General features: G+C 40.2%; 106 protein-coding genes, 2 tRNA genes, 1 pseudogene and 2 riboswitches (2 of these 111 cut by a window edge). Of the genes and pseudogenes, 54 read left to right on the top strand and 55 right to left on the bottom strand.

Annotated features, from left to right (window positions below; translation table 11 throughout):
• Positions 1–328, top strand: the 3' portion of a protein-coding gene (locus ACPUEN_RS14635) for a MaoC family dehydratase (protein WP_425636645.1). 137 nt of this gene lie to the left of the window's left edge; only the last 328 of its 465 coding nucleotides appear in the window; the start codon falls outside the window, past its left edge; its stop codon occupies positions 326–328.
• A 116-nt stretch (positions 329–444) separates the two neighbouring features.
• Complete coding sequence (locus ACPUEN_RS14640) at positions 445–1,608, top strand: hypothetical protein (protein ID WP_425636646.1); 1,164 nt, start codon at positions 445–447, stop codon at positions 1,606–1,608.
• Between the two features lie 44 nt (positions 1,609–1,652).
• Here ACPUEN_RS14640 and ACPUEN_RS14645 read toward each other — a convergent pair whose 3' ends face one another.
• The 4 genes from ACPUEN_RS14645 to ACPUEN_RS14660 form a co-directional block, all read right to left on the bottom strand.
• Positions 1,653–4,091, bottom strand: coding sequence for an outer membrane beta-barrel protein (locus ACPUEN_RS14645; protein WP_425636647.1), 2,439 nt, complete (start codon positions 4,089–4,091; stop codon positions 1,653–1,655).
• Positions 4,092–4,382: 291 nt separating this feature from the next.
• Positions 4,383–4,994, bottom strand: coding sequence for a superoxide dismutase (locus ACPUEN_RS14650; RefSeq protein WP_425636648.1), 612 nt, complete (start codon positions 4,992–4,994; stop codon positions 4,383–4,385).
• A 105-nt stretch (positions 4,995–5,099) separates the two neighbouring features.
• A complete protein-coding gene (locus tag ACPUEN_RS14655; RefSeq protein ID WP_425640201.1) occupies positions 5,100–5,543 on the bottom strand; it encodes a nucleoside deaminase in 444 nt (147 codons plus the stop codon).
• 12 nt (positions 5,544–5,555) lie between these two features.
• Positions 5,556–6,686: a hypothetical protein gene (locus tag ACPUEN_RS14660; protein ID WP_111609616.1), complete on the bottom strand. Its 1,131-nt coding sequence runs from the start codon at positions 6,684–6,686 to the stop codon at positions 5,556–5,558.
• Positions 6,687–6,929: 243 nt separating this feature from the next.
• On the opposite strand from ACPUEN_RS14660, the gene ACPUEN_RS14665 reads away from it, so the two are divergent.
• The gene (locus ACPUEN_RS14665) at positions 6,930–8,039 is read left to right on the top strand and encodes a Na/Pi symporter (protein WP_425636649.1); all 1,110 of its coding nucleotides are present in this window, start codon (positions 6,930–6,932) and stop codon (positions 8,037–8,039) included.
• Here the strand turns inward: ACPUEN_RS14665 and deoC are convergent.
• Entirely contained in the window at positions 8,021–8,695 is a 675-nt protein-coding gene (deoC, locus tag ACPUEN_RS14670; RefSeq protein WP_425636650.1) for a deoxyribose-phosphate aldolase, read from the bottom strand. The two genes, ACPUEN_RS14665 and deoC, sit on opposite strands and share 19 nt — an antisense overlap.
• The gene (locus tag ACPUEN_RS14675; RefSeq protein WP_425636651.1) at positions 8,688–9,896 is read right to left on the bottom strand and encodes an NAD(P)-dependent oxidoreductase; all 1,209 of its coding nucleotides are present in this window, start codon (positions 9,894–9,896) and stop codon (positions 8,688–8,690) included. Before ACPUEN_RS14675 ends, deoC begins: the two co-directional genes overlap by 8 nt.
• Before the next feature lie 117 nt (positions 9,897–10,013).
• Here ACPUEN_RS14675 and ACPUEN_RS14680 point away from each other — a divergent pair, with 117 nt between their 5' ends.
• Positions 10,014–10,592, top strand: a complete 579-nt coding sequence (locus ACPUEN_RS14680; protein WP_425636652.1) for a methyltransferase family protein — start codon at positions 10,014–10,016, stop codon at positions 10,590–10,592.
• A 44-nt stretch (positions 10,593–10,636) separates the two neighbouring features.
• Here ACPUEN_RS14680 and ACPUEN_RS14685 read toward each other — a convergent pair whose 3' ends face one another.
• Positions 10,637–11,239 carry a trimeric intracellular cation channel family protein gene (locus tag ACPUEN_RS14685; RefSeq protein WP_111609621.1) on the bottom strand — a complete coding sequence of 201 codons (603 nt, stop codon included), beginning with the start codon at positions 11,237–11,239 and terminating at the stop codon, positions 10,637–10,639.
• Between the two features lie 390 nt (positions 11,240–11,629).
• Here ACPUEN_RS14685 and ACPUEN_RS14690 point away from each other — a divergent pair, with 390 nt between their 5' ends.
• Positions 11,630–12,397, top strand: a complete 768-nt coding sequence (locus tag ACPUEN_RS14690) for a hypothetical protein (protein WP_425636653.1) — start codon at positions 11,630–11,632, stop codon at positions 12,395–12,397.
• Complete coding sequence (locus ACPUEN_RS14695) at positions 12,387–14,849, top strand: AMP-binding protein (protein WP_425636654.1); 2,463 nt, start codon at positions 12,387–12,389, stop codon at positions 14,847–14,849. Before ACPUEN_RS14690 ends, ACPUEN_RS14695 begins: the two co-directional genes overlap by 11 nt.
• Before the next feature lie 8 nt (positions 14,850–14,857).
• On the opposite strand, the gene ACPUEN_RS14700 is transcribed toward ACPUEN_RS14695, so the two are convergent.
• Together ACPUEN_RS14700 and ACPUEN_RS14705 are read right to left on the bottom strand one after the other, a co-directional pair.
• Positions 14,858–15,478 carry a class I SAM-dependent methyltransferase gene (locus ACPUEN_RS14700; protein WP_425636655.1) on the bottom strand — a complete coding sequence of 207 codons (621 nt, stop codon included), beginning with the start codon at positions 15,476–15,478 and terminating at the stop codon, positions 14,858–14,860.
• Entirely contained in the window at positions 15,465–16,367 is a 903-nt protein-coding gene (locus tag ACPUEN_RS14705; protein WP_425636656.1) for a patatin-like phospholipase family protein, read from the bottom strand. Before ACPUEN_RS14705 ends, ACPUEN_RS14700 begins: the two co-directional genes overlap by 14 nt.
• 60 nt (positions 16,368–16,427) lie before the next feature.
• Here ACPUEN_RS14705 and ACPUEN_RS14710 point away from each other — a divergent pair, with 60 nt between their 5' ends.
• The 6 genes from ACPUEN_RS14710 to ACPUEN_RS14735 all read left to right on the top strand — a co-directional run bounded on the left by ACPUEN_RS14710 (position 16,428) and on the right by ACPUEN_RS14735 (position 20,244).
• Positions 16,428–16,850, top strand: a complete 423-nt coding sequence (locus ACPUEN_RS14710) for a VOC family protein (protein ID WP_425636657.1) — start codon at positions 16,428–16,430, stop codon at positions 16,848–16,850.
• A 7-nt stretch (positions 16,851–16,857) separates the two neighbouring features.
• Positions 16,858–17,916, top strand: a complete 1,059-nt coding sequence (locus ACPUEN_RS14715; protein ID WP_425636658.1) for an aminotransferase class I/II-fold pyridoxal phosphate-dependent enzyme — start codon at positions 16,858–16,860, stop codon at positions 17,914–17,916.
• 54 nt (positions 17,917–17,970) lie between these two features.
• Complete coding sequence (locus ACPUEN_RS14720; protein WP_425636659.1) at positions 17,971–18,222, top strand: hypothetical protein; 252 nt, start codon at positions 17,971–17,973, stop codon at positions 18,220–18,222.
• Positions 18,223–18,240: 18 nt separating this feature from the next.
• A complete protein-coding gene (locus tag ACPUEN_RS14725) occupies positions 18,241–18,477 on the top strand; it encodes a hypothetical protein (protein ID WP_425636660.1) in 237 nt (78 codons plus the stop codon).
• Between the two features lie 21 nt (positions 18,478–18,498).
• On the top strand, positions 18,499–18,765 hold the full coding sequence (locus ACPUEN_RS14730) for a hypothetical protein (protein WP_425636661.1): 267 nt from the start codon (positions 18,499–18,501) through the stop codon (positions 18,763–18,765).
• 84 nt (positions 18,766–18,849) lie between these two features.
• Positions 18,850–20,244 carry a hypothetical protein gene (locus tag ACPUEN_RS14735; protein WP_425636663.1) on the top strand — a complete coding sequence of 465 codons (1,395 nt, stop codon included), beginning with the start codon at positions 18,850–18,852 and terminating at the stop codon, positions 20,242–20,244.
• On the opposite strand, the gene ACPUEN_RS14740 is transcribed toward ACPUEN_RS14735, so the two are convergent.
• The 5 genes from ACPUEN_RS14740 to ACPUEN_RS14760 all read right to left on the bottom strand — a co-directional run bounded on the left by ACPUEN_RS14740 (position 20,241) and on the right by ACPUEN_RS14760 (position 24,788).
• Entirely contained in the window at positions 20,241–22,448 is a 2,208-nt protein-coding gene (locus ACPUEN_RS14740) for a DUF5916 domain-containing protein (RefSeq protein WP_425636664.1), read from the bottom strand. The two genes, ACPUEN_RS14735 and ACPUEN_RS14740, sit on opposite strands and share 4 nt — an antisense overlap.
• 93 nt (positions 22,449–22,541) lie before the next feature.
• A complete protein-coding gene (locus ACPUEN_RS14745; RefSeq protein WP_425636665.1) occupies positions 22,542–22,973 on the bottom strand; it encodes a secondary thiamine-phosphate synthase enzyme YjbQ in 432 nt (143 codons plus the stop codon).
• Positions 22,974–23,009: 36 nt separating this feature from the next.
• Positions 23,010–23,447: a hypothetical protein gene (locus ACPUEN_RS14750; protein ID WP_425636666.1), complete on the bottom strand. Its 438-nt coding sequence runs from the start codon at positions 23,445–23,447 to the stop codon at positions 23,010–23,012.
• A gap of 60 nt (positions 23,448–23,507) precedes the next feature.
• Positions 23,508–23,870, bottom strand: coding sequence for a TfoX/Sxy family protein (locus ACPUEN_RS14755; protein WP_091696341.1), 363 nt, complete (start codon positions 23,868–23,870; stop codon positions 23,508–23,510).
• 72 nt (positions 23,871–23,942) lie between these two features.
• Positions 23,943–24,788: a fumarylacetoacetate hydrolase family protein gene (locus tag ACPUEN_RS14760; RefSeq protein WP_425636667.1), complete on the bottom strand. Its 846-nt coding sequence runs from the start codon at positions 24,786–24,788 to the stop codon at positions 23,943–23,945.
• Positions 24,789–24,947: 159 nt separating this feature from the next.
• Positions 24,948–25,044, top strand: a riboswitch (TPP riboswitch).
• Between the two features lie 136 nt (positions 25,045–25,180).
• Between ACPUEN_RS14760 and ACPUEN_RS14765 the strand changes: the two genes are divergently transcribed.
• The 3 genes from ACPUEN_RS14765 to ACPUEN_RS14775 all read left to right on the top strand — a co-directional run bounded on the left by ACPUEN_RS14765 (position 25,181) and on the right by ACPUEN_RS14775 (position 28,316).
• A complete protein-coding gene (locus ACPUEN_RS14765; protein WP_425636668.1) occupies positions 25,181–27,571 on the top strand; it encodes a TonB-dependent receptor in 2,391 nt (796 codons plus the stop codon).
• A 221-nt stretch (positions 27,572–27,792) separates the two neighbouring features.
• Positions 27,793–28,044, top strand: coding sequence for a hypothetical protein (locus tag ACPUEN_RS14770; RefSeq protein WP_425636669.1), 252 nt, complete (start codon positions 27,793–27,795; stop codon positions 28,042–28,044).
• Complete coding sequence (locus ACPUEN_RS14775) at positions 28,041–28,316, top strand: Txe/YoeB family addiction module toxin (protein WP_425636670.1); 276 nt, start codon at positions 28,041–28,043, stop codon at positions 28,314–28,316. The genes ACPUEN_RS14770 and ACPUEN_RS14775 overlap by 4 nt, the downstream gene beginning before the upstream one ends.
• An 18-nt stretch (positions 28,317–28,334) precedes the next feature.
• Here the strand turns inward: ACPUEN_RS14775 and ACPUEN_RS14780 are convergent, their stop codons facing one another.
• The 4 genes from ACPUEN_RS14780 to ACPUEN_RS14795 all read right to left on the bottom strand — a co-directional run bounded on the left by ACPUEN_RS14780 (position 28,335) and on the right by ACPUEN_RS14795 (position 34,403).
• The gene (locus ACPUEN_RS14780) at positions 28,335–28,850 is read right to left on the bottom strand and encodes a hypothetical protein (RefSeq protein WP_425636672.1); all 516 of its coding nucleotides are present in this window, start codon (positions 28,848–28,850) and stop codon (positions 28,335–28,337) included.
• Between the two features lie 446 nt (positions 28,851–29,296).
• Positions 29,297–30,364 carry a Fic family protein gene (locus ACPUEN_RS14785; protein WP_425636673.1) on the bottom strand — a complete coding sequence of 356 codons (1,068 nt, stop codon included), beginning with the start codon at positions 30,362–30,364 and terminating at the stop codon, positions 29,297–29,299.
• 260 nt (positions 30,365–30,624) lie between these two features.
• A complete protein-coding gene (locus tag ACPUEN_RS14790; RefSeq protein ID WP_425636674.1) occupies positions 30,625–31,743 on the bottom strand; it encodes an amidohydrolase family protein in 1,119 nt (372 codons plus the stop codon).
• 104 nt (positions 31,744–31,847) lie between these two features.
• On the bottom strand, positions 31,848–34,403 hold the full coding sequence (locus ACPUEN_RS14795) for a M14 family zinc carboxypeptidase (RefSeq protein ID WP_425636675.1): 2,556 nt from the start codon (positions 34,401–34,403) through the stop codon (positions 31,848–31,850).
• A 94-nt stretch (positions 34,404–34,497) separates the two neighbouring features.
• Between ACPUEN_RS14795 and ACPUEN_RS14800 the strand changes: the two genes are divergently transcribed.
• Genes ACPUEN_RS14800 through ACPUEN_RS14810 form a run of 3 tightly spaced genes read left to right on the top strand, consistent with a single transcriptional unit; the run spans position 34,498 to position 35,174 of the window.
• Entirely contained in the window at positions 34,498–34,761 is a 264-nt protein-coding gene (locus ACPUEN_RS14800; protein WP_425636676.1) for a PLDc N-terminal domain-containing protein, read from the top strand.
• Between the two features lie 4 nt (positions 34,762–34,765).
• The gene (locus ACPUEN_RS14805) at positions 34,766–34,999 is read left to right on the top strand and encodes a PLDc N-terminal domain-containing protein (protein ID WP_425636677.1); all 234 of its coding nucleotides are present in this window, start codon (positions 34,766–34,768) and stop codon (positions 34,997–34,999) included.
• Position 35,000: 1 nt separating this feature from the next.
• Positions 35,001–35,174 carry a PLDc N-terminal domain-containing protein gene (locus ACPUEN_RS14810; RefSeq protein WP_425636678.1) on the top strand — a complete coding sequence of 58 codons (174 nt, stop codon included), beginning with the start codon at positions 35,001–35,003 and terminating at the stop codon, positions 35,172–35,174.
• Positions 35,175–35,176: 2 nt separating this feature from the next.
• Here the strand turns inward: ACPUEN_RS14810 and ACPUEN_RS14815 are convergent, their stop codons facing one another.
• Positions 35,177–36,067: a TIGR01777 family oxidoreductase gene (locus ACPUEN_RS14815; RefSeq protein WP_425636679.1), complete on the bottom strand. Its 891-nt coding sequence runs from the start codon at positions 36,065–36,067 to the stop codon at positions 35,177–35,179.
• A gap of 134 nt (positions 36,068–36,201) precedes the next feature.
• Between ACPUEN_RS14815 and ACPUEN_RS14820 the strand changes: the two genes are divergently transcribed.
• The 3 genes from ACPUEN_RS14820 (at position 36,202) to ACPUEN_RS14830 (ending at position 40,101) form a co-directional block, all read left to right on the top strand.
• Positions 36,202–37,470 (top strand): voltage-gated chloride channel family protein, encoded by a 1,269-nt coding sequence (locus ACPUEN_RS14820; protein WP_425636680.1) that lies wholly within the window; start codon positions 36,202–36,204, stop codon positions 37,468–37,470.
• 24 nt (positions 37,471–37,494) lie between these two features.
• Entirely contained in the window at positions 37,495–39,309 is a 1,815-nt protein-coding gene (locus ACPUEN_RS14825; RefSeq protein WP_425636681.1) for a TrkH family potassium uptake protein, read from the top strand.
• Between the two features lie 102 nt (positions 39,310–39,411).
• Positions 39,412–40,101, top strand: coding sequence for a potassium channel family protein (locus ACPUEN_RS14830; protein ID WP_425636682.1), 690 nt, complete (start codon positions 39,412–39,414; stop codon positions 40,099–40,101).
• On the opposite strand, the gene ACPUEN_RS14835 is transcribed toward ACPUEN_RS14830, so the two are convergent.
• The 4 genes from ACPUEN_RS14835 to ACPUEN_RS14850 all read right to left on the bottom strand — a co-directional run bounded on the left by ACPUEN_RS14835 (position 40,098) and on the right by ACPUEN_RS14850 (position 45,436).
• Positions 40,098–40,910, bottom strand: a complete 813-nt coding sequence (locus ACPUEN_RS14835) for an ion transporter (protein WP_425636684.1) — start codon at positions 40,908–40,910, stop codon at positions 40,098–40,100. The two genes, ACPUEN_RS14830 and ACPUEN_RS14835, sit on opposite strands and share 4 nt — an antisense overlap.
• A 126-nt stretch (positions 40,911–41,036) precedes the next feature.
• The gene (locus ACPUEN_RS14840) at positions 41,037–43,499 is read right to left on the bottom strand and encodes a bifunctional UDP-N-acetylmuramoyl-tripeptide:D-alanyl-D-alanine ligase/alanine racemase (protein WP_425636685.1); all 2,463 of its coding nucleotides are present in this window, start codon (positions 43,497–43,499) and stop codon (positions 41,037–41,039) included.
• Positions 43,483–44,571: a lysylphosphatidylglycerol synthase transmembrane domain-containing protein gene (locus tag ACPUEN_RS14845; RefSeq protein WP_425636686.1), complete on the bottom strand. Its 1,089-nt coding sequence runs from the start codon at positions 44,569–44,571 to the stop codon at positions 43,483–43,485. The genes ACPUEN_RS14840 and ACPUEN_RS14845 overlap by 17 nt, the downstream gene beginning before the upstream one ends.
• 115 nt (positions 44,572–44,686) lie before the next feature.
• Positions 44,687–45,436: a segregation and condensation protein A gene (locus ACPUEN_RS14850; protein WP_425636687.1), complete on the bottom strand. Its 750-nt coding sequence runs from the start codon at positions 45,434–45,436 to the stop codon at positions 44,687–44,689.
• 177 nt (positions 45,437–45,613) lie between these two features.
• On the opposite strand from ACPUEN_RS14850, the gene dxs reads away from it, so the two are divergent.
• Together dxs and ACPUEN_RS14860 are read left to right on the top strand one after the other, a co-directional pair.
• Entirely contained in the window at positions 45,614–47,533 is a 1,920-nt protein-coding gene (dxs, locus tag ACPUEN_RS14855; RefSeq protein ID WP_425636688.1) for a 1-deoxy-D-xylulose-5-phosphate synthase, read from the top strand.
• Position 47,534: 1 nt separating this feature from the next.
• Positions 47,535–48,308 (top strand): alpha/beta fold hydrolase, encoded by a 774-nt coding sequence (locus ACPUEN_RS14860; RefSeq protein ID WP_425636689.1) that lies wholly within the window; start codon positions 47,535–47,537, stop codon positions 48,306–48,308.
• Between the two features lie 3 nt (positions 48,309–48,311).
• Here the strand turns inward: ACPUEN_RS14860 and ACPUEN_RS14865 are convergent, their stop codons facing one another.
• The 4 genes from ACPUEN_RS14865 to ACPUEN_RS14880 all read right to left on the bottom strand — a co-directional run bounded on the left by ACPUEN_RS14865 (position 48,312) and on the right by ACPUEN_RS14880 (position 51,534).
• A complete protein-coding gene (locus ACPUEN_RS14865; RefSeq protein ID WP_425636690.1) occupies positions 48,312–48,794 on the bottom strand; it encodes a GAF domain-containing protein in 483 nt (160 codons plus the stop codon).
• Entirely contained in the window at positions 48,787–49,812 is a 1,026-nt protein-coding gene (ribD, locus tag ACPUEN_RS14870; RefSeq protein WP_425636691.1) for a bifunctional diaminohydroxyphosphoribosylaminopyrimidine deaminase/5-amino-6-(5-phosphoribosylamino)uracil reductase RibD, read from the bottom strand. The genes ACPUEN_RS14865 and ribD overlap by 8 nt, the downstream gene beginning before the upstream one ends.
• On the bottom strand, positions 49,812–50,609 hold the full coding sequence (locus ACPUEN_RS14875; protein WP_425636692.1) for a DUF4382 domain-containing protein: 798 nt from the start codon (positions 50,607–50,609) through the stop codon (positions 49,812–49,814). Before ACPUEN_RS14875 ends, ribD begins: the two co-directional genes overlap by 1 nt.
• 100 nt (positions 50,610–50,709) lie before the next feature.
• Complete coding sequence (locus ACPUEN_RS14880) at positions 50,710–51,534, bottom strand: DUF4382 domain-containing protein (RefSeq protein ID WP_425636693.1); 825 nt, start codon at positions 51,532–51,534, stop codon at positions 50,710–50,712.
• 105 nt (positions 51,535–51,639) lie between these two features.
• On the opposite strand from ACPUEN_RS14880, the gene dgt reads away from it, so the two are divergent.
• Entirely contained in the window at positions 51,640–52,986 is a 1,347-nt protein-coding gene (dgt, locus tag ACPUEN_RS14885; RefSeq protein WP_425640203.1) for a dGTP triphosphohydrolase, read from the top strand.
• Positions 52,987–53,158: 172 nt separating this feature from the next.
• Entirely contained in the window at positions 53,159–56,167 is a 3,009-nt protein-coding gene (locus ACPUEN_RS14890; RefSeq protein ID WP_425636694.1) for an AsmA-like C-terminal region-containing protein, read from the top strand.
• Between the two features lie 124 nt (positions 56,168–56,291).
• Here the strand turns inward: ACPUEN_RS14890 and ACPUEN_RS14895 are convergent, their stop codons facing one another.
• From ACPUEN_RS14895 to ACPUEN_RS14995, 21 genes and pseudogenes are all read right to left on the bottom strand, one after another.
• Positions 56,292–58,703 carry a chlorophyllase/cutinase-like alpha/beta fold protein gene (locus ACPUEN_RS14895; RefSeq protein ID WP_425636695.1) on the bottom strand — a complete coding sequence of 804 codons (2,412 nt, stop codon included), beginning with the start codon at positions 58,701–58,703 and terminating at the stop codon, positions 56,292–56,294.
• Positions 58,704–58,785: 82 nt separating this feature from the next.
• Positions 58,786–59,067 carry a Trm112 family protein gene (locus tag ACPUEN_RS14900; RefSeq protein WP_425636696.1) on the bottom strand — a complete coding sequence of 94 codons (282 nt, stop codon included), beginning with the start codon at positions 59,065–59,067 and terminating at the stop codon, positions 58,786–58,788.
• Positions 59,064–59,714, bottom strand: coding sequence for a thiamine phosphate synthase (locus ACPUEN_RS14905; protein WP_425636697.1), 651 nt, complete (start codon positions 59,712–59,714; stop codon positions 59,064–59,066). The genes ACPUEN_RS14900 and ACPUEN_RS14905 overlap by 4 nt, the downstream gene beginning before the upstream one ends.
• Positions 59,705–60,760: an AIR synthase-related protein gene (locus ACPUEN_RS14910; protein ID WP_425636699.1), complete on the bottom strand. Its 1,056-nt coding sequence runs from the start codon at positions 60,758–60,760 to the stop codon at positions 59,705–59,707. Before ACPUEN_RS14910 ends, ACPUEN_RS14905 begins: the two co-directional genes overlap by 10 nt.
• Positions 60,760–61,482: a class I SAM-dependent methyltransferase gene (locus tag ACPUEN_RS14915; RefSeq protein ID WP_425636700.1), complete on the bottom strand. Its 723-nt coding sequence runs from the start codon at positions 61,480–61,482 to the stop codon at positions 60,760–60,762. Before ACPUEN_RS14915 ends, ACPUEN_RS14910 begins: the two co-directional genes overlap by 1 nt.
• Positions 61,483–61,550: 68 nt before the next feature.
• Positions 61,551–61,649: riboswitch (TPP riboswitch) on the bottom strand.
• A gap of 471 nt (positions 61,650–62,120) precedes the next feature.
• Positions 62,121–63,128, bottom strand: coding sequence for a DUF3500 domain-containing protein (locus ACPUEN_RS14920; protein WP_425636701.1), 1,008 nt, complete (start codon positions 63,126–63,128; stop codon positions 62,121–62,123).
• A gap of 130 nt (positions 63,129–63,258) precedes the next feature.
• Entirely contained in the window at positions 63,259–65,046 is a 1,788-nt protein-coding gene (locus ACPUEN_RS14925) for an acyl-CoA dehydrogenase family protein (RefSeq protein ID WP_425636702.1), read from the bottom strand.
• A 37-nt stretch (positions 65,047–65,083) separates the two neighbouring features.
• Positions 65,084–65,446: a four helix bundle protein gene (locus ACPUEN_RS14930; protein WP_425636703.1), complete on the bottom strand. Its 363-nt coding sequence runs from the start codon at positions 65,444–65,446 to the stop codon at positions 65,084–65,086.
• 88 nt (positions 65,447–65,534) lie between these two features.
• Positions 65,535–66,710: a thiolase family protein gene (locus ACPUEN_RS14935; protein ID WP_425636704.1), complete on the bottom strand. Its 1,176-nt coding sequence runs from the start codon at positions 66,708–66,710 to the stop codon at positions 65,535–65,537.
• 53 nt (positions 66,711–66,763) lie between these two features.
• Positions 66,764–69,169, bottom strand: coding sequence for a 3-hydroxyacyl-CoA dehydrogenase/enoyl-CoA hydratase family protein (locus ACPUEN_RS14940; RefSeq protein WP_425636705.1), 2,406 nt, complete (start codon positions 69,167–69,169; stop codon positions 66,764–66,766).
• Between the two features lie 44 nt (positions 69,170–69,213).
• Complete coding sequence (locus ACPUEN_RS14945; RefSeq protein ID WP_425636706.1) at positions 69,214–69,684, bottom strand: MarR family winged helix-turn-helix transcriptional regulator; 471 nt, start codon at positions 69,682–69,684, stop codon at positions 69,214–69,216.
• A 341-nt stretch (positions 69,685–70,025) separates the two neighbouring features.
• The gene (locus tag ACPUEN_RS14950) at positions 70,026–71,774 is read right to left on the bottom strand and encodes an AMP-dependent synthetase/ligase (RefSeq protein WP_425636707.1); all 1,749 of its coding nucleotides are present in this window, start codon (positions 71,772–71,774) and stop codon (positions 70,026–70,028) included.
• A 462-nt stretch (positions 71,775–72,236) separates the two neighbouring features.
• Complete coding sequence (locus ACPUEN_RS14955; protein WP_425640247.1) at positions 72,237–73,481, bottom strand: hypothetical protein; 1,245 nt, start codon at positions 73,479–73,481, stop codon at positions 72,237–72,239.
• A 48-nt stretch (positions 73,482–73,529) separates the two neighbouring features.
• A pseudogene (locus ACPUEN_RS14960) lies at positions 73,530–73,835 on the bottom strand (Ig-like domain-containing protein); the annotation flags it as partial.
• A gap of 71 nt (positions 73,836–73,906) precedes the next feature.
• The gene (locus ACPUEN_RS14965) at positions 73,907–74,806 is read right to left on the bottom strand and encodes a class I SAM-dependent methyltransferase (RefSeq protein WP_425636708.1); all 900 of its coding nucleotides are present in this window, start codon (positions 74,804–74,806) and stop codon (positions 73,907–73,909) included.
• Position 74,807: 1 nt separating this feature from the next.
• Positions 74,808–76,673 carry a tRNA uridine-5-carboxymethylaminomethyl(34) synthesis enzyme MnmG gene (gene mnmG, locus ACPUEN_RS14970; RefSeq protein WP_425636709.1) on the bottom strand — a complete coding sequence of 622 codons (1,866 nt, stop codon included), beginning with the start codon at positions 76,671–76,673 and terminating at the stop codon, positions 74,808–74,810.
• 80 nt (positions 76,674–76,753) lie between these two features.
• Entirely contained in the window at positions 76,754–77,179 is a 426-nt protein-coding gene (gene ybeY / locus ACPUEN_RS14975; RefSeq protein ID WP_425636710.1) for an rRNA maturation RNase YbeY, read from the bottom strand.
• 3 nt (positions 77,180–77,182) lie between these two features.
• Entirely contained in the window at positions 77,183–77,584 is a 402-nt protein-coding gene (locus ACPUEN_RS14980) for an ATP-binding protein (protein WP_111609671.1), read from the bottom strand.
• Between the two features lie 33 nt (positions 77,585–77,617).
• The gene (locus tag ACPUEN_RS14985) at positions 77,618–78,379 is read right to left on the bottom strand and encodes an exodeoxyribonuclease III (protein ID WP_425636711.1); all 762 of its coding nucleotides are present in this window, start codon (positions 78,377–78,379) and stop codon (positions 77,618–77,620) included.
• Positions 78,380–78,382: 3 nt separating this feature from the next.
• Positions 78,383–78,745: a hypothetical protein gene (locus tag ACPUEN_RS14990; RefSeq protein WP_111609673.1), complete on the bottom strand. Its 363-nt coding sequence runs from the start codon at positions 78,743–78,745 to the stop codon at positions 78,383–78,385.
• 6 nt (positions 78,746–78,751) lie between these two features.
• Complete coding sequence (locus tag ACPUEN_RS14995; RefSeq protein WP_425636712.1) at positions 78,752–79,093, bottom strand: carboxymuconolactone decarboxylase family protein; 342 nt, start codon at positions 79,091–79,093, stop codon at positions 78,752–78,754.
• 81 nt (positions 79,094–79,174) lie between these two features.
• Between ACPUEN_RS14995 and ACPUEN_RS15000 the strand changes: the two genes are divergently transcribed.
• The 6 genes from ACPUEN_RS15000 to ACPUEN_RS15025 all read left to right on the top strand — a co-directional run bounded on the left by ACPUEN_RS15000 (position 79,175) and on the right by ACPUEN_RS15025 (position 82,749).
• Positions 79,175–79,867, top strand: a complete 693-nt coding sequence (locus ACPUEN_RS15000) for a ComF family protein (protein WP_425636713.1) — start codon at positions 79,175–79,177, stop codon at positions 79,865–79,867.
• A gap of 5 nt (positions 79,868–79,872) precedes the next feature.
• Positions 79,873–80,406, top strand: coding sequence for a YfiT family bacillithiol transferase (locus ACPUEN_RS15005; protein ID WP_425636714.1), 534 nt, complete (start codon positions 79,873–79,875; stop codon positions 80,404–80,406).
• A gap of 61 nt (positions 80,407–80,467) precedes the next feature.
• A complete protein-coding gene (locus tag ACPUEN_RS15010) occupies positions 80,468–81,226 on the top strand; it encodes an SDR family NAD(P)-dependent oxidoreductase (RefSeq protein ID WP_425636715.1) in 759 nt (252 codons plus the stop codon).
• A gap of 30 nt (positions 81,227–81,256) precedes the next feature.
• The gene (locus ACPUEN_RS15015) at positions 81,257–81,850 is read left to right on the top strand and encodes a hypothetical protein (protein WP_425636716.1); all 594 of its coding nucleotides are present in this window, start codon (positions 81,257–81,259) and stop codon (positions 81,848–81,850) included.
• An 11-nt stretch (positions 81,851–81,861) separates the two neighbouring features.
• Entirely contained in the window at positions 81,862–82,308 is a 447-nt protein-coding gene (locus tag ACPUEN_RS15020) for a PaaI family thioesterase (RefSeq protein WP_425636717.1), read from the top strand.
• A 27-nt stretch (positions 82,309–82,335) separates the two neighbouring features.
• Positions 82,336–82,749, top strand: coding sequence for a hypothetical protein (locus ACPUEN_RS15025; protein ID WP_425636718.1), 414 nt, complete (start codon positions 82,336–82,338; stop codon positions 82,747–82,749).
• Here ACPUEN_RS15025 and ACPUEN_RS15030 read toward each other — a convergent pair.
• Entirely contained in the window at positions 82,746–83,279 is a 534-nt protein-coding gene (locus ACPUEN_RS15030; RefSeq protein WP_425636719.1) for an RNA methyltransferase, read from the bottom strand. The two genes, ACPUEN_RS15025 and ACPUEN_RS15030, sit on opposite strands and share 4 nt — an antisense overlap.
• 89 nt (positions 83,280–83,368) lie before the next feature.
• Between ACPUEN_RS15030 and mutS the strand changes: the two genes are divergently transcribed.
• The 5 genes from mutS to ACPUEN_RS15055 all read left to right on the top strand — a co-directional run bounded on the left by mutS (position 83,369) and on the right by ACPUEN_RS15055 (position 88,161).
• Positions 83,369–85,975 carry a DNA mismatch repair protein MutS gene (gene mutS, locus ACPUEN_RS15035; RefSeq protein WP_425636720.1) on the top strand — a complete coding sequence of 869 codons (2,607 nt, stop codon included), beginning with the start codon at positions 83,369–83,371 and terminating at the stop codon, positions 85,973–85,975.
• Between the two features lie 44 nt (positions 85,976–86,019).
• On the top strand, positions 86,020–86,817 hold the full coding sequence (locus tag ACPUEN_RS15040; RefSeq protein WP_425636721.1) for a LuxR C-terminal-related transcriptional regulator: 798 nt from the start codon (positions 86,020–86,022) through the stop codon (positions 86,815–86,817).
• Positions 86,818–86,954: 137 nt separating this feature from the next.
• A tRNA-Gly gene (locus ACPUEN_RS15045) sits at positions 86,955–87,027 on the top strand.
• A 67-nt stretch (positions 87,028–87,094) separates the two neighbouring features.
• Positions 87,095–87,178: transfer RNA gene (locus tag ACPUEN_RS15050), tRNA-Leu, on the top strand.
• Between the two features lie 278 nt (positions 87,179–87,456).
• Complete coding sequence (locus tag ACPUEN_RS15055) at positions 87,457–88,161, top strand: mechanosensitive ion channel family protein (protein ID WP_425636722.1); 705 nt, start codon at positions 87,457–87,459, stop codon at positions 88,159–88,161.
• A gap of 1 nt (position 88,162) precedes the next feature.
• On the opposite strand, the gene ACPUEN_RS15060 is transcribed toward ACPUEN_RS15055, so the two are convergent.
• Positions 88,163–88,630, bottom strand: a complete 468-nt coding sequence (locus ACPUEN_RS15060) for a hypothetical protein (RefSeq protein WP_425636723.1) — start codon at positions 88,628–88,630, stop codon at positions 88,163–88,165.
• A gap of 80 nt (positions 88,631–88,710) precedes the next feature.
• A complete protein-coding gene (locus ACPUEN_RS15065; protein WP_425636724.1) occupies positions 88,711–89,478 on the bottom strand; it encodes a hypothetical protein in 768 nt (255 codons plus the stop codon).
• Between the two features lie 601 nt (positions 89,479–90,079).
• Between ACPUEN_RS15065 and dapF the strand changes: the two genes are divergently transcribed.
• From dapF to ACPUEN_RS15100, 7 genes are all read left to right on the top strand, one after another.
• Positions 90,080–90,853 carry a diaminopimelate epimerase gene (dapF, locus tag ACPUEN_RS15070; RefSeq protein ID WP_425636725.1) on the top strand — a complete coding sequence of 258 codons (774 nt, stop codon included), beginning with the start codon at positions 90,080–90,082 and terminating at the stop codon, positions 90,851–90,853.
• Between the two features lie 98 nt (positions 90,854–90,951).
• Positions 90,952–94,332 carry a preprotein translocase subunit SecA gene (secA, locus tag ACPUEN_RS15075; RefSeq protein WP_425636726.1) on the top strand — a complete coding sequence of 1,127 codons (3,381 nt, stop codon included), beginning with the start codon at positions 90,952–90,954 and terminating at the stop codon, positions 94,330–94,332.
• A 7-nt stretch (positions 94,333–94,339) separates the two neighbouring features.
• The gene (locus ACPUEN_RS15080; protein WP_425636727.1) at positions 94,340–94,885 is read left to right on the top strand and encodes a hypothetical protein; all 546 of its coding nucleotides are present in this window, start codon (positions 94,340–94,342) and stop codon (positions 94,883–94,885) included.
• The gene (locus tag ACPUEN_RS15085; RefSeq protein WP_425640205.1) at positions 94,866–96,056 is read left to right on the top strand and encodes a M20 metallopeptidase family protein; all 1,191 of its coding nucleotides are present in this window, start codon (positions 94,866–94,868) and stop codon (positions 96,054–96,056) included. The genes ACPUEN_RS15080 and ACPUEN_RS15085 overlap by 20 nt, the downstream gene beginning before the upstream one ends.
• A 63-nt stretch (positions 96,057–96,119) precedes the next feature.
• Complete coding sequence (locus ACPUEN_RS15090) at positions 96,120–96,887, top strand: S1/P1 nuclease (protein WP_425636728.1); 768 nt, start codon at positions 96,120–96,122, stop codon at positions 96,885–96,887.
• 82 nt (positions 96,888–96,969) lie between these two features.
• A complete protein-coding gene (locus ACPUEN_RS15095; RefSeq protein WP_425636729.1) occupies positions 96,970–98,826 on the top strand; it encodes a tetratricopeptide repeat-containing sensor histidine kinase in 1,857 nt (618 codons plus the stop codon).
• Positions 98,827–98,849: 23 nt separating this feature from the next.
• On the top strand, positions 98,850–99,500 hold the full coding sequence (locus ACPUEN_RS15100; RefSeq protein ID WP_425636730.1) for a response regulator: 651 nt from the start codon (positions 98,850–98,852) through the stop codon (positions 99,498–99,500).
• An 82-nt stretch (positions 99,501–99,582) separates the two neighbouring features.
• Here ACPUEN_RS15100 and ruvB read toward each other — a convergent pair whose 3' ends face one another.
• The gene (ruvB, locus tag ACPUEN_RS15105) at positions 99,583–100,617 is read right to left on the bottom strand and encodes a Holliday junction branch migration DNA helicase RuvB (RefSeq protein WP_425636731.1); all 1,035 of its coding nucleotides are present in this window, start codon (positions 100,615–100,617) and stop codon (positions 99,583–99,585) included.
• 122 nt (positions 100,618–100,739) lie between these two features.
• Here ruvB and ACPUEN_RS15110 point away from each other — a divergent pair, with 122 nt between their 5' ends.
• From ACPUEN_RS15110 to acs, 5 genes are all read left to right on the top strand, one after another.
• Positions 100,740–101,810, top strand: a complete 1,071-nt coding sequence (locus ACPUEN_RS15110) for an FAD:protein FMN transferase (protein WP_425636732.1) — start codon at positions 100,740–100,742, stop codon at positions 101,808–101,810.
• A 90-nt stretch (positions 101,811–101,900) separates the two neighbouring features.
• Positions 101,901–102,656 carry a ZIP family metal transporter gene (locus tag ACPUEN_RS15115; protein ID WP_425636733.1) on the top strand — a complete coding sequence of 252 codons (756 nt, stop codon included), beginning with the start codon at positions 101,901–101,903 and terminating at the stop codon, positions 102,654–102,656.
• A gap of 177 nt (positions 102,657–102,833) precedes the next feature.
• A complete protein-coding gene (locus ACPUEN_RS15120) occupies positions 102,834–103,097 on the top strand; it encodes a DUF4212 domain-containing protein (protein WP_091696222.1) in 264 nt (87 codons plus the stop codon).
• Between the two features lie 18 nt (positions 103,098–103,115).
• Positions 103,116–104,801, top strand: a complete 1,686-nt coding sequence (locus ACPUEN_RS15125; protein WP_425636734.1) for a sodium:solute symporter family protein — start codon at positions 103,116–103,118, stop codon at positions 104,799–104,801.
• Between the two features lie 48 nt (positions 104,802–104,849).
• A complete protein-coding gene (acs, locus tag ACPUEN_RS15130) occupies positions 104,850–106,742 on the top strand; it encodes an acetate--CoA ligase (RefSeq protein ID WP_425636735.1) in 1,893 nt (630 codons plus the stop codon).
• A gap of 56 nt (positions 106,743–106,798) precedes the next feature.
• Here the strand turns inward: acs and ACPUEN_RS15135 are convergent, their stop codons facing one another.
• On the bottom strand, positions 106,799–106,972 hold the full coding sequence (locus ACPUEN_RS15135; RefSeq protein ID WP_425636736.1) for a hypothetical protein: 174 nt from the start codon (positions 106,970–106,972) through the stop codon (positions 106,799–106,801).
• Positions 106,973–107,086: 114 nt separating this feature from the next.
• The gene (locus tag ACPUEN_RS15140) at positions 107,087–108,487 is read right to left on the bottom strand and encodes a DUF4403 family protein (RefSeq protein WP_425636737.1); all 1,401 of its coding nucleotides are present in this window, start codon (positions 108,485–108,487) and stop codon (positions 107,087–107,089) included.
• Between the two features lie 71 nt (positions 108,488–108,558).
• Here ACPUEN_RS15140 and ytxJ point away from each other — a divergent pair, with 71 nt between their 5' ends.
• The 5 genes from ytxJ (at position 108,559) to ACPUEN_RS15165 (ending at position 113,774) form a co-directional block, all read left to right on the top strand.
• Positions 108,559–108,894 carry a bacillithiol system redox-active protein YtxJ gene (gene ytxJ / locus ACPUEN_RS15145; RefSeq protein ID WP_425636738.1) on the top strand — a complete coding sequence of 112 codons (336 nt, stop codon included), beginning with the start codon at positions 108,559–108,561 and terminating at the stop codon, positions 108,892–108,894.
• 126 nt (positions 108,895–109,020) lie between these two features.
• The gene (locus tag ACPUEN_RS15150) at positions 109,021–111,876 is read left to right on the top strand and encodes an outer membrane beta-barrel protein (RefSeq protein ID WP_425636739.1); all 2,856 of its coding nucleotides are present in this window, start codon (positions 109,021–109,023) and stop codon (positions 111,874–111,876) included.
• A 125-nt stretch (positions 111,877–112,001) separates the two neighbouring features.
• Positions 112,002–112,169, top strand: a complete 168-nt coding sequence (locus tag ACPUEN_RS15155; RefSeq protein WP_425636740.1) for a hypothetical protein — start codon at positions 112,002–112,004, stop codon at positions 112,167–112,169.
• 178 nt (positions 112,170–112,347) lie between these two features.
• Positions 112,348–112,563, top strand: a complete 216-nt coding sequence (locus ACPUEN_RS15160; RefSeq protein WP_425636741.1) for a hypothetical protein — start codon at positions 112,348–112,350, stop codon at positions 112,561–112,563.
• 131 nt (positions 112,564–112,694) lie between these two features.
• A complete protein-coding gene (locus ACPUEN_RS15165; protein WP_425636742.1) occupies positions 112,695–113,774 on the top strand; it encodes a BF3164 family lipoprotein in 1,080 nt (359 codons plus the stop codon).
• 56 nt (positions 113,775–113,830) lie between these two features.
• Here the strand turns inward: ACPUEN_RS15165 and ACPUEN_RS15170 are convergent, their stop codons facing one another.
• Positions 113,831–114,397 (bottom strand): fasciclin domain-containing protein, encoded by a 567-nt coding sequence (locus ACPUEN_RS15170; RefSeq protein ID WP_425636743.1) that lies wholly within the window; start codon positions 114,395–114,397, stop codon positions 113,831–113,833.
• A gap of 279 nt (positions 114,398–114,676) precedes the next feature.
• Between ACPUEN_RS15170 and pheS the strand changes: the two genes are divergently transcribed.
• Positions 114,677–115,343: the 5' portion of a phenylalanine--tRNA ligase subunit alpha gene (gene pheS, locus ACPUEN_RS15175; protein WP_425636744.1), read on the top strand. 362 nt of this gene lie beyond the right edge of the window; only the first 667 of its 1,029 coding nucleotides appear in the window; the start codon lies at positions 114,677–114,679; its stop codon lies beyond the right edge, outside the window.

Consider the following 115,343-nt stretch of genomic DNA (forward strand, 5'->3'; position numbering starts at 1 on the left):
TCACACCGATCCAGCGAGAGCCAAGGCCGAAGGAGCATTTGGGAACACAATCGCACACGGTTACCTCACATTAAGTATTGTACCGCATCTTTGGGAACAAATCGTAGATGTGCGAAACCTGAAAATGATGATAAATTATGGGATTGAATCCCTTCGCTTTGCAAATCCCGTCTTAGTGAATAGTGAAGTTCGTCTAGTAGCGACCCTGAAAAACGTTGCTAATCTACGAGGAACAGTAAAGGCAGAAGTAGAAGTAAAACTTGAAATAAAGGACCAGAAGAAGCCAGCCTTTACTGGAGTTTTGATCTTCCTTTATCATTTTCAGTAAGCCAAATAGGCTACTTAAACAGGTTGATCTGCACAAGATTCCTAACCAAAATATGCTAATCGATTAGGTAATTATCTGATGAGCAAATATATTAGTTGGAGCTAATCTCCGACAATATGAAACTTCCTTTTGGTCTACTCATTCTTCTTATTCCATTCATCTTTTTTGCCTGCAAACCATCTACTACTTCCGAGACATCAGAAATACTAGATCTTAAATTAGAGATCAAGGACTCCATCCGCGTCGACTATATAGGTATGCTCAATCTCATGGATGTCAATCCAGAATTTGAGAAAATTTTATTCTTTGATCCTCAGAACATGAAGTTTGTGAGTACAGACTTTGACGGAAATATCCTGGGTGAATTCAGCAAAGACCGAGATGCACCGGATGGGTTTGGGTTTTATCCAATGGCTGCCGGAAGATTTAATGCATCACAAAACATCCAGATTGTATCGATGTTTGGCATCTACGAGTACGATCTTGCGGGAAATCTAGTGACAAGTAAAAAAATTCCAAGAGATGAAGCAAAATCCTTCAGTGGCAGAGCAGATGCTAAGCGGGAAATTCAATTTGTAAGGGATAAAATTCTTCTTAGCGGAACGATTGGACGCGGAGAGTACAACAAAACACAACCAGAATTTTATGACACTTTTTTACAGCTAGTTTGGGCTGATCCTCAGACAGGATCGTTTGAGCAGTTTCTAGCTCTGGATTCTGCCAGCATTTTCCAAAACAATATGTCCCATGAGCCATCGACACTTTCGCCAACATTTGAAATCGTAAATGACAAATTATATGTCATCACTGGAATAGATCCATTTTTGAATATTTACGAACTTGATTCTCCCTATACTAAACTCCAGAGAATCCCTCTAGAACTAACAGACTACAAACTGAATACTGGTGAAGATCCCAAAAAAGCTGACCCAAGAGCAATAAGTTATGATCCATCATATGGTATCACTCATAAACTAGTGAAAGTGGGAGACAAACTGGTCATCATGTATGAAACTGGGTATAGCGAAGAAGATGCTATGCGCTCTCGTGAAAACATGTCGCAATCTGAATGGGAAGAATTTTATACCCGTATGAAAGACACCTATAAAATGCGGTATCAGATCTTGGACCTTGAGGGAAAAATGCTAAATGATGCCATAATTCCTGATGAACTAAGCGATTTGTTCGTTAGTCGCGAAGGTTCGTTATGGTTTATGGGTAAGCCAAATCCGAATGTTGAAGAGGATTTTTATACCCTTTATAAAGTGGAAATAAACTAAGAAAAGCCGGACCAATGGTCCGGCTCTTTCTATTTCAGATAACCTTAGTCTAATCTATTTCGCTCTTCGGAGCTTCCAGAATTACTTTTCACGCGGAAGCTTTCTCCCTTAGAGAAGTTATATTTCAACGTAAATCGAACACCTTGATTGCTTCGGTACTGTCGGAAATTTGTATCAATATTAGCGAAGTCAACATTGGCCTTTATTACCTGCGTCCTGAACAAATCAGTTCCATTTACAGAGAGGGTGATTTTATCCTTCATGATAGACTTGGTCACCCCTGCATCTACCCATCCAAATCCAGCAATTTCGCCCTGTCCCCAGATCTGCGGACCGAGATACATTCCCATCACTTCTACCTTAAAGCCTAGTGGCAAAACAAAGTTATGCTGGGATCTTACCATGAATGAGGTCTGTGAATTGTCTAGATAATCATCCCCAATCTGTGACTTAAAGCGATTGTAATTCACCTGGACCATATTCGAAGTAGACCACCATTCTTTGATATCTACAGGGATAATCGCTCTGAAGTTTGCGTTTCTAGTCTTGTCAAAGTTGTCAGTAAACGTAGTAGTAGTACGCTCCTCCTCGTTCTGAATAAACACCTGCATAAATGCATCTTCGGTTTCGCTATATCCAAGCGTGAATTGGTACATCCCTTTCACCACATGATTCATTTCAATATTATTGGAATACTGCGGTTTAAGATTCGGGTTACCTCTTTCACTAGTCAACGGATCAATGTAGTAAACAAATGGATTCAGTAATCGATAATTAGGTCTGGTTATTCTACGATTGACATTGTAGACGATCTGGTAGTTATCACTGATTTTATGCTGTAAGAAACCACTTGGAAATAGATTGAAATACTTCTGCTTATTCACCTGATCAAGCGTCACCGAGTTACCACTGATATCAGAATGCTCACCTCTCAAGCCTACCTGATAAGAAAGTTTATCAGAGAATTTCCCTTTGTAGGAAACATATGCAGCCACTACATTTTCATTATAAATGAACCTGTTGCTGCTTGGGTCAGGAATAAATGGACCATCTTCCTGTGCTTTACTTAGGTCTAGATTATTATCAGACTTAACCCAGCTACCTTTTACTCCAGTCTCGATTGTGTTTCCTTTTCCTACTGGTTTTACAAAATCTACCTTGGCTGTGAAGATATTATAATACATATCATTCAGGGTGAGAATATTACTATTCATCGCTTCAGACATGTTCTCACCAATCCATTGCTTATTGGTAAGTAAGGATTGACTACCGGAATTCATTCGGGTAAAGTCCACATCGGAACTTATTTTTGTGCCCAAAGTATCAAGTTTCGCATCGTAATGAATGTTGGCAAAATATCTACTTCCTGTTCCAGTGGCGTCATTAATCGATTCCAAATAGCTAATTTCTTGCATGCCCGGTGTGATGATATCAGTCAATGAGTTATTGTCATTTCCATCACGGGAATCCGAAGCCTGTATATTTATGGCAATGTTCTGATTCTCATTAATCTCATAATTAGCAGCTCCGGTAAAAAAGAGGTTCTTGTTTCTAGATACAATTCTAGATTCTTGGCTGAAGTTAGAAATGCCTTCAGGTAAGGTGAAATTTCTATAGATTTCGAGATCATTGAAATTACCATAGTGGTTGTAATTCAAGTTGGCATTTGTACTCCACTTTCCTTTTTTCACATTCAACGCTACGCCGGTATTTGGTAACCACTGACCATTATACAAGGCTCCTGCTTGGATGTTCCCAAACATTCCATCCACAGTATTCTTTTTCAACTTGATATTAATCACGCCAGCAGAACCCTCCGCATCAAATCTTGCTGAAGGATTGTTGATCACTTCTATGCTCTTAATATTATCCGCAGGCATAGATCGAAGAAAATTCGCCAAGTCAGTGGCACTCATGTAGGTCAAGCGATCATTGATCATCACGGTAGCTCCAGTACGCCCGTTCAGATTGATGATCCCCTCTTGATCCACGTAAATTCCAGGTGATCTTCCGATCACATCCAGCGCGTTTGATCCTTCAGCCATCACTGTTCCTTCCACATTGATGGTTGTTTTGTCTGGCTCGATGATGATTTCCGGACGAGTAGATTTTACTGTCACCTCATCCAGACCTGTCATTTCATCCTGTACGGTTACTGACCCAAAATTCTTCTTCAAACCAGGTTCTAGCTGAAAAACTTCGGATTCAAAAGCAGTGAACCCAATAGAGGAAATCACCAATTTGACTTTGACAGTTTTGGTAGATTCTATTAGGAAAAAGCCATTTTCATCAGATACTGCGCCATCCACCAAGTTACCGCTCTTAGCATCGATTAATGCCACATTAGCATATGGGACAGGCTGTTCATTTTGATCAGTGACTTTACCGGTAATCTCGCTGACGTCTTTGTCCGCAGCGGCAAGGTTACTAATCCCTAGCAGGTAAGTAAATAGTGTTAAAAAAAGCAAGTTGGTCGTTTTCATCTCTTTTATAAATTATCAAAGGTGAGATGGAATTCCGCATTCATCACAATCTTCACGCCGTGTGTCGATGGAGTCATGCTCGATTTCATTTCAATAGTACATTGTGTGTCGTCTGCCACCTATTGAAAAATAAATGCCACAGGTTGAAATCGGCCTAAAATAGCTCTATTCTCCACTTTTCAAAAAATATCGAAAAAAGAGTGTATCGAAAACGAACAGTGTTATTTCACCTTTGGACATAAAAAATCCCCGAACGTTATATCCGGGGATTCAAATTTTAGCTTTACCAGCTTATTTCTTCAACGCTTCTATATAGTTCGCGTTTGCTTGATCCCAATTGATTACATTCCAGAAAGCGGCAATGTAATCAGGTCTCTTGTTTTGGTAATTTAGATAATATGCATGTTCCCATACATCCAGTCCAATGATCGGAGTTCCCTTTATCTCAGCAATGTCCATCAGAGGATTATCTTGATTTGCAGTAGAAACCACTTCAAGCTTATCTGCGGCAGTCAAAATTAACCAAGCCCAGCCCGAACCGAATCTTGTTGCAGCTGCTTTGTTAAAAACTTCTTTGAAGGATTCAAAGTTGACAAACTTATCATTGATTGCATTTGCCAAATCTCCAGTTGGAGCTCCGCCACCTGTAGGAGACATGATTTTCCAGAAAAGGCTATGGTTATAGTGTCCACCACCGTTATTTCTTACTGCTGTATTCGATCCAGCTAACAGAAGCAATTCGTGTAAAGATTTGTTTTCCAAATCTGTCCCAGCAATTGCGTTGTTAAGGTTAGTTACATATCCATTGTGGTGCTTGCCATGGTGTATTTCCATAGTTTTAGCATCAATGTTGGGTTCCAAAGCCGTCGTGGCATAAGGTAAAGATGGAAGTTCGAAAGCCATTTTGTTTTAATTTTAAGGTTAAAAGATTGATTTAAAAATCTTACGAATAATCTGTTTTATCAACCAATCGAAAACGAAAAAGGTTCTTTAGTGATCAATTTCCTTTTATTTTCTCAGTTTTTTGAAAAATTCGAGCAAAAGCTGTTCGGATTCTAAGCCTAAACTTCCTGCAATTACTTTTGTTTTGGGGTGCAAAATTGCTGGATTACTCTGCAAAAACCCTCTTTTAGGATCGGATGCTCCATAATGGATTTCGCCGATCTGGGACCAAAAAAGAGCCCCTCCGCACATCACGCAGGGCTCCAAAGTCACATACAGCCTACAATCATTCAGATACTTTGCCCCCATGTAATTGGCAGCTGAGGTGATGGCGAGCATTTCTGCATGTGCTGTCACATCATTAAGTTTTTCAGTCTGATTGTAGGCTTTCGCGATGATTCTATTTTTTGAAACTATCACAGCGCCCACAGGTATTTCCCCCTCTTCAAAAGCAATTTTTGCTTGCTTGAGAGCTTCATTCATGAAGTACTCGTTGCTATAAAGTTCTATTTCCAAAGCGGTCTAGAAGAAGTCCAAGATCTCGTTTCTCACACCATCATTGATGATAAATGCTAGAATCAAGGAAACTACCAAACCTATAAATGCTTTGAAGACATCCTTCCTAGCCAGTCTAAATGCACGGAATAACCAGGCATTTCTCTTTTCCGCTTTGGCATGCTTACCAAGTGCAATCGCTATTTCTCTACCGCCAAGCAATCCAATAAATACCCAAGTAGTACTCATCGGAACATTGCTATAAAGCTTAAAGTAGAATAGGATGATAGCATACACAAAATCCACTATGGTTGCTGCACGAACGTCTGTAACACTGGTTTTCTCATTAACAATTCCCTGTATTTTATCTCCCTTCATGTAGAAAAGAAAACCCAGACCAATAAACACGAAACCAGTGTAAACAGCGAATTCTACTACATCCAATTGTCTAGGTAGGAACACTGCAATATTCGCAGCATCCTGCATAATCCATACCGCCCAAAGTGTACCAGAGGTGATCCACTGCAGGTAAATCCAATACGGAGCAGGCTTTCCTTTTAGGTAGTTTTTGACAAATCTCTCAAGAACAAACCAAACAGCAATAGCAATAGAAAAGGCTAAAATATACCCTACAAAGCTTTTAAACATAACACTAACAATAGTCCCTGCTTTGTAAGTGAATACATTCAATAATAAAAATGTAGTGGAAACAGGCATTCTCAGCCTAGTCATAATAAGGAGTACAATCGGAGCTGCAAGCTGAAGGAAAACAAAGCTAGTAGGCGCCTTGTCCAATCCAGGTACACTTAATCGTTCATAACTCACATCACCATTAAAGGTGATCCAGCTATACGTGACAGTTGCCACAAAGATCAAACCCATAAATAACCACAACCAATACCATTTCTTACTATGATTTGAGGCTATAAATGTCCCGATTGTTTGAATACTATCATTTGCAATAGCAGAGTAGGCGGCTAATGCAAACCCAAACCACATAGCTGCATAGGTGTATGGGGTGATTACCGCAGCGATGGATATGAGTACACAAATGACGATTAAAAAAGATTTCTCCTTCTTAGTAAAATCGAACAACGAATACGCTCCTTTGGAAAGCTTATCCTGATTAATGTTTTGGTCTATTTTTTTCTTGGCCATGATTTGGCTTTTGGTCTGTCGCGCAAAATTAAAGAAGATATACTTCTATCCATGTTATCAAATTGTTAAGTAAACACAATTCCTCTTCTAAAAGATAGTTTTATCTTGTTTTTCGCAAAAAAATTTCAACTTTTGCCCAATATTTTATCAAAAATTTGGATTCTCGCTTAGTTCCGTTCTAATTCATAAGCCCTTAACCCTTAGATAAAATAAAGTATACAGAATAACTTCTGAATCTAATAGATGGAGAGCTTAGAACCGGAAAAAGAAAAAGTAAATAAGACTAAAAGCTATGTAATGATGCTTTTGGCTCTTCTGTTATTCATCTTCGCGATTGATTTGCTCACTGTGGCAATGAGCCATTTGAACAATGACGTGGCAGAAAATATCCTTCTTGCTACAAGAAACCCCTTTGTCAGTCTTTTCATTGGCCTTCTAATGACTGCCCTTATCCAGAGCAGCTCCACAGTGACCGCCAGCATAGTCGCAGTAGTCGCCGCTGGCAACCTAACCTTAGAACAAGCTGTACCGATGGTCATGGGTGCCAATATAGGAACGACTTTAACCTCTACGCTGGTTTCTCTTTCCTATATCATGAACAAGAAGCAATTCAAGCGTGCCCTATCCGCGGGAATGCTGCATGATATATTTAATATTTTCACAGTTGTTCTTCTCTTGCCACTTGAAATATATTTTGGTTTTTTATCCAAAATTTCGATCCAAATAGCCGATTTATTCATTCCGGATGAATCCTACTCAGGGCCGATCGTTTACAATAAAGTTTTTACCAGACCGATCTCTGAATGGATCACGAGTACTATAGATATTCCATTCCTAACAATGATCCTTTCAATCTTCTTGGTTTTTGCAGCTATTAAGATCCTGTCCACATCGGTGTATAAGGCATTCGTTCTCAATAGCTTTCAAGATATCAACAAACTGATTTTCAAGAATCCCTACATGGCTTTTATCTATGGGACTTTCTTCACTGCGGCTGTGCAGTCTAGTACAGTGACTACTTCACTGGTAGTACCCTTGGTGGCGAATAAAAAAGTATCCGTAAAAAAGTCTTTTCCCTTCATCATCGGGGCCAATATAGGAACCACCATTACCGCAGGTATTGCTGCCATTTATAAGACTGAAGCTGCTATAGCATTGGCAATAGTTCACTTCCTATTCAATTTGATTGGAGCATTGATTTTCCTTCCATTTCCTACCGTCAGGAATATTCCTGTGATTCTGGCTTTGTTTATGGGCAAAAAGTCTGTTAAAAGTAGGTTCTTAGGTTTTGCTTATATCCTGTTGACTTTCTTCATCATTCCTTTTTTGCTGATTTACTTCAGTAACGATTGAGAATTTCTCCAAGCTTCCATTAATGCTTTTGCAGAACTGCTGCCCAGCCTATCAGCACCCGCTTTAATAAGATCCAGTGCTAAGTCAAGCGTTTTGATTCCACCGCTTGCCTTGATACCTAGTGAAGATGATAAATTTTCCCGCATCAATTTGATATCCTCCACTTTGGCTCCATGTGAAGCATATCCAGTGGATGTTTTCACAAAATCAGCCCCAGCATCCTGACAAATCATGCAAGCTTCCACAAGTTGCTTTTCATTCAAATTGGCTGTTTCAATGATGACCTTTAGAATTCTTTCTTCCTCATGGCAAATCTTTGCTATCTGCGCGATTTCAATTTTCGGCCAATTCATCCCCGAATGATAGGCCGTTTGGGACCAAACCAAATCCAGTTCATCTGCACCTTGTCGGATCGCTTCCTTAGTTTCAAATACTTTGGTAGCTGTGTCGCTATATCCAAAAGGGAAGCCGATCACTGTTACTAGCTGAATATTCTCTTCCCCTAATTCCCTACGGACTTTTTTCAGCCAAAATGGAGGCACACAGACTCCTACAAATTGCTCATCAATTGCTTCTCTGACTAATAAATCCACTTCATTTCCAATCATAGTCGGCTTTAAAAGAGTGGATTCTAAAAAGCGATTCAGCTTATTCATGTTGATTTACAAATTCATTCAAATAAATAAACTCAATAGTCAAGTCACCATCCCGAGCAACTGTCGCCCGCTCCAGAATCCCGGAATTATCTTCCAATAGTGCAGGAATCACCCATTTTATCAATTGAATCCCAAATTCCTGGCTGGCCTCTCGGGGTAGCTCACAGGGCAAATTGTCTATCGCCATGACCGATATACTCGTCTGACTTCCAAAGGCTGGAATTTTCTCACCCGTTTCACGGTCTACATCGTAGACTGGATCAGTGATCGTGCTAGAGGTAATTGTAGTCGGAATAGATCCACCCACATCGCAGCTCACATCTGCAATCACCGATAGTTGAAAATCCTCTCCTGCGATATCCTTCAATTCAAATAACCTTGGGGCGTCTGGATCCCAGTAAGCTCCAGAAATAAGTATCTCGCCCGCTTCTGCAAACTTCTGGAAATGGCTTTCATATTTCTCAGGAAAGGAATGGTATTCCTGTTTGTCATACCCTCCATCTGATTTTCTTCTATTATAGTCCGATGAGCTCAATTGTACATAGACGGGCTCATCAAAGTACGCATGCAGAAAATCATGCACAGAGACCTCCCGTATTTTCATAGCATTCAAGATCTCCAAGGCTCCTCTACCTACGCGACCAGAGCCGGTGAGGATAATTTTCACTGGGGGCAATTGAACCTTGGCAAGCTCAAAATGAAGCGCCTTCAGGTCTACGCATTCATTTGCCCGCTTAATCTCAAAAAGGTCTGTTTTCTTTCCATAGGTCCAGAAAGCATTATAAGCTCCTACGATTCCTGCCCATCTTCCGAAAGCTACTACTCGATTCCCTTCCTCATTTTTCAAAACTTCATAGTCAATCAGTCGGATTTTTTTGTCCAGGACAGCTTGGAGCAGTTTTCTATTGTAGGCTTGCTTTTTGATCGTATGCGAAAAGAAAAAATACGTCTTCTCCTCAAGCAACTGGTCAACGGGAACTTCCTTCACGCCAAAAAGAACATCACAATCTGAAATATCATCAACTACTTCTATCCCTAAATCAATAAATTCCTGATCTGTGAATGCCCGGAAATGACTGGCTTGCACTTGTACGCTAATCTTACCGGCATATTCCACCTGAATGCTTTTCAGTTGCTCCGGCGTAAATGGAACACGTTTATCAGGTGGGTTTTTTCCTTCGCGGATTATTCCGATTTTCATATGTTTATAATTTGATCTTTAATGGCCATCCCTCTGTAAGTTGCTAAGCGTCACGCCTGGATCGGGCAGGCTCGATTTCATAAAAATTATAGTTGCTTCAAAATTTAATATACTTCAATGAATTATGTACTGCTAGCCCTGAGCTGGATCATATTTTACGCACTACATACCCTGCTGGCAGCATCCAAGTTAAAAAGAATTTTGGAGGTAAAATGGGGAGAAGCTTACAAATGGTATCGTTTAACCTATACTCTAATTTCTTTGCTATTGTTACTTGGAGTCATGGTTCAGGCAGTTTTAATTCCGAAAACTATTTTGATACCAAAAGGAGATGTGACCGATTACCTAGGGTACATGCTTGCTGGATTTGGGACGATCATTGCTACCAAATCAAGCAAAAACTACTCAATAAAGCGGTTTCTTGGTATTAACCCTGCTCAAAATGAATCCGAAGAATTGATTACAACGGGACTTTATTCCAAAGTCCGACATCCTCTTTATGCTGGTTTGGTATTGATTTTTCTTGGATATTTTATATTCGCCGGGACGATTAGCTCTGTAGTTCATCTGGGTTGTTTATTGCTCTATTTACCATTCGGGATATACTTTGAGGAGCAAAATCTTGTCGTCCAATTTGGCGAAGCGTATCAAAAATACAAATCGTCCGTTCCTGCTGTCATCCCAAAACTTTGGTGAGACTTTTGAAAATTGAATCTTGAATTTGTCTCTTGAAAATTCCTCTAGTCAAGCCTAGGCAAACTCAATTTATACTTTACAGAAAGCATCCTGATTGCGATGATTACAGAGATAGAAATCAATAAATTAATATCCCGGGGTACCTGAAAATAATTTAGAATCAAATAAACAATCGCACCCGCTAGGCAAGCTGAAGCATATACTTCCTTTCGAAATAATATAGGAATTTCATTCGTCAGGGTATCTCTGATCACACCACCCATCACGGCAGAAAACATCCCCATAATAGCCGCAATCTCTGGCCTCATCCCGAGACTCAGTGCTTTTTCAACACCTAGAACGGTAAAAAAAGCAATCCCTAGTGTATCAAAAAGAAAGAAGGTTTTGCGAAGCTTACTTAGGAATCTTGGAAAAATAAAAGCCCCTAAAACTCCAAGAAGAATAGCATATAGAAACATTACATCCGCTATCCAAACTAGTGGATAACTATCGAGCAAGATATCTCTGAGGGTACCGCCACCTATAGCCGTAATAAACCCAGTGAATCCTGCACCAAACATGTCGTGCTCCCGCTCCCGGATCGCCAAAGCCCCGGAAATCGCAAAAACAAAAGTTCCAACCAGTTCTAACCCGTATTGTAAATCCATTTAGGAAATATTTAACTGTAGCATAAAAACAACTTTCACAAAAATTTATCCAAGTCCAAAGGCAATGGCTCAAAATTCAACACTAGAGTAAATTTCTTTTAAAAAAACTAAATATTTTATGATTATCCGCAATGATGCCAGTTACCTAATTTTCTTTGCTTGGTTGGCTGTCCCGATAGCTATCGGGAGACCGATGACGGGTGACCGAAGCAGCCTCCAAGCTAGAGTTTACCATCTATTAAGCCGGTTTTATCTATTTACTGGTACAATAGCGGATATACATAAAATATTTTTTGTATTCTTTAGAATAGATAGTAATTAAATCTTGTATTTCGCGGTTCAAAATACTAAAAGAAACAGATTCTCTCTCAGCCTCACACTAGCTCAAATATGAATACGCTGCTACACTATGACCTATTAAGGCTAGATGCATTTCAGAACAATTTGTCCATTCGTAACCACATTGCTGTAGAGGATTTCGGTGAATTGACACTTCTTAAGTTTTCGCCCATCAACTATTTTAACTATTGTATTGGCAAAGTCAATAGTCTAGAATTGCTGGATTATATCAAGAAATTCTATTCAGATATTGTCGAAAATAAGCATCAGATTCTGATTGATTCAGGGGATTACTTATCTAGCGAAATCATCCAACAATCTCCTGATTATAAGCTTGAAGGAAAGATTTCTATTATGAAATTAATTCCAGAAAATTTTACTGGCTATCCCATAATTGCCGAAGTGGATCTAGTACCCGTCACGGAGCAAAACATCAAAGAATTTGCTTGGCTTTACCTGTCTTGTTTTGAAGCAGAAAATAGACATGAAGAATCCGTTGAGGAAAATTTTAGATTGAAACTGAACGTAAAAGGGCTTCAGTTCTATTTCATCAATTTTAAAAATAAGCCCGTAGGCATTACTGGTTTATATTTTCATCCAAATTTCACCATTTTATCTGTCGGTGCTATATTAAAAGAATATAGGTTTTTAGGAATACACAAATCAGCGCTTTCTTGGAGAATCCAAAAATCAGAAGCAATAAACGGCAGTAAACCTGTTTTTTCGTGGGCTTATAAGGATAGCATAAGCTATGAAAACATGGTGAAAACTGGCATGACAGTTTCTGAGGAATTATTGATTTATCAGCATGCTAGATAAGTTTCTCTTTCTGGCCAATCAATTTCCTAACCGAATAGCGATCAAAGCTAAGGGCCATTCTCTAACCTATGGGGAATTACTGAAGCAGGCATCGGCCGTTTCTTCAGGTATTCAAAACCAAGGAATAAAAGAGAAGTGCATCGGTATTTCTTTGAAAAACAAAACAGATGAGCTGATTTCCTGCATTGGAGTATTACTATCTAACAATCACTTTTTTTTCCTACCTGAGAGAATAGAAGACGCTTGGTGGGAACAGGTACCGGTAAGCTTATTGATAACAGATCGAGATCAGATAAAAAAGGCGGACATTTTATCTGTTGATTTCAATGAAATAAAAAACTCCTTAGTATCGGCCATCAACCCATGGTGGGAACATGAAGACACAGCAAAAAAACTCTTTTGTGTCTATTGTACCTCTGGAAGTACAAGTAGCTCAAAGTATGTAGTCCATGACTACCAATCCATCGTAGAAGATACCAATAGGCAAGTTGATGAGAATGAAATCACAGAGCTGGACACATTGGACTTCATTTTTGCCGCTTCCTTTAGCTCATCTTTGGCCAGCATTTTTCCAGCTTTAATCTCCGGAGCAAGTATTGCAATCTTCGATCTAAGTCCAATAAACTTAAAGGACATTCCGCATTTTTGGCACGAGCAAGAAGTAACCTTCGCCACTTTGACGAGTTCTGCTTTTAGAACTTTGGCTCGAATCAACACCATAAACCTCGCTGATTACACGAAAACAATCAGATTTCTATGCTTGGGCGGCGAACCTGTTTTAGAAACTGATCTCCAGCTTTTTGTTTCTTATTTCCCAAAAAACTCAGAAATCCAATTAGCATACGCAAGTACAGAGACCCGAACTCTAAGCCAACTACGAATCAATCAAAATACTCCATGGGAATTGATTCATGAAGGTTTCCCCGTAAGAAATAAAACCATTAAGATTCTGGATCAAAAGGAAAACGACTGCCCTGCCAATAAGGAAGGAGAGCTGGTAATTCACTCTCCTTATATTAGTCTCGGCTACTATAAAAATGGAAAGTTAATCCCGCATGAGCAGGAAGGGGAAAATCGAGTTTACCGCACCGGAGACTGTGGCTTTTACTCTAGCGACGGCGCTCTACATCTCACGGGGAGGACTCATTCCCTGCAAAAAGTAAATGGAAAGTGGGTCAATTTTAATGCGTTGGAGAAAAGAATTTGCTTCATCAGTCATTCCGAAAACTGTAAAATACTCCTGAATAAGGATGAAAATGGCTTTGACTATTTGATCGCTTGCTTGGAGGTAAATGAAATTGACTCAGATTACTCATCAAGAAATTCAATAAATAGCCAAATCAAATCCGAGGTTTTACCACGCGTTTATCTTGAGTTTAAAGATTTTCCATTGAATACAAATGGAAAAATCGACAAAAATAAGATGCTAGAGATGGCTCAAAACAAGGAATTCTCTAACATTTCGGATCAAATTAAAGACCCTATTACCCAACAGATTCACCAGGTTTGGTGTCAGCAGTTAGGAGTGAACATATTTAATTTAGATGCAGACTTTTTTACAGATCTCGCAGGCAGCTCTCTTCAAAGTGTGTTTGTCGTGGATGACTTAGCCCGGAAGCTTAACCAAGACTTAGAGAGTCATGTGCTGTTTCAATATAGAACAATCCGCAAGCTTGCTCAATTCTTGAACAACACTAATGTAGAGAAGCCCTTACCACTTATTGATTGGATTAATTCTGCACCCAAGGCTCATTTACCTTACTTGTTTTTTACAGAAATAGGTCATTCTAGTTCTTACAAAACCTTACTGGCAAGCCAGATATCTTCTGAGAAGTATAACCTAGCATATCTTAGAATCGATCTCTTCAAGGTATTACAAGGCCATCATCCAGAAGAAATCATGAAAGAAATTCTCGACTTGCTGAAACCATTTCCTTCGCCAGTACTTTTAGCTACAAGTTTTAATGGATTCATAGCAGCCAAAATCAATCAAAAACTTGGAGGATCCTTGATATTAATTGATTCCCCTTGGTATAGAAAAGACACGGTTATAAAAATTCCTATCCTAAATCGTCTCTTACCTATCTATCATCGATTTCGTTCCTTACCATTTCACAAAGCTGTTCAGCAAGTCGGGTCGCTAGTTTTAGGATTTGGGATAAAAAAAGCAACTCTTAAAAAAGGCTATGTAAGTCCCTTCGAAAGAAGTGTCAGTCTGTTTGTTTCCCAATCAGAACATCCTATAAAAATCTCTAACCTTCTGTATTTTTATTCAACGGGATCTGCAATGACTTCAAGGAAAGATGTTGAAAACTGGAGAAATATCACTGATGGTAGCTTCTCTACTGTAGATATTTTAGGTGATCACTTGGATGCTTTATCTGAGGATAATAGTGAATCGGTTGCTAGAAAGATTAATGAGTTTCTAACTGGCACTTACAAAGAAAAATAACTAAGAACTTATTGTGGAGCCTTCTCCATTACAAAAACCCCCATCGATCGCTGCCCATGAACAAGAACTGATTTAGGATGTTCAAGGAATTTCAAACCCATTTCTTGCAACTTATCCACATGAGCTTCCGTCAGTAAAAACCTTTCAGATCCATCGGGTAGCAAGTACTTTCCTCCTCCAAGTTCTTGGCTTTTTTCCAAAATCCCACCAAAAGCTGTCGTCATCCTAAACCACAAAATCCCCCCCGGCTTCAACACCCTGAGCATTTCATGCATCATTAGCCAGAAATGGGCTTCGTCCTGAGCAAAGTGAAGGACTGCAGAACAAATTACCGCATCAAATGCCTGATTATGAAATGGAATTTCTTCCAATCCCGCTACTTGAAATCTATGAGTATCATACTCCTTATTCAGACTTTTTGCCATGAATCTGCAGTATTGAATAGCTGTCTCATTCTGATCAATTCCAAAAACTTGGTAGCCCTCATTGATGAAATAGACAGCATTTCTTCCTTCTCCACAACCTGCGTCCAGAATTTTCATATCTGTGGAAAACCTTCCTTTCAGAATCTGATCCAGCAGGTAGATATCGATATTTCCCAGAAGTCTATTCAGTTCAGCTATTTTCATTTTCCCATTTATCTAAGGCTTGAATGGCTTTTTTTCTACCAACTTCTATCAACTCCTCTGCTCTGTGAAACTCCAACGTTCCCGCTTGATTTCTAGCGATTTGAATAGAGATATCCACCTCGTGTTTTTCTATCAATAAGGCAGAAAATCGATCTTGAAGCAAATCGAACGAGCGAGTCATCAAGCTAATCGAACTGAGTGAAGCAGGCTTTTCTTCTTTTACCTGTTCCGGAAAAAACTGAAGCATTTTCATACGGTAATCAGCTACCCAAGCAGGCAAGGACATGAAGCTTTTGCCCGTAGCATCCTTTTTAGGAGGAATTACTAATTCCGAATCGCCAGCATTTAGTCCGACAACCACTATCATATTTTCGTCTGAATGCTTCAGAAGTGACAGCGGAACAGGGTTTAACACTCCGCCATCAATTAATTCCTGGCGATGAAATCGTGCTGGCTGAAAAACGGTAGGAATGCTTCCAGAAGCACGAATAGCAGTATACAAACTACCTTCTCTAAAAATCACTTCCTTCCCACTGATATAATCGACTGCATTACAATAAAAAGGAATGTTCAGGTCTTCTATTTGACAATCCTTGACCACTTTTTTCAAGGCATTGTACACTTTTTCGCCTTTTATAAATCCTCTGCTTGAAAAGGTAAAATCCATCAGAGAAAACACGTCCAGCCGATCCAAATGGCAAATCCAATCTTTGAACTCAGTCATTTTCCCGGCTGCATACATGCCGCCTACCAGCGCTCCGGCAGAGCAACCCGCGATTTCTGCAATATGGTAGCCACGCTTTTCCAGCTCTTCGATGACACCTACGTGCGCTAATCCCCGCGCTCCACCGCTGCTCAAAACCAATGATACCGATTTCCTTTTCTCCATATTATTTAGGGAATAAACAACTAAATTGAAGCCGAAAAACCCTTAACGAAAGTAAGCATTATGAGCCAATTTAAACCTTTTCATCTCGCTTTCCCGATCCGTGATATAGCAGAGACACGCGCATTCTACGGTGATCTTCTTGGCTGTGAGATCGGTAGAAGCACTGACAAATGGATAGATTTCAACTTCTTTGGTCACCAGCTATCCGCTCATATCAAGCCGGAAGAACTAGCTTTGGCACAAACCAATACGGTCGATGGAAAATACGTTCCTGTTCGGCATTTCGGAGCTATTTTGCCTTGGCAAGAATGGCACGAATTGGCTGAAAAACTGAAGGCGAATGGAATTGAATTTGTGATCGAACCCTACATACGTTTTCAAGGGGAAGTGGGCGAGCAGGCGACCATGTTCTTTCTCGATCCTTGCGGAAATGCACTTGAATTCAAATCCTTTCAGGACGAAAGTCAGATCTTCGCTAAATAACACTGCTTTGAAAAATCACTACTTAGATACTGGCATAGGGAGAATGATAGAAATAGAAGGCCGAGATCACCTCTATTTCAGTGGAACCTCCTATCTGGGAATTGTTCAAAACAATGACTTCCTGGATATTTTGGCTGATCGGTTGTTTGATTTTGGCTCCAACCATGGACAAAGCCGACTCAATAATATTCGACTCCTCATTTTCGATGAGTTTGAAGAGGCCTTTGCTGCATCAGCAGGTGCTCCTGCCGCAGCAGTTTTTAGCTCGGGCTATTTGGCAGGAATAGCCGCATGGAAATCTTGTCATAAAAATGCCGATGTTATTTGGATTGCGCCAGATGCACACTCGGCGATAGTACCGGATGATTTATCTCCTTCTACTCAATTAAATTTTACACAATGGAAAAACTCCTGCTTAGAACAGTCAGAAGAGCTTTCTCATCGTAAAATCCTTTTGATTGGAAATGCCTTAGATCCTTTTCTCTGTGAGATCCACGACTATAATTGGGTGAAATCCATTGCTAAAAAACATGAAGTCACATTGCTGATAGACGATAGTCATGCCTTCGGCACCATAGGGAAAAGCATCTATGGCACCTATGAAAACTGGGATGATCCGAATATCAATCTTCTGGTGACTGGCTCTCTAGGCAAAGGACTCGGTCTGCCTGCCGGAATTATCCTGGGAAATGAAATTCATATAGACTCCATCAAGTCAACTCCGCTATTCGGAGGTGCGTCTCCAGGGTCACCAGCGCATCTCAGCGCTTTTTTGGATATGGAGCATATTTATTTGGAGGCAAAAAACTGGCTGGAAGACGCCTGTGGAATATTTGCTCAAGAGACAGCCGACGTGACCCAAATCAGTGGCAGTAGAGTATTTCCAGCATTTGTATATTCAGATTCATCTTGGGTCAAAGAGTTTGAAAAAGCAGGTATCATCACGTCTTCCTTTCCTTACCCAACAGCGGAAAGTCCAAGTGTGAATAGAATCGTAATCTCTGCCTTTCATGAACTAGGTGATATCATGTATCTCAATCAAATTATTCAGGGTTTGGCGAAGTAAGTGACCATTAAGCCAATTTACATCCCTTCGAAAAATTGATAAATTTAGAAAAACATGGAACCAACCCAGAGAAAAGAACGATTTGAAATGCACTTCACTACTTACTTAAAGTATTGGTATAAAATCACTTTTCCGGGTGCAGTCTTCTTCGCCTTGGGGACTTATTTCCTGTTCAACCGATCTATTTCATGGGAATTTGTCTTTGAAATAAGCATTTATTATACATTTATCTGGTACCTTATTCTCACTACTTTCTCCAACTATTACATTTTTTATAGACCTAACTTGAGGTATCATCAGAGTTAAAGTAAAAATTCAAATTAAATGAAGAAACCGCCATTCCTATACCGTTCCTTTTTCAATTTCTGGTTAGTTTATATCCTTCCTGCCAGCATTCTCACGATTATCCTCACGCAGCTTTTCAAAGGCTCCATCAGCTGGGATTTCTTCAAACTTCCCTCCACTTATGTCAAAATGCTGATATTTCAAGTGATTTTTGGATTGTGGATGTACTACAGAGATTATAAGCCAAAATCGAAGCAATTTAAAGATGGTGTCTGATCAGCAAATCAATGTGGGAAAATGAAAACACCTAAGACAAAAAATCCTTCTACTAATCAGAAAATCCCTTTTCTATATCGCTCCTTTCTAAACTTTTGGCTGGTTGTAGTTTTGCCTGCCACAATCATAGCTCTGATTATTTCCAAGCTCTATTATAACAATACCATCAATCTAGAACCTCTAAGAGAACCAAACACCTGGTTCTACTTTATCATTCTGCAAGCTTTTGTCTCGTTTTTCACTTACCTGTGGGTGTATAGATTGAAGGCAAAAAAGTACAGAGAGTAGGCTTTTGTTAAATCTCCCAAAGATTAATTTCTCATTTGGAGACAACTAGGCAGAACGATGTAATTTTAAGCAAATTCAGACTTAATGAAAACCTCCATTTTAGCTTTTCTAATTCTCTTCTCCGCATTTTCCTGCCAGTCCCCGCATTCAGAAGAAGTCTCGCTTTTTGAAAGCTTGGAAAAATTGCCTTCCGTTGCTGTAACTGATCTCGCCGACTTTTCCTTAGGAAATGAGCATATCCTAATCAGTGGAACGCAGCAGCAAATTACGCTAGAAAGTATTCAACTTTTGAGCGGCTATCACGCAGCAATCAAAATCGGTGAGGAGACCAATTGTCTGGAAAATGCAACTTCAATTACCAAATATCCTTTTGCTGCAAAGCTATTTTATCCACTCGAAAATCAAGGTTTGGAAGTAAGTCAGCTACAAATTATCAGTAAAGATAAGCTAGGAATCTCGCTACTTTACTCCATCAGGAATGTGGATACCTCTGCGAAAAGCGTTAAGTTTCAGTTTCAAGCGAATACCGACCTCCAACCTAGTGTATTGAAGGACAGTACTTTTGGCGTCAACGCGGCAGACCAGATAATTTTTGATAAGTTGACTGGAATTTTCACCGCAAAGGATGAGGCAAACGATTGGTACGCAGTCTGGGGAAGCTCTCAGGGTTTTGTAGTGAGTCCGAATAATTCAGATTGCACACCAGAAATCTCTGAATTAGGGGCCAGCGCTGGATTAGAAATTTCTGTGGAATTGGCAGGAAATGAAGAGCGAGTGATTCCTATTTTCATCGCCGGTTCTGACCAAGGAGAATTCACGGCCATTGAAACGTTGATTGATCTTCGGGCTGATGTCCAACCAGATTGGGACCAGAACTTTGCTTTGATAGATTCCCTGCAATCCACTTCCAAAATCACAATTCCTGATCAAGAAATCCAGGAAGCCTATGAATGGAGCAAGTACAAAACGGGGTTAATGGAATTTGCAAAAGGATTAAAACGAAATAGCGGAGGAGATGACGATTCTGAAGAGTTATATAAAGTGATTGAACTGGTGAGTAAGGACTTTGTGAAAAAGGTAGATCAGGCCATTTTCTCAACCAAAGGACCGAGGCACTTATCACCAGGGCATGTGATGATTCAGCCATTACTTTTAATTTATCCTTTTGGCATACTGCCTGATATAGAAAACCGTGTGACTTACATTCGCCCAAATTTGCCAGTATACTGGGAGCACGCTTCAATAGAGAACCTATGGATTGATGACAATCAAATCAGCATTTACATCAATTCTGCGGATAACCAAATGACCGTAGAAGTCACCCAAACCCAAAAGAAAGCAGGTATTTCCATCGAGCTTCCAGAGAAATACACGAAAGTAAAAGTGCTAGGCAAGGAAGTCAGTAACGACACCAAAGACGGTTTCCGCAGAATATTGATGACTGGCAATCACGCCAAGATTGAAGCTAGTAAGGATTAGAGATTTAGCCAATAATTCAATTTAAACACCAAGGAGCGCTGTTTGGGAAGGAAACTCTCCGGGAAATAATTATCCGTATATACCAAGAAGAAATCTGAAACTGGAGCAAATCTCCACTGCAATCGGGTGTTTATATTCAGGTTATCGATCTGGTTATTGTACTGAATAAACGTTGTCCAAAATAGACCTTTAGTAAATGTCAAATCGATTCGTGGTCCAACTAACACCAGATCAGCATCGTTTTGAGGTGCTGGAAGTCTAATTCGTGCATAGTTGAAATTCATGGAGATATTCGCTTTGTAGCCAATTCGCACTGCCATTTCACTTTCTAGTTTTTGGTAGTTACCTGTGTAGTATTGACCACCTTCAGCTGTCAGCGTAACATTGAAAATATTCCTGGGGTTGCTTTTATACTCTAGCTGTAAGGTTTTGGTAGTATAATCGGTACCGGCTAATAATTTCTCTCCTCCAGTTCTAGTTGGATCAAAATCCTGAAATAAATACACATATCGGTTTTTTTGGGTTAGTGTGACTTCGGAAAAAGAGTTAAACTGAACCTTATAGCTCAGGTTAATATCTCTGTCAGTTGTGCCTATCGTCTCATTCCAATAGCCCTCAAACTCGACTTTGGGCCCATGTCTATTAATCAACCGAGATTGAGGATAAAATAGGTAGGAAACATCTGGGTTGAATCGCTTGAAATTTGATCTTGGTAAGTAACCAACTTCAGGATTGAAATCCTTTCCTATATCCTGAAAACTCGCACTCCAAGCCCAATGAATATCACTAAAAAGCACGTAGGCATTGAGTGAATAAGGTTTTTCAGTATCTCTAGATTCAAACGTCCTATGATAAAATGCCTTGCCTGTCCACTTCCCATTCGCTGAATTGAGGTTGTAATCCAGACCCAAGAGTCTGTTGTAATCCGAGGGATCAAATAGAGATTGATATTCATCTTGCGCTAGTGATTCCTTGTCCACGTAAATCAAGCCTACATTCGATCTGGCAAAAACCTTCTTTTGAATCGCTAACACAGAAAAATTCTTCCCGGTAATCCCAGCTTCCTCATCAGTTGCTGTCTGTATATTCATGACACCGATCCTCCAGTTTTCATTGATTTTGCCACTCAGTCTTGCGCCGTAGATTATCTTGCTTTGCACATTTTGTCCTGTAGACGAATCTATATCCACCCCAATTCTTCTGGAGAAAAACGGTCTGGAACGCATTTGTCCGAAGCTATCAAAGAGGTCAGCATTTTCCAGAAAAAACTGCCTGCGCTCTGGAAAGAAGATCTCAAATCGATCTAGATTGGTCACCTGCTGATCTACCTCTACCTGAGAAAAATCCGGATTAAACGTTAAATCCAGATTCATCGCTGGTCCAAGGCCAATTTTTGCATCCCCACCGACTGCAGGTTTAAATTTTTCGCTGGTATTTTCCAGGTAATTTCTTGAAGTTTTGCCAGCCACATAAGGGATCAATGAAATGTTGGCTGATGTCTTCATAAGGGGCTCCTCAAAAATCAACTTCCTGTTGAATGCTGTAGATATTATTGAAAAGTTTCTTGGAATAGGAGACCAAGTACTTCTTTCTCCTACATGGCTATCAATTCGATAAAAATTAACATTCCAATTTTGAGCACCATCTTTAAATCGTAGTGTGGATAAAGGAATAATCACTTCTACCTGCCAGCGGTCCTCAAATATCTTTGCTTCCGCATACCATTTGTTGTCCCAGGCTAAGCTCAAATCTTCAGATTTGGAGCCTCCATTTGATAGTAAACCTTCTCGTTGAACTCCATAAGGGTTTACCCCAAATTGGAAGGCATTCGTTTTGTCATTGAAAGTGTCAAAAACAAATGTGATTCCGTCGTTCTGTTGTCCTCTATAATCGCGGCGCAATGAAGTTGAAACATATTCTCTTGGTTCGTTATTCTCCATTATCGCTGCCAAGTATAGGTGATTCTCATCAAAGGCAATCTTAACGCGGGTTTTAACCAACGCCAAAGAAGTATCCGAGGGAAAATATTGCATAAAATCCGCACTCCAGCCATGTTCGCCCCAGATTTCTTCATCTAAGATGCCATCAAGGACGATAGGCTCAGTTAACTTAAATGCAAAGGCGTTTGATTGTTCAAACTTTTGGGCGCAAAGATTGTATTGGACAAGTGTGAAAATTACAAGAAGGGGTAATAATTTTGTCATCAGCGATTATTCGAAACAAAAATATGCGCTGGCGTGATTTTTAAATCTTTTATTATATCAATGGTGGTAATCAGCTCTATTCGAAAAATTTGGCTAAATACTTTCTCCAAAAGCCGTAAGTATCAAGCTTCTACTCCCTCCATTTCTCCGAAATTCACACAGATAAATTCCCTGCCAAATTCCCATGTTAAGTTTTCCACCAGAAATGGGGATTTGTAAGCTTGTATCAAAAAAACTGGCTTTAATGTGCGCAGGCATGTCATCCGGCCCCTCATAAGTGTGGATAAATCGTGGATAAGACTCTGGAATTAATTCATTTACAAAGGTTTGGAAGTCCTTTCTGACTGTAGGATCAGCATTTTCATTGATAGTCAAAGCTGCAGAGGTATGTTGGATAAAAACCTGCAAAAACCCCGTTTTAATCTGGGCGATTTCAGGAATCGCATCTTCTATTTTATCAGTGATCAAATGATAGCCTGATGGATAGGCTGGTAAACGAAGTTTGTGCTGGAAAAACTGAGTCATTTCGTAAAGATATAATGCAGATAAACAGATTTACCTCTACTTTCTTTGAAAAATAAAATTTGGTCCATCACAGGCACCCCAACTACCCGAGATAGTTTTGGAATCCACAACTACAAAAGGCTCATAATTCTGACCACAATAGTGAATTAAGTTTCGTCCAGATTCTTCATTGACCGTTATGGATTCTTCATCATAAATCAGAGATATATAAGTCCGATCATCAGTACTTTCGTCAATTTCATAAGTCCCCGTCAATCGGTAATTTCCTATGTTTTTGATAAATGACCCATTTTTCTCCAATCTATAATTGTAAATAGAATCAGTAATTGGGATTAAAGGCGGGTCTGCAACCCAAGAACTTTTATACCCTATTAAAGACCATTCTTGAGGCATTTCTGAAATATTAGGAGTTTCTGAATCCTCACATGAGAAAAGAACACATGAAACCAAGAGGGCTAGCAAATACCTTTTCATAGGAAATAAATTGGTTTAGATTAAAATTCGAATTTAAGGGACTTTTATATGTGCTGTAGATTAAGGCCTTTTTTTACTTCTTTTAGCCAGTGGATTATATTCCAATGCTTTTTCCACCCAAAACTCCCAGTCTTCATCCATATCAAAGCCATCTGGATCCACATACACAAATCCTTTCATCGGCTTACCTGTAAACTCCATCGCTCGGCAACCTTGGCGCAGCATACATTGTTCTTCGGCAGATTCCCCAACCCTCACCATCAGCCTATCTTCTTTGGAATGCTTATCCTGATTCAAACCAATGCACATTTTGTCATCCACCATGAAGAGCATTCCTCCCATCATTTTTTTGGAAGTAAATGCAACACCTCGTCTCTTAAAACTAGTTGCCAATCGCTCAGCTAAATACTCATCGTAGGCCATAGCTTTATTGTAGAAATTGTTTTGAGAAGATGTTTAAATCATGTAAGAAGTCAAACAATAAATCGCTACAAATCAGATCTTTTCAATAAAGTTTTCAAGCACTCCAACCTCATCAATTCCAATTCTCACTTTGTCTCCAACTTCTAAAGTGAAATCATCAGGTACGATCCCTGTTCCCGTCATTAGAAAGCAACCAATCGGAAAGGTATTCCCACGGAAAAGCCAGCCTGCCAATTCTTTAGGCTTACGCTTCAGCTGCGTCAATGGCGTTTCTCCTACAAAAGCCAGTACATCATCTCTAAAAATCTCCAACCGGATAGTTGCAGTCTCCTCAATAGCTTTATCTGTTATTAAAAGACATGGACCAATCGCTGCGCATCCTGCATAAACTTTCGCCTGAGGTAAATAGAGCGGGTTTTCTCCCTCAATACTCCTGCTACTCATATCATTACCGCAGGTATATCCCTGAATTTTTCCTGACGGGGAAACCACCAAAGTCAATTCTGGTTCCGGCACATCCCAAGTAGAATCTTTACGAATATTGACGGCAGACCCTGGAGATGAAACTCGGCTAGCAGTAGATTTGAAAAATAGCTCTGGTCGATCCGCATTGTAAACTTTATCATAAAAATCTGCTCCACCTGCATCTTGGGATTCTTCCATTCTGGCAGTACGGCTACGGAAATACGTTACGCCTGCAGCCCAGATTTCCTGATTTCCCATAGGGGCCAAAATCCCCTTTTCCAGTAAAGAATCCGCCTCTTCAGAGGATATTTTCTTCCAGGATTTGGATTCAGATAAAATGTGATCTTTTAGGTTTTCTTGAGCAAGCAAGGCATCCCAATCTAATTCAGGGCCTAAAAATGCTTGATCTTCATGATTCAAAAGTGTGCCCGAAAGCAGTTTATAGATTTTCATAGGTTAATAGGGTTAGACTTGAAATTTAGGAAAAAGATTTGAGAGATGAATAAAAGATCAGTTATGAAAGTCCTGAAACAATCGCACTTATCGAGTTTTGACAAATTAATTTTCTATTCAGCGGATTTGCGTAGCAATTTTTCCCCCTTACCTTTGCTTCTAGATCATAGGGGGTGCCTTAACAAAACGGGCTGAGATCATACCCATACGACCTGATCCGGGTAATGCCGGCGAAGGGAAATGAACAAGCGTAGCAACAAATAAAATCAAGCCGAAGAAGCGGTACCTTTCTGGATTTTCGATTTTGTCATTGCTACAGGGTAAACAAATACGGTAAGCTTCCCTAGAGCTTTCTCATGTTTCACTCAATCTCCCGAAAGGGAACATTACACATGAAAAAAGTACTGTTAAACGTGGCATTTTGCCTGTTTACAATTTCCGCCTGGGCTCAGAATAGCATCAGCGGAAAAGTTTTGGACGCTAACACCAGCGAACCATTAATTGGAGCCTCAGTTTGGACCGAAAAACAAGGTCGAGGAGCAGTTACGGACGCAGATGGAAATTTCACCATTACGAAATTAAATGAAGGAGAGATTCAACTCCGGGTCTCGTATGTAGGCTTTGAAACACTTCAAAAAAGCCTCAGCGTGCCTTTGGCAGGAGAATTAAGGCTGGAGCTAAATCCAACAGACCTGCTTTCTGAAGAGTTTATTGTGTCTGCCACCAGAGCATCAGCGACCACTCCGACTACCTTTCAAACTATTGATAAGGAAGAACTCGCTAAAAGAAATCTAGGACAGGATATCCCAATTCTGTTGAATTTCACTCCATCGGTAGTCACCAATTCCGATGCAGGAGCAGGAATCGGTTACACCAGCATGAGTATCCGAGGATCTGATCAAAGCCGAATTAACGTCACAGTGAATGGAATTCCCATGAATGATGCGGAGTCACATGGTGTATTCTACGTCAACATGCCGGATTTTGCATCCTCTGTGGACAACATACAGATTCAGCGGGGAGTAGGAACCTCCACCAATGGCGCTGCTACTTTTGGTGCAAGTCTGAATATTCAAACGGATACCCGAAGAGATGAACCCTATGCTGAAATTTCCAATTCTGTAGGATCCTTTAATTCTTGGAAGCATACGGTAAAAGCAGGAACAGGACTTTTGAATAACCGTTTTGCTGTGGATGCAAGGCTTTCCAAAATCACTTCAGATGGCTATGTGGATCGGGCTTTTTCTGATTTGAAATCCTTCTTTGTTTCAGGAGGATATTATGGTGAAAACCATGTCGTAAAACTGAATATATTTTCCGGTAAGGAGCAAACTTATCAAGCTTGGTGGGGACTCCCAGAATCGAAATTAGAGAGTGACCGGACCTTCAATTACTATACCTATGACAATGAGACGGATAATTACCAGCAGGATCACTATCAGCTGATCTATACCGGGAAAATTGGAAGCAATTGGAAAACTAACGCAGCACTTCACTATACGTATGGTCGAGGCTACTATGAGCAATTCCGTGAAGATGATGATTTTGCAAGCTATGCTCTTCCCGATGTGGAAATCGGCGGAGAAATAATTTCCAGTACGGACATTATCCGCAGAAGATGGTTGGACAATGACTTCTTTGGAGGAATTGCTTCTGTGAATTACATCTCAGACGACGGAAAGTGGGATGTAATCCTAGGTGGTGGAGCTAATAGATACGATGGCGATCATTTCGGAGAAATTATCTGGGCGAGGATCGCTGGCGAAACAAATATCCGGGACCGATATTATGATAATAATGCCGTCAAAGATGATCGGAATATTTATCTGAAAGCAACACATGAAATTACGCCTGGTTTAAATCTTTTCGGTGATTTGCAGGTCAGAGGAATCAACTACACTTTCTTTGGAGTCAATGACGATCAAAGAATAGTAGACGGAAATGAAACCTATACCTTTTTCAACCCAAAATTTGGATTAAGCTATGAACGAAGCAACGGGCAAGTTTGGTATGCGAGTTATGCAGTGGCAAATCGCGAACCAAAACGTTCTGATTTTACCGATAATCCGATTACTGAAATCCCTAGACCAGAGCGTTTGAATAACATTGAAGCAGGAGTTAGAGCGCAAAAAGGGAAGTTTAACTACAATGCAAATTTTTATTTAATGGATTACCAAGACCAGTTGATTTTGACAGGTCAGATCAATGACGTGGGAGCATATATTAGAGAAAATGTCGCAAATTCTTACCGTGCAGGTATTGAGCTTTCAGGAGGCTACCAAGTTTCGAAGGCCTTGACTTTGGGCGGAAATTTGACGCTGAGCCAAAACAAGATCAAAGAATTTACTGAATACGTGGATGATTATAGCACAGCAGAATTCCAACAGGAGGAATTTACGTACGAGGATACCGATATCGCTTTTTCACCAAACACCATTGCGTCAGCGATCATCGAGTATAAGCCAATCCAAAATCTTTCTTTAAACTGGATGTCCAAGTACGTTGGAAAGCAATACTTGGATAACTCGGCAAATGAAAGTAGATCACTGGACTCTTTCTTCACCAATGATATTCGAATCAGCTACCAGGTGCAACCGAGATTTTTCAAAAGTCTAGAGGTAAATCTCATGGTGAATAACATATTCAATGAACTATATGAACCGAATGGTTACACATTTAGCTATTTCGTGCCAGGAGAAAGCCAGAAAGAATTAGTAACTGAAAACTACTATTACCCAATGGCGGGAACCAACTTTATGTTGGGTTTGAATATGAAGTTTTAGACAGTTTATACATTTAGAAGCACTGATTTTCCCGAACTTGATTTGAGAAAATCAGTGCTTTTTATTCTAGAAATTGAGATGTCCTAGGACAATTAATTATACTTTAAAACAATTATTGAAACCCCTATTTCAAATATTCAACCTCCTTTTAGAGTAAAGTCAAGCGTAACTACCGTTCTCACTAGGAAATCAATACTACCGATAATCCGTATATTTAAGCTATGAAAGCAATTGAGATACAAACAGATAATGAAGAAATTCTAGGGGCATTTAAAAAACTAGCAAAGGCATTCAAGGTTGATTTCCTTGAAAAGGATTTAGCAGAAAGCAAGTTGAATCCTTCACCAAGCAATGACCCGTATTTTGAGAACCCTAAAAATCTAGCTGAAATTGAAGCTGGAATAATTGATGAAAAAGAGGGAAGGGTTGTAAAGTTGGATCGACATGAGCGGAAAAAGTTGCTCCATTCATGACCTTTGAAATCTACTTTACCCAAAAAGCGCTTAAAGACATTGAGAAAATCAAGAAGTCTGGAAACAAGAAGTTATTAGCAAAACTGGAAGTTTTACTAAACGAGCTGGAAGAACATCCATTTACTGGAACTGGAAAACCCGAACTTTTAAAGAACAATTATTCTGGTCTATGGTCACGAAGATTAAATTTAGAACATCGGCTCATCTATTCAGTTAATGGGCAAACCATAACTGTAACCTTGATATCCGCTTTTGGTCACTATACAGAATAGTTTCTTCAGCCTTTATTTTTATAAGATACTTAACCCTCTTTTTATTTCCTCCAAGGCTTTCACCGCATCCCTTTCCTGTGTATAATCAAGTACTAAGAATTTGGCCCCATTTGCTAACAAGACAATTTTATAAATAGTGACCAGCCCATTCATTGTAGGTGTAATGCCATTGGGGGTAAAAGATGTTCGAAAAGTGTGATGTATCAATTCTAGATGGTCTATATCTGGGAATACTTTCCATTCGCCAGATTCAAACCAGAGAATCCTCTGGTATTCCTTGAATTTTCTGCTTTGAAAGTCAAAAAGAGTACCTGATCTAAGAGAGCTTAAAATTATTCCAATCAATACTGCTCCGCCACCAACTAATGCAATTTTCAGATTATCTGTATCCAAATCAGCAAAAAATGGCACAAGGATAACGATCACCCCAGAAGCAAGAAGTATCTGGCCAAGTATTCTAGGACCCTTAGTCCCATCGTTTCTACTTTTATAGTCGAAGTGCTTCACGGGTTTTAAATCAGTTTCATTTGACATTTATCTTTTTTATTAATACCAGCGAAATCACAGAATAAATTAGCAAATATTTATACAAATCCTCTGAGAGCGCAAATCGGAGATTGTTTATGAAAGAATATGTTTCCTCATAAAAAACTGAGGACACTAAGTGCATTAATCCAGCAAATAAAAAAAGATGTAAGGAGGAAGTCAGAAATACGAAAAGGAGCCTTTTAAGTAACAGTAGAGAAATTTTGGTCAGCAATGAAAACTTTTTGAAGGTAATACCAGAAAGAATAGCTACTGGAAACACTAAAACCCAAAATAAATTGCGTAGCAGAGGCTCGGAATAATAGTGGGAAAATTGCTGGTTTTCCTTAACCAGTATGTCTTGAAAAATCGTCACCAAAAGCACCATAACCAAGATGACGAGATATTTCAGCGTCGCTTTGATTCTGGGCTTCTTTTGCAGAATATTCATAATTCTATGATTTAGCTGTCAGCAGTGCATATAGCTTTTCGTTCACATAGTAATTTCCCGTACCAAGTTTCTCCTTTCGCAGTACTCCATCATCAGCAAGCTTATTGAGGTAATTGGCAGCCGTGATTCTTGAAACTCCAATATCCCGCACGATAAACTCAATCTTGGTATAGGGATGTTTGAAGAGATTGTTCAGCAGCTCCTGAGAATAAAACTTGTAGTTATCCCGAAGTTGAATCTTCATTTCCGCCATCAATTCTTTGAGATTTTCTATCAAAACGATCGTTTCTCTGGCGGTGTTTTCCACTCCTGAGATCATATAAGTTAACCAACCTTCCCAATCTCCATTTTCCCGAACGGCCTGAAGTAGTCTGTAATAATCTGTCTTATTGCGGATAAAATGGCTACTGAGGTAAAGTATTGGAAGCTTTTGCAAGCCTGACAGGATAAGATACAAAATATTCAAAATCCTTCCTGTCCGTCCATTTCCATCATAAAAAGGATGAATGCTTTCAAACTGAAAGTGAATCACAGCCATCTTAACCAATGGATCCAAATCGCTCAGTTCCGGATTGTTGATAAACTGCTCCAGATTGGTCATCAGCGAAATGATTTCATCTGGATTTTGTGGAGGAAGGTAGACGGTCTCTCCAGTTTGTGCATTTTTCAGCGCAGTTCCAGGTAGCTTGCGAAAGCCCGCATTATTCCCTTCCAGCGTCTCCTGTATTTTTAGAATGATCTGGTTTGTCAACAACCCTTGTGAATCCACCAACTCAAATCCCCGCTTCATAGCTGCCACATAATTCTGAACTTCCTTGATCGCTGGTGACAAGGATTCGAACTCCAAGTTCGACTTGAAAAGCTCATCATGTGTAGTAATGATATTCTCCACAGCGGAACTGTCCTTCGCCTCTTGTATAGCCAAGGTGTTCAGCAAAATCTCATGGTTTGGAATGGAATAGATTAATCCCTTCAGCTCCGCCAAAGCCGCATGCGCAGCAGGGAGTTGCTTGAGAATTGTTCTTGTTTCCAATTCATCAACATAAGGAAGAGGAGAGATTTGCCAAGACATATGTAAAGATTATTCTATTTTCTTTACAAAGGTAACAGCTTATGTGAAGATTTTTGCGTTTTCTTTACATAAGGTTAATGATATGTAAAGCAACTTTACATATCATGATGCAGAAAAATTGGCGGTAGGGGCGAAAGATTATTTACACTTACTTATTCAATGTCTCTGACGCTGACAAATCCAGTGTCTGCGAAAATCTGCGTTTTCAATCTGCGCTCATCTGCGGGAAATAGCAACAAGATATCTGGGAATTCAGATTATCAATCCGGAAAAACACTCTTATCCATCCCTGGGACAATCCTCAACGCATTTTTATAGTAAAGCTTTTTTAAAACCTCATCAGAAAGTCCCAAGCCATACATAGCCCAAAAGGCATGATACTTTTTGTAATAAGGGAAGTATTCATCGTCCGTTTCTAACACCCTGAAATAGGTGTAATACTCTTCTTTATTATAAGCATCTTTTCCAAAAAGAACGCGATCCTGATACTTTTCAAAAAACTCATTTGCACGTCTCGGCTGACGACCAAACTCAGCGATCACCGCTCCAATTCCAAAATTGACATTTGGGTATTTCTCCAAATGGGCACTTGCAGCATCCAGGTCATTAGCCATCCATCCCATATGTGCATTGATGAAAGTTGTCTCAGGGTGCTTTTCGAAAACATGATGTTGCTCAGCCATAATCTGCTCGAAAGGCGCTGGATTGTCAGCTCCACGCGCCCTATTAGGGTGAGTTTTCAGTTCTAGCCATCGCTCATTATTGGCGTCCATCTCCTGCCAAAACTGCGCAGGGTCTGCAGAATGAATAATCACTGGAATTCCCAATTCACCGGCTTTTGCCCAAACAGGATCTAAATCAGGATGATCCACAGGAACTCGATTTCCATTCACATCATTCACATTCAGGCCTAGACTTTTATAAATCTTCAAGCCACTTGCTCCGGCAGCCACATCTTCTTCCAATTCTTTGACAGCAATTCTAGTCCAGTTTTCATCTCCAAAACCTGCGAAATTCAAATTGGTAAACACCATGAATCTTCCTGGAGCATGTGTATTGAATTCGGTGATCATGGATTTGATGTAGTCTTGCTGAGTATTGCTATTCCCTCGTCCAAAACCTCTACCACTTAGGTTAACCAAAACTCCCATGTTCAACTCATCCATTTCACCAATTAGCTGATCAATTCTTTCTTCATTTATTCCTCCTTGGTGACTGTGGATATCTACAAAAGGAAATTTCGCTCTCTGCACAGGATGTTCAGGGACTTTGAGTGTAGAGGGCGGGTTATATTCTTCAAAACTCATATCCTGAGCCAAAGCGAAGTTTCCAACAGTGAAAAAAGTAAATGCAATAAATAATTTGGTAGAGTGATTCATATGCTAATTAATGAGATAGGTTTGGCTAGCTTACGCAAAATTTTACTGAAATGTTAAGTAACAAAAAATCCCGAGCCAAAACCCGGGATTCAAAATCTATAAACTTATCGAGCCGTGCCTCCATTGATCACCTGACCAAAGAAAATCGCATTCATATAGAGTTTGTTTGTCCCAAACCAGAAAGCACGGAAGTTCATATTATCGGCGAAAGCAACAATCCGCCCTCTTCCAATACCAGAAACTTGAATTACGGAACCATTTTGAATGCCCGCAAGATTTGAGGGATGCAGATAGCCTGATGCTAAGGGCTCATCGGTGTAAACCAATGGGTTTGCATATGGATTTTCTGAAGGCTCCAGGAATAAATTATCATTTCTGAAAGTGTGAATAGCAGTATCTAAGTAGCCGTAGCCAATGGGATGAGTAAGGTCTAGCCTTGCATTGAAAATAGCGCCTCCTGTTACTTTTGCACCGGTTTCGTTTTCATAATCTGCATAGCTTTTTTGTAAATCTTTTTCAGCTTCGGCTCCATCCCGGAACTTGAAATCGCCTACTTCATTTTGAGCGAGGAATTGAAGAGCTCCGCCTTTTGCCAATAAAGTTCCTCCTCCGGACACCCAAGATCTCAAGGTAGCAGCACCAGACTTTCCAAGACCACTATATCTGCCATCAGGCATTAGAATTACATTGTATCTATCAAGTGTACTGCCACCGATATTATCTATGGGCAATAGCGTGATCGGCATTTCGTAGCGCTGATCTAGTAAATGCCAGATCTCTCCAGCTTCGTAGCTATCCACACCACCTTCTACCAAAAGCGCAATTTCTGGTTTGTCGAGCACCATCATATTTGGCGATCCTAAATTCATACCGCCAGTATAGCCAGTAGTCAACCCATAAATATCTACAGTAGATTTCTGTGCTATTTCAGCCAGTTTGGTGAAAAAAGCCTGGTCATCCAGGCCACTTTCTCCTTTTCCTATTAACAATGTGCCTCTACCGAATTTTTTGCCATCGGCAGTGGAAAATTCTCCTGTAGCTACTCTAACCTGGAAATCTTCGGCCATCAATTTATAGGCAGCTTTTGGAGCGTAATAATCCGTCCATTCCATTGCATATTGATAAGCTCCGACAGTGCCAATTACTTTACCTGGCGTTAAAGTGATAGAGCTTTTGGTAATTTCATTTACACTTGCCAAGTTCAAAATCTGACTATTCAAGGCCATGTAATCTAAGTTAAAAGCCATTGGGTATGTCCATGCAGAAATATCATAGAATAGGCTATCCTTGAAGGTATTTCGTGTTTCAAACATTGCCTTGATCAATCTGTATTGAGGCTGATCAGCTGGCACGATGTAGGAAGTTTCTTTTTCAAATTCTTTTCCGTTCACGGTGATATCGTCATTCAGGCTAAATACTTTGATATCGTGCTGCAGGATCAAATCAGCAAGGTGGAAGCTTCTTGCGTCATCTTCCTTACTTCCAAAAATGTAAGCTTTATTTGTATCAGCATCGACTTCTTTTTTAATATCACTGTAGAAATCCTTCATGAATTGATTCAATTCTTGGCGCATTTCCTTTGCAGCTTGAAAAGAGGAGAGATTAGCAGTGAACTGGTTTCTGATCGTGAAAGGAAAGCTCAGCATCCCATTTACACTTTCCTGCAGATGGCCTCGTGAGCTGGCTTGCTCAAACAAAATTCCTATGGAACCTTGGACATCTGGATAGGTGGAGCCTTTTCCATAATAGTAATCATCATAATTCTCCTGATTGAAATACAGAGAACCAATTTGATCCAAAGCTTTCGCGTGGTAGGTGCCTATCTTCTCCGTCAGTTCAAAGTTCTTTTCTGGCGTGAGTGGGTGCATTCTTGCAGGTACTCCCGGCTGGAAAAAGAAGGTGCTGTTTGTCCCCATTTCATGGAAATCCAAGTGGATATTTGGAAGCCAATCTTGGAAGACGCGCACTCTATTTCTGGATTCTGGATGCTGGACAGGTAGCCAATCTCTATTCAAGTCAAACCAATAATGGTTCGTTCTGCCTCTAGGCCATGCTTCGCTAAACTCCACATTGTTTGGGTCGCCATTCATGTTATAGGACTTATGGGTATTCACCCATGAAGCAAAACGATTCAAACCATCTGGGTTAATTGCAGGATCTAGCAGCAAAACCATATTATCCAGATCAGCGGCTATTTCCTTTGCTGCCGCAAAATGATACGCTGCCAAGAGCGAGGCATTGGCTCCACTTGGCTCATTTCCATGGACAGAATATCCCATGAACATCACAATCGGCATAGTTGCTATGTCGGCAGATGCACCAGCAATTCTCAGATTTTTTCGATCAGCCTTGATTTGATCGATCTTTGTAAGGTTTGAAGGTGAGGTAATTGTCAAGAGAACTTGAGGTCTTTTTTCATACGTTCTACCTGTTTCCTCGAATGTCACCCGGTCCGATGCCTCTGCCACTGCCTTCATGTACATCACGAGTTGATCGTGACTCACATGCCATTCTCCCACTTCATAACCCAAGACTTCCTTTGGCGTAGGGATGGACTCATCATAGGTATAGCCGGCTGGCAAGTAGTAGCTTAGATCGACTTGAGCATAGCTACAAAGCGCGAAAAAGGATAAAATCAGCGAAAACAGACTTCTTTTCATATAGATTGGTGGTTTAACTTTTAGCTAAATTCTTATTTCGAGTCCATAAAAAAAGCTATTTTGGTTCAATGGTTAAAATAATTGAAGAATACACATGGATTTAATAGCATCTGGAGACGGGCAACTTATTTGGCAAATTTCATTCCTATTCTCGGTGGTTTACCTAGGTTTTTGGGCTTATGCGCTATTTGACGCCCTAGGATCGGAATTTAGGGCAGCTCACAGTAAATTCCAGTGGGTTTTAATAATTTTGTTTGCTCCTTTTATCGGAACATTTTTATATCTCGCCATGGCTAGAAGCATGAGAAAAGAACGGCGAAGATTTAATCCTTCATTTTCAAAACAACCAAACACCTAACTAAATGACACTAACATTTATTCAGAATATGGGCGGAGCCTCAATTCTGCTTTTTCTCATTTTTGGTATTCTATATACCATATTTTGGATTTACTGCCTGGTAGATATACTTCGCTCAGAATTCAAAGATCCGAATATGAAAATCATTTGGATAGTGATTCTCTTATTTGCACAAGGGATTGGGCCGATTGTATATCTGGCGATGGGAAAAAGCACTAAAATCACAAATTATTCCTGATATGTTTGGAATGGGCGCTATTGGGTTAATCATTTATGCGATTACTATTTTCGATGTGGTGAGCAGTAGGTTTGCCAACCCAAATGACAAATTGATTTGGGTAGTAATTGTAGTCTTGTTGCCACTTGTAGGGGCTATTCTCTGGTTTTTAATTGGAAGAGGGAAAAGGATTTGAAATCACTTGTCATAAATCTGCTTTAAGGCAGGCACCAAATCAGGACATTCGTAATCGAAACCTGCTTTTTGGATTTTTTGAGAAGAAACTCGATTGCCGCCAAGAACCATTGCAGCCATTTCCCCTAAAACTAACTTAAGTACGAAACCCGGTACGCCTATTCCCAGATAAGGTTTACCCTTAGCTTTTGCCGCTGCTTGAGTCAATTGCTGATTGGTGGCAGGATTTGGGGCAACTGCATTGAAAACTCCCTGTAGCGTAGTCTTTTCCAATGCAAAGACAAACATTCTAGCCAAGTCTTCTATACCTATCCAACTCATCCATTGATCTCCTGTGCCGAGTGGAGCTGCGATAGGTGGCTTCATCATTTCTCCAAGTGCTCCACCATTGGCATCGAGCACAATTCCTATTCTGAGCATCACAGTTCGAAGGTGCAATTCCTCCATTTTCTTCACTTCATTTTCCCAAGAGACGACCACTTGAGCTAAAAAATCTGATCCTGACTCATGCGTTTCATCCATTAAAGTTGTCCCAGTATTGAACCCATAATATCCCACAGCAGATGCTGAAATAAAGGTGTTTGGCTTTTCGCTGGCATTTTCTACGGCTGTGTAAAGCAACTTAGAACTATCAATTCGAGAGTCCAAGATGAGCTTTTTACGTTCATCCGTCCAGCGTTTATCAGCCACACCTGCACCGGCTAAATGAATGATGGCGTCTGCCCACTCTACTGCCTCAGTCTCTATAGTTTGCTTATCTAGGTCCCATAGAAATGACTTTTGCTTTTGTTTGGATCTACTTAGCCAGGCAACTGAATATCCTTTCAGTTCCAGCAGCTGAGTGATTTTTTGGCCAATAAGACCTGAACCTCCGGAAATAAGAATATTTTTCATTGCTGGGTGATTTATTTTAAGATAACCCTATATCAATCCAATATGTTACTCTTCTCTGATAATATAAGGCTATGTACGCTTCTTTAAATTCAATTTCTATTCCTAATTTGGGCTAACTAATTGAAAAAACTAGTTTGAACAGTACATCTATTTTTCGGTACGTACTTCTCTGGATCGTTTTGAGTCTGGTAATCGGCTTACTTTCAGGGGCTGCGTCCGCTATTTTTCTAATTGCCTTGAACTGGGCTACTAATTACCGGGAATCTCACATCTGGATCATTGCATTTCTGCCAATTGCCGGGTTTGTAATAGGTTGGAGTTATTACCGGTTTGGAGAAAATTCTGTGAAGGGGAATAATCTTTTGCTGGATGAACTTTACAAAACAGAAAAACCCATTCCCCTTAGAATGACTCCTCTGGTGCTATTAGGGACTGTTTTGACTCATTTATTTGGAGGTTCAGCAGGCCGTGAAGGTACCGCTGTGCAAATGGGTGGCTCTTTAGCTGATCAGCTCACCAAGTATTTTCCACTTGACCCTTCCGATCGAAGAATCATTTTAATAGCTGGAGTTTCCGGGGGATTTGCCTCTGTTTTTGGGACACCCTTGGCTGGAGCAATATTCGCATTAGAATGGATGTTGCATAGGAAAATTAGATGGAAATCAGTGTTTCCAGCCTTTTTGACTGCATTTGTGGCAAATTGGGTTTGTGCCTCACTTTTTGGAGTTGGACACACGCATTATTTGGTAGATTTAGTTCCTCCGCATACGTTGATCAACCTACTTTGGATTATTCCCGCAGGAATTGCCTTTGGATTATCCGGGAGATTATTTGCCCAAAGCAATCATTTTTTTTCTCATCTATTTTCCAAATACATTTCTTATCCTCCACTTCGCCCGGTCATAGGTGGACTGGTGATCGCAGGAATTGTATACATTTCGGACAGTACGACCTACATAGGACTTGGTATTCCAAGGATAGTTGAAGCTTTCGAGACTCCACTACCATGGTATGATTGGCTGGTGAAAACTGGCCTGACCAGCTTTACTTTGGGGGCTGGGTTCAAAGGCGGAGAAGTGACACCTTTATTCTTCACGGGAGCTACATTGGGCAATGCCCTTTCTACCTGGATTCCACTTCCGCTTGCCTTATTGGCAGGCATGGGATTCGTAGGCGTATTTTCAGGAGCAACCAATACTCCGCTCGCATGTACAGTGATGGGCATGGAACTATTTGGATATGAATCAGGCATATTTTTGGGAATTGCCTGCTTGATCGCCTACCTTTTCAGTGGAAAATCAAGCATCTATTCCTCACAAAATCTGGATAAAAAATTCCATTTATATCCAGCTGAAGGGATTTTTAAAACTTCAGAAAAACCAACTTGCAAAAAGGATAAATAACCCTTCCACGCGTAATTGTAAGCTATGAAACTAAAGCTGAAATTCTTTTCTAACCCTGATCGAAACATCCTTTTTCTGAAGAAGGTGATGAAGATTCAGGAAAAAGTAGTTCAGCTTAGCAGTATTTTCGCTTTTGGAATATTACTATTTCACTTAGGGTACTCAATAGACCCAAAAGATCAAGTTGCGACATCTTTCCTATTCAACTTGTGTTTGATGCTGATAGGTACAGGTTACTTGGTAAAAGTTCTCCTTGTGGAGAAATCAATTTATCCTGCAAGGGTAATCTTTGAAATTCTACTCTCCATACTCCTTTGTCTCACGGCATTGGTTCGATGGAATTTATTTGGAAATGATACTACAGAGATGATCCTCTCTTTTTCGACTCATTATCATCTAATCAATGCCTTAGTCATTATCTTATTTTTCATAGAACTAAGCAAATTCAGCCTAACGGTGAATGAGCTTAAGCTCAGTCCTTCTCTAGTATTTATTCTATCTTTCATAATCCTGATATTCGTGGGAACAGGACTTCTTAGCCTTCCTGAAGCCACCACTGGAGATATCAGCTTTATAGATGCATTGTTTACTTCTACTTCAGCCGTTTGCGTTACCGGATTGATAGTACTAGACACTGCCAAGGATTTCACCTTTTTTGGTCAGGTGATTATCATGATACTTTTCCAAATCGGAGGACTTGGAATCATGGTTTTCACCAGCTTCTTCGGGTTCTTTTTCAAGGGAAGTTATTCTATAGAAAACAGGCTTTTCATACGCGACTACATCAATGAGAACAATGTAAACGAGATTTACACCACCTTATTCAAAATCATCTCCTTTACTGTTTTGGTAGAAGGTATTTGTGCTTTCCTGATTTATCATTTCACAGATTCTGCTCAATTCTCTGGTCAGGGAGACCAGCTATTCTTTTCGCTTTTCCATGCTATTTCTGCTTTCTGCAACGCAGGTTTTTCTACGCTGAGCAATGGACTATATCAGGAAGGGTTTAGGGAGGCTTACAATATGCATTTGGCTATAGCCTTAGCAATTGTTCTAGGCGGAATCGGGTTTCCAGTGGTGTTAAACTATTATTCCTATGTAAAGCATCTGATTGTTGGCTTTGTGAAAAGCGTACTCGGTTTAGAAAAATACCGGCACACACCAAGAGTTTCCAGTGTGAACACTAGACTAGTGGTCTATACCACTGGTATTCTACTGGTAGTTGGAATGGTGGTGTATGCGATTTCAGAGCAAGAGCACACCTTGAAAGGACTTAGTGTGTATGGGAAATTTGCTACTACAGTTTTTGGGGCAGTCACTCCAAGAACTGCCGGTTTCAACACTGTAGACATGCGCGAATTGGCAGTTCCTACTGTACTGGTTTATCTTTTCCTGATGTGGATAGGAGCATCGCCGGGATCCACTGGCGGCGGATTGAAAACGAGCACTTTTGCGGTAGCAATGCTCAATACCTTCAGTATCGCTTCAGGCAAGACAAGAGTAGAAGTTTTCAGAAGACAACTCTCCAATGAAACACTAAAAAAAGCCTTTGCCGTCATTACCCTTTCGGTACTCGTCATGGGTTTGGGAGTATTTTTGTTAATGATTTTTGACCCAGAACTTCCCATGATAGATGTGGCTTTTGAAGTTTTTAGCGCATTTTCTACAGTTGGACTCACGCTGGGAATCACTTCTCAATTAAGCTTAGGGAGTAAATTAGTCTTGATGGTAATCATGCTCATTGGAAGAGTAGGAACATTAACTATTCTAATTGCGATCGTTCGTAGAATAGGCGAACAACGATACAAATATCCTGAGGAAAACGTCTATATCACGTAATCTAAAACACATGAAATCGAGCATAACTAAAAAGTCGCACACTGGCATGATTATAATCGCTGCGAGATTCCATATGGCCATTAAAAGACAAATTATAATCATATGAAATATATCATAGTAGGAATAGGAAACTTTGGCGGCTACCTGGCAAAGCGCCTAACAAATCTAGGTCACGAAGTAATAGGTGTGGATTCCAGCGAAAGCAGGATAGAGCTGATCAAAGACAGTATCACTCATTCCATTGTCATGGATGCCACAGATCAGGCGGCGGTAAAGAATCTACCTTTGAAGGAGACTGATGTGGTCATTATTGCTATAGGAGAGGATATTGGAGCGTCCATCATGAGCACAGCCATTTTCAAGCAGCTCAAATCAAAGCGAATTATAGCACGTGCAATTAACGATTTACATGAGACGGTGATTCAAGCAATTGGAGTGGATGAAATTATCCATCCGGAAGAGGAGACTGCAGATCGACTTTCCAAACGACTTGAAATGAAAGGCGTTTTGGACTCTTTGGAGATTTCGGATGAATATAATATTGTGGAGGTAAAAGTGCCTGGTAGATATGTCGAAATGACTGTAGCTGAAGCGGATATCAGGAAGGAGTTTTACTTGAATATTCTGACTATTATAAAAATCGAACAGAAGAAAAATCTACTGGGTATCAATACTCCTTACAAAAATGTGATTGGCGTGGTAACTCCTGAGTATGCCTTCGAAGCTGAAGATATTTTACTTCTCTTTGGGAAGGTAAAAAACATACAGGAATTCCTAAAATTCGACGATTAAAACAGTTTTTCTCCACAGTTTTTGCAGTAATTGTCTGCCTGAAGAAGTGGGGTATATCTACATTTAGGGCATATTTTATCCCCTAGCAATAGTTCATCTTTTCTTTTTTGCGAAGCCATCTCAGAAGAAACAATGCCTGTGGGAACTGCTATGATCGCATAGCCAAGTAACATGATCAGTGAAGAAACCAGCTGACCCAGAGGAGTCACTGGATAGATATCACCAAATCCTACAGTAGTCAAGGTCACAATCGCCCAATACATCCCGACGGGAATACTGGTAAATCCATGCTCCGGACCTTCAATGATAAACATGAAGGTTCCCATGATAAGCACAATAGTGATCACAAATCCTATGAATATCATAATCTTGTGAGAGCTCGATTTTAAAGATTTGGTCAGATACTCTGCCTCAGCCACATATCGACCAAGCTTCAAAATACGAATTACACGCAAGAGACGAAGGGCTCTTACTACTGTGAATAATTGGGAATTAAGTACAAAGAAGCTGAGATACGAAGGTAAAATTGCCAGCAAATCAACCATACCAAAAAAGCTGAAAATATAGCCAGTAGCCTTTCTGGATAACCAAACTCTCAATAAATATTCAATTGTAAATAGAATTGTAAATAACCACTCAAGAATTAAAAAAGCCTCGCCGTAATCTTCTCTTAGACTGGCAACTGAATCTAAAATTGCCACGAAAATACTTCCAAAAATCATGAATAAGAGGACCACGTCAAACAACTTTGACGCCTTATCATTTGATTCAAATACGATGTGTGCTAATCGCTTTTTGGTGAATTTCATGTGTTTAAAATTTGATTTTTTAAGGCCACATGGAATCTCGCAGGGTTTATCGTCCCAGTGTGTGTCGCTTGTGTCATGCTCGATTTCATGAGGGAATTTAGAGAAATTTCATAGGCAAAACCAACCCTAGTCCAGGTAATATACCCGCTTCACACGGGTGCTGATATTTGTCAGCAATTCATAGGGGATGGTTCCAATCTGATCTGCAAGTTCTTTCAAGGAGATCTTCTCTCCATAGATAATCGCCTCATCACCTGCCTTCACATCCATGCCTGAGACGTCCACCATACACATATCCATACAGACATTTCCTATGATTGGAGCCTTGTGTCCATTGATCAGCACATAGCCTTTTCCATTGCTAAATCGTCTATCGTACCCATCCGCATAGCCAATTGCCAGCGTAGCAATTTTTCCCCCAGAGGATAATACTCCCTTTCTTGAATATCCTATCGTCTCGCCTGGATTTAGCTCTTTTATCTGGGAAATGGTGGTTTTCAAGGTACTAATAGCTCGAAGTGCCATCTCATGCTTACCCGTCACTTCCACACCATATAAGCCAATTCCCAATCTCACCATATCAAATTGAAATTCTGGAAAGGCAACTATCCCGGCAGAATTGAGCGCGTGAATAAGTGGTTTGTAAGAAAGCACCTGAAGGATTTGATTTTTCATTTCTTCAAATGATTTCAATTGGGAAAGAGAAAACTCCTGATGGATTTCCTCATCTGCACCGACCAAGTGAGTATATATTGAAGCTATCTCCAATTGCGGATTTGTTTGGATTAAGTTCTTTAGCTCTGACAAATGCTTTTCCTCAAAGCCCAACCGGTGCATGCCTGTATCCATATCGAGATGGATTTTCATCTTTTGTTGATGAATGGTACACCAAGACGCTAGACTTTCGAAAAAATCCGGACTGAATACAACCGGCTCCAAATTAAACTCACTGCACAATCCAAAGGATTCCTGCATTGCATTCAACACCATTATTGGAAGCTTGATTCCCTGCTTTCGAAGGGCCACCCCTTCATCGGAAAATGCAACTCCCAAGTAATCGGCTCCCATGGTTTGGATCTGGTTAGCGATCTCCACGGCTCCTCCTCCGTAGGCAAAAGCCTTTACCATCACCATCACTTTGGTTTTTGGGGAAAGTAGCTTTTTGTAGAAATTATAATTGTGGGTAAGCGCATTGAGGTTGATCTCAAGTGTCGTCCCATGAATTCTCTGCTGAAGTCGATTAACCACTTCTTCAAAGCCAAATACTCTGGCTCCGGTGATCAAAATCATGTCATTTGCAAAACTCTCTGGGTCAAGCTTGGCCAAAAGCTCTTCCGTGGATTTGAAGCCAGTGAATGACTCGGGAAATTCTTTTTCCAAATAGAAAATCTCCTTGCCTACTCCAAACAATAGATCAAACTGATACTTTTTGATCAATTCCGATACTTCCTCATAAATTTTTGCAGGGGAGCCTTGCTGAAGCAAATCTGACAAAATCAATATTCTACGTCGTTTAGGACGCTGCTGCTGCATAAAGTCCATTGCGACCTTTAACCCTGCCAAATCATTGTTGTAGGTATCATCAATTAGGAGTGAATCGTTGATTCCAGGCTTCAGGGTTAGCCGCATATCTACCGACTTCAGATGAGCAATACCCTCTTGGATAGATTCTGCACCTTGTCCCAAAGTCATCGCAGCTACGATCACATGAGTAATGTTTTCCAAGGAAGCCACATCGGTAAATGGTACCTGAAAGGTGTACGTACTCAGATCCGATTTCATCAAAATCAACCGAGCTCCATTTCCCTTCAATTTCACAGATCTGGTAAACTCGTAGCCAGCTCTATCGGACCATCCTATCCGCTTTTCTGCAGGAAATATGCCCTCAATTTGATCCGAAACCTGTTCATGATCAGCGCAGTAAATTAGAAGATCTGAATTTTTAAAAAGTGAAAGTTTCTCCTGAAGCTTTGAATTTAAGCTTTCAAAACCCTCTTGATGTGCTGTTCCAAGATTGGTAAAAATACCCAAGTTAGGCTTGATCATTTCTTCTAAAGCAGCCATCTCTCCAGCCCTAGAGATTCCAGCTTCCAAAATTGCCACCTGATGATATGACTCCATTCCGAAGATAGAAAGCGGAACACCAACTTGTGAATTGTAACTTTTTGGGCTTTTGGCTACAGCATACTTTTGTCCTAAAATCTGCCCTAACCATTCCTTTATGATCGTTTTACCATTGCTGCCAGTGATGCTGACCACTGGATTTGTAAACAGAGACCGCTCGTATTTGGCCAATAACTGCAAAGCTCTTCTGGTGTCCGAAACTTTGATAAAGCAAGCCTGAGGAAAAGCTCTTTCCTCAAAATCCTGATGAACCAAAAATGTCTTTACACCTGCTTCTGCTAGTTGTGCTATAAAATCAGCCCCATCAGCTTTTGCTCCTCGAAGAGCTACAAAGACTGTTTTCTCAGGGTGAAGTATTTGTCTGGAATCTATAGCAATTTGAGAAATCAGAACTTCATCGTTTCCGCTGAAGAGATTTCCTGTTGTGATTCCTGCTATTTGTCGTTGATTAACTTCCTGAAACATCTTGCTCCGGATTTACTTTCTTTCTCTTTTTTTTGAAAAAAACCTGCTTAACCCAGCGAGGAAGGAAAAATGCTCCCAAAATCAAATATGGATAATAGGATAAAAGCCTCCACAAAATGCTAGTGACAAAGGTATAGCTGGCCAAAAACTCGGTAAAGAATTGGCCAAAAAAGAACTCAGCCGTCCCGCTACTTCCGGGAGTCGGGGAAATCATCATCACGATCCACATGATCACTTGTCTGGCAAAAACAATAACATGTTCAAAGGCAGCCAACGGAACAAAGGCAGAAATCAAGGCATTAAGCATCAGATACCTTGAGCTCCAAATGAGTATAGTGGCGACTACAATTGGCACCCAGTAATTCCATTTTTTTCCAGAAAGCTCTCTTGATGCGACGATGATTTGGTCACCATATTCTTGAGCATCATGCTTCCATTTGCGGAGCCATTTGATCGAAAATATTTTGATTAATACCCATTTGAAAACTCTTGGTCGATAAAATAAAGCTGCAGCCATGATGATACTGTACGCAGCGTAAAGAGAATAGGAAATCCAGAAAATAGCCTCCAAACTGTTTTCCAGTTGCATTTCCAGCACTTTACTCGTTGGGAAAATATTTCCCTTTGCAAAAAACAGAATGATTGGAGCTCCAATTACAAAGAAGAGATTATCCAAAATCGCAGTCACCATCACATATGCAATAGCTCTTCCCAGTTTGATGCCTTCTTTGTTCAAAATGAAAATAGCAACCGCTGTACCTCCAACTACCGAAGGCGTCACCGCTGAGGCAAATTCCCAAAGAATGATTACATAAATCGACCGCTTCCAAGTAAGATGCCTATCGGTGATCTCACGAATTCTATAAACATATCCAGCATCACGAAACAAAATGACCAAAACCGCAACAAGAATCCACGGAATGGATGCATCAAAAATTCCACTTAGAGAGTCTTTGTTTACCGAGGGATCAAAGTAAAACATTGCAAAAACAATGGCTAAACCAATGATAACCGGCACCCAAATTTTATTCGGATTAAGTGTTTGGAAGATTTTTTTGTTATCCAGTTTCATGTGATTACAAGTGTTTTTCAGTCGCCACCCCGTAAAGTAGGGGCATGCTATGGAATCTCGCAGCGAGAAGAAATATACGGGCGTTTACCTGCTGCGATATGCTCGATTTCATAGGCTAGGCTACAGCTATTGGCTCAGTCTTTTCCACCCAAAAGTTATTGAAACCATCACCTATGATGATGGTAACCAGGGAAAGTTGAAGTAATTCTAAAATTGCAAGGAAGGTATAAATCACAAAAATCTTTTCGGGTTTGTAGCTGATGAATTCATCAAAGGGCACTTTTTTCTTAAAACTGATTTTCTCTAGGACAAAATCCTTTTGCTGGGCAATAGTATATGGATACTGAATCACGGTGTGCTTTGTTTCATCCACGCGAGCTGCCATTTTAGCCATAGTCCGCTGAAACACTTTGAGCATTTTATACAAATCCATGTCCTGCATTTCTGCATCCACGTCATCTACTTTACTGAGTGTCTTTAGTTCAGCGGCAATATTCCCTCGCTTTTGCTTTGACATTTCCTCTCCCTCCATGGAAGAAAGCTCCTCAATCACAGATTTATACTTTTTGTACTCCAACAGATTCCTAATCAATTCCTCACGAGGATCTACTTCTTCACCGTGCTCGTTGAGCTCAGGTCTAGGCAAAAGCATTCTAGACTTAATCTTCATCAACGTAGCCGCAAAGAGGATAAAATCACTGGCAACTTCCATTTCCATTTGCTCCATCTGATGAACATAATCCAAGAAGTCATTGGTAATCTTGGATATAGGAATGTCATAAATGTCCAGCTCATCCCGCTCGATAAAGAAGAGCATGAGGTCGAAGGGACCTTCGAAGAGTGGTAATTTGATTTCGAAACTCAAAGGATATCTAAATTTTTGGTTAATTTTGCCACCTTGTTGTCAAAGATATTCAATTAAGCTAAATTAATTGGAAACGACAGGAGAAAGAGGCAATCGCCTAATGTCAATAATTATTGATTGGAAAAACAATAAAGCACAATTGTTGTTATTTTAATTCGAACACATTACCGCTGTACAATGCAGATTGAACCAGGAGAATTATTAGCTCAAATAAAAAGTCCCGCAGACCTTAAAAAATTTCCATCGGAAAAACTGGTTCAAATCTGCGATGAACTCCGACAATTTATTATTGATAATGTTTCCGTTTATGGAGGTCATTTCAGCGCTAGTCTTGGTGTAGTCGAACTTACAGTAGCCCTTCATTATGTGCTTAATACACCAGAAGATCAGCTTGTTTGGGATGTGGGTCATCAAGCTTACGGACATAAAATTCTCACAGAAAGAAGAGATCGCTTTCATACAAACCGTCTTTATGGTGGTCTTTCTGGGTTTCCTAAAAGAAAAGAAAGTGAATATGATACGTTTGGAGTTGGTCACTCTAGTACATCTATTTCCGCTGCTTTGGGAATGGCAGTCGCTTCACAATATAAAGGCCTGACGAAAAAGCAGCACGTTGCTGTGATCGGAGATGGCTCGATGACTGGTGGAATGGCCTTCGAAGCGATGAATCATGCAGGCGTAGCTGATACCAACTTGCTAATTATCCTGAATGATAATTGTATGGCCATCGACCCGAATGTAGGTGCGCTGAAAGATTATCTCACAGACATCACTACTTCCAAAACCTACAATAAAGCAAAAGATGAGGTTTGGAAGATTTTGGGCAAACTGAGTAAGTTCGGTACAAGTGCTCAAGATGTAATCTCCAAAGTAGAAGGAGGAATAAAATCTGCACTACTAAATCAAAGTAATCTTTTCGAATCTTTAAACCTTCGATACTTCGGTCCAGTAGACGGCCATGATGTCAATCATTTGGCAGAAGTTCTGAAGGATTTGATAGATATTCCAGGTCCAAAAATCCTTCATTGCGTAACGATGAAAGGTAAAGGGTACGGGCCTGCAGAAAAAGGAAATCAAACCACTTGGCATGCACCAGGCGCATTTGACAAGGTAACGGGTGAGATCTATAAAACCACCCCAAGCAGTCCACAGGCACCAAAATACCAAGATGTTTTCGGACATACCTTAGTGGAATTAGCCGAGCAAGATGACCGTATCATGGGTGTAACACCCGCAATGCCATCTGGATCTTCTATGAACATCATGATGAAAGCAATGCCAGATCGAGCTTTCGATGTGGGAATCGCTGAGCAACATGCAGTAACTTTCTCCGCTGGTCTAGCTACTCAGGGACTTGTCCCTTTCTGTAATATCTATTCCACTTTCATGCAACGAGCATACGATCAGGTTGTGCATGATGTATGTTTGCAAAATCTGCCGGTAGTCCTTTGCTTGGATAGAGCTGGTTTCGCAGGAGCTGACGGACCAACTCACCATGGAGCCTATGATATTGCGTATTTCCGTTGCATTCCAAATTTGGTGGTTTCAGCGCCAATGAATGAGGAGGAGCTCCGAAATATGATGTACTCTGCATCACTTCACAATGGTCCCTATTCTATCCGATATCCAAGAGGCAAAGGTGTGATGCCTGAGTGGAAAACTCCATTTGAGCAAATCCCACTCGGTCAAGGAAGAATAGTGAAAGAAGGCGATGAGATCGCAATCTTAACCATTGGCCATATCGGTAACTATGCAGTAGAAGCTTGCGAAAAACTTGAAAAAGAAGGGTTAAACCCCGCTCAATATGATATGCGATTTGTGAAGCCTCTGGATGGTGAGTTGCTTCATGAGATTTTTGGCAAATTCAAGAAGGTGATTACAGTAGAAGATGGCTGTCTAATGGGCGGATTCGGTTCCGCAGTGATCGAGTGGATGATAGATCATGGTTATCAGGCTCAAGTTAAGCGTCTGGGTATTCCTGACGATATTATTGAGCATGGTGAGCAACTACAACTACACAAAGAATGTGGATTTGATCCGGAAGGAATAGCCGCAGCAGTTAGAAGCCTCTCAGAGGTCTCCAAAACCATTTCTTAACATGTCTTCTATACATTTTTTTGAAAAAGGCGAAGGGCAACCTGTTGTCCTTATTCATGGTTTCTGCGAAATCGGAGACATGTGGCATGGGTTTTCAGAAGCCTTATCTAATGAGTTCAGAGTAATTTGTCCTGATCTTCCTGGATGTGGTAAATCAGCTATGACACTTACCCAAAACAGCCTGGAGGAAGTTGCAGTGCAGCTGGAGGAATGGATGGGGGAAAATGACATCGTTGACCCCATTGTCATCGGTCATTCGCTTGGCGGATATGTGATGCTAGCACTATTGGAACTCATGGGTGAAAAGCTTAAAGGTGTGGGCCTTTTTCATTCCACGGCTTTTGCTGATGATGAAGAAAAAAAAGGAATGCGAGATCGCACGGTCATATTTTTGAAAAAGCACGGGGTAGATAAATTCGTTACTTCTTTTGTGCCACCACTGATTCCTGAGGATAGAAGAGATGCTTTTGAAGCTGAAATAAATCTTGCGATTTCGCAAGCAAAGCATTCCACGTTAGAGGGATTGATTGCCTATACTAAGTCGATGAGAAACAGAAAAGATCGTTTTGAAGTGCTGAACAATTTCTCTGGCCCAAAACTATTAATTGCCGGAACCTTAGACGGGGCTGTGAAAATAGAAGCTAGTCGAAAGCACAAAGAAGCTGTCACAGATTATTACGAACTCGAAGGTGTTGGACATCTTGGGATGATCGAACGCCCAGATGAAAGTTTGAAAATACTTAGGGAGTTTTGCGGGAAGGTTTATAGCATCTAAAAATCACAACTGCGCCCCTAACACTCCCATCAACTTCTCCAAAAATTCCTGATCCACCGTATCAAAATCATCCAGTTGATCGGAGTCCACATCAAGTACCATAGCTACCGTTTCACCCCTGAAAACAGGAACTACGATCTCCGATTTGGAAGCAGAACTACAGGCGATATGTCCTGGAAAAGCATCCACATCAGGAACGAGAATAGTTTTACTTTCTTGCCAAGCTGTACCACAAACACCTTTTCCAATTGAAATCCTTGTGCAGGCAATAGGCCCCTGAAATGGACCTAAGACCAATTGATTCTCCTTCACCAAGTAAAACCCAACCCAAAAGAAGTCAAAAGCTTCTTTCAGAGCAGCAGAGATATTGGCGAGATTTGCATATAAATCCGGTTCGCCAGTGATCAGCGCTTCGATTTGTGGTAAAATCGCTTCGTACTTTTCAGCTTTTGTCGCCGACTCGGGAATGTATAGACTTTCAGACATGATGGTAAATTCTTAAGGTATCTTCCAAGACCTCAATAGTCTCGGAAACTGGGGTAGGAGGAATAGGAGCTGCTATTCCAGTTCCAAATTTAGTACTGCTTGTAAACACACGAGCTTCGTCCCAAAGTTCAGAAGCCAAAAATTTATTCAATAAATAGCTGCCACCTTCGATGATTACGCTTTGAATATTACGCTTGTGCAGGTCTTCCAAAATATCATTAACCTTGAACCCTGAGTCAAGCTTGACATATTCCAATGTCCCTTTTTCCTCGGTTTTCAGTGTATTGTAGCAAATCGTAGGAACTGCTTCATCAAATAATTTGAGCGTACTTGGTAGCTCCAGCTTACTATCTATTACTATTCTCCGTGGATTTTTACCAACCCAATCTCTCACATTCAAAGCAGGATCATCGTATTTCGCAGTGTTTTTTCCAACCATAATAGCATCCTCCTCAGCCCTCCATTTGTGTACAAGTTGGCGACTGGAGGCATTTGTGATCCACTTGGACGAGAAATCTTCCCTTGCCACAAATCCATCAGCTGTTTGAGCCCACTTCAAGATTACATAGGGACGTTTCTTTTCGATCTGGGTAAAAAAGCGCTTGTTTTGCCTTCTAGTTTCATTTTCTAAAACCCCAGTCTGGACTTCGATTCCAGCGTCCTTCAGAATCTGAATCCCTTTTCCTCCAACCAATGGATTCGTATCAAAAGCTGCAATCACGACTCTTTTCACCTTTTTTTCTACCAAAAGATTCGCACAAGGAGGCGTTTTGCCAAAGTGCGCACAGGGTTCCAAAGTCACATAAACTGTAGCATCAGCAAGAAATTTCTGATTTTTCACAGAATTCACCGCATTGACTTCTGCATGGGCTTTACCGTATTCCTGATGGTATCCCTCACCAATAATTCTATCCTGATGGACAATTACACAACCCACTAGTGGGTTTGGGCTTACTTTTCCTCTGCCAAATTCAGCCAGTTCGAGAGCTCGACGCATGTAAAATTCATCAGAAATCATCAAGGCTTTTTCTTAAAAGTGATTGGAATAAGCAAAGTATCTTCACTTACTATTAAGTTTGAAGCGAAAGTAGTGTCTTGATACAGTTCATCCTTCGGGTCAAAGAAAATCTTATAAGACCCCGCTTGAACTCTGAAATAATATTTGCCAGAAGCATCTGGATGCGTAGAAATTGTACCCTCGTCATTACTTAGATAGACTGCTGGATAAAGCGCAGTTGGCTTCAACGATCCACTGATTTCCACAGTACCAATTCCATTTACCAAAGTAAATGTTGGATCAAACTCGTATGTTAATGGAGATTCCGAAACTTGAATAATGGACTTTTCAAGATCCAAATCAAGCAAAACATCATAGGAAATTCCTTGTTCTATATCTATTGACGTTTCTAGAGAAATTTCATTTTTTGAAGGATCAGAAAGAGCCAAAACATATCTTTTCTCCTTGAAAAACATGGAGTGATTATCACCAAGAATGATTTTCGCATTGATAATTTGACCTATAGGCAGTTCGTTTCTTCCCAGGAGAAGGGCGTTGCCCCCCACCAAATCACTAACCTTAATCCTTTTGTCTCCGGATTTATATTCAAAGAAAAATGTCTGACTCTGAGTATCTCTTCCATCGGCCAGAACCTCTATATCTACTCCTTCGATCTCAACAAACACAGAATCCCATTTTGCCGGACTATCCACCAATATGAGATTGAGCAAGGAACGTGGACTGGAATCAGGGTCTTCACATGAAGCGAAGAAAAACACACAGGCAATTGGAAATAGATAAAAGTATGGTTTTTTCACAGGGTAAATTTAGTCCAAAAGTTTGCAATACATGGAATCATGAATACCTAGATACAAAAAAAGGCCAGCAAAAAGCTGACCTTTAATTTTATTAGTAGTCTTAGTTTAACACTAAAGTGATTGGGTTGACATTAGTCATCTTTCCTTCTTCCACTACAACTCCTTCCAACACAAATGGAGCATAAAGTTCATTTGGGGTAAAGGTTAACGTGTATGTTCCATCGTCCAATCCTGAGATTTTATAATTTCCTTCAGCATCTACAAAAGTATTCATCGAATCATCTCCAATTGAAGCAGTTACTTGTACAGGCTGTGCTTCGAGAGGAAGGACTTGTCCCATAAGGCCGGTTGATACCTCGTCTATATAGGCTCTCAAAACTGGCTTAAGTATGATTTGTCCTGAATTTCCCGCTTCTACTATTGATTTGGCAGCATCAAAATCGATGATCAAATCATAAGTCATTCCGCCTTCGATATCTTCATCTACCTTAATTTTCAATCCGCTTTGCTGAGCACTTGGTGTTTTCATTTCGAATCGCTCACCATCTCTGATGAGATAATTATCTTCTCCAAGTATTAATCTGATTTGATCAATTTCTCCTTCTGGGAAATCCTCGGTCCCTAACAATATACTATTACCACCTGTCAAGTCTAACAGATTAATTGGTTGGCTTTCGTCATAAACGATCTCAACCCATGAAGACTCATCGTCATCATCCATATCATCATCGTCGATTCCATCATCATCAACTTTGACGCGTACCGCAAGAACTTCTATCCAAACTTCATCATATGAAGCAGGAGCATCTACCAAATAAAAATTCACTCGTGCAGAACCACTGGCTGGATTATCATCATTTGATGAACATGCCATTGCGATCAACGCCATTCCTATGATCGAGAGATAAGAAAATAAATTTTTCATACTAGTTATAGTTTAATTTCCGTAGCATAAATCCAATGTCTGTGCCACATCAAAAATAACAAATAATAAAAGTAAAGTCTGCAGAGCTTCTTATTTTTGAGGATGATGAAATGGGAGCGCCTTTTATCCAGAGGCAGATTTGGTGATAATCCGGGATTTATACCCACACAAGTAGTAAGAAGCGAGTTTGAAGTAGATTACGATCGAATAATTTTTTCGTCGCCTTTTAGAAATCTTCAAGATAAAACTCAAGTCTTCCCTTTACCTGAGCAGGCATTCGTCCATACTAGACTTACGCATAGTTTAGAAGTATCGAGCGTGGGAAGATCATTAGGTAAAGCTGCGGGTGAAATGCTTCTGCAAAAGTACCCTCAGCTGTCTAAAACGGGCATTACTCCATTCGAAATAGGTGCTATTGTAGCAGCAGCCGCTTTAACTCATGATATTGGAAATCCTCCATTTGGGCATGCTGGGGAGGAAGCTATTTCTGATTTCTTTAAGTTTCACCCTGCCGGAAAATGCTGGGAATCGCACGTGCGAACAGAACAATTAGCAGATCTCTGCAACTTTGAAGGAAATGCGCAAGGCTTCAGAATGCTGGTTTCAAAGCAATTTGGATTGAAATTGACTTATGCAACCTTAGCCGCTTTCACCAAATATCCCCGACCAAGCATGATCGCTCAGCGGGATATAGCAAGAAGAAGCCAGAAAAAATATGGGTTTTTCATTAACCAATCAGCTGATTTTGAGCAAATGGGGGCTGTCCTAGGAATGGAAAAATCCAGTCCGGAATGCTGGTATCGCCACCCTTTGGCTTTTTTGGTAGAAGCCGCCGATGATATTTGCTACAGCATCATCGACCTTGAAGATGGCTGTACGCTAGGTTTGGTCAGCTTTGAAGAAACTGTAAAACTTCTCGCACCAATTCTCAAGGACAAGTTTGACCCTAAAAAACTCAAAGAACCTCGAACTGAAGCCCAAAACCTGGGAGCACTTCGCGCCTTGGCAATTGGGGAGTTAATCAACGAATGTGTAGAGGTCTTTGCCAATTATGAGGAAAGTATGTGCAAAGGGAATTTTGATAAGGCATTAACCGATATTATTCCTTCTGCGAAAGCTTTGCATAAAATCACCGAAGTATCTATTCAGAAAATCTATAGATCACAAGTAGTTTTAGAAAAAGAAGCAGCAGGATTTCAAGTCCTAGAAGGATTGCTAGAGGTATTTTCCAAAGCACTTTATCACCAGTTTTACGACCCGGAAAACTTTTCCGGTCAAGACAAAAGCATACTTCGCCTTTTGCCAGAAGATTTTCCAATGAAAGGCTGGGGGGCTGAGGTTAATCCTTACCCTTTACTTCGTGCCCTAGTAGATTTCATTTCTGGAATGACAGATAAATATGCATTGAACCTGTATCGCAGGGTAAAAGGAATTTCATTCCCAGGATCTTAATAGAATTCCTGAAACTAGTTTCTCGGAAGGGAAGTTCAATTGGAAATTAGAAAGCTAGACGGCTTAAATTTTGCAACTATTTAGGCTGTAGTGGCCGATAATTACGTATCTATTGCCTGTTTGGAATCTACTTATTCCAGCAAACCCACCTATTCGCTTAATAAAACCATTTATGAAAAAGACACTGATCATCATTTTAGGTGTATTTACATTTTTAATAGCCGTCGCAGTGGCTGTTCCCTTTCTATTCAAAGACAAAATCGCTGCCCGAATTGACCGGGAAATTGCCCAATCTGTGAATGCAAAAGTTATTTATGACATTGATAATGTGAGCTTAAGCCTGTTTAGAAGTTTTCCTAGTGTATCAGCAAGCATCGCTAATTTAGATATTGTTGGAAACGCACCTTTTGAAAATGACACCTTAGCATCCTTACGTGAATTTGCCGTTGATTTCAACTTGAAATCTGTGCTTTTTGATGACTATCCAACCCTGACGGGTGTTCACCTAAATGGTGGAAACGTCTACATCAAAGTTTTGGAAGACGGAACTGCAAATTATGACATCACCTTTCCCTCAGAGGAAGTAGCATCAGAAGACACGGAGAGCAATTTCCAGATAGGAATAGATGCTATGGAGGTCCGGGATCTAAATTTAGTATATGATGATAGACAGCTTGATTATTTCATGGCTTTGGGAGCAATCAACGCTAAAGGTTCGGGTGAATTCACAGCGGATGTTTATGATCTCCCTATCGAGATGGAAGCCTTGATCGCTGATATTACCTATGAAGGCATAAGTTATTTATCCAACAAATCTTTCAAGGGAGAAACGCTACTGAATATCGACATGAATAACATGAAGTTCACGTTAGGCGAGGGTGATTTTCAACTGAATGACTTTCTTTTTGGCCTAAATGGATTTTTAGCCATGCCCAACGATGACATAGAAGTAGATGTCTCCATTGACGGAAAAGACAATGAGTTTAAGAGCATTTTGTCATTGGTTCCAGGTATTTACTCTGAGAGTTTTTCCACTTTAAATACTTCAGGAACAATGGATTTCAATGGAACTATTAAGGGGGTTTACAATGATGTGAAGATTCCTTCTTTTGACATTTCGCTGAAAGTAGCCGATGGAATGTTCCAATATCCAGACCTACCGCGACCTGTAAAAAACGTAAATATTAATCTTCAGGTCAAAAATGAGACAGACAACATCGATAATACTTCCGTCTCAATTCCCACATTCAATTTGGACTTCGGAAGCAATCCGATTTCCGGAAAGTTGTTTTTATCCGATCTGGTTAGCTACACGATTGATGCTGCTCTGAAAGGCAAGTTAGACTTGGAGGAATTGACCTCCATATTCCCAATTGAAGGGCTAGCTATGAAGGGCAATCTGGACCTGGATGCCACAGCAAAAGGACGATATGATTCTGTCGCAGGGATAATTCCTGCGATCAATGCGAAGTTACTTTTGGCAAATGGCTATGTGAAAAGCGTGGATTATCCAGCGCCGATTGAAAAATTGAATATAAATGCCACAGTCCAAAATTCAAGTGGAAGCATGGCAGACTTTCTCGTTGATTTGAGCCGTTTTGGATTTGAGCTAGAAGGAGAAGCCATCAACGGGAATATGAAAATCCGTGATTTTGATAAGCTGATCTGGGATGGTGAAATCGTGGGGGGCGTGGATTTGAAAAAGATTCTAGCCATTTTCCCTATGGAAGATATGACTATGGAAGGTCACATCAATGCGGATATAAATACGAAAGGATCTTATGCAGCCTTAGAAGCTAAAAATTACAACCAATTAGAAACTCGTGGCAGCATGGATGTCAGTAATTTCACCTATTCATCGACAGATGTTCCACAAGGAATTAAGATTGCGAAAGCTAAAGCCGAGTTCAACCCGGAGCGGATTAATCTAACAGAATTCGACTCTAAAATCGGAGAAAGTCCACTTCAGGCAACAGGATCACTTTCCAACTACATGGATTATTTGCTTGGAGAAAATGGAACCCTAAAAGGCCAGCTATCACTGAATAGTAGCAGATTCAACGTGAATGAATGGATGACTGAAAATGCCTCCACCGACACAGCAAGTGCTGAACTTTCCGTAATTGAGCTTCCTAAAAACATTAATTTTTCTATGGTCGTTGCGGCTAATGAAGTGCTCTACGATGATATGAATCTAAAGGAAGTAAAAGGAACTATGGCACTAAGCGATGGCGTATTGAGTTTTTCAGATGCATCGATGAAGACCATGGGAGGAACCATAGGATTAACTGGAAAATATGACCCTCGTGATTTAACTGCTCCTGCTTTTAATTTCAACCTGAATATTGCTGAGCTCAGTATTGCAGAAGCATTCAAGTCATTCAACACCATCAAGGCTTTTGCCCCAATTGCTCAAAATCTTACAGGTAAATTCAATTCCAACTTGAGTTTCTCAGGGAAACTAGGGCAGAATATGATGCCTCTGCTCTCTAGCTTGGATGGGGAAGGCATACTAAAAGTGGTAGAAACAGCGCTGAAAGACAGTAAAATCCTGGAAGGAATCACCAGTCTTACCAAACTGAAAGATATCAATACGCTACAATTGAAAAACATTTCAATTCCTATTTCTATTGAAAATGGAGTGATGGATGTGAAGCCTTTTGATGTGAAATTATGGGATTACCAAGCAAAGGTTCAAGGAACTGCGGGATTTGATGGCTCATTAAATTACCTGATAAATATGCAGGTGCCAGCAGGAAAATTTGGTTCTCAAGCCAATGCTCTTCTCTCTTCCATATCTGGGACAGAGACTGATGAGAACTCCACCATTCCTTTGGCACTGAATCTATCAGGAACATACAATTCCCCAAAAATTTCACTTGCTGGTGGAAATAGTATGGAAACATTGCTGGCTAATGCACTGAAAGCAAGAGTCAGTGGGGAAGCACAAACTCTCCAAACCCAAGCAACGGATCAGTTCAAGGCAGCCCAGGATAGCATGAAGCAAGCCCTGAAAGCCAAATCAGAAGTAGCTCAAGATAGTGCGAAAAAGGAACTGGAGAAGCAAGTAGACGTAGCAAAAGATAAAGCGGTAGATGAAGCCAAGAAATTGCTGAAAGGCTTTTTTCCGAAAAGTACTCCGCCTGCGAAGCCTGATACGACTACCGTTAAGAAGGATTAATCTAGATAGGATAAGCAATTGAAATGTCGGACAGAGCGAAGTTGAAGCCTTTGTTACAAGAGCTCTCGACTTCGCTCGACCTGACACTGACACTATCCACTTGCCAGAAGTGAGATTTTTTGTCCTAAAATTCCCTGCTAAACCCAATATTATCGACGACCACCACACCTGAAGTACTTTGATCGAAGACAAACTTGATGGTCCGGAGCTGAGTAGGAGTATAGCCCGGGTTTTGTTTAGCTAGCTTCTCCAAGTTAAATGAAAACGTCTGGAAGACTTTTTCAGATTGACTATCGCCTTTGATAAAATCAGATTTCCAGATCGTAACGGCTATCTCTCGCTGAAGTGGAGAAAACTCACTCAGTAAAAATTGAATCGATTGGCCTGTAGAATCAACTAATTGAATTGTGAAGTCGAGGGGTTTTTCAGCATTCTTTTCTTCAGGCTCATCTTCACTTTCCTCTTCTTCTTCAGGGGCCTCAGCATTAGTTTCCTCCTCGTTTTCTTCTTCCTCTTCCTCTTTATTCTCTTTATTATCATTAATCCATTTTCCAGAAGTTTTAGGATTTGAGCTCTCTGTGGATTCAGCCATGGAGAACAGTAAAACACTAGTAGAGTCCAGCTGAAAATCCAATGGGTCAAAGTTCAAGCTATAGCTAGCGATCAATGAATCATTCACAAAACCCTTCGCTCTTTCATCTTTCAGGCTATCTTCTACCTCATAATTCCAACCTAAAAATGCAGCCCGAGAGCCTTTCTTTGCCCATTTAAGTTGAATTTCGGCTTCTCGCCAGACAGTCAAGTTTTCAGATTGGATGCTTCCGGAGTCCAGCGAGGTCGTTTTCACATCAAAGTCCTCATCAAAATTTGCCAAGGTTTTCAGATTTGAATCTTCAAACTGGTTCAGGTAAATCGTTTCTGGCAACCAATTTTTCCCTTTTCTGGCATCAAGAAAAAGTGGTAGATACTCCTTTTTACCGCGCAAAGTAGCTTCAAGAAATGCTGAAATATAAACTTTAGCAATCACCTGCTGAGTGGAATCGTCCAGTTGCTGCTTGAGATTCAGTAGGCCAACAAATGGATTTCCGGTATCGTTTTTCCCCCAGGAGGTATTGAACTGCCCATGATTGGCGCCATAGACGTAAAGGCCAGATTTGAAATGATAGCTTGAATCCTGAAAGCTGATTCGCTCATATTGCATAGATCCCATGAAGGATGAAACATCCGCATCTTGAGCTCCATGAATTACGAAATAGCTAATGTCATTCAGTTTAGTTCTGGAACTTCCTGGCTCATATTGACCGTCTACAGGAGCGATGGCTACAATAGATTGTATGTTAAAATGATAATCCAACTTCACAGAAGCATCGTCCGGATAAAAATCCAATTCATTGAGCATAGCAGCATGTGCTACAGCTTCTCCGCCTCTGGAATGTCCTATCAAAGCTATTTTTGTTGTGTCTATTTTATTGAAAAAAGGATGGTCCGAACTAGCATTCCAATCATGCCAAACCTTGAGGTGCTCCAAGAGCAACCAACCACGGGCATCATTTTCTTTGCTTAAGCCCTCCCTAATGTCCGTCCAAGAACCATTGATGAAATTCTCATCGACAGAAACCAAAATCATCCCTCTGGAGGCCAATAATTCGCCCAGATAATCGTATCCTGGATCAGAATAATCCTGCATGCTGTGGTTTCCATGTACCACTAAAACTAATGGGAATGGGCCTTTTCCTTCCGGGTACCACACACGACCATTGATTGGAAGTGATTTATCATCAAAACCCCAGTATTTTTCCCTCCACCAGCCAGAAAAGCCACTCCAGTTGTCTAGGAAAGCCACTCCATTCACTGAGTCTGTCAGGAAATTATAGGTTACTTTCTCAGCAAACTCAGGCCTATGTCTATCCTTTCCACTGCCATATGTAATTGTTTTGACCAAATACTCTCCAGTCTCTCCTGGTGATTTTCCCAAAATCGCCGGAATTTTATCTGCAGAAAGTAATGCTGCATTTTCAATTGGGTCTACGTCCAAGCCTGTAAGAGAATAGTAATATGCTAAAGCTCCAATTCCAAAAAGAGCAACGAATAAAGCCAATGCAGCAACCACTTTTTTTGGTGTAGTCAGCCTCTTGAAGCTCGATCGCACGAAAATAAAATAACTCGCTCCTAGAATAGAAAAGAGGATTGCCAAGCCTACTACAAGTACCACTTGGAAATAAACTATCATCGCCAGAATAGGCAAACACATGAGAAGCGCAAATTTGAACCACTTTGGGATTTGGTACAAGAGCTTAATAATCCAAACTCCCAGTGCTCCAAGAAGTGCCAAAACAATAATAGTAACAAGACCAAAAAGTAAATAGTACGGATCGCCTATCTGAAAAGCGAAGATAACTGCATTAAGGATAATCAATAAAACAGTGAATGCTATTAAGCCAAAGGCTGCGCCTTTAAATGCATAAGAACCCGGAGAAATAAGTAATAACTTAGCTAATATCCAGTTTTTGGCATTTTTAAACCATCTCTTTATCATATATGGATAAGTTTTAAAAGTATTCCTAAGCTACTTTTTTCCTTATAAATAATAGAACCATCCATACTGTTTTTCAGTGGCATCAGGTATTAGACTGGCTTTCTTTCAGCCTAAAATCCTTTATTTCTCTACCTTCCAATTGGTTTTGCCATCTATCCAATACTGGCTGCTCCAAGTGTGCTTCTCTATATTCATCAGGATTCATGATAGGAATACCTTTGATGATTGGGTAGATTCTCTCGCAGCTATGGCAGTTTAGCCAGCCTTCTAGGATGTTTTCTTGGGCATCTTTGAGGATTATTTTCAAACTGAGATCTTGCTTATCAAATGGACAGCAGAGCTTTTCTATCGTTTCTAGTTTCATTTTTTTAAGTCATTAAGTAAATGTTGGTATTGAGAAATGGCTTTCCCCGGATCTGCAGCTTTCATCACTCCAGAGACCACAGCGATGCCATCAAATTCTAAGGGCTTTAGGTGCGCGATACTTTGAGTAGAGATACCTCCTGCTAGGAAAATTGGGATGGAAGTAAGTTTCCTCGTTTTTTGAACCGTTTCGAACTCCACCAAATCACAGCTATTTGCAGTGGATGATGGGAACATGGAGCAAAAGGAGAGGTAATCTACTTTGGCCTGAATAGCATCTTGGATCAGATCAAAGTCATTATTGATCGTCACTCCAATAAGTTTTCGCTGCTGCATTAGCTTTGGAAATAATTTATAATGATCGGGAGGCAATTCATCAAAATGTACTCCATCGAGATCAAACAGTTCTGCCCATTCCGGATGATTATTGATGAAAATAGGAATTCCTGATCCTTTTGAGGTCGCCTTAATTTTACAAATGAGTGGAACTACCTGGTCAGGCGAGCTGAAATTATCCCAAATCTGAAGTGCACAAGGCTTCGCTGATACAGCTTTTTCTAATGATTCTATCAGTTGGCCTTCTTCCATAGAAGGATCGATCACCAAGTAAATTCCGGAATTTATTTTAGCTCCATGTATCATTTCCATCCCTCTTTTAGAGCATTAAAATAAGCAGCCCAATAGGGGTCAGTTTCCAAATAGACTAGGGGAAAGATGACTCCGGATTTTTGAATTTGAATACCAGCTTCTGCATCAGTGATTTTACCTACTTCAGTACAGAGAATCCCTGTTAAAGCTAGCCTACTAATTACATCAGTTACTTTTTTGCGATCGCAAGCAATGATCATGGAACCCGCACCGACGCAGTATCTTGGATCCAGCCCAAACAATCCTGAAATGGAAGCCGCTACATTTCCAATGGGTATCTGATCAATGTCAATTTCACCGCCTTTTTCAGAAGCAACTAGCATTTCATAGATAGCTCCCAGCACGCCACCTTCAGTGACATCATGCATGGCGTGGATTTCCGGGTATTTCTTATCCGTTCCAGCTGCGCAAAGTGCATCTTGAAGCGAGGAAGTTTGGTAAAACTGTTCGAATGCTGAATGGTAAATTTCCATCCCTAGCTTTTGCTTGACAGTTTCCGGAAAACTCATCCCCAAAATTGCAGTTGCTGTCAATCCACATGACTTGGTAACAAGAATCGAATCACCAACTCGAGCACCGGTAGCACAAACCATTTCTTTCTCCGGAGCAATGGTCAGCAAGGTACCTCCACCTGCAAAAGTGGAATTTTGACCCTGTACAAACCCCGTATGCCCACCTGTGATTGCGACGCCTATTTCCTTACAGTATTGATCTATAAAACTCCAATAAGTATTGAAATCATCCTTAGAAAGTGTACCAGGAAGGTTCAAAACAAACTGTCCGTACTGCGGTGCAAAGCCGGTTGTAGCCATATCGTTTGCCATCAGGTGTACACTCAGCCAGGCAGATTCCTGCAAACCCAATGAAGGAATCAATGATAGTGGGTCACTAGTCGCCGCCAAAGCCAAGCCTCCAGGAAGTGAAGTAATAGCAACGTCCACACCAAATGCGGGTCCTTGTATTACCTCTTTGCGCGCAGCGCCAAACCTACCCGCCAGCAAATCCTCATATCCCTGGAAGTTGATTTTACCGAGCTGATCTGCCATTATTCTACGTCATTCAGTTTGACGTACAACCCGAAAAAGTCACCATAGGGAACACTCCATTGCTGGACTGGAAACCACTTTGGAAGACCTGTGCAGGACCACTCAATCGTGTAATCTCTTCCTGCTAAAGCTTCTTCAATGATTTTAATAAGCATCGCTGGTGTGTAAAAAGTAGCGGTGACATAGAACGGATTTTTGCCAAAAACCTGCTGAACTCTTCTTCTAAGCACCTTTGGCGAATTACGATTCATCATTCCCATCGCAATACCATATTTGGCAACACGGGCAGATTCACGGATTACTTTCACAGGATCTTTGTAATATTCGAACGTAGTGATGAAGGCAAGTGAATCGAACGTGTGGTCTTTAAATGGCATGTGATGGGAATCTGCCATCACCAAATCACCATCAAACAAATGAATAGCCTGCGAAAGCATCAGTGGAGAAATATCTCCACCAGTTGCCTTGATGCCGATTTCCTTCCACCAGCGCGTAAAGCGAGTAGTACCACAGCCGAATTCCAAAAGTGTTTTTACCCGCTTGTCTTTGGACACCAGCTGCTCCATGACTTTCTTTTGCCAGACTTCGGCCCGCTTGTAACGCCCTTCGTACCAAAGCTCATAAGTATCGGTGTGCGCACGATTGAAAAACCATTCAGGTCGATTTTGCCAGTTTTTCTGCGCATCAGGCAGTAATTCGAAGTTCTTTTTCTCTAATTCCATAGGAAGTTTTGGTTGCAAAAATGTTAACTGCATTTCCTGCGGTCAGACAACCAAGAGAAAACAAAGGCGTTTTCTAGCTTTAGCATCCCTACGTTGGCATGATCCAAATCAGGTAATTCGGGTATTTTCTCAGCCTCACCAACAGGAAGGCACCCCGTGCAATTGGTTCAAATATAGGCTAATTCTATGGCCAAGAAAAATATATGGTTTGGTTCCACTTACTGAAATCAAAAAAAACGGAGGCTATTTGCCCCCGTTTGGTAATTAATTATTTTTCTTACTTTCCTTTTTAGCGGCCTTTGCAGCACGCTTTTCTTTTAACGTTTTGGTAGCCGCAGACTTATCATTCTTTGGTTTACCTTCTGGTTGCTTAGCCATAGTTCATTGGAGAAATGTTGTAACTGATTCCTGTTAAGTTAGGATGAATTTTTCATCTCTCAATCAGCTAGGAGAACTATTTCATTGCAATAAAAATATCAATACAAGAACTATCTCCTTGCTGAAATTCCAACAATTTTGAATGGCTCTCTAAAATCCTTTTCCTTCCTATTCACTATACTATTCTTAGTTCTTAAAAATTGAAATTATAGAAAAAAGCCTCCGAAATGAGACATTCGGAGGCTTTTGTAAGGTTTGGATTAATGTGAATGCGCTTTAGCCATATGCTCCCGAATCAGGTCTCTGCCAAAATCGCTTTCGAAATCCCGCCATACGGTATGAATATGATTGGAATTGTTCTGTGAATTATCGAATTCGATCAAAAAAGTTTTCGCTTGGATTCTATAATAGTGTGCTGATCCTAAAGCCTTTGCACCAACCCACCCAAAATACAAATCTGACAAGTCCTCATCCATTACTTTTTGCCTTCTTTCACTAGCTATTTTACTCGGCATGTTGGACAAATACAGGTCTATGATCCCAATAAGCTGTTTTTGCTGGTCTGGCTTTAACTCAGAATAGTTGATTCCCACAGGCTTCATTGGGTCGATTTCTGGCAGATTTCCGGACACGATGTCTTTGAAAGATTCAGTTTGAAAAATCGCTTTTTGTTGCTGAGAAGCATCAAGAGCGTTGATCAATTCAAAACCAAGATCTTCTTCCGTTGCTAATGTTCTGTCGCCTTTTCTAGGTCCTTCAGGAATCATCGCAGGATTAGCACCAAAAAATCTTGGTGAAGCAACTACTTTTTCTCCACTAACCGTAAAATTGAGAGAAAGATGATGCCCTTCAAATGACATAGACCAAAGGTCTTCATTGATAGGATCTCCGTAAAAACTCATAAAATATTTGCCTGGATCACGCATAACCGTGTCCTGCCCCATACTTCTAAGGACATTTTCCAACTCCATTATTTCCAAAGTTTTCTCATAGCCGGATTTTGAAAGCATAGATTTCAAAACAGAATGAGCAAGTTTTTTTTGTTTTGCATTCATCTCTTTGAGTGGCAGGCCCTCACGGTTGAACATGGTACTTGGGAAAAAATGCCAATCTTGTTTCTTGGGGTCATCTAAGGCAAAGATGGCTTTGCCTTTTTGCTCAGGGCTTAGAGAACTCAATAAATCTTTTACTGGATCATGCTTTAAGAGCTGCATTGCAACTATAAGTCCTACGAATCCTAGGATAATCACCAAATAGACTCTTTTCATTTCTTTCGGGTTTAAAGTCTTATTTATTGAATTTCAATAGTTTAGAAGAATTATAAGTTACACTTTTTTGTATAAAAAAAGCCTCCGAACTCTTTCAATTCGGAGGCTTAGGTACTCAACTTATCACAACTTAGAATGGATACTTTCCCTGATCAATCATGTAATCAGCGATCTGTCTTCTTAGTTCTTTGGTATTGTAAAGCTCAGATTTGGTAAATCTCTTCAATCCCATCAGCATCACTTTTTGCTCATCGCCTTTGGTGAAGCTACCTATAGCCTCTTTCGCGGCAGTATTTATTTTGTCAACGGCTTCTGAAAGATAGATCTGAGCCATCGCAATTTGATTCTTGCAGGCCTCTTCGCCTTTCATAGAAACCAATTTCTCTGTACGAAGAATCGCTGATTCACTCGCATAGATTTCGATCATCACATCAGCAAGGTTCATCATGATTTCCTGCTCATCTTCGATTTTATCCTGTAAAGCCATTGCTGCTTTTCCTCCTACCATCAAAAATACTTTCTTCAGCTTTTTCAGCACTTCTTTTTCTGCTGCGAAAAGCTCAGAATTATCAATAGTCTCAAAGGATGGAACAGACGTCAGTTCTTTGGAAACGGCCATCGCAGGATCGAAAATGTTGAGCTCACCTTTCATCGCACGCTTCAAAAGCATTCCTACCATCAGCATACGATTGATTTCGTTTGTGCCTTCATAAATTCTGGAAATTCTGGCATCCCGATATGCACGCTCCATAGGTGCATCTGCAGAATAGCCCATACCTCCGTATATCTGAACTCCTTGATCAACCACGTAATCCAACACTTCAGAGCACTGCACTTTTGCAATAGCACATTCAATCGCAAAAGCTTCCACGCCTTTCAGTTTGGCTTCGTTTACATCAAGTCCTTCTTCGATTAGCGCATCTATCTTGTTTTCAATGTCCTGACCAGCTCTATAGCAAAGTGCTTCGGAAACATAGGATTTGGTCGCCATTTCAGCGAGTTTGGATTTGATGGCCCCGAAGGAATTGATGCTTAATCCAAATTGCTTTCGCTCAGTGGAATACTTGATCGCGTTAGTAGTCACCGTACGAACGCCACCAAGTACACCTGCTCCAAGTTTCACTCTACCGATGTTCAGGATATTCACGGCGATTTTGAAACCGTTTTGACGGTCAGAAAGCATATTCTCAACCGGAACTGGACAATCGTTGAAGAAAACCTGGCGGGTAGATGAACCTTTGATTCCCAGTTTTTTCTCCTCCTCATTCATCGTGATACCACCAAAAGACTTCTCTACGATAAAACAAGTCAAGTTTTTATCGTCTCCTATTTTTGCAAAAACAATGAACAATTCTGCGAATCCTGCATTTGAGATCCACATTTTCTGGCCATTGAGCAAATAAGTTTTGCCGTCCGCAGAAAGTGTAGCTTTAGTCTTGCCGCTATTTGCATCCGAACCCGCGTCAGGCTCAGTGAGGCAATAACACGCAGCCCATTCGCCAGTAGCAAGCTTTGGAAGGTACTTTTTCTTCTGCTCTTCAGTTCCATAGTATAAAATCGGCAACGTGCCGATTCCCGTATGTGCACCATAAGTCGTAGAGAATGATCCAGCCGCACCGATGATATCAGCAATCAGCATGGAGGTATTGAAACTCATGCCCATCCCGCCGTATTCTTCTGGAACGGTAATTCCCAGAAGACCAAGATCTCCTGCTTTTTTGAAAATAGTAGGAACCAAATTAGGATCTTTCATACTATCGATCTCCTGCGCAAACGGGGTGATCTCTGTGTCAATGAAATCCTGACAGGCTTGAGCCATCATTCGTTGTTCTTCGGTAAATTCTGCAGGAATAAAGATGTCCTGAGCATCTGTTTCCTTGATGAGGAATTCTCCTCCTTGGGTTGATTTTGTAGCCATGTTAAAGACGTTAGATTTTAGACGCTAGACAGAAGACTTAACTCGATTTTGCATCGAACTTTAGAATCAGTGCGTACAGCATTTTTTGTATTTCAGTAATTTCGTTTGTGACGAAATCAATTTTATCGAAATCAGTAAACTCTAATTCTACACTTACATAGAGTTGAGTTTCCAGTTCGCAAATTGAACCATGAGCTATTCCAAGAAAATGCACAAATTCCTTATCTGTCCTTCTTCCTCCGCCTTCAGCAATGTTTGAAGGAATAGAAACTGAAGCTCTTCGCATCTGAGAAATCAAGCCAAATCTTTCCTCATTGGGAAAATCTGCGGTTAGCTTATAAATGTGAGCACATAATTTAATTGCTCTTTTCCAGACAAATAGTACTTTGTAGTTGTGCATGATTGATATAGTTAAAATGGAACAATCATAATGGTTAGACTTGCGCTAGACTCTATTGTCTTATATCTAGCGTCTTATGTCTTTATACTTATTTCAAAAGTTCATAAACCCCAGCAACACCCTGGCCCCCGCCAACACAAGCTGTGACCAAGCCATACTTTTTGTTCTGACGGCGGAGTTCATTGAACATTTGAACGGATAGCTTTGCTCCGGTACATCCCAGTGGGTGACCTAATGCTACAGCTCCTCCGTTCACATTCACGATGTCTGGATTGAGATCCAACGCTTTGATCACTGCCAAACTTTGAGCAGCAAAAGCCTCGTTCAATTCAATCAAGTCAATATCATTCAATGTAAGTCCTGCTTGATCCAATGCTTTTGGAACGGCCACTTTTGGACCAATTCCCATAATACGAGGATCAACACCAGCCGCGCTGTATGACATCAACCGTGCAATTGGGTCAAGGTTCAGCGACTTCATTAATCGCTCAGACATCACAACCACGAAAGCTGCTCCATCAGATGTTTGGGAAGAATTTCCCGCGGTCACTTGTCCTTTGTTTTTAAATGCTGGTTTCAATCCTGAAAGCACATCCATCGTCGTCCCAGGTCTAGGGCCTTCGTCTGTATCGATAATTTGGGTCCTGGTTTTCTTTCTGCCATTTTCATCCAGGTAAGTTTCCTCGACTTCCACAGGCACGATTTCATCCTTGAATTTGCCTGATTTGATAGCTTCAATAGCTTTCTCATGAGACTTTACAGAAAAAGCATCCGAATCCTCACGGGTAATGCTATACTCAGCTGCAAGTTCTTCAGCTGTTAAACCCATACTGATGTAATACGAAGGATGCTCAGTCGCTATTTTGTAATTCAATACGGTCTTATATCCCATCATCGGCACCATGGACATGGATTCTGTCCCACCTGCGATGATGCAATCCGCCATTCCTGCCTTCACTTTACCCACAGCCAAAGCAATCGCTTCAATGCCTGAACCGCAATAACGGTTGACGATAAAGCCAGGGTTTTCTATGCCTAAAGCAAGAAGGGAAATCATTCTTCCCATTTGCATTCCTTGTTCCGCCTCGGGAACAGCGTTTCCGACAATGAGGTCATCCACCATTTTGGTTTCCAGACCTGGCGTGTTAGCTACCAAATGCTTGATTACATCTGCAGCGAGATCATCCGGTCGGTAGAATCTAAAGCCACCTTTTTTGGCTTTTCCAACCGCTGATCTATATCCGTTAATTATGTATGCTTCCATGTTATTTCGAGTTTTTTAAGTATTGAGTTACTTGGTACATTGTACTTTGGACATCAATTCCTAAGCGGTTTTCCTTTGAATAAAATACTGTGAATACGCTCCAAGGTCTTTTTCTCTCCAGTCAAACTTAAGAATGCTTCACGCTCCAAATCCAATAAGTATCGTTCTGAAACTTCTGTTGGCGAGGACAAATCCCCCCCAGACATTACGTAGGCAAGTTTTTTAGCAATCAAAGCATCATGCTCCGAGATATATGCACCATACCTCATTCCTGTGATACCGGCTTCGAAAAGTGCCAGCGACTCTTTTCCGAGAACTCGAATATCTGTCTGCTCAATCGGCTGAGTGTAGCCCGCTTCGTGCAAGGAAAGAACCTTAGTTTTTGCCTCAGCCAATTGACGCTTACGATTCAAAGTAATCCCGTCGTCTTTTCTCAAATAACCCAAGCTCCTAGCTTCCTCAGCTGAGGTAGAGACTTTCGCCATCGCGATATTCATAAATGCATCCTGCAAGCGATTCAACTCCACATCTCCGGATTTCACTGCATTGGAAAATCTCAACGTCATCTCTTTGGTACCGCCACCAGCAGGAATCAATCCTACTCCTACTTCTACCAATCCCATGTACAATTCTGCATGCGCCTGAATGTGATCTGAGTGTAGTGAAAGTTCACATCCACCTCCCAAAGCCATATTGTGTGGCGCAACTACAACAGGAATTGAGGAATATCTCGCTCGCATCATCGTGTTTTGGAACTGAGCGATCATCAAATTGATCTCATCAAAATCCTGATCTCCGGCAAACATGAATAGCATAGCAAGATTTGCTCCTGCGGAGAAATTAGCGCCTTCATTACCCACTACAAGACCTTTGTGGGATTTTTCAGCCATGCCTATTGCGGTGTTGATTCCCTCGATGACCTCTTGACCCATGGAATTCATTTTGGTGTGAAATTCTAAACCGATCACATCATCGCCTAAGTCATAGACAGAAGCTCCTGCATTATTCCAAATTACTTTTCCAGCAGATTTGAGTGTGTCAAGGATAATGAAATCGTCCATGCCTGGCACTTCCTTATAGGACTTGCTCGGAATGTCGTAGTAGTGCTTCTTGCCGTTTTCTACTTTGTAGAAGGTTTCATTTCCAGCTTCAAGCATTTCATAAACCCAAGCAGCTGGCTTCTCCCCAGCAGCTTCCATTTTCTCTACTGTTTCCTTGACACCGAGTAAATCCCAGTTTTCGAAAGGTCCAAGCTCCCATCCGAAACCAGCACAAACGGCTTGGTCAATTCTGAATAATTCATCTGCGATTTCTGGAATTCGATGTGAGCAGTATCTGAACAAATCATAAAAAGTAGCTCTATAGAACTCACCAGCTTTATCCTCAAAATTCACCAAGAATTTGATACGCTTTTTCAAGTCTTCAAACTCCTTCGCTGCTTCTAATGCTTTGAATTTTGGTTTTTCTAAATCCTTGTACTCAAAGGTTTCAAAATCGATTTCCTTCAGTTCCTTCGATCCATCTTTGTGACGGATCATATTGAAGTATCCAGATCCAGTCTTGTCACCTAGCCATTTTTTCTCATAAAGAACCTGCATGATTTTAGGAAGCTTGAACTTCTCCCGAGACTCATCATTAGGTAAGGCTTTGTATAAGTTATTAGCCACATTTACCGTCGTATCCAAACCAACGACGTCCATGGTTCGGAATGTGGCAGATTTCGCTCTACCTATTAGCGTACCAGTCAATTTATCGACTTCTGATACACCTAGTCCCATTTTTTCAATGGTATGCATACCGGAAATAATCGCGTATACACCTATTCTGTTGGCAATAAAGGCAGGTGTATCCTTACATAGCACTGTTTCTTTCCCAAGGAACTTGTCTCCATATTCCATGAGGAAATCAATGTTTTCCTGCTTGGATTTTGGACCAGGAATGATTTCTAATAAGCGTAAATAGCGCGGAGGATTGAAAAAGTGTGTCCCGGCAAAATTCTCCTGAAAGTCTTCTGATCTGCCTTCGCACATCATGTGCATTGGAATTCCTGAGGTATTTGAAGTAATTAGTGTGCCTGGCTTTCTATGTTTCTCTACTTTCTCAAAAAGTAACTGCTTGATATCCAGTCTCTCAACGATGACTTCCATCACCCAATCGTAATCTTTGATTTTTGGGAGATCGTCATCAAAATTTCCAGTAGTAATTCTGGAGGCAAATGACTTATCATAAATCGCAGAAGGATTAGATTTCAAAGTGGAAGCTAAGGCCTCCGTAACAATTCTATTTCTGACCATAGGATCTTCTTTGGTCAGTCCTTTTTTCTGTTCTTGCTCGGTAAGTTCAAAGGGTACTATGTCCAGTAAAAGCACCTGCACGCCGATATTAGCGAAGTGACAGGCAATTCTGGATCCCATAACACCCGAACCTAAAATGGCAATTTTCTTAATGGTTCTCTTCATAATTTTGGGCTTTTGGTAGTGGCTACCTTGTGGTCTTATATGGTTTATAGTTCAAATATTGGTTTGTTGACATCTATTCCTTTGGCGGTCTGCACTTGATCGATCACCAGTTGAATTTTCTCAAATATTTTGAAGAAATCCTGAAGCTCTTCTTCGCTTACGATTTCTCGGACCTGTTCGTTAAATTCCCGAATAGTATTAACTGAAATTTGCTTCTTTCTTTTACCTTCGTCAGTAAGAAAAATCCGAACAGAACGCTTATCAATTGGATCAGGCATTTTATAAATCATGCCTTTTTCCTCCATTGTCTTCAGCATTCTGGTCAAACTTCTGGTCTCAAGACCTAGTTTTGGAGCAATTTTAGTGGCAGGCGTACCCTCTGTAGAATTGATATTGATGAGTACAAAACCAATGGCTGTGGTAAATCCCTCCTCAGCTGCTTGCTGATTGTACATTCTTGAGATCGCATGCCAAGCACTTTTTATATGGTAATCAACTGTTTCTTCTCTTTTCATCTCTACAGAATTCTTCAATTAATGAGGAATACTAATCTACAAAAAATATTGTATGCATGCATACTATATTGAAAAAAAGTTATGCATGCATCACAAATTATTTAAGCAAATATTCAAGTATCACAGAATATTATAAATGAAAAAGTGCGCTATTTCCAGATATTCCGAATTATTGAGATAAAAAGCCTTTTTTTGTAAAACGATCTACTAATGTTAATAGAAGTAGACAGACCTGTAATTGGTGATCGAAATAGTCACATTTCTAGTGTTTTGCACACAACAAACCAATTTCAGTCACTGAAAAAGCTCTTGAATATTCAGAAATCAAAAAATCACAAGCCTCAATCTTGGTAGATAGCCTCAATCTCTTTTCCGAATTTCTGAAAAATCACTTTTCTCTTTAATTTCATTGTTGGGGTCAATTCTCCTGATTCTATTCCCCAAGGTTCTGCCAAAAGCTTGAAACGCTTGATTTGCTCCCATTTACCAAAGTATTTATTGATTTGCTCGATCTCTCTATCATACTTTTCAATGATTTCAGGTTTTTGGATCATTTCCTCATCTGTGGTGTATGGAATGCCTTTATGTTTGCAATAATCCTTCAATCCTTCAAAACCAGGCACGATCAAGGCACTTGGATAATTTTTATTTTCACCGACCACCATCAACTGGTCTATCAGCGTGGATTCCTTGAATTTATTTTCCATCAGCTGAGGAGCTATGTATTTGCCTCCAGAGGTTTTGAACATCTCCTTCTTGCGATCGGTAATTTTCAGGAATTCTCCATCTAGCTCTCCTATATCTCCAGTATGAAACCAGCCGTTTTGAAGTACCTCATCAGTCATATCAGGTTGCTTGTAGTAACCTAGCATCACATTGGGTCCTTGAACGAGGATTTCACCATCTTCGGCAATTTTTACTTTTACATCTTTCACTAATTTTCCAACCCAACCTATCCTCATTTCTTCATTTGTACAAACAGATGCTGAAATTACCGGGGAAGTCTCCGTCAAGCCATAGCCTTCACATACTTTGATCCCTGCTGCCCAAAAAACCCGAGCTAGCCTTGGTTGTAAAGCAGATGCACCCGAATTAATTTGAAGTACTTCACCTCCTAAAGCTTCTCTCCATTTACTGAAAATTAGTTTATTGGCCAATTTCAACTGAAAATCATACCAAAATCCCATATGGCCACCTGGATCATAATCCAAACCAAGATTTAAAGCCCAAAAGAAAAGCCCTTTTTTAACTCCTGAAAGCTCATAACCTTTGGCTACAATTTTATCATAAATTTTCTCTAGAAGACGAGGTACTGTGTTAAAAGCATGCGGTTTGACTTCCTTCATATTTTCCCCCAAAGTCTCCAAGCTCTCCGCATAGTAAATGGAAAAACCCAAGTACATAAAGCAGAAAGAACCGGTTCGCTCATAAATATGACAAAGTGGAAGAAAACTAAGTACGCGTGAAGTTCCTCTTTCTGGAGTCATAATAGCGGCAATCGCAAGAACATTCGAAAGAACATTGGTATGTGAAAGCATCACCCCCTTTGGTCTACCTGTGGTACCTGAAGTATAAATGATGGTAAACATGTCATCAGGCTTTACAGTCTCTTTTAACAGTTCAAGTGGCTCTATGCTTTCATTTACTCCAATCGCCAAGAAATCCTCCCAGAAAATCGCACATTCAATTGTTGAAAAACTGTAAATAAATCGATCTCCACATACCTCTTTGGCTTTATCAAAAATCACCTGATCACCAACGAAAATCATTTTGACTTCGGCATGATCAAAAATATATTCGAAATCTGAGGAGGTTATTGTAGGATAAATGGGTACGGATATTCCACCTATCTGCTGCAGTGCTAAATCAATGAAATTCCATTCTGGACAGTTTTCGGAAATGATAGCGACTTTCTCTCCTTGTTTCAGTCCTGCTTTTAAAAAAGCCAGGCTCAAATTATCAACTATTTCTTTTATATCTCTGGACGAAAATGATTTCCATTGACCAGCTTCTTTTTTAGAAAGTGCAATCTCTTTATCATAAGTAGCGATCTGATAGGGAATCAAATCAAAAAGTCTCGAAGGCTCCATAGTATCTCATTTTGGGTTTGTATAATATTACCAAAATGTGCGGCCATTACAAAGAGTTATCCACGCTCTCTTTTTATAATAGTTGTAAAATAGATTTTTAAAAAAATTCTTTATTAAGGTTATTAGGACTGTGGATTTGTTGAAAAGTAGGTGTTTTATTCTTCTCCACTTTCTAGCACAGTGAAGATCTGAGTTTCCCACGGGTTATCCTCTATTTGTCCACATGTAAGTCTTTGAAAATTATTGGAGTAAATGAATATTCCAATTTTTGTGGATTAGGTCTTACTTATTCACTGTTGGGAAAAAGCTTGTGGATAGAATGATTTTGGTTGGTGGATAAGTGTCAGCTTTTCCCCAATATAGGTGGTTGGTAGAAAAGGTAGTAAATGATAAGTTGATAAGCGTTGAGTTATCTATCGGTTATCCTTTTTTATCCACAGTTAAATTGACACTTATCCACGGTTAATTTTCGCTACTTTTTATACCTGTTTTTGGTGTTGCAGTTATCACAAGGTCTTCAACTATCCAGCCTCCTCTAACCAGAATGTTACCATTTCCTGTTTCAGGATCTATGAAATTGAAAGTGCGCTCTGCATATCTTCTTTCTTCGAAGTTTGCTGGATCCCAACGGTGATTCATATTTGTATCTTCTATCACCCTGATTTGGTAGCTTGCTGCTTCGATTAGCCTGAATGAAAATTGGTTGCTATTTTCTAAATAAGACTCCCTTTTCAGTTCTCCTTTACTATCTAAAAGCTGTACTATAAATGGCCCTTCAGAGCCTTCGATTCTTCCTGAAATTTCATCGGAAAGGGTTTCTTTTTTCAACTTTTTATAATTGGCAGATAAGGCTACTTCATTGTATTGGCCTTCTATATCTCTGAAGGTAGAATCTGCGGCTTTTAAGGAAAATATCTCAAATGGTATGGAATCAGGCACAAGAAGATTAATTTCTAAAACATCCCTTCGTAGTGAATCCTTGAAACTTAACATTTCTGGTAAAACTCTTATAATAGACGCTGTATCGTAAGCTAGGTAGAGGGAATCAAAGTTGATGTTTGTGATGGGTTTATTAAAGGTTAGTTCTATGGGTAAATCCTGATAAAAGCTTTTACCGGAATTAGCGGAAATGGTTAGTTTTTCTGGTTTTCGATCCGATTCTTCAAATTTTGCCCATAGTAAGGAATCAATTTCATATCCAACTGAATCCTTTAGGTTAACATTTATCGATATGCTATCAGTAAGTACTGATTGTGAATAAAGATTTACTCTTTTGTCTCCTAATGTATAAAATATTTCACTTCCCACTTTTTCATTTTCTAGGACTACTTCATTTGGAGTCTTGTTCAATACAATAGTATAATTCGATCCAAGTGTTGAAGACCTCAGTAAGTTTATGGGGTTTTGATCTCCTTTTGAAAGATTGAAATGTAAGCCTGATATGTTTTGATCAATGGTAATTGTATCCTTTATGAAATCAAATGCCTCGGATTTATATTCTGCTTTAAGGCTATTATTGTCATCCTGCCAAGCATAAGCAAAGTATTTTCCAGCTTTAATATTTGAAATGTTAAAATTACCGGCTGTATCTACTTGGCTTAAGTAATATGGAGGCGCGATAAATACATTAGTTGTGTCATCAATTGGATATAAACCCACTATGGCATCTTCTATTTTGTCATTTCTGCCTGGAAAATATCTATTCACTGATCCTGATACTTTAAGGCTATCTATACTTGCGCCAGTTGAAAAAACCAATTTTAGGTTCTCAGCTGGATTCCCCTCTGATAAATCTTGAATTGATTTTTGGAAGTTGAATACGTAGGTGGTACTGTCTTCCAGTTCCTGATTAAGTTCTATTATAAGCGTGTTTTTTAATGCCGTAATGATCACCTCATCCTTATTTATTCTTGGAGTGATCAGGATGTTTTTGTTGGCATTGTCCAGTTTTATGTATTCATCAAATGTTAAGATTATTTCTTTTGGTTTTGTATTTAGGCTTTGGTCCTGGGGAATCATTTCTAGTACGATTGGTGGTTCTTCGTCTGGAGGTCCTCCCATGGGCGTGCTTTGCTTGGCACAGGAAAAAGCGAATAGGCTTATAACTAAAAGTATGATTAAGTTAGATTGTTTCACTTCTTTTTGAACACAAATAAGTTACTAGAATAATTTCCTGCGGTCTTCCGCGCTTCACTGTTTGACTTTTTGCCTGACATGATAGCCTTCCAATATCTTTGTACTATGGATTGATTAGGATTTGTATAGCCTTCAGACAATAATGAAACGTAATAGCTATCAAAACTCATTGGCATTTCATTCACTAGTTGTAAATCAAAGAGCTCTGAGAAGCTTTCAATAGACTTACGATTAAAGTGGTAAAGGTGTCTCGGAACGTCCCATCCAGCCCATCGGTCTCTATACTTTATAGCATCATAGCTTTCTGGATTTGGGACAGCTATTACTATATAACCATCTGATTTTAAGATGTTTAAGAGTTTTTTTATTGTTTTTCTAAGTGAATGAATATGCTCCAGTACATGGTAAAGTGTAATGATGTCAAATGAGCTTCCTTGAGGTAGTTCATCAATGGATTCATATACTTTTCCGTTTACTTTAGACTTTGCTTGATTTCTAGCTTTTTCATTTGGTTCAATACCTTTTACCTTCCATCCGGTTTCTTTGGCTTTTGAAAGAAGTTCTGCCGTACCACAGCCATAGTCTAAGTATTTTCCTTTGGAGGGTTTTAGACTATTCAAATGTTTTACTTTTTTTGAGACAGCGTATTTCCTTACTTTTTGGTAAACAAATTGGGTTAGATTTTTTGCTTTATCCTCATGGGAGAAATATTCCGGGAAATCGTAATATGGAGCTATAGCTTCAACTTTCGGTCTAGGGTTAGTGAATTTTAGACCACATTTGATACAATTACAAATAATAAAAGACTCCTGGCTAACTGCGAAATCTTTGATCTGTTCAGAATTAAGAAAATGTCCACTTTTGCAAAGTGGACATTTAGTAAGTCTTTCTAACATTCTATCTTCCAAGGTAAACAGTGATTATAGATAAATCTGCTGGTGTGACTCCGCTTATTCTAGAAGCTTGACCCATAGTTTCAGGTCTTATTTTATTCAGTTTCTGTTTTCCTTCTGCAGAGAGTGCTGGAATTCCTATATAGTCAAATTTCAATGGAATTCTGAAGTTTTCCATATTGCTTAGCTTCTCTACCATCTGCTGTTCCTTTTCAATATAGCTGTCATATTTGATCTGGATCTCTGCTTGTTCTAATACTTCCGTAGGATATTTAGAAAGGTAAGCTTCGATTTCAGAATTAAATGTTTTTAGATTTTGAAGACCTATTTGAGGACGTTTTAATAGTTTTTCAGCAGATATTTTTTCCTTGATCATAGCAGAACCAATTTCTTCGAGACCATCGTTTACACTTTCTGGAGAGAATTTCTTATGCTTTAGATCGTTAATGAGCTTAGCAGTTTCCTCCCGTTTATGGTTCATTTTTGCTAGACGCTCATCTGATGCCAACCCAATATTATGTCCTTTTTGAGTTAACCTTAGATCTGCATTATCCTGACGTAATAAGAGTCTGAACTCAGCTCTTGAAGTAAACATTCTATATGGCTCTTCAGTACCTTTATTTATAAGATCATCAATTAATACTCCTATGTATGCATCTGATCTTTTCAGCAAAAAAGGATCTCTTTCCTGAACTTTCAAGCTAGCATTTATACCTGCTACTAATCCTTGAGAAGCGGCTTCTTCATATCCCGTAGTACCATTTATTTGACCTGCGAAATATAGATTTTCTATTAACTGCGTTTCTAAGGTTAATTTCAATTGAGTAGGCGGAAAATAATCGTATTCAATGGCATACCCAGGGCGGAACATTTTTGCATTTTCAAAACCAGCTATTTTTCTAAGTGCTTTGAATTGTACGTCTTCGGGAAGTGATGTAGAAAAGCCGTTTATATACATTTCCACCGTGTTCCATCCTTCAGGTTCTACGAAGATTTGATGCCTATCTCTTTCTGCAAATCGATTTATCTTATCCTCAATAGATGGGCAATATCTTGGCCCCAAGCCTTGAATTCTACCATTAAACATGGGAGATCTATCAAAGCCTTCTTCTAGACTTGAGTGTACTTCTTTGTTAGTATAGGTAATCCAACAAGTTTTTTGATTTTTTAGAGTTGTTGTTGTATCAGAATAGCTGAATTTCTCAGGGTTTTCGTCGCCATGTTGCACCTCCATTTTTGAATAGTCTAGACTTCTTCCGTCGACTCTCGGTGGAGTTCCGGTTTTCATTCTCCCTGACTCGAATCCTAATTCTACTAGTTGCTCGGTTATACCTCGAGCTGCCGCCTCCCCAGTTCGTCCGCCGCCAAATTGTTTTTCGCCAATATGAATTAAACCGTTTAGGAATGTTCCGTTAGTTAAAACGACACTTTTTCCTTGGATTTCCAACCCTATACTAGTTCTTACTCCTTTTAGGTCTCCGTTCTTCACTACAAGGCCGGTAATCATTTCTTGCCAGAAATCCACATTGGGAGTGTTTTCCAATGCCAATCTCCATTCTTCAGCGAATTTCATTCGATCGTTCTGAGATCTTGGCGACCACATTGCTGGACCTTTTGATCTATTTAGCATCCTAAACTGTATCATGGATTTATCAGATATAATACCTGACATTCCACCCAGTGCATCAATTTCACGTACTATTTGCCCTTTAGCCACTCCTCCCATTGCTGGGTTACACGACATTTGAGCAATTGTATTCATGTTCATTGTACATAGTAAAACTTTGGAGCCCATGCTAGCTGCTGCATGTGCCGCTTCGCATCCAGCGTGCCCCGCCCCTACTACTATGACATCGTATATTGGAAACATTGTATCCTTTTTTGTGTACTGTTTCACGTGGAACTGTTGTATTATTCTTCTTTAAGAAAATGCTGTTTCACGTGGAACGTTTAAATCTCTTCGAATAAATTTATTGCAAATTCCTCTTTACTTCTCATCAAGCTAGCTTCTGCTTTTGTTTTATCCTTGTAACCTAGGAGATGAAATAGCCCATGGCTAATCACTCTGCTCAACTCTTTTTCTTCTGTTACATTAAGCGTTTCTGAGTTTTCTTTTACTCTTTCTATGCTTATGAAAATATCTCCCTCTATGATTCCTTCATCTTCTGAATTGTCAAAAGTGATTATATCTGTGTAGGTATCATGATCTAGATATTCTACATTCATACTGTATAAATACTCGTCAGAGCAAAAAACATAATTGAGATCTTCAATTTTATGGTTTTCTGATTCTGCAATTTTTTTTAGCCAAGCTTTCCTTTTTCTCTTTTCTTTCAGTGAAAAAGGGACTTCTTCAATAAAGAAATTAATAGGCATAGTTTAATTCATGTAAAATGATAAAACCGTTTTGGTGCCATTTTCTTCAAACTTCACATCATCTGAAAGGTGTTTTATAAGAAAAATACCTCTTCCCCCTATTTTCTCGATGTTTTCTGGTTCCGTTGGATCTTTTAACTCATTATAGTCAAAACCATTTCCTTCATCCTGAATAGTGAATAAAAGCAATTCGTCTTCTAGCGTTAGCTCCAAATGAACAAGCTTGTTTTTATCACCTTGATTCCCATGGATTATTGCATTACTGATGCATTCAGTCACTGATATCATAATATTACCGTAGATATCATCATTGATTTCAAAATTTTCTCGCGCATTGTCGATGAAACTTTCAATTATTTTTATGTTCTCAATTAGAGAAGGAATAGAAATTTTTATGCTTTTCATCATAATTGTTTTCAATGAGTAGTATCTACTGTTTTATTCTATTTCAATTAGTATTGGACAATGATCTGAATGCTTTGCATCAGCTAAAATGATTGAGCTTTTAAGTCGATCATTCATCGGCGCTGTTACCATATGGTAATCAATTCTCCACCCTAAATTCTTTGCTCTGGAGTTTGCTCTATAGCTCCACCAGGTATAATTGTCTGGTTGCTCATTAAATTTTCTGAAACTATCAATAAAACCAGATTCTGTAAATTTATCCATCCAAGCTCTCTCCTCCGGTAAAAACCCTGAAGTGTTCTTATTGGACTTTGGATTATGTATATCAATTGCTTTGTGACAGATGTTATAATCCCCACTCAAGATAAAATTTGGATTGCTTTTTTTTAGATCTTGGGTGTAGCCATATATATCATCTAGAAATTCATATTTGAATGCTTGACGGATATCTCCAGTTGTTCCCGAGGGGAAATAGGCAGTCAAAAAAGAGAAGTTTTCAAAATCAACTTGGAGCAACCTTCCCTCATCGTCATATTTGGAGTATTGCATTCCATGTTTTACTGATTTTGGCTTTATTTTCGTCAAAATTGCAACACCACTATATCCTTTTTTTACAGCTGGATACCAAAATATTTCGTAACCTAAATCTTCGAAAATAGTAGCGTCTATCTGGTCTAAATTTGCCTTAACCTCCTGTAAACCAATTATATCTGGGTTTACCTGTTTCAGCCAGTCAATAAAACCTTTGTTCATTGCGGCACGAATGCCATTTACGTTATACGATACTATCTTCACGATTTATTCAATTATTATTTCGTATTCTTTTTCAAAATATTCCAATACTTGAATCTTTAAAAGCTTCTCCTGATCTAATAAATCAAAATGAGGAAGTTCTTTTGTTAATTTCCAATGAGGCCAACCTTCTTGATCTACATAGTCAAGTTCATAAAACCCATCATAGCTCAACACCTTGCAGACAGCTATGTGCATTAAATCTTGCTTTTGCTCTTTACTAAATATCCTGTTGCCTTGACCAAGTTCTTGAACGCCAATAAGAAAGAGTACGCCATTTAAGTCCGCAGGTTTTTTTCCTATGGTTTCTTTTAGGCCTTCTAATAGTTTTGACCAACGTTTTTCTAATTCTAGATCGCGTTTGAACATTTTAAGTTATTGATTTTCAAGTGTTTCCCAATATTCTGCAGCCCTTCTTAAGTGCGGGATCACTATTGTCCCTCCTATCAAAGTAGCAATTGAGAATACTTCAAATATTTGCTCTTTCGTTAAGCCTACTTCATGACACTTTCCTAAATGGTATTTGACACAATCATCACATCTCAATACCATAGAACAAGCTAGCCCAATCATTTCTTTAGACTTAATATCTACCGACCCTTCTGCATATGCATTAGTGTCAAGATTAAATATACGCTTGATTACCTTATTGTCTTCAGCCAAAATTTTCTCGTTCATTTGACTGCGGTACTCGTTGAATTCCTCTATGAGATTCATTATCTTAACTGTTTAGGAAAGAATTAAGTAGCAAATATACCACTATTTGCCCTTGGCAGATAGGAACAAGCCTTTTTCACAATGCGTTTATTTTTTGTCAAAGATTTTTTGGATTTAGTTTTCCCACGCAATTGTTTGCTATGTGGTAGGTCTTTATACGATCATGAAAATAATCTATGTAGTATTTGTAAAGGCACACTTCCAGTGACTAGCTACCATCTAAGGCCAACTGACAATGATTTATGTGATAAGGTGAAGGGATTAAGTACTGTAGGAATGGTGATGGCATACCTTAAATTTACCAAAGGAGGGAATAGTCAGAAGCTACTTCATCAGCTCAAGTATAGAAATAAACCTCAGCTGGCAAAGGAATTAGGAAGTTTGTACGGAAAAATTCTCAACGAAAATGGCTATTCAAAATGCTGGGATGTTATAGTACCAGTGCCATTGCACCCATTGAAGCAGAGTCGTAGAGGTTATAATCAGAGTGAGCACTTTGGACTTGGGCTAAGCGAGGCGCTTTCGTTAAAGTTAGAAAATGGCATACAGCGAAGAAAATTTACCGAAACTCAAACTCAAAAATCCCGTCTAGAGCGAATGTTTAATATGGACGATGTATTTGAAGTATCTAATTACTCTACACTATCAGGCAAATCAATTTTGCTTGTAGATGATGTCATGACTACGGGCGCTACTTTGTGTGCCTGCGCAAACGTCCTTTTGGGGAATGGGGCAAAAAATGTAGATTTGGTTACCATCGCAGCAGGAGGATAAATAGTATGATAGATATAGAATTATTAAAGTACCCAATCGGTAAATTTTTGAAACCAAATGATGTTTCAGATCAACACTTACAAGAAGCTAGTGCTTATTTAGGTTCATTTCCTCAGTATTTGAAAGAAACAGTACAGAGTTTTTCTGAAGAGCAGTTAAACACCCCATATCGACCGGGTGGTTGGACTGTACGACAAGTTGTCCATCATCTCGCAGATTCTCATATGAATGCACTGATACGCTTCAAATTGGCTCTTACTGAAGAAAATCCAATAATTAAGCCTTATAATGAAGCTGCTTGGGCAAAGATGCCTGATTATTCCTTGCCAATTGGAGCATCTCTTAATTTGATAGATGGAATACATTTTAAGTGGGCTGTTTTACTTGAAAGCATGGATTCATCAGATTTTAAAAAGACCTATTTCCATCCGGAATCTCAATCTTCAGTGCCTCTTTCCGATGTTACTCTTATGTATCAGTGGCATTCCCAGCATCATTTGGCACATATCCAGCATTTGGTGCTTAGGGAAAAGTGGTAACTATCCTCTTCTGACTAAGTATTTTAAATGAAGTAATAGGTTTTAGCTTGTAATTTCTTTCATGAATATATCCTTAAAAAATCAACGAATTCTAGTTACTGGCGCTTCCAGAGGGATTGGTCGAGCTATCGCAAAGCAGCTTTCCGAATCGGGTGCTGAAGTGATCATTCATTTTAATAGCAATGTGACTGAGGCAGAAAAGCTTAAAAGGGAGTTGGCCAATCCTGCTTTTGTGGAGCCTTGTGATCTTGCTAAATTGGAAGAAGTCATGGGTTATATCCCCAAACTAGTCCAAAAGTATGGTGTTATTACTGCAATCGTTAACAATGCAGGAATCTCCAAGTCAGCCGCTGATAACCTTCCGACCGGAGAATGGGTTAAGATTTGGCATGAAACGATTCAAGTGAATACTACTGCTCTAGGCATTATTTGTAAGGAGTTTGTTGAGCATGCCTTGGTACAGCAAAGTGGGAGAATAGTAAATATCTCTTCGAGAGCTGCTTTTCGGGGTGATACTACCGATTATATTGCCTACGCTGCTTCTAAAGGCGCCGTAGTCAGTTTGACTAGATCCATTGCTCGGCACTATGGAAAGCAAGGGATCAAGGCGTTTCTTATAGCTCCAGGTTTTACTCGTACTGATATGGCCGAAGAAATCCTGTCAGCCTATGGGGAGGACTTTGCACTTAATGATATTGCGTTGCCAGAACTGACTAAGCCTGAAGATATTGCTCCTATGGTGACGCTTCTTTGCTCTGGGCTAGCTGATCATGCCACAGGGGCAAGTATAGATATCAACGCAGGATCGTATGTGCATTGACACTTCTTTCACTGTTAACTACCCATACCTATGCCATATAGGCAAAAGACCGACGAAATTTTATCACCAGAGCTTATAAGAATTCTAAAAATCTTTGGCTTGGTTTCCATAGGTTTAGTGTTCATACTTTCATTTTTTAATACTAAAAGAGCAAATAATACAGGAGATGATCTCACTTTTCGCATGTCGTCTTCTAGCCGCTTGTACTTTTTGAACGTGCGGGCAATCAGGTACGATAGAGAAACAAGGTCTGATGCCGGAATGCTGCTCTTTAGGCATGAAAGCAGAACAGTTTCTAAGACGGATCCTTTACTGAATCTGGTACTAATTTTCAATAGCCGAAAGGATGAGGCTTACCTTTATTTAGAGCCGGTGAATATGGATTGGCCACTCGAGCTGAGGGTTATACATGAGGGTGAGACCCAAGATATCTTGCTTGAAAACGGGAATAACACTCAATTTCTAGCGCAAGTGAGGCAACTTGAGCCATGGATAAAGGCAGATGCTGACTTTGAGGTGAAAGTGGACTCAGCTTGGGTGAGTATTTGGGATGATCCTAAGGAACGGGAGGCGTTACAAGCTACCTTAGGCGATTATTTTAGATTGATAAATGGACGAGAATAACCAAGGAAAAGATGAATAAAGCATTAGATCAATTTAAACAATTAGTTGGGAAAAAGCTTGATGAAATGCCATCAAAAGCAGGAAATTGGCTAGCAGGAACCTTGGTCGCGATTGATAAAGACCAAATCAAAGTGTCTTATACAGTTACTCCCGCGATGTGCAATCCTGCCAGAATTTTGCATGGTGGAGTTGCCTCGATGATGCTTGATGATGTGATTGGGATGGGAAATTTTGCTGCAGGGTCTGAGTATCTGATGACAAGTATTAATTTGAATGTGGATTTTTTGTCGGCAGCCCAAATCGGTGAGAAATTAGACGTTTCTGCAAAATTAGTTCGTTCCGGGGCCAACCTAAATCATTGGGAAGCCGTAATCACTAAATATTCAGGTAAACTTGTGGCGAAAGCTAGCTCAAACATGATAAAAACGCATGTGAAGGTAAGTGATCTTGGATTATAATATTTTCTACAACTTAATTTTATACAAATGAAAAAATTGGTGCTCATCGCCTTCTTTGGGCTTTTTTCTCTATCTGCTTTTTCACAAACCACAATCACTTTTCATCAAAGTAACCTACCTTTCCTTGGGGTAAATTACCAATTTGGTGAGCGCTTTATCCCTGAATTTCGAATAGGGACAGATACCTATTTTGAGAATTTGTCGGCCGAACTTGCAGCCAATTATATTTTCAAAAAGACAGACCGCTTTGAGTTTTATGGAGGAGCTGGTTTGAGAGTTGGAAGTTTTGACGGAATTGTAGTTCCGGTTGGTTTGAATATTTATCCTTTTGAGCAAAAAGATTTCGGCTTTCATATAGAAGGAGCTCCTATTGTTGGCTTCAATGATGGTTCTTTATTTCGGGGATCTTTCGGTTTGAGGTACAGATTCTCCAAAAATTAAAACTGCTTCATTTTAACCATCAGATCCCAAACCGCTATTCCCAGCGATACGGAGATATTCAAGGAGTGCTTAGTACCTAGCTGTGGGATTTCCAAAACTGCATCACAGGCCTTGAGCACTTCTTCTTCTACCCCGAATACCTCATTTCCGAAAACAAGTGCATACTTTTTACCTTTTTCAGGCCTGAATTCATTGAGCATTACCGAGCGATCTACCTGTTCCAGCGCACAGATTTGATAGCCTTCAGCTTTCAGTTTTTCCATCGCCTGCATGGTATTCAGGCAATATTCCCATTCTACAGATTCTGTTGCGCCCAAAGCCGTTTTCTGAATATCCCGATGTGGCGGAGTGCCCGTAATTCCGCATAGGTAAATTTTTTCTATGCCAAAAGCATCTCCAGTTCGGAAAGAAGATCCCACGTTATTTAAACTGCGAACATTATCCAGAACGAGCACAATCGGCGATTTATCCATTTCCTTGAACTCCTCTACCGATACTCTTTCGAGCTCTTCCATACTTAATTTTTTCATCCTTTTTTGTTCTGCTTGGTGAATGGCTTATTTTCGACTTTCTTACCCGATTCAGTTTCCAAAAATAGTATTAAAAGTAAGCACACCCCATGAGTAAGTCTAAAGACGGCAAAGAAACGCCTTTAATGAAGCAATACAATGCCATCAAAGCCAAGCATCCTGGTGCATTGTTGCTTTTTCGGGTTGGGGATTTCTATGAGACATTCGGGGAGGATGCCGTTCGTGCGAGCAAAATTCTTGATATAGTTCTGACAAAAAGAGCCAATGGGTCAGCCTCTCACATTGAATTAGCAGGATTTCCACATCATTCTTTAGATAATTATTTGCCGAAATTGGTGCGTGCAGGAAATCGGGTTGCGATTTGTGATCAGCTTGAAGATCCAAAATCTGTCAAAGGAATCGTAAAGCGTGGTGTGACAGAATTGGTGACGCCTGGACTTTCGTTTAACGATCAGGTTTTAGACACGAAGAAAAACAATTACCTCGCTTCTATATACTTTGGGAAGGAAAGGCACGGAATAGCTTTCCTAGACCTATCCACGGGCGAATTTATGTGCGCGGAGGGAAATGCTTCTTATCTTGAAAAGTTGATTCAGAGCTTTGCACCAGCTGAGATTATTTTCTCTAAAGCTGCGAAGAAGTCCGCGGCTGAGTTGCTCAAAAATGATTTCATCACTTTTCACTGTGAAGATTGGGTATACCAATATGACTTTACTTACGAAAAACTCAAGACACATTTTGGCACTGCAAACCTCAAAGGTTTTGGAATAGAAGACCTGGAGTACGGAATCGTGGCTGCCGGAGCGATTTTGTATTATTTGGAAGAGACGGAGCATAAGGAAATACAGCATATCTCTTCAGTTTCGAGAATTGCGGAGGAGAAATACGTCTGGCTTGACAAATTCACTATCCGAAATCTTGAATTGGTATTTCCACAGCATGAAGGAGGAGTTCCTTTGATCAATATCTTGGATCAGACGGTGACCCCTATGGGCTCCAGGATGATGAAAAAGTGGATGGTGCTTCCACTGAAAGAGAAAAAGACGATTGAGGAGCGATTGAATGTGGTTGACTTTTTCTTCCAAAATCAAGAGTTGATTGAGGAGATGGTTGATCCATTGAAGCATATCGGCGATTTAGAGCGGTTGATTTCTAAAGTAGTAGTAGGTCGGGCAAATCCCCGCGAGATCAATCAAATCAAACGTGCGCTGATAAATATTCAGCCAATCAAAGAGCTTCTCAAGAATCAGAAGAATCCTACTTTGAAAAGGCTATCAGATCAGCTACATCAGTGTGAGTTTTTACTTGAGAAAATAGATACAGAGCTCAAAGAAGATGCGCCAATGCTCACTCACCAAGGTGGAATCATAAACGACGGTGTCGATCCGGAATTGGATGAATATCGAGGTCTAGCGAACACAGGAAAGGATTTTTTGGTACAAATCCAGCAGCGGGAAGTACAGAAGACTGGGATCACTTCACTAAAAATCGCCTTCAACAAGGTTTTTGGCTACTATCTTGAAGTTACCCATTCACACAAAGACAAAGTACCTGCGGAGTGGATTCGTAAGCAGACACTCGTGAATGCAGAGCGATACATCACGCCAGAACTCAAAGAATACGAGGATAAAATCCTGAATGCTGAAGACAAGATGGTTGCGATTGAGCAACGGTTCTTTCTAGCACTTGTACAGGAAACGGCTCAGTATGTGACGCAAATCCAGCAAAATGCAAGAGTGCTTGGTACCCTGGATGTTCTTCTTTCTTTTGCCCAAGTTGCACTTTCCAACGGGTATTGTAGACCGAAGATTTCCGAAACAGAAACGCTTGAAATCAAAGATGGTCGTCATCCGGTGATTGAAAAGCAGTTGCCTCCTGGCGAGGACTATGTGCCAAATGATATCTATCTGGATCACGATTCTCAACAGATCATGATCATCACGGGTCCTAATATGGCAGGTAAGTCTGCCCTGCTTCGACAAACAGCCTTAACGGTGCTTATGGCTCAGATGGGTAGTTTTGTGCCAGCATCATTTGCAAGAATAGGCATTATAGATAAAGTTTTCACCCGTGTAGGAGCTTCGGATAATCTTTCCAAAGGGGAATCTACCTTTATGGTGGAAATGACTGAGACCGCCAGTATTTTAAACAACCTGTCTGATAGAAGCTTGGTGTTGATGGATGAAATAGGCAGAGGAACTTCCACTTATGATGGAATTTCTATCGCCTGGTCAATTGTTGAGTATTTGCATAATCATCCTACTTTTCGAGCAAAAACGCTTTTTGCAACTCATTATCATGAATTAAATCAATTGGCTTCTGATTTTCCTAAAATCAAGAACTTTAATGTGTCAGTGAAAGAGGTGGGAAATAAAGTCATATTCATGAGAAAACTGAAGGCAGGGGGCAGTGAGCACAGCTTTGGTATTCACGTCGCTCAGATGGCGGGTATGCCAAACCCTATTGTCCTGAGAGCGGCAGAGATTATGTCACATCTGGAAAAGGATAAAGCCGTAGCTGAGCAGAAAAAAAATATCAAATCAATTCCTAAGAATAATTTTCAGTTGAGTATGTTCGAGATGGATCCTAAGTTTCAAGAGGCAAAAGAACTAATTGAAGGGATTGATATCAACGCAATTTCTCCAATAGAAGCACTTTTGAAATTGCATGAGATCAAAAAGAAAATTGAAATATGAGAAATTTATTTTCGTGTCTTATCTTTAAATAAAATGATTTTTTTATGAATAAAGTATTGCTAAAAGATTTACGCAAGCAAAATAAATACACTCAATTTTTTCAGGAGTGGAAGGAGCAGGAATTTCAAGACCATCCTGAAGAAGACCGTAAGATGGAGCAACTTGAACAGTTGAGCCAGAATATTGGTATGCAAGAAGGACTTACGATTGCCTGCTTTGACTATAGAAAATTGAATTTGGCATTTTTTACAGGCAATGTAGAGGAGCTGACGGGATATCCAGCAGATATGTTTCGCTCACAGGGAATGGAAACATCCTTTGCGATGATACATCCAGAGGATAGAGAAGAGCTTTTTCGATTTCAGAAAATTGTATTTGATAGCTTCCACCAACTCACTTTGGCTGAGAAGCATACCTTTGAATTTTCATATACCACGCGCTGGGTTCATCGTAAAACGAATGAAATCTCTTGGATGCTTGGAAAAGTAAGACCTTATTTAATTGACTCAGCCGGTAATTTTGCCATGGACCTGCACATCATAGTGCAATTGCATACTCCTCCCAAATCTGTAGGGTACGATTGGAATTATTCCTATCAAAAAGTAGATGAATCTCGAGTTTTTGTAAGTAAAAACTCTCCAAATAGTCGTGTGGTTTCTCTCACCAAAAAGGAAAAGGAGATTGTAAAGTTAATTCTGGATGGGAAAGAGTCTAAGGAAGTTGCAGCGCACTTAAATATTTCAGTGAATACAGTAGGCACCCATAGAAAAAACATCCTTAAAAAGCTCAAAGCTCGAAATTTGGGTGAAATGGTAAAAATTTTATCCTCGTATCCATTTTGATAGTTGTCTGAAAACCAACGATAAACTCTGGTTTTTAAAGACTACATGAAAAAAATAACGAATGAATGCTTGCGATTTTATTAATGACGCTTACCTTTGCATCCACAATTCAACTGGATCACGTTTCAGTTAACAACGCGAGAGTAGCTCAGCTGGTAGAGCACGACCTTGCCAAGGTCGGGGTCGCGAGTTCGAATCTCGTCTCCCGCTCAAAAAGCCCTTGATTCAAGGGCTTTCTTGTTTAAAGGAAACAGTAGCTCCAAAAATCTGGAGTGAAGCCGGGATGGTGGAATAGGTAGACACGCAAGACTTAAAATCTTGTGGCCGTAAGGCCGTGCGGGTTCGATTCCCGCTCCTGGTACATAAGCCTCACAGAAATGTGGGGCTTTTTGTGTTAATAGCCGTTTCTGAACGGCACTATTTTTTAATTACAGGAATAAATGAATTCCAATAATTTAAGCGACACCAGCCATTTTTCGTATTTTGAGAGCTATGAATGAATTAGAATTTTTGTCAACAGACTGGCCTACTATAAAGCACTGGCTCATAATAGGCGGCATCGCACTTGCTACTTTTCTGATTTTTCTTTTTCTAGCGAGAAAATCGAGAACTCTTTTAAGTAGGAGATTAATCAAGAGGATGGACGACGACCTGTTGGCGAACTTCCTTGCTGGGATTTTTGGATCAATAGTGATTCTGATTGGGTTGCTGGTCGTGTTCCGGATTATTGGCTTGACTGGAGTGATTTCAGGAATGCTGGCTGGTGCTGGAATATCTGCTTTTATTATAGGGTTTGCGCTGAAGGACATTGGCGAAAATTTCCTAGCAGGAATCATTCTGGCTTTTAAAAGACCATTTAAAATAGGAGATATTGTAGATATCAGCGGAATACGAGGTCAGGTGCTAAGCCTGAATCTCCGAGATACTCAGATTAAAACTTTGGATGGGAAAGATGTTTTTATACCTAATTCTATCCTGATCAAAAACCCGTTGATCAATTTCACTATAGATGGATATTTGAGGTATGATTTTATGGTCGGGCTGGATTATGGGTCGGATTACATGGGAGCAATGTCGATAATTGATTCAGCCCTTCGAGGCATTCCTGGAATACTTGAAGAAAGGAAAAAAGTGACTGTGCGAGTACATGAAATGGCGGAAAGCACCCTTAATATCGAGATCAACTTTTGGGTGGATACCTTGGACGACTCCATTGGCGACTTGGATATTAAGAGCACAGCGATTCTCAATGTCTTGACTTCTTTAGAAAAGGCAGGCTTCAATCTGCCTGCCAAAATCATTGAGCTCAAAACGCACAAGGGCGATAGTTTGAAGACGTCTTGATTTACTTTCCTAAAATTCCAGCTAGGTCTGCAGGCGAATAGGCTACCGATTTTAGTGTTTTTCTGTCACCTTTTCTAAAGACTAGGAATAAATCCCCTTCTTTTTCGTAGAAGCATTCCGTTCCTTTTGCATTGTAGTGTGCGACGGTTGCTTTGGCTTCGTCTTCAGTTTTACAGGCTTTGCTCATGTTGGATCGCTGCACTTCGTCGAAGAGTGTTTTGAATTTTTCTCCCAAGCCAAATTCCAAAATTGCCCCTGAAAGCACGTATTGTAGATCACAAAGCGCGTCAGCCACTTCGACCAGATCATTATTTGCGATAGCTTCTTCCAGTTCTCTTAGTTCCTCAGCCAAAAGAGAAACACGGAGATCGCATCTAACTTTCTCAGGGATAGTTGGAGAAGGTAAAACCGGGTGTTTAAAAGTTTCGTGAAATAAAGCTACGGAAGTAAGTGACTTAGGATCTTGCATGATTTTAGAATAAATGAAAGACTGAAATAAATGAAAAAGACCGGTAAATCCGGTCTTTTTGTTGAATAATAAAGTCTGATTTATCGTTTTTTCAACACTACTGAGCTTTCTAGGTTTGCTTCTATCTTTGCTAAAAGCTCAGCGTTTCCATCTGGGCTGTTTGGACGGATTTCAATTTTACCATCATTGTTAGCATCTATAGCATTACTAAAATCAACTCCAGCAAAAAGCTTTTCCATCTCAAAAGAGAGTAATAATTCAGTATTGTTTTCTACTTCAATACCAGAAGCTGATTCTGATGTAGCCTCTATTACCTTTTCCGTTTCAGTCCAAAACTGAGTTGATTTGCCATTAATTTCTCCAGTGATGAACAAAGATTTTTGGTACATAGGATCACTACTAGTTTCATTTGAATAGAGTGAAAAAGAAACTTGTTTGTAATTTCCTTCCGGAGTATTCCCTTGACCTACCAAAGAAACCTTTGTTTCTCCATTTGATACCAAATTAAGGGATTTTCTCTCTGATGATGAGGTTTGTAATTCTGCATTTAAAGTCGTCTTAAGCTGTATACCGCCCAAATCAATTCCTCCAACTAAGTCTGCTGAAGCATAGTACTTCATAGCTACATCTTGCGTACCAACTGTAAATTCATTGACAGTAAATCCGCTGATTGTAAACCTTCCATTTTCGGAGGTGCCTGAAGAAGACTGTGTAGCGGTGGCTTTCAAAGAAGCCTGAGTTTCAGATTCAGAAGTTGGGTTTTCATCTTCTGATTCACAAGAAAGTAGACCTAAACTTGCCGGTAATATTAGCGCAGCAAAGGCTATTTTTGCAATATTCAATTTCATAAGCTTTAAAATTTTGGTTCCAGTTGCTAGTTCAACACAGATGCCATTTCAACACTTTTCTGCCTAGCCAAATAGTTTCAGTAGGATTGAAAAAACATTTTTAAAAAAGTAGAAAAGGAGCAGGGAGCCTATTTGGGAAAAAATAAAACTCACAGAGATTTATTTTAAAAGAATAAGTGGTTGATAAAAAGAATAATAGATCAAGAAGTGCAGTTAGATTTTACTTTTTAAGCATTTTTTATGTAAGGACATTTCTTGCTTCTTACAGCTATCAAATGAATGAATTTTCTACGGCATTGAGGTATCGCTACATAAGAATATGCCGCGAAATTATTGTAGAAGTTTTTAACAGGATGTTGCATTTAAGGGCAAAACTGAGTGGTATTTGAATATGAAAAGTCAGAATCCAAGTTTTTTCTAAGGCTTAGGTCTACGAACTATTTGTGTTACGATTGGTTGATGATTTTGATAAAACAGAATTATCCGATCAATTTTCAATTGAGAATCAGACAATAAGTCTGATTTTGTGACAAGATGTTTAAGTTTGTGGTTAGACTCTGGCTTGGATGGGTTTTTGTCCCCATGTACACAATTATTTTCCATGGAAATTTCATTTTATAAATATCAAGGAACTGGCAATGACTTCGTCATGATCGATGATCGTGACCAGAAGTTTGACGGATCTGATTTGAATCTAGTCTCAAAATTATGTGACAGGAAATTTGGCGTAGGAGCTGATGGATTGATTTTGATTCGAAATCATGTGAAATATGATTTTGAGATGATCTATTTCAATGCTGATGGAAGTCAGAGTATGTGTGGAAATGGTGCGAGATGCGCGGTTGCCTTTTCAGCTTTTCTTGGCATTTTGGATGAAAAGACGAATTTCTTAGCTATCGATGGTGCCCATGAAGCGATTTTGAAAGATGGATTGGTGCATTTACTTATGGGCGATGTAGCTGGGGTCGATGAAAAGGGGAGTGATTCCTTTGTAAATACAGGCTCTCCGCATCATGTTCGATTTGTTGAGGATGTTCAGAATTATCCAATTTTCACAGAAGGAAAAAAAGTGCGCTACGATCAGATGTATGCTCCAGCCGGAACTAATGTTAATTTCGTGCAGAAACTAGGTGAGAATGAAATATTTGTTCGCACCTACGAAAGAGGCGTTGAAGACGAGACGCTTTCCTGTGGAACTGGAGTAACTGCCGCCGCAATAGCGTTTGGCAAAAATCTTCCATCAGCTACCATCAAAATAAAAACCCTTGGCGGTCAATTATCAGTGAAATTTAAAGCTTCTGAAAATGGAGCTTTCAGAGAAGTCTGGTTGATTGGGCCTGCGAAGCAAGTTTTTGCAGGGAAAATAAGCGTTTAACCAATCTTTGAGTTCTTTTCAGATGAACTCGTTTTATTATCAATTATAACAAAAAGGGCTTAATTTTGAGCCCCAAAGTAGAATTACAACAAGCTAGCATGTTAGATATAATAGCAAAAGGACTTGCAAAAGTATTTGGAACCAAGTCCGATAGAGATATTAAAGAACTTCTCCCAATCGTCAGTCAGATCAACGATGTTTTTTCTGGATTAAAGAACCTCAGTGATGATGAATTACGAGCTAAAACAGAAGAAATCAGGACTGAGATCAATGCTCACCTGAAGGAATTTGACGATAAGATTGTTAGTATCAGGTCAAAGGTAGACGAGTTGCCAGTAAAGGCAATTCATGAAAAAGACCAGCTTTTCAATCAGATCGATCAAATCGAAAAGGATCGAAATGAAGCATTGGAAGTCATTTTGGAGAAAGTATTGCCAAAAGCTTTTGCAGTGGTGAAAGAAACTGCAAGACGATTCAAAGAAAACGGAAAGCTAGTTGTAAAAGCTTCCGACCGGGATCGCGAGCTCTCAGCTTCCAAACAGAATGTAGAAATCCAAGGCGAAGAAGCGATCTGGCATAACCGTTGGATGGCTGCAGGAACTGAAGTCGTATGGGACATGGTTCACTACGATGTGCAGCTTATCGGTGGTATGGTACTTCACAAAGGTAAAATTGCGGAGATGGCAACAGGTGAAGGTAAAACGTTAGTTTCTACGCTACCTGCTTACCTTAATGCACTTGCTGGACGAGGTGTCCATATCGTTACGGTGAACGACTACTTGGCAAAGCGTGACTCCGAATGGAATGCGCCACTTTTTGAATTCCACGGATTGACGGTGGATTGTATCGATAAATTTACTCCGAACTCTGCCGGACGAAAGAAAGCCTATAAATCTGATATCGTATACGGAACCAACAATGAGTTTGGCTTCGATTATCTTCGAGATAATATGGCTCGTGAAGCAGGAGACTTGGTTCAGGGGAAGCATCATTTTGCAATGATTGATGAAGTCGATTCAGTCCTGATTGATGATGCTAGAACGCCATTGATTATTTCTGGACCAGTTCCAAAAGGCGATGTTCATGAGTTTGATGATATGAAGCCTAGAGTTTCAACATTGGTTGAAGAGCAACGTAAGTTGGTTCAGGGCTTCTTGACATCAGCCAAGAAAATGCTTGCCGATGGCAATGATAAAGAAGGGGGTCTTGCTCTTTTCCGCGCTTTTCGTGGAATGCCGAAATACAAGCCATTGATTAAATACCTTTCTGAGCCAGGAATTCGAGTGATTCTTCAGAAGACTGAGAATTATTACTTGCAGGATAACAAGCGACAAATGCCAGAAGCAGATGAGCCGCTTTTGTTTACCATAGATGAAAAAACAAACGTAGTCGATTTGACCGATCGTGGTATCGAGACGATGACTACCAAGAATGAAAATACTGAATTCTTTATCCTTCCTGATATCGGAATTGTTATCGCTGACTTGGAGAAGGAAGAAGGAATTTCAGACACTGAAAAGCTTGTTCGTAAAGAAGAAGCAATCAAGGATTACAGCGTAAAAGCACAGCGAATTCATACTGTAAATCAACTGCTTAAGGCATACTGTATGTTCGAGCGGGACACTGAATACATTTTGGTGGATGGTAAAGTGAAAATCGTTGATGAGCAGACGGGTCGTGTGATGGAAGGTCGTCGTTATTCTGATGGACTACACCAAGCGATAGAGGCGAAAGAAAATGTGAAGGTGGAAGATGCTACGCAAACTTACGCTACGATTACTCTTCAAAACTATTTCAGAATGTATCACAAGCTTGCGGGTATGACTGGTACAGCCGAAACGGAAGCTGGGGAATTCTGGGAAATCTACAAATTGGATGTGGTAGTAATTCCAACTAACAAGCCGATTATCAGAGCTGACCGTGAGGATAAAGTTTACAAGACAGTTCGAGAGAAATTCAATGCTGTAGGAGACGAAATAAATGAGCTAGTAGCAGCAGGAAGACCAGTTTTGGTGGGTACTACTTCGGTAGAAATCTCCGAGGTACTCAGCAGAATGCTGACACTGAAGAAAATTCCACACCAAGTTTTGAATGCAAAACAGCACGCTAGAGAAGCAGACGTGGTTGCCATTGCTGGCCAAGCAGGCACAGTAACTATCGCAACCAACATGGCTGGCCGTGGTACAGATATTAAGCTTTCTCCAGAAGCCAAAAAAGCTGGAGGTTTGGCAATTATTGGTACCGAACGTCACGAATCTCGTCGTGTTGATAGACAGCTTAGAGGTAGATCTGGTCGTCAAGGAGATGTGGGTTCTTCCCAGTTCTTCGTGTCACTAGAGGATAGTTTGATGCGTCTTTTTGGTTCTGATCGTATAGCTAAGCTCATGGATAGAATGGGTCTTGAAGAAGGAGAAGTGATTCAGCACAGCATGATCTCGAAGTCTATTGAGCGTGCTCAGCGAAAGGTGGAGGAAAACAACTTTGGTACAAGAAAGAGACTTCTTGAATATGATGATGTGATGAACTCACAACGTGAGGTAGTTTATAAGAGAAGAAGAAATGCGCTCAAAGGGGAGAGATTGGAGTTGGATATTTTGAACATCCTCTATGATGTCTGCGAAGGCTTGGTAGATATGGGCAAATCCACTACTGATCCGGAAGACTTCAGAATGAATGTGTTTACTACGTTGGGCTTAGATTATAATGTTTCTGAAAATGATCTAAAGACAAAAGAAGCGGGTCAGATGACTCAAGAACTTTATACAGCATCATTTGAGGCGTATCAGAAGAAAAGTGAGATGATGATGAACACTGCTCTTCCTATTTTCAAGAAAGTTCAGGTGGAAAGAGGAGCTACAGTTAAGGATATCATGGTTCCTATTTCGGATGGGATCAAACAAATCGGCGTAGTTGCTAATCTTGAAGCTACGATCGACACTGAAGGACGAGAACTAGTACGAGCGATAGAGAAAAATGTATCCCTTGCTATCATTGATCAAAACTGGAAGGAGCATCTACGAGATATGGATGATCTAAAGCAGTCGGTACAAAATGCCGTTTATGAGCAAAAAGATCCGCTATTGATCTATAAGTTTGAAGCTTTTGAAATGTTTAAGCGTTTCATCGGTAAACTGAATGAGGACATGACGACTTTCTTGACTAGAGCAGATTTGCCAAAGCAAGATCCAAATCATGTACATGCAGCCGCTCCTCAACATACTTCAGAACCTCAGGTCCAAGCATCAAAGGCTGAGGCTGGTAGCACACTTAACCCTGGTGCAAACCGTGCTGCAGTAGCTGCTTCCAATGCAGGAAGACCAGCCCCACAGGTAGTTGCTCCTAGAAAATCTGACAAGGTTTATGGCAGAAATGACAAAGTTTCTGTGCAATACACAAACGGAACTACAAAATCTGACGTGAAATATAAAAGTGTGGAACAGGATGTGCAGGATGGAAAGTGTGTAATCATTGATAATTAACTGCAGCATGAGAATTTTCTGGATTTTAGGATTGGTATTGATTATAGCAAGTTGCAAAACCACTAGCAAAACGTCTAGCACAGCTTCTAGCTATGCAAACTATCAGGAGAACCTGAATTCTTCCCTTCCTGTATATCCGGATTACCGTGCCCAAATGAATGCAAAATCATCCATTGAGACCTCGGTATCTACAGAGGCAATTGATGATCAATTAGACCAGATTCAGGCAAGTTTAGTGAGTAAGAATAAATCTGAGCCTTATTTTAATGGGTATTCAGTTTTGGTTTATTCGGGAATTGATCGTGACAAAGCGTTCAAAACCCGGGATGATTTAGCCATGAATTTTCCAGACCTTACTCCCCAAATGCAATATGAGCAGCCTAGATATTTGGTGAAAGTTGGAAAATTCGCACATAAAATAGAAGCGCAGAAAAGCTTCGCAGAAGTAAAAATACAATTCCCAACAGCGAGAATTATTCAAGATCGCTTTCAGCGTGAAGAATTTAAAACGCTAAATGAACTCAATCAAGAAGATGTTGAAGGACAAAATTAAATCTCTGGCTAAGGCCTACAAAGAAGAAGTAATTGCAAATCGTCGTCATCTTCATGCTAACCCTGAACTTTCCTTTGAAGAATACAATACTTCAAAGTATGTAAAGGAAAAGCTCCAAGAGATTGGGATTACTAAAATTGAATCAAAAGCTGATACTGGCTGGGCCGCTTTGATTGAAGGTAAAAATCCGAGCAAGAGAGTTGTTGCTCTTCGTGCTGATATGGATGCTTTGCCGATCATTGAGGCAAATGACGTTTCCTACAAATCTCAAAACCCAGGTGTAATGCATGCCTGTGGACATGATGCACACACAGCATCTTTACTCGGTGCTGCCAAAATCCTTAATGAAGTCAAGGATGACTTTGAAGGTACAATAAAATTGATTTTTCAACCCGGCGAAGAAGTTGCTCCAGGCGGAGCTTCTTTGATGATTGCTGATAAAGTGCTTGAAAACCCAAGACCAAATGGTATTATCGGTCAGCACGTCATGCCATTTATCGAAGTTGGCAAAGTAGGCTTTCGACCTGGTATCTATATGGCCAGTGCAGATGAAATCTATGTGACAGTTAAGGGAAAAGGCGGTCATGCTGCTATGCCTGAGACCTTGATCGATCCCGTATTGATTGCTTCTCATATGATTGTTGCATTGCAGCAAGTAGTAAGTAGAGCCGCTAGCCCAAAGATTCCTTCTGTCCTTTCTTTTGGTAGAGTCGAGGCACTTGGAGCTACTAATGTGATTCCTAATGAGGTGAAGATTCAAGGTACTTTCCGCACTTTAGACGAGGATTGGAGAGCAAAAGCCCATGAGAAAATGCTATCCATTGCTAAAGGAATAGTAGAAGGAATGGGTGGAGAAGTTGACTTTGAGATCAAAAAAGGATACCCATTTTTGAAAAATGATCCTGAGCTGACACATAGATCACATCAGGCAGCTATTGCATATTTGGGCGAAGAGAATGTTCTTGACCTGGATATTTGGATGGCAGCAGAAGATTTTGCTTTCTATTCACAGGAAGTAGAAGGTTGTTTCTACAGATTGGGAACTAGAAATGAAGCCAAAGGAATTACCTCTGGTGTGCACACCCCTACATTTGATATTGATGAAGATGCCTTAGAAATCGGGTCAGGTTTGATGGCTTTCCTTGCAGTGTCTGAACTCGAAAAAGCTTAATTTTTCGATAACTTTTGCTCAGGTTTTTTGATGTAACTTTCCACCTTCTTAGCCATTTCTAACATGAAAAAACTCCTAACAACTACAGTATTTGTTTTTCTTATTGCCACCCAAAGCTTTGCTTGGGGTCAATTAGGCCACTATTTGATTGGCTACATGGCTGAAAAGCAGATGAAAAAGTCGGTGAGAAGAAAAGTAGAAAAAGTACTTTATCCCATGTCTATTGGAAGAAGTGGAACATGGATGGATGAGATCAAGTCTGACAGATCCTTTGATTATGCTAATTCCTGGCACTACATGACTAGTGTAGCCGGAGAATATAACGAAGAGATCCAAGAGAAAGGTGGGAATGTCTATGCTGAAATCAATAGGATCAAAAGCGAACTGAAGGCTGGCGGTCTTGACCCGAATAAGGAAGCTGAAATGCTTAAAATGCTTATTCACATGGTAGAGGATATTCATCAGCCATTGCATGTCGGAACTGGTGAAGATCGAGGTGGAAACGACATTAAAGTTGACTATTTCGGTAGAGCCACCAACCTCCATGCTGTCTGGGATACGAGTGTCATAGAAGGTTGGAATATGAGCTATACAGAAATTGGTATTGAGCTTTCTCGTAGGTTAAACAAGGACCTAATTGCAGGATATCGAGCAGGAGGAATGGATACTTGGCTTGCAGAGGCAGTTTCCTTGAGACCGTTGGTTTATAATCTTCCAGAAAGCAAGAAGCTTTCCTATAATTACGGCTACGATACCAGAGAAACAATCGAAGAGAGATTATTAGCCGCGAGCGTTCGTTTAGCTCAGATTTTAGAGGAGATTTACGGATAAAAAAGAAAATCTTAAAAAATGCCGTGGGCCTATTGACGACCAACGGCATTTTTTATATTTTACTATCCGTAAATTCTTGTGAATGAGTAAAATCCTTACCCTAAGTTTAATTTTCTCTCTTTTTAATACCATTTCTTTTTCTCAGGATCTGAGGAAAAGACTAGGGAGAACTTATAGTAATCCCGATTCGGTAGATATCATTTTAGAACTCGAAAAACAGAACTTGCATACTGCAAACGACAGTGGCATTTATTATTTTTTTGTAGCAGAAAAGTATAATAGAGCTTTTGAGAACGCACTTGCTCACAAGACTTTTTTGAAATCTGCTTCCCTACTTGATCCGAAGAAAAGCAATGATTTAATCAGCTTATGTTACATTCGGCTGAATCGACTGGAAGCGAATTCTGGCAACTGGGATCAAGCGCTGTTCTACTCTCAAAAGGGGTTGGAAAATGCCATCGCAGGACTAGATAGCAACTACATGGGATATGCACTGCTGGATATTTCTGTGGTCTATCATGACATGGAGGATTATGCCAAAGGTGTGGAATATGGTAAGAAAGCACATGAATTACTTACTCATTTCACTAAATCAAATCCTACTTTTATTGCATTTGCACTTAACGCGATTGGGATCAATTTCGATGACTGGGATAAGCCAGACTCAGCACTTTTTTACCATTACAAAATCTTTGAAAACATAGATAAACTAGACAGCTCCAGGATCACATTTACTTTTAACAATATCGGCAATACACTTCTAAAGCAGGAAAAATACGCTGAAGCAGCAACTTGGATTCAGACCGCGGTGAGTTTAAACAAGAAAGATCAGGACCAATACAGTTTGGCTGCCAATTACACCAACTTGGCAACGATTGCCTACAAACTACGTGACTTTTCAAAAGCAGAAATAATGATGGATTCTGCCTTCAAATATGTGCAGGAAAGTCAGTCTACAGAGAAAAAAAAGGATTATCTGGAAGAGCAGTATCGCTTTCATAAAGCTAAAGGCGAGCTTGCAACTGCAATGGATTACCTAGAGCAATATTCCACGTTGAAAGATTCCATCTTTAAGGAAGAGCGGGTGAAAATGCTAGGAGAATTGGAAGCAAAGTATCAGGTACAAACGAAGGAACGAGAGCTGGCTGAATCACGTGCAGCCTTGATAGAAAATGAGCTTTTGGTCAAAAACCGTAACAACCAGATTTTGCTTTTGGTGGTCTTTCTACTCATTATATTGGGAGTTGCTTTTTTCATTTATTACAGGCAAAAAACCAAAAACAGGCACCTGGAACAGGAAGCCAAGCTACAGCAGATCTATGCTGAGCAAGAAACGCAAAAACAGCTTAATGAGCAGAGAAGTAGGATTTCTTCTGACCTCCACGATAATATCGGTGCCCAATTAACATTCATTGTTTCTTCTTTGGACAACTTGAAATTTTTCGATTTAAGTAAAGATAAAATGGCCGGGAAAATTGACCAGATATCTGCCTTTACAGTGGAAACCGTGAATGAACTGAGAGATACTATTTGGGCGATGAACAAAGATAATATCAGTTTGGGCGACTTGAAGACCCGTTTGGCGGGATTGATAGCAAAAGCAAAAACAGCTTGTCCTCAGATTGATTTTGAGCTTGAAATCGAAGATGGCTTGGAAGAAGACCGGTTGCTCAATTCTATGGAAGGCGTGAATTACTATAGAGTAGCTCAAGAAGCGCTGAATAATGCAATCAAGCACTCCGGAGCTAGTCAGATTAAAATTGTTTTTTCTAAGCAAAATGAGCTCGTCCGTGTTTGCATCGAAGATAATGGCAAAGGCATAGATCAAAAAGTTATTGGAAATGGCTTAGGTAATATGCGTAACCGTGCCGAAAGGATTGGTAGAGATCTTAAAATAGAATCAAATCTTGGTCAGGGCACACAAGTTTGTATCTTTTAGGTGCTTTTTAAAACCTATAATCTATGTCAATAAAAATTGCAATCGCAGAAGACAACAGTTTTTTGCTAAAGGCTATCTTGGATAAACTTTCTTTTTTTGAAGAAATAGAAGTGAAATTCTCCGCAGTAAATGGATTGGAGCTCTTGGAGAAATTGGAAAGGGATTCCAATGTTCATTTGATTTTGATGGATATTGAGATGCCGAAGTTGAATGGAATTGACACTGTCGCACAGGTTTCCCATAAATACCCACAGATCAAAACCATCATGTTGACGGTGTTTGATGACGATGAGCATATTTTCAAAGCAATTCAAGCAGGAGCAAATGGCTACTTTCTAAAAGAAGTAGATCCGAAAACCTTGTATCATGGGATCATAGACACGATGGAAGGAGGCGCGGCGATGACTCCATCAGTAGCAATGAAGGCTTTAAAACTCCTCCGAAATCCACCGGATTTTTCAGAACCGGTGGAGGATATCAAGCTGACGGCACGGGAAATCGAGATCTTAGAACAAACCTCAAAAGGGCTGAATTACAATCAGATTGGTGAAAATTTGTTTATCTCTCCGAAAACTGTCCGAAAGCACACAGAGAATATCTACGGCAAACTCCAGGTTCACAGCAAGCTAGAGGCTGTGCAAAAGGCGGTTAAGAATCGGATAATTGAGGGGTGATTTGAATGTAAAATTTAAAATGTATAGACGCTGCCTTGTTTCAATTATCTAATTCTTCATTTTAAATTCAATCATTAAATCCTCACATCCCCTCAAATAATCCACCCAATCCTTGTGCAGGCTTTATTTTCAAATGTTTGTACGCTAACTCGGTAGCCATTCGGCCTCTGGCGGTTCTTTTCAAATAGCCTTCTTGGATCAAAAAAGGCTCATACACTTCCTCTATGGTTTCGGCTTCCTCACTGCAAGCGGTAGCAATTGTACTTAGTCCTACTGGTCCACCTTTGAATTTTTCGATAATAGTCAGCAGAATTCGGTTATCCATTTCGTCCAAGCCATTCATATCGACATCCAGTGCATCCAAGGCGATTTTGGAGATTTCCAGTGTAATCGTTCCGTTGCCTTTTACTTCAGCAAAATCACGCGTTCTGCGAAGAAGCATGTTTGCAATTCTTGGTGTTCCACGACTCCTTCTGGCTATTTCATAGGCTGCAATTTCATCGATTGGAGTATTTAAAATCCCTGAAGAGCGCATGACGATATCAGTCAATAGTTTGGAGTCGTAATATTCCAATCGGGAATTGATTCCGAATCTGGCACGAAGAGGGGAAGTCAACAAACCAGAACGAGTGGTCGCGCCGATAAGGGTAAATGGACTGAGAGAAATCTGTACCGAACGTGCGTTAGGGCCAGAATCCAGCATGATATCTATCCTGAAATCCTCCATCGCTGAATACAGGTATTCTTCTACAATTGGGTTTAGCCGGTGAATCTCATCTATGAAAAGGACATCACCTTCTTCCAAATTGGTCAGTAATCCTGCGAGATCCGAGGGTTTATCGAGCACAGGGCCAGAGGTGATTTTTAGGCCAGCATTCAGCTCATTCGCGATAATGTGACTCAGCGTAGTTTTACCTAAGCCGGGAGGGCCATGCAACAACACATGATCCAAAGGCTCATTTCTGTTTTTTGCCGCAAGCACAAACACGCGAAGATTCTCCACGATTTTGAACTGGCCTGTGAAATCCTCAAAGCTCAATGGCCTTAAAGCTTTCTCGAAATCTTTGTCTTTTGGGCTTAGACTTTCGTCATCGCCACTTAAATAATCTTCTCTCATAGTTTGTCCGTACGCACACAAATATAGAAAAATACACACGCCTTCTTCTCCCTTTTTGAATTGCTAGCTTTCCTGTGAAACCAAAAAATAAGCCTTAAATTTGCCCTCAAATTCATAAGCTCATGCGCCCGAACGCCCGTAAAAACATCATTTATTCCATTGTTCTTCTAGTTGCAATAATGCTGGTTTACTCTTGGCGCAATCGTGACAAGACCGTGACAGAATTAACGGAAACTACAGTTGCGGTTGCTGGGAAAATGTCGCTTTCGGGTAAAACCATGGGGACAACTTATAACATCACTTATCTGGATGAGGAAAGCCGCGATTTACAACCTTCAATCGATTCTCTTTTGGTTGTTTTTAATAAAAGCCTTTCTACTTACATCCCGGACTCTGAGCTAAGCAAATTCAATTTAGGGGACACTCTCGATTTTAACTTGCCCTATTTACTCCCGGTTTTGCAGGAGTCTAAGGTTGTTTTCGACAACACAAATGGAGCGTTTGATCCGACTGTGGGACCTCTTGTGAACATTTGGGGTTTTGGACCAAGCGGACCAGAGCTCAAGGACAGCGTGGATATTAAAAATCTCCTGGCTACTGTTGGGTTTAATAAAATAGAATTTGACCAAACGCAGCTTCGCAAAAAAGTACCGGGTATTTACCTTGATTTTTCTGCCATCGCAAAAGGCTATGGTTCTGATGTAGTGGCTGATTTTTTGAAGAATAGAGGCATATCAAATTACCTGGTGGAAATAGGAGGAGAACTGGTTGCAAACGGGGTCAATGAAAAAGGAGAGCTTTGGAAAGTTGGCGTGAACCGTCCAGAGGAATCTGCCAATGCTTCAGACTTGATCAGTATAATTGCATTGCAGGACCGAGGAATGGCTACATCCGGTAACTACCGCAATTTTTATGTACGTGATTCTGTCAAAATCTCCCATACCATCAACCCCGCTACTGGCTATCCTGTAACACACACCTTACTTAGTGCTACAGTATTGGCTGCTAACTGCATGACTGCAGATGCATACGCCACTGCTATGATGGTGATGGGAAAAGATAGAGCCATTGCCTTGGATTCAGCACTCAGTGAAATCGAAGTATTTTTGATCTATGATGACGGAAACGGTGGTTTCAAAACCTTTGCAAGCGAAAACTTGAAGCCTTTTCTGTCCTTCCCACAGGAAAATTAATTTTAAATGCAACATTATTGAATTTTATTACCTTTGCCAGAGTTATAACTTTCTCCTTTTTATCAGGAAAGAGGAAAGTAACTCAGGCTAATGGAATTCAAATTTTTACTTCTTTTTCTTACCGCCATAATCGCAGGATCGTTGGTCTTTTTTGCTCCTAATTTCAGAGAGAAATACTTTCGTTTGGTTCTGGTGTTTGCTGGTTCTTATCTTTTTGCGATTACCATTCTTCATATTTTGCCCGAACTCTTTGACAGTGGATTTTCCAGCAAAAGAATGGGTCTGTACATTCTGATCGGTTTTTTGCTGCAGCAATTGCTAGAGTTTTGGTCTAGTGGCATTGAGCATGGGCATATTCACGCGCATGAGAACCAAGGGAGTAAAGCAATGACTACTGTGATGCTTGGTTTGTTTATTCATGCTTTTCTGGAAGGGACTTTACTTTCGCATGGAGAACTGATGGATCAGGACGAGCATGTTCTTGGTCATGTGCATAACAGTAAAACTGTCCTTCTTGGAATTATTTTGCATAAAGGACCTGCGGCATTTGCTTTAGCGGCAGTACTTTCAAGTTCATTAAGTAAGAAAACTACACTGGTATTATTGACACTTTTTGCCCTTGCTTCACCATTAGGCATGATGTCAAGTTCATTTTTATTTGAAAATGGTCTTCTCGAAAAGCAAGGGATTGGTATCCTATATGGTTTAGTGGCGGGCGGATTTCTGCATATTTCTACCACCATCTTTTTCGAAAGTAGTCCTCACCATAAGTTTCAACTCAATAAATTGTTGGTGAGCTTTTTGGCAGCGGGCTTAGCGATTCTTTCAGAGTTTTTAATGAAATAGTGGCTTGAGTTTGAAGTTATTTTTAAAGTAAAAGGAAGCTAATACCCAAACAATCTCAGGAGAACGGAGAGAAATGCGGTAAAATTTCAAACATTTCATGGAAAACAGCTTGCATTCCTATGGATGCATTCGCTAGCTTCAAGGCAAGTTTTATTTTATTAGCCTAAACCCTAACCCATGTCTGCAAAAAATGAAAAAATGAAAGCCTATTGGAGGAAAAACCTCCAAACCCTGTTCTTGCTTTTAGCAGTTTGGTTTGTGGTTTCATTTGGCTGCGGAATACTTTTCGTAGATGAGCTTAATCAATTCCGACTTGGTGGTTACAAACTTGGATTCTGGTTCGCTCAGCAGGGGTCAATTTTCGCTTTTGTGATTCTGATTTTTGTCTATGTGGTGCGAATGAACCGATTGGATAGGGAATTTGATGTGGACGAAGAATAACTTTTTAAGCTAAAAACTATGGAAATTTTAACCTGGACCTACATTCTCGTAGGATTATCTTTTGCATTATACATTGGTATTGCGATCTGGTCGCGTGCCGGATCTACCCAAGAATTCTATGTCGCTGGTGGAGGAGTTTCTCCCTTAGCCAATGGGATGGCAACTGCTGCGGACTGGATGTCTGCCGCTTCCTTTATCTCTATGGCCGGTATCATTTCCTTTGCTGGATACGATGGTTCGGTTTATTTGATGGGCTGGACAGGCGGGTACGTTTTGCTCGCACTTTTGCTTGCACCTTACCTTCGGAAATTCGGCAAGTTCACCGTTCCTGATTTCGTTGGCGATCGTTACTATTCGAAAACCGCCAAAGTAGTAGCGGTGATTTGTGCCTTATTTATCTCTTTTACCTACGTAGCAGGCCAAATGCGTGGGGTAGGTATTGTATTCTCGAGATACTTGGAAGTCCCAATAGAATGGGGCGTAGTGATAGGGATGTGCATTGTGTTTTTCTATGCAGTGCTTGGTGGAATGAAGGGCATCACTTACACGCAAGTCGCACAGTATTGTGTGTTGATCTTCGCGTATATGGTGCCTGCGATTTTCATTTCCATGCAGCTGACAGGAAATGCGATTCCTCAACTTGGTCTGGGAGGATCTGTAGCAGATGGAACTCCGCTTCTCGATAAATTAGATGGGGTGCTTACTGAGCTTGGTTTTGCTGCTTATACTTCCGGAAGGAAAAGTATCACGGACATGTTTATGATCACGTTGGCTTTGATGGTGGGGACGGCTGGTTTGCCGCATGTGATTGTTCGCTTTTTCACCGTCCCTAGAGTAAAAGACGCAAGACTTTCTGCGGGCTATGCTTTGGTATTTATTGCCATTCTATACACCACAGCTCCTGCGATAGCAGCTTTTGGGATCTATAATGCCATTGACACCACGTCTGAAAAGAATATTTCGGAGCTTCCTGAATGGATTTCAACTTGGGAGAAAACAGACTTGATTAAGGTAGACGATAAAAATGGTGATGGGAAGGTGCAATATGTTGCTGACGCAGAAGCAAATGAACTGACGATTGATCGGGACATCATGGTGTTGGCAAGTCCAGAAATTGCGAAACTCCCAAATTGGGTGGTGGGTTTAGTTGCTGCCGGAGCGATGGCTGCGGCACTTTCTACTGCGGCTGGATTGCTTTTGGTAATTTCGACTTCAGTTTCAAGAGATTTGTTTAAGACTTTCAGACCTGAGATTTCGGATAAAAAGGAATTAAGAATTGCCCGATTTGCAGCTGCTGGAGCAGTACTTCTTGCGGGGTATTTTGGAGTGAATCCTCCAGGGTTTGTCGCACAAGTGGTGGCTTTTGCCTTTGGATTGGCAGCCGCTTCCTTTTTCCCTGTCATTATTATGGGGATTTTCTCTACGAGAATAAACAAGGAAGGAGCAATTGCAGGAATGATTACTGGTTTGGTATTTACCATTCTTTACATTGTCTACTTCAAATTTATCAGCCCGGAATTGAATACTGCCGAAAACTGGTGGTTTGGAGTTTCTCCAGAAGGAATTGGATCGCTTGGCATGATCCTTAACTTTCTAGTATGCGGGATTGTCTCCCACCTTACGCCAGCTCCGCCTCAAGAAGTGCAGGACATGGTGGAGGAAATAAGGATCCCTCGTGGTGCTGGAAAGGCACAGGATCATTAAATTAGTGGGTATTTTACCTGGAATTGAAAACAATAAACCAAGATTATCATGAGTGACAGAATACATACCCTCAGTGGATACCTCTACGAATACCAAAAAAGTGTAACCCAACCGGAAGAGTTTTGGGCGAGAATTGCGGATTCATTTCATTGGAGAAAACGCTGGTCTAAGGTATTGAAATGGAACTTCGACGAACCCGATGTAAAGTGGTTTTTGAATGCAAAACTTAACATCACAGAAAATATTTTTGAACGGCACCTGTTTACTATCGGTGATCGCCCAGCAATCATCTGGGAAGCAAATGATCCTAACGAAGCAGGTAGAACTCTTACATATAAAGAGCTTTTTTACGAAGTAAATCGCTTTGCAAATGCGCTTAAAAGTAAAGGAATAGGCAAAGGGGATAAGGTAATAATCTATATGCCCATGGTGCCGGAAGCAGCTATTGCAATGCTTGCATGCGCCAGAATAGGCGCTATTCACTCCGTTGTATTTGCTGGATTTTCCAGTTCGGCTTTGGCAGATCGAGTGATTGACTGTGAAGCAAAAGCAATTTTAACTTCGGATGGGAATTTCCGTGGAAGCAAGAAAATCGCTGTAAAGGCGGTGGTAGATGAAGCGTTGGAGAAAAGCTCAGTGGAAACTGTGATTGTCTATGAGCGTACCAAGCAGGAAGTGACTATGAAAGAAGGCCGCGACTTCTGGTGGCATGAGGTTATAGCTGAAGAATCAGAACAATGCGTTGCAGAAGAAATGGACAGTGAAGACATGCTTTTCATTCTTTACACTTCTGGCTCTACTGGCAAACCAAAAGGCGTGGTTCACACTACGGGAGGATACATGGTTTATTCTCAGTATTCCTTTGACAACGTATTCCAATATTCTGAAGGAGATGTGTATTGGTGTACCGCGGATGTGGGATGGATTACTGGACATTCCTACATAGTTTACGGGCCACTTTTGGCCGGTGCTACTACGCTAATGTTTGAGGGAGTTCCGACTTTTCCAGATTGTGGAAGATTTTGGGCTGTAGTGGAAAAGCACAAAGTGAATGTGTTCTACACCGCCCCTACGGCCATAAGAGCATTACAAGCATATGGTACAGTAGAGATTGAAAAATATGACCTAAGCTCGCTGAAAGTCTTGGGTTCTGTAGGTGAACCGATCAATGAAGAAGCTTGGCATTGGTACCATACTCATATCGGTAAAAATAAATGCCCAATCGTGGATACCTGGTGGCAAACAGAAACTGGTGGAATTATGGTCTCTCCGATTGCTGGAATAACTCCTACCAAACCTGCTTATGCTACGCTTCCACTTCCGGGGGTTCAGCTTTGTATTGTAGATCCTGAAGGAAATGAGTTGACGGGCAATTCTGTGGAGGGAAATCTCTGTATTAAGTTCCCATGGCCTTCCATGATCCGAACTACCTATGGAGATCATGAGCGTTGCAAGCAGACGTATTTCTCTACTTATAAAGGAATGTATTTTACAGGTGATGGCGTGAAACGTGATCATGATGGATACTATAGAATTCTCGGTCGTGTAGATGATGTGATCAATGTGTCAGGTCATAGAATGGGTACTGCTGAGGTAGAAAATGCGATCAATGAGCACCCGAAGGTGATTGAATCAGCCGTAGTAGGTTATCCTCATGAGGTTAAAGGTCAAGGAATCTATGCCTATGTAATCGCCGATTTGACTAATCGTACGGAGGATAATCTGATCAATGAGATTAAAGAAATGGTCTCGAAGATCATCGGCCCAATTGCCAAACCAGATAAAATTCAATTGGTTTCAGGGTTACCAAAAACACGTTCTGGAAAAATCATGCGACGTATTCTGCGAAAAGTAGCAGAAGGTTCGCTTGATAATATGGGCGATACTAGCACGCTGCTTGATCCGGATGTGGTGACAAAGATTATTGAAGGAAAAAAGTAACGAAAGAACCAAAAATTCAGAGCCAAGACTTTAGAATATAGAGTCTTGGCTATTTTTTAATCCTTTGGAGAAGAGTCATCTTGCTCTTCGTCCAATTGAATAGATGACACAATAGAATCTGCAGAGTCCATCTCTTGCTTGTAAAAATTGTGTACTCCAACCATAAATGCGACTATCAATGACCATAGGATTCTTCGTATGTACCGTATTATAGGATGATAGTTCTTCATAAGTAACACTTTACAAATCATAGTCCTTTTCTGCTTTTTGACAGAATGTCATCAATTTGTTTTTATAACTCTTAACCGAGCCAAGAGATAAGTCTGTTAGAGAAGACTACTTTATTATTTCCATTTCACGTCAATTTTTCCCTCGGCCTTCATATGAATGACTAGCTCTTTTCCCATAGGATAAAATCCTGAAGGCTCAATATTAAGATCAGTGACTTTTAAATCCATAATCGGCGTATTTAATCCCAGTCGTTCAGTGATATTTCCCAAGCTTTCCGTTAGCATTTCACCAATTGGGAAAACGGCCTTACTCTCTATACTTTTAATGATTTTCCACTTTTTCAGTCCTACGCCAGTTTGAGCACCGAGGCTTCCACTTTCCATTTTGAAATTAACATCTTCAAAAATCAAACTTTGGGTAGAGGTGTTATATTCTGGTTTTCCCACAATGAATAGCGTTCCGCTCAACGTTTTCCCGTTAGTTTGCTCGGCATCAAAATCCAAGTTGATTGCTACTAAATCACCGAAAGCCCTGGTTTTGATGTTTGAAGGAATCATTGTTGTCTTTTTATCCACTCGTATGGGAATTCCTTCTAAATTTTGCTTCAAAAGCTCATCAAGGCTAGTATAACTTACTGCTAAAGGAAACAACAGGTCTAACTCATTTTTAGAATTTTCATTTGGACTAAGCTCTGGAAGTGGAAAAGCTCTTGATGGTGCAGCGTTAGCAGGGTGGGAATTTACCTTGCCATTCATTCCTAACCAGAGATTATAGTTCTGCCCTGTATCAAAAAATTCTGTGAGTTTTACTTGTTGTGGTTGGATGGAAAAGGCGGTGTTTCCTCCAATCCAATCTATATTAATAGGCTTGCCGACCTGAGCCCAGGCAAGATCTACCAAGGTTTTCAAACTTGCTATTTCTTTTCCTCCCGTTAAGTTGTCATTCCCCCATTTTATCAATTCTTTGCTGAGCAAACCACTCAAGTCAACCTTCATCCCCAATACATCTACAGCTAAATTTCCTCCCAACTCTACCAGTTCGAAACTCTCAGCGCCAATTCCCCAGTTTGAATTTATTACAGGGTCAATTACAAATACAGGTGAAAAATTCTCATCTAATGGTAATTTGGACTGAAAGAGACTCCCCAGACCTTTAGGCTTTAACCCTACCTCACCCAAGACATTGATTGGTACAGTTAATTGAATTCGCTGACTATCCAACGCTGTCCATGTAATCGTTCCATTTCTCTTTAACTGCAAGTCACCGGTAATTCCACTTCCCATATCCAATCCTTTCTCTTGAAGTAAGGTCGTAGGAATCTGACCATTTAGAAGTTTACTTAATGTTTCTTTAGGAATTTTCAGAGGCATATTGACTCCAGCCAGAGCATTAGGAGGAGGGGATGATTTTGGGTTGGCGGCAGGATTAATGCTTTTACATCCGGATGAAAAAAGGATTATAAAAACAATAATTATTGGAAAATTTATAAATCGACTGCGGAACTGTATTTTCATAAATGAAGTTTGATTTTCGTAGGGTAGTTTTTCTTCTACAACTATTGCCCCAAAAATATAAAATCAAGAAAATGAATTGGAATAAACTCACTGAAGCTGGCCAAATACAGGAAATCAAGACATTGAGCGAAGAAAAACCAGTCTTGATTTTCAAGCATAGTACACGGTGCTCTATCAGTAGCATGTCTTTGGATCGCCTACTTCGTAAATGGCAAGATTCAGACACTGAAAAGGTAATTCCATATTTTTTGGATTTGATAGCTAGTCGTGATTTATCAGATTTGGTAGCTAGAGAATTTCGTGTTCCACATGAATCCCCACAGGTGTTGCTAATTAGAAATGGTGAAGCCATCTATGACAACAGCCACTTTGGAATCTCGTATGCGGACTTGATGGGAAAAATTTAGTTCGTCTGATTTTTAAATGGTTTTTATACCATTTATCCGCTTCAACATCCATTCTTATTTTTCTTAAGATGCGGAATAAACCTTTGATATTGCTTATCGGTCAAAGTGGTAGAAATTCGCATAATTATGAAAAAACACTACCCAGGTATAGTTCTGATTTTTAGCCTATTAATTAGCTATACAGCCTACGGACAGAGACCTACAGGAGAAGATCGTCCGGAGAGAAAATTCACTGGTACCGTCATGGATGGCGCCACTAAGACGCCAATGGCAGGAGCAAATGTTCTGATTAAAACTGTAACAGATTCACTTTTAGCAGGTACAGTAACGGATGCCAAGGGACAATTTGAAATCGCTAGACCAAGAATTCCTTCAGTAAAAATCGAAATCAAGTTTATTGGATACGAGACAATTTCTAGGGTACATACAGGAAGAGAGCCTGTGGAATTGGGAGTCTTGACCTTAGTAGAAGATGCGCAGGTTTTAGGCGAAGTCATTATCGAAGGTCAAAGTCCATTGGGAGAAATGAGAGGCGATACGACTTCTTTCAATGCCAGTGCATTTAAGACAAAAGAAAATGGAATGGCAGAAGACCTTGTGAGAAAATTACCAGGAGTTACTATCCAAAATGGTCAAGTGCAGGCACAAGGAGAGAACGTTCAGAAAATCCTGGTTGACGGGCGAGAATTTTTCGGATCTGACCCAAATATTGCATTGCGGAACTTACCTGCAGATGCCATTGATCGAGTGGAAGTATTGGATCAGAGATCAGACCAAAGTCGATTGACTGGCTTTGATGATGGTACTTATACCAAGACGATCAACATTATCTTGAGAGAGGATAGAAAAAATGGACAATTCGGAAGAGGGTATGCTGGCTACGGGACCGATGATAGATATAATGCGGGTGGAAGTTTAAACCTTTTCAACGGGGATAGAAGAATGTCCATTTTGGGTTTATTTAACAATATCAATCAACAAAACTTCTCCAGTGATGACCTAGCAGGTGTAAATGCTAATTCAGGAGGAGGAGGAAGAGGCCGTGGAGGCTTTGGCGGAGGAGGTAACAATTTCTATGGAGGAAATGATATCGGGACAATTACTACCAATGCTATGGGATTGAACTACAGTGACAAATGGGGTTCTAAAGTCAATTTCACGGGTAGTTATTTCTTTAACAATACTCAGAATACTTTAAGACAGATCACAAATCGCCAGACGGTAATTAATGAAACTACTACACAGAATTATCAGGAAAACCTGATCAATTCAGTGGAAAACTTCAATCACAGAGCAAATGCCCGAATCGAAGCAGATCTAAATGAGAAAAATTCCTTGATCATTACCCCGAATATTTCATTTCAGACCAGCAACACATTTAATGATAGAGACGCATTGACTTTAGCTAATGGTACGGATTCGCTTTCTTCACTTCGCTCTATTACTAATGCTACTAACAGCTCTTACAGTTTCGGCAATAATATCACCTATCGATACAAGTTTGATAAAAAAGGCAGAACGCTATCTACTGACATCAATACATCTTGGAGCAATAGAGACCAAGACTCGGAGCTATCTGCCGCTAGTGAAGACTATCGTAGAAATCAATTAGATACGACCCTGCAAGAAACTTATCTGCTATCCAAGGGATTCAATTACAGAGTAAATGCAACCTTAACTGAACCGCTTAGCGAAAAGTCTATAGCAACACTAGGATATCAGGTCGGTAACAATAAAACTGATTCCGATCAAAAAACCAGAGTCCTAAACGCAGAAAATATTCCAGTCTTGGATACCGCATTGAGTAATGAATTTAACAACAAATTCATCACTCAGAGACTACGAACTGGCTATGCTTACAATAGCTCTGGTTGGAATTTGAGTGCAAACCTGGATTATCAATATGCCAAATTGGATAACGAGGCTTTTTTCCCAACAGAAGGGGTATTCGTACGTGATTTCAATAACCTACTTCCTAGCGCAAGTGTGAGCTATAGAAATAGAGAAACAGGTATGAACTTCCGGGTCAGGTATAGAACCAGCACTGATGAACCATCTGTAAGCCAGCTTCAGAATGTGGTAAATAATCAGAACCCGCTGAACCTTAGCGTAGGTAATCCTAATCTTGCTCAGAGCTATCAGAACAGCATCTTCGCCAATATCGGTCGATTCAATATGGAGAAAAATAAAAGCTTCTTCATGTTTGTAAACCTATCTACTACTAAGAATAACATCGGTAACAGTACCTATATAGCTTCTCAGGATACCTTGATCAATAACGAAATTCTGCTACGCCCAGGCGGACAAATCTCCATGCCCGTCAATTTGGATGGGGCTATGAATAGTACTGTTTTTGTGAGCTATGGTACGCCTTTAAAGGGAATCAAAACCAATATGAACTTGAACACGCGTATTGGATTTAACAGATCTCCTGGTATGATCAACGGTGAGAAAAACATCAATGACAACATCAACTTGGGTCAGGGGATCACCTTTACTTCCAACATCAGTAAGAACTTAGATTTTACCATTAGCACTACCGGTACTTATACCATCGTAAATTCAAGCTTACAGGCGGCTTTGGAGAACAATTATTATGTTCAAGAGTCAAATCTTCGTTTGTATTACTCTCCAAATGACGGAAAGTTATTTATGGGAAATACAATCAGCAATAGCTTGTATAGAGGACTTTCTGAAGGATTTGATCAGTCTGTTTGGCTTTGGAATATGGAAGCTGGTTATAGATTTGCTAAAAACAATAAGGCTGAGCTGAAAGTGGTCATCTTTGATTTACTTAACCAGAACAACAGCATTTCAAGAACTATCTCCGATGTGTCAGTTTCCGATGTTTATACAAACGTCTTGACTCGCTACGGCTTGCTGACGTTCACTTACATCCTGGGTAATTTCAAGCAACCAGAAAACGACGGTGGATCTATGCCTTGGAGAGGTGGCCCTCCTAGAGGCGGAAGAACTTGGTAAGATCTTAATTACGAACTTTGAATTAAGATTTACCAGATCAATCGATCTTCAAACCGACTGGAGAAATTCAGTCGGTTTTTTTGTGGTTTTTAACCGACGAGTGCATCATTTAGTTTTGGTTCTCCATGGAAAAAGTTAGATCAGTTTCTCAAATTTCCATTAACGAGCAGACCAATGAAATCTATGGACTGACCACAGATGAAGATCCAGGGGTTGCTGTTATTTCCATTGCAGAGAACCTAATGAAAACTTATAAATTACTCAAGAGAAGGCATACTTCTATTGGATTTTGATAAGCTATTTACTCATCTAAAATTTCCACAAAAATAGATTTTAGCATGAAAAACCATTCAAACCGAATTTATGCCGGCTACCCCCCCCCCCCCCCTGCTTGTCCCTATAATTATAGGAGGATTTTCCTTGAATTTCAATAAATTTGATTTAGTTATTAACCCCTAAATACTCGTAATCATGAGAAAGTTTAAAAAATTACTTGTTGGAGGGCTTTTCTTTGTGGGAGTTGCCTTTATGTTTAGCAGCGCTGAATCTAGTGCTCAGGGTGCCGGCCCGCTACCAGGAGATCACATTTGTTGCCCTACAGGAGAAGGTTGCGTTGATAGATTGGGGGACCCTTGGCCTGAAGATGAAACTAGAACGGCATCCACTTGCACTATGGTAATAGGGTAATTCAATAGTTAGGCTATCTCATATTAGGGATAGCCTTTATTTTGAAAAATGGAACTTGTTAAATTCCTAAATACGCAAATCACAGCAGTCCTAATTTTCAAGTGTTCTCAAGTGTTCTCTTACCTACTCGAATGAAAAGATCACGTACATTTTTACTTTTAACCCTCATCCTGAGTATATGGGGATGTACCAATAATAAACCATATACTAATTTCGATTTTGAAAGGAATGGTAAACCTATATTTCAACTCAAAGGAGAAAAAGTTTTCTTTCCGGAAATACTTAATCCAAGAAAGATTGACCAAAAAGGAGAATTTTTAATCATTCAGGAGAGCTATAGAATTTCTTCGGATAAACCCTTGATTCATATAATTAGAAAAAACCCTCTTTCACTTTACTCCTCCAAAGGAATTATTGGCGAGGGGCCAGGTCAAATCTCAGACTCCGACATTTTCGACCCTGGACTATCTGATTCTACTTTTTGGATTAATGCGGTGATGAGTAAAAAAATGTCGCAATTTAATCTATTCGATACATCAAGATTATCAATTCGGGAATTCCGTCAACCTGAAAATATGATCTTAGCCTATACAGTATATCTGACTAATAATGGAACATTTATAGGTTTGATGGCAGATAGTCCAAATAAACTGACCGAGTTTGATTTTGATGGCAATCGAATTGGTGGCTACGGAGAATGGAAGCAAATTCCTGAACGACCAGAGATGGACAATTTTCTTTTAAGCACCTATAATAAAGGAAAGCTGAAATCAAATTCGGCAAAAAAAGTTTTCGTTAAAGCCAGTTTGTATCGTGATAGAATAGAGATCTTTAATTATGAAACCAAATCATTTATTAATATAGATGGACCTCGATTGGAACTTCCGCCTGCAACTATTTCAGGATCTGGGTCAAATACAACGTTGGTAATTCCAATGGATCAAAAATATGGGTATAAAGATATTGCAGTTGGTGAAAATCTTATTTATGCCCTTTATAGCGGCCAAAGTCAAAAGGAAATACAACTAACAGGCAAAGATTCTGAAACAGTATATGTCCTTACTCATGAAGGTGAAATGGTAGCCAAAATGGAACTTGACCAATCAATTCGGGGAATTGCTGTGGACGAATCCCTTGGCAAAATCTACGGACTCACCACGGATGAAGATCCCGGGATAGCGGTTTTTAAAATTCCAGCAGTGCTTTTATAAACAAAAAAAGCCGACCCCTTTCGGAGCCGGCTCGGTAATTGGGTCACAAGCAACAATTACATCTTAGGAAGAACCACTGTATCTACAGAGTGTATCACCCCATTGGATTGCCATACATCCGCAATTGTAACTTTAGATTGTCCACCGTTTTCGTCAGTGATATATAGGTCTTTACCTTTCATCCAAGCAGTCAGTTTTCCGCCTTGAACGGTAGTGAGTACAGCTTTGCCGTCCCCTTTTTTGATCGCAGCTGCGATTTCTTTGGATCCCATTTTACCAGCTACCACGTGGTAAGTAAGAACGCCTTGAAGTGTAGCCTTATTTTCTGGCTTCAATAGTGTCTCTACCGTTCCAGAAGGAAGCTTATCGAAAGCCATGTTATCTGGTGCAAAAACAGTAAAAGGACCTTTTCCTTGTAGTGTCTCTACCAAGCCTGCTGCTTTAACTGCCGCTACTAATGTGGTGTGATCTGCAGAATTCACTGCATTTGCCACGATGTTTTTGGAAGGATACATTTCTGCTCCACCTACCATTTTTGTTTTTTCCATCTGAGCAAAAGCTAGGTTTGCAGAAAGAAAAATGAAGGCTGCGAAAGCCACTTTGAAGAAATTTTGAATTTTCATGATCTTGATAGTTTGATGATTTTTTTGGTTTCTTTATTTGGAAGGAGATACGGGAGGTAATGAGGGATTGGATTTACAGAGATTAAAAAATTTACGAATTTTGATATGTGATTTACGAGATCATCAGAACTTCTTCCAGTCATTTACCTTCAGGCCTTTTGATTTGTTTCCTTTTAAAAATTTTCTGATCTGTTGGGATTTGCAAGTCTAAAGACAGGTTTTAGGCTTTCCAAAAGACCTCAAAATTGGTAGCTTTGCCCATCGAATAATTTGAATCCCATGTACCAAGAGAAAATCGAAGCGATCAAAACTGCTATTGCGGCAGCAGATGCCAGTAATCCAGAAGAATTGGAAGCCTATAGAATGGAGTATATCTCCAAAAAATCTGTTATGGGAGAGCTTTTTGCAGGCATGGGAAAAATCCCAAATGAAGAGAAAAGAGTCTATGGACAGTTGGTTAATGGCGTGAAGCAACTGGCTGAAGAGAAATTCCAAGAGCTGATCGAGAAAGTCAACCAAGCAAATAAGAAGTCAAAATCAGCTGATATTGATTTGACCCTACCTCCTTCCAATCAAAGTTTGGGAGGAATCCATCCACTGACTGCTACCCGTCAGCGTATCATTGATATTTTTGAGAGGATAGGATTCAACCTTTCCGAAGGTCCAGAGATTGAAGACGATTGGCATAATTTCACCGCGTTGAATTTCCCTGAAAATCATCCGGCTCGTGAGATGCAGGACACTTTCTTTATTGAAAAGAATCCTGATATCGCTTTAAGAACACACACTTCATCGGTACAGGTGAGAGTGATGGAAAACCAGAAACCTCCGATTCGTACCCTTTCTCCAGGAAGAGTGTATAGAAATGAAGCTATTTCAGCTCGTGCACATTGTATTTTCCACCAAGTGGAAGGATTGTATGTGGATGAGAATGTTGGTTTCGCAG

This window comes from Algoriphagus yeomjeoni, assembly GCF_049821175.1.
In the GTDB taxonomy this organism is placed as follows: domain Bacteria; phylum Bacteroidota; class Bacteroidia; order Cytophagales; family Cyclobacteriaceae; genus Algoriphagus; species Algoriphagus yeomjeoni_A.

Bases quoted from the DNA above. Each gene is read 5' to 3' on its own strand.
- mnmG (WP_425636709.1), bottom strand. From the start codon at position 76,673: ATGTTTCCAATATACGATGTCATAGTAGTAGGGGCGGGGCACGCTGGA.
- ACPUEN_RS15170 (WP_425636743.1), bottom strand. From the start codon at position 114,397: ATGAAAATTCAAAATTTCTTCAAAGTGGCTTTCGCAGCCTTCATTTTT.
- ACPUEN_RS14650 (WP_425636648.1), bottom strand. From the start codon at position 4,994: ATGGCTTTCGAACTTCCATCTTTACCTTATGCCACGACGGCTTTGGAA.
- ACPUEN_RS14890 (WP_425636694.1), top strand. From the start codon at position 53,159: ATGAAAAAGACACTGATCATCATTTTAGGTGTATTTACATTTTTAATA.
- dgt (WP_425640203.1), top strand. From the start codon at position 51,640: ATGAAATGGGAGCGCCTTTTATCCAGAGGCAGATTTGGTGATAATCCG.
- ACPUEN_RS14995 (WP_425636712.1), bottom strand. From the start codon at position 79,093: ATGAATCTCATAGAGGAATTCAACGAGTACCGCAGTCAAATGAACGAG.
- ACPUEN_RS14705 (WP_425636656.1), bottom strand. From the start codon at position 16,367: ATGGAGAAAAGGAAATCGGTATCATTGGTTTTGAGCAGCGGTGGAGCG.
- dapF (WP_425636725.1), top strand. From the start codon at position 90,080: ATGGAAATTTCATTTTATAAATATCAAGGAACTGGCAATGACTTCGTC.
- ACPUEN_RS14675 (WP_425636651.1), bottom strand. From the start codon at position 9,896: ATGAAAATCGGAATAATCCGCGAAGGAAAAAACCCACCTGATAAACGT.
- ACPUEN_RS14725 (WP_425636660.1), top strand. From the start codon at position 18,241: ATGAAGAAACCGCCATTCCTATACCGTTCCTTTTTCAATTTCTGGTTA.
- ACPUEN_RS15025 (WP_425636718.1), top strand. From the start codon at position 82,336: ATGAAAAAATTGGTGCTCATCGCCTTCTTTGGGCTTTTTTCTCTATCT.
- ACPUEN_RS14750 (WP_425636666.1), bottom strand. From the start codon at position 23,447: ATGAAAAGGTATTTGCTAGCCCTCTTGGTTTCATGTGTTCTTTTCTCA.
- ACPUEN_RS15020 (WP_425636717.1), top strand. From the start codon at position 81,862: ATGAATAAAGCATTAGATCAATTTAAACAATTAGTTGGGAAAAAGCTT.
- ACPUEN_RS14790 (WP_425636674.1), bottom strand. From the start codon at position 31,743: ATGAATCACTCTACCAAATTATTTATTGCATTTACTTTTTTCACTGTT.
- ACPUEN_RS14910 (WP_425636699.1), bottom strand. From the start codon at position 60,760: ATGGCAGATCAGCTCGGTAAAATCAACTTCCAGGGATATGAGGATTTG.
- ACPUEN_RS15125 (WP_425636734.1), top strand. From the start codon at position 103,116: ATGGAAATTTTAACCTGGACCTACATTCTCGTAGGATTATCTTTTGCA.
- ACPUEN_RS14940 (WP_425636705.1), bottom strand. From the start codon at position 69,169: ATGAAGAGAACCATTAAGAAAATTGCCATTTTAGGTTCGGGTGTTATG.
- ACPUEN_RS14760 (WP_425636667.1), bottom strand. From the start codon at position 24,788: ATGAAAATCTATAAACTGCTTTCGGGCACACTTTTGAATCATGAAGAT.
- ACPUEN_RS14990 (WP_111609673.1), bottom strand. From the start codon at position 78,745: ATGTTCAAACGCGATCTAGAATTAGAAAAACGTTGGTCAAAACTATTA.
- ACPUEN_RS15115 (WP_425636733.1), top strand. From the start codon at position 101,901: ATGGAATTCAAATTTTTACTTCTTTTTCTTACCGCCATAATCGCAGGA.
- ACPUEN_RS14895 (WP_425636695.1), bottom strand. From the start codon at position 58,703: ATGATAAAGAGATGGTTTAAAAATGCCAAAAACTGGATATTAGCTAAG.
- ACPUEN_RS15150 (WP_425636739.1), top strand. From the start codon at position 109,021: ATGAAAAAACACTACCCAGGTATAGTTCTGATTTTTAGCCTATTAATT.
- ACPUEN_RS14925 (WP_425636702.1), bottom strand. From the start codon at position 65,046: ATGGCTACAAAATCAACCCAAGGAGGAGAATTCCTCATCAAGGAAACA.
- ACPUEN_RS14920 (WP_425636701.1), bottom strand. From the start codon at position 63,128: ATGAAAAGAGTCTATTTGGTGATTATCCTAGGATTCGTAGGACTTATA.
- ACPUEN_RS14645 (WP_425636647.1), bottom strand. From the start codon at position 4,091: ATGAAAACGACCAACTTGCTTTTTTTAACACTATTTACTTACCTGCTA.
- ACPUEN_RS15095 (WP_425636729.1), top strand. From the start codon at position 96,970: ATGAGTAAAATCCTTACCCTAAGTTTAATTTTCTCTCTTTTTAATACC.
- ACPUEN_RS14830 (WP_425636682.1), top strand. From the start codon at position 39,412: ATGAAATATATCATAGTAGGAATAGGAAACTTTGGCGGCTACCTGGCA.
- ACPUEN_RS15155 (WP_425636740.1), top strand. From the start codon at position 112,002: ATGGAAAAAGTTAGATCAGTTTCTCAAATTTCCATTAACGAGCAGACC.
- ACPUEN_RS14695 (WP_425636654.1), top strand. From the start codon at position 12,387: ATGCTAGATAAGTTTCTCTTTCTGGCCAATCAATTTCCTAACCGAATA.
- ACPUEN_RS14810 (WP_425636678.1), top strand. From the start codon at position 35,001: ATGTTTGGAATGGGCGCTATTGGGTTAATCATTTATGCGATTACTATT.
- ACPUEN_RS15160 (WP_425636741.1), top strand. From the start codon at position 112,348: ATGAGAAAGTTTAAAAAATTACTTGTTGGAGGGCTTTTCTTTGTGGGA.
- acs (WP_425636735.1), top strand. From the start codon at position 104,850: ATGAGTGACAGAATACATACCCTCAGTGGATACCTCTACGAATACCAA.
- ACPUEN_RS14710 (WP_425636657.1), top strand. From the start codon at position 16,428: ATGAGCCAATTTAAACCTTTTCATCTCGCTTTCCCGATCCGTGATATA.
- ACPUEN_RS15060 (WP_425636723.1), bottom strand. From the start codon at position 88,630: ATGCAAGATCCTAAGTCACTTACTTCCGTAGCTTTATTTCACGAAACT.
- ACPUEN_RS15085 (WP_425640205.1), top strand. From the start codon at position 94,866: ATGTTGAAGGACAAAATTAAATCTCTGGCTAAGGCCTACAAAGAAGAA.
- ACPUEN_RS14835 (WP_425636684.1), bottom strand. From the start codon at position 40,910: ATGAAATTCACCAAAAAGCGATTAGCACACATCGTATTTGAATCAAAT.
- ACPUEN_RS14930 (WP_425636703.1), bottom strand. From the start codon at position 65,446: ATGCACAACTACAAAGTACTATTTGTCTGGAAAAGAGCAATTAAATTA.
- ACPUEN_RS15010 (WP_425636715.1), top strand. From the start codon at position 80,468: ATGAATATATCCTTAAAAAATCAACGAATTCTAGTTACTGGCGCTTCC.
- ACPUEN_RS14700 (WP_425636655.1), bottom strand. From the start codon at position 15,478: ATGAAAATAGCTGAACTGAATAGACTTCTGGGAAATATCGATATCTAC.
- ACPUEN_RS14905 (WP_425636697.1), bottom strand. From the start codon at position 59,714: ATGGAAATGATACATGGAGCTAAAATAAATTCCGGAATTTACTTGGTG.
- ACPUEN_RS14935 (WP_425636704.1), bottom strand. From the start codon at position 66,710: ATGGAAGCATACATAATTAACGGATATAGATCAGCGGTTGGAAAAGCC.
- ACPUEN_RS14865 (WP_425636690.1), bottom strand. From the start codon at position 48,794: ATGTCTGAAAGTCTATACATTCCCGAGTCGGCGACAAAAGCTGAAAAG.
- ACPUEN_RS14825 (WP_425636681.1), top strand. From the start codon at position 37,495: ATGAAACTAAAGCTGAAATTCTTTTCTAACCCTGATCGAAACATCCTT.
- ACPUEN_RS14795 (WP_425636675.1), bottom strand. From the start codon at position 34,403: ATGAAAAGAAGTCTGTTTTCGCTGATTTTATCCTTTTTCGCGCTTTGT.
- ACPUEN_RS14915 (WP_425636700.1), bottom strand. From the start codon at position 61,482: ATGGAATTAGAGAAAAAGAACTTCGAATTACTGCCTGATGCGCAGAAA.
- ACPUEN_RS15040 (WP_425636721.1), top strand. From the start codon at position 86,020: ATGAATAAAGTATTGCTAAAAGATTTACGCAAGCAAAATAAATACACT.
- ACPUEN_RS14945 (WP_425636706.1), bottom strand. From the start codon at position 69,684: ATGAAAAGAGAAGAAACAGTTGATTACCATATAAAAAGTGCTTGGCAT.
- ACPUEN_RS14805 (WP_425636677.1), top strand. From the start codon at position 34,766: ATGACACTAACATTTATTCAGAATATGGGCGGAGCCTCAATTCTGCTT.
- ACPUEN_RS15100 (WP_425636730.1), top strand. From the start codon at position 98,850: ATGTCAATAAAAATTGCAATCGCAGAAGACAACAGTTTTTTGCTAAAG.
- ACPUEN_RS14950 (WP_425636707.1), bottom strand. From the start codon at position 71,774: ATGGAGCCTTCGAGACTTTTTGATTTGATTCCCTATCAGATCGCTACT.
- ACPUEN_RS14860 (WP_425636689.1), top strand. From the start codon at position 47,535: ATGTCTTCTATACATTTTTTTGAAAAAGGCGAAGGGCAACCTGTTGTC.
- ACPUEN_RS14685 (WP_111609621.1), bottom strand. From the start codon at position 11,239: ATGGATTTACAATACGGGTTAGAACTGGTTGGAACTTTTGTTTTTGCG.
- ACPUEN_RS14815 (WP_425636679.1), bottom strand. From the start codon at position 36,067: ATGAAAAATATTCTTATTTCCGGAGGTTCAGGTCTTATTGGCCAAAAA.
- ACPUEN_RS15055 (WP_425636722.1), top strand. From the start codon at position 87,457: ATGGACGACGACCTGTTGGCGAACTTCCTTGCTGGGATTTTTGGATCA.
- deoC (WP_425636650.1), bottom strand. From the start codon at position 8,695: ATGAATAAGCTGAATCGCTTTTTAGAATCCACTCTTTTAAAGCCGACT.
- ACPUEN_RS14755 (WP_091696341.1), bottom strand. From the start codon at position 23,870: ATGGCCTACGATGAGTATTTAGCTGAGCGATTGGCAACTAGTTTTAAG.
- ACPUEN_RS15140 (WP_425636737.1), bottom strand. From the start codon at position 108,487: ATGAAAATACAGTTCCGCAGTCGATTTATAAATTTTCCAATAATTATT.
- ACPUEN_RS14900 (WP_425636696.1), bottom strand. From the start codon at position 59,067: ATGAAACTAGAAACGATAGAAAAGCTCTGCTGTCCATTTGATAAGCAA.
- ACPUEN_RS15090 (WP_425636728.1), top strand. From the start codon at position 96,120: ATGAAAAAACTCCTAACAACTACAGTATTTGTTTTTCTTATTGCCACC.
- ACPUEN_RS14680 (WP_425636652.1), top strand. From the start codon at position 10,014: ATGAATTATGTACTGCTAGCCCTGAGCTGGATCATATTTTACGCACTA.
- ACPUEN_RS14785 (WP_425636673.1), bottom strand. From the start codon at position 30,364: ATGTCTTGGCAAATCTCTCCTCTTCCTTATGTTGATGAATTGGAAACA.
- ACPUEN_RS14745 (WP_425636665.1), bottom strand. From the start codon at position 22,973: ATGACTCAGTTTTTCCAGCACAAACTTCGTTTACCAGCCTATCCATCA.
- ACPUEN_RS14730 (WP_425636661.1), top strand. From the start codon at position 18,499: ATGAAAACACCTAAGACAAAAAATCCTTCTACTAATCAGAAAATCCCT.
- ACPUEN_RS14780 (WP_425636672.1), bottom strand. From the start codon at position 28,850: ATGTCAAATGAAACTGATTTAAAACCCGTGAAGCACTTCGACTATAAA.
- ACPUEN_RS14800 (WP_425636676.1), top strand. From the start codon at position 34,498: ATGGATTTAATAGCATCTGGAGACGGGCAACTTATTTGGCAAATTTCA.
- ybeY (WP_425636710.1), bottom strand. From the start codon at position 77,179: ATGCCTATTAATTTCTTTATTGAAGAAGTCCCTTTTTCACTGAAAGAA.
- ACPUEN_RS14720 (WP_425636659.1), top strand. From the start codon at position 17,971: ATGGAACCAACCCAGAGAAAAGAACGATTTGAAATGCACTTCACTACT.
- ACPUEN_RS15000 (WP_425636713.1), top strand. From the start codon at position 79,175: ATGCGTTTATTTTTTGTCAAAGATTTTTTGGATTTAGTTTTCCCACGC.
- ACPUEN_RS15065 (WP_425636724.1), bottom strand. From the start codon at position 89,478: ATGAAATTGAATATTGCAAAAATAGCCTTTGCTGCGCTAATATTACCG.
- ACPUEN_RS15120 (WP_091696222.1), top strand. From the start codon at position 102,834: ATGTCTGCAAAAAATGAAAAAATGAAAGCCTATTGGAGGAAAAACCTC.
- ACPUEN_RS14640 (WP_425636646.1), top strand. From the start codon at position 445: ATGAAACTTCCTTTTGGTCTACTCATTCTTCTTATTCCATTCATCTTT.
- ACPUEN_RS14660 (WP_111609616.1), bottom strand. From the start codon at position 6,686: ATGGCCAAGAAAAAAATAGACCAAAACATTAATCAGGATAAGCTTTCC.
- ACPUEN_RS15005 (WP_425636714.1), top strand. From the start codon at position 79,873: ATGATAGATATAGAATTATTAAAGTACCCAATCGGTAAATTTTTGAAA.
- ACPUEN_RS14965 (WP_425636708.1), bottom strand. From the start codon at position 74,806: ATGTTAGAAAGACTTACTAAATGTCCACTTTGCAAAAGTGGACATTTT.
- ACPUEN_RS14690 (WP_425636653.1), top strand. From the start codon at position 11,630: ATGAATACGCTGCTACACTATGACCTATTAAGGCTAGATGCATTTCAG.
- ACPUEN_RS15015 (WP_425636716.1), top strand. From the start codon at position 81,257: ATGCCATATAGGCAAAAGACCGACGAAATTTTATCACCAGAGCTTATA.
- ACPUEN_RS15110 (WP_425636732.1), top strand. From the start codon at position 100,740: ATGCGCCCGAACGCCCGTAAAAACATCATTTATTCCATTGTTCTTCTA.
- ACPUEN_RS14980 (WP_111609671.1), bottom strand. From the start codon at position 77,584: ATGAAAAGCATAAAAATTTCTATTCCTTCTCTAATTGAGAACATAAAA.
- ACPUEN_RS15135 (WP_425636736.1), bottom strand. From the start codon at position 106,972: ATGAAGAACTATCATCCTATAATACGGTACATACGAAGAATCCTATGG.
- ACPUEN_RS14840 (WP_425636685.1), bottom strand. From the start codon at position 43,499: ATGTTTCAGGAAGTTAATCAACGACAAATAGCAGGAATCACAACAGGA.
- ACPUEN_RS14880 (WP_425636693.1), bottom strand. From the start codon at position 51,534: ATGAAAAATTTATTTTCTTATCTCTCGATCATAGGAATGGCGTTGATC.
- ACPUEN_RS14735 (WP_425636663.1), top strand. From the start codon at position 18,850: ATGAAAACCTCCATTTTAGCTTTTCTAATTCTCTTCTCCGCATTTTCC.
- mutS (WP_425636720.1), top strand. From the start codon at position 83,369: ATGAGTAAGTCTAAAGACGGCAAAGAAACGCCTTTAATGAAGCAATAC.
- ytxJ (WP_425636738.1), top strand. From the start codon at position 108,559: ATGAATTGGAATAAACTCACTGAAGCTGGCCAAATACAGGAAATCAAG.
- ACPUEN_RS15165 (WP_425636742.1), top strand. From the start codon at position 112,695: ATGAAAAGATCACGTACATTTTTACTTTTAACCCTCATCCTGAGTATA.
- ACPUEN_RS15030 (WP_425636719.1), bottom strand. From the start codon at position 83,279: ATGAAAAAATTAAGTATGGAAGAGCTCGAAAGAGTATCGGTAGAGGAG.
- ruvB (WP_425636731.1), bottom strand. From the start codon at position 100,617: ATGAGAGAAGATTATTTAAGTGGCGATGACGAAAGTCTAAGCCCAAAA.
- ACPUEN_RS14770 (WP_425636669.1), top strand. From the start codon at position 27,793: ATGAAAGCAATTGAGATACAAACAGATAATGAAGAAATTCTAGGGGCA.
- ACPUEN_RS14845 (WP_425636686.1), bottom strand. From the start codon at position 44,571: ATGAAACTGGATAACAAAAAAATCTTCCAAACACTTAATCCGAATAAA.
- ACPUEN_RS14665 (WP_425636649.1), top strand. From the start codon at position 6,930: ATGGAGAGCTTAGAACCGGAAAAAGAAAAAGTAAATAAGACTAAAAGC.
- ACPUEN_RS15080 (WP_425636727.1), top strand. From the start codon at position 94,340: ATGAGAATTTTCTGGATTTTAGGATTGGTATTGATTATAGCAAGTTGC.
- ACPUEN_RS14740 (WP_425636664.1), bottom strand. From the start codon at position 22,448: ATGACAAAATTATTACCCCTTCTTGTAATTTTCACACTTGTCCAATAC.
- secA (WP_425636726.1), top strand. From the start codon at position 90,952: ATGTTAGATATAATAGCAAAAGGACTTGCAAAAGTATTTGGAACCAAG.
- ACPUEN_RS14775 (WP_425636670.1), top strand. From the start codon at position 28,041: ATGACCTTTGAAATCTACTTTACCCAAAAAGCGCTTAAAGACATTGAG.
- ribD (WP_425636691.1), bottom strand. From the start codon at position 49,812: ATGATTTCTGATGAATTTTACATGCGTCGAGCTCTCGAACTGGCTGAA.
- ACPUEN_RS14765 (WP_425636668.1), top strand. From the start codon at position 25,181: ATGAAAAAAGTACTGTTAAACGTGGCATTTTGCCTGTTTACAATTTCC.
- dxs (WP_425636688.1), top strand. From the start codon at position 45,614: ATGCAGATTGAACCAGGAGAATTATTAGCTCAAATAAAAAGTCCCGCA.